This window comes from Aquimarina sp. MMG015 (genome assembly GCF_018100855.1).
Classification (GTDB): domain Bacteria; phylum Bacteroidota; class Bacteroidia; order Flavobacteriales; family Flavobacteriaceae; genus Aquimarina; species Aquimarina latercula.
Genome location: NZ_JAGJEB010000006.1, coordinates 173,015 through 288,357, shown reverse-complemented (window position 1 = coordinate 288,357; position 115,343 = coordinate 173,015). Strand labels below are relative to the sequence as shown.

116 protein-coding genes and 3 tRNA genes (2 of these 119 running past the window's edge) are annotated in these 115,343 nt (G+C 31.7%); 51 read left to right on the top strand and 68 right to left on the bottom strand.

Going from position 1 to position 115,343, the window contains the following annotated elements; all coding sequences use genetic code 11:
* Window positions 1-465 carry the 5' portion of an FKBP-type peptidyl-prolyl cis-trans isomerase gene (locus J8L88_RS13625; RefSeq protein WP_211060979.1) on the bottom strand. It extends 741 nt beyond the left edge of the window, so only the first 465 of its 1,206 coding nucleotides appear in the window; its start codon is at window positions 463-465; the stop codon falls past the left edge of the window.
* A 91-nt stretch (window positions 466-556) separates the two neighbouring features.
* Here J8L88_RS13625 and J8L88_RS13620 point away from each other — a divergent pair, with 91 nt between their 5' ends.
* The 3 genes from J8L88_RS13620 to J8L88_RS13610 are packed head-to-tail and all read left to right on the top strand — an operon-like array spanning window position 557 to window position 2,047.
* Entirely contained in the window at window positions 557-946 is a 390-nt protein-coding gene (locus J8L88_RS13620) for an RNA-binding S4 domain-containing protein (RefSeq protein ID WP_027395608.1), read from the top strand.
* Window positions 943-1,524, top strand: a complete 582-nt coding sequence (locus J8L88_RS13615) for a methyltransferase domain-containing protein (protein ID WP_211060978.1) — start codon at window positions 943-945, stop codon at window positions 1,522-1,524. Before J8L88_RS13620 ends, J8L88_RS13615 begins: the two co-directional genes overlap by 4 nt.
* Before the next feature lie 22 nt (window positions 1,525-1,546).
* Window positions 1,547-2,047 carry a phosphoribosyltransferase family protein gene (locus tag J8L88_RS13610; RefSeq protein WP_027395606.1) on the top strand — a complete coding sequence of 167 codons (501 nt, stop codon included), beginning with the start codon at window positions 1,547-1,549 and terminating at the stop codon, window positions 2,045-2,047.
* Here the strand turns inward: J8L88_RS13610 and J8L88_RS13605 are convergent.
* On the bottom strand, window positions 2,039-2,560 hold the full coding sequence (locus J8L88_RS13605; protein WP_211060977.1) for a shikimate kinase: 522 nt from the start codon (window positions 2,558-2,560) through the stop codon (window positions 2,039-2,041). The genes J8L88_RS13610 and J8L88_RS13605 overlap by 9 nt on opposite strands.
* A 132-nt stretch (window positions 2,561-2,692) precedes the next feature.
* Here J8L88_RS13605 and J8L88_RS13600 point away from each other — a divergent pair.
* From J8L88_RS13600 to J8L88_RS13580, 5 genes are all read left to right on the top strand, one after another.
* Window positions 2,693-2,765 (top strand) — tRNA-Lys (locus tag J8L88_RS13600).
* A gap of 80 nt (window positions 2,766-2,845) precedes the next feature.
* Window positions 2,846-2,918 (top strand) — tRNA-Lys (locus tag J8L88_RS13595).
* Between the two features lie 69 nt (window positions 2,919-2,987).
* Window positions 2,988-3,071 (top strand) — tRNA-Leu (locus J8L88_RS13590).
* Between the two features lie 240 nt (window positions 3,072-3,311).
* Window positions 3,312-3,695 (top strand): BlaI/MecI/CopY family transcriptional regulator, encoded by a 384-nt coding sequence (locus J8L88_RS13585; protein ID WP_027395604.1) that lies wholly within the window; start codon window positions 3,312-3,314, stop codon window positions 3,693-3,695.
* Window positions 3,688-5,019, top strand: coding sequence for a M23/M56 family metallopeptidase (locus J8L88_RS13580; protein ID WP_211060976.1), 1,332 nt, complete (start codon window positions 3,688-3,690; stop codon window positions 5,017-5,019). Before J8L88_RS13585 ends, J8L88_RS13580 begins: the two co-directional genes overlap by 8 nt.
* 56 nt (window positions 5,020-5,075) lie before the next feature.
* Here J8L88_RS13580 and J8L88_RS13575 read toward each other — a convergent pair whose 3' ends face one another.
* A complete protein-coding gene (locus J8L88_RS13575) occupies window positions 5,076-8,210 on the bottom strand; it encodes a TonB-dependent receptor (RefSeq protein ID WP_247666479.1) in 3,135 nt (1,044 codons plus the stop codon).
* A gap of 288 nt (window positions 8,211-8,498) precedes the next feature.
* Entirely contained in the window at window positions 8,499-9,674 is a 1,176-nt protein-coding gene (locus J8L88_RS13570; RefSeq protein ID WP_027395602.1) for a FecR family protein, read from the bottom strand.
* Between the two features lie 88 nt (window positions 9,675-9,762).
* Between J8L88_RS13570 and J8L88_RS13565 the strand changes: the two genes are divergently transcribed.
* The 5 genes from J8L88_RS13565 to J8L88_RS13545 all read left to right on the top strand — a co-directional run bounded on the left by J8L88_RS13565 (window position 9,763) and on the right by J8L88_RS13545 (window position 14,313).
* Entirely contained in the window at window positions 9,763-10,320 is a 558-nt protein-coding gene (locus J8L88_RS13565; protein ID WP_035086701.1) for an RNA polymerase sigma factor, read from the top strand.
* A gap of 164 nt (window positions 10,321-10,484) precedes the next feature.
* Window positions 10,485-11,381 carry a MerR family transcriptional regulator gene (locus J8L88_RS13560; protein ID WP_027395600.1) on the top strand — a complete coding sequence of 299 codons (897 nt, stop codon included), beginning with the start codon at window positions 10,485-10,487 and terminating at the stop codon, window positions 11,379-11,381.
* 24 nt (window positions 11,382-11,405) lie between these two features.
* Window positions 11,406-12,899 carry an NAD(P)/FAD-dependent oxidoreductase gene (locus J8L88_RS13555; RefSeq protein ID WP_027395599.1) on the top strand — a complete coding sequence of 498 codons (1,494 nt, stop codon included), beginning with the start codon at window positions 11,406-11,408 and terminating at the stop codon, window positions 12,897-12,899.
* A 99-nt stretch (window positions 12,900-12,998) separates the two neighbouring features.
* Window positions 12,999-13,838, top strand: coding sequence for a phytoene/squalene synthase family protein (locus J8L88_RS13550; protein ID WP_027395598.1), 840 nt, complete (start codon window positions 12,999-13,001; stop codon window positions 13,836-13,838).
* Window positions 13,839-13,863: 25 nt separating this feature from the next.
* Entirely contained in the window at window positions 13,864-14,313 is a 450-nt protein-coding gene (locus J8L88_RS13545; protein ID WP_027395597.1) for a beta-carotene hydroxylase, read from the top strand.
* A 2-nt stretch (window positions 14,314-14,315) separates the two neighbouring features.
* Here J8L88_RS13545 and J8L88_RS13540 read toward each other — a convergent pair whose 3' ends face one another.
* The 23 genes from J8L88_RS13540 to J8L88_RS13430 form a co-directional block, all read right to left on the bottom strand.
* Complete coding sequence (locus J8L88_RS13540; RefSeq protein ID WP_118386775.1) at window positions 14,316-14,879, bottom strand: TlpA disulfide reductase family protein; 564 nt, start codon at window positions 14,877-14,879, stop codon at window positions 14,316-14,318.
* Between the two features lie 222 nt (window positions 14,880-15,101).
* A complete protein-coding gene (locus tag J8L88_RS13535) occupies window positions 15,102-16,847 on the bottom strand; it encodes a hypothetical protein (RefSeq protein WP_247666478.1) in 1,746 nt (581 codons plus the stop codon).
* Between the two features lie 74 nt (window positions 16,848-16,921).
* Window positions 16,922-17,590, bottom strand: coding sequence for a Crp/Fnr family transcriptional regulator (locus J8L88_RS13530; protein WP_027395595.1), 669 nt, complete (start codon window positions 17,588-17,590; stop codon window positions 16,922-16,924).
* A 225-nt stretch (window positions 17,591-17,815) separates the two neighbouring features.
* Window positions 17,816-19,261, bottom strand: a complete 1,446-nt coding sequence (locus tag J8L88_RS13525) for a nicotinate phosphoribosyltransferase (RefSeq protein ID WP_118386776.1) — start codon at window positions 19,259-19,261, stop codon at window positions 17,816-17,818.
* Window positions 19,262-19,358: 97 nt separating this feature from the next.
* On the bottom strand, window positions 19,359-20,534 hold the full coding sequence (locus J8L88_RS13520; protein ID WP_147404106.1) for a hypothetical protein: 1,176 nt from the start codon (window positions 20,532-20,534) through the stop codon (window positions 19,359-19,361).
* A gap of 77 nt (window positions 20,535-20,611) precedes the next feature.
* Window positions 20,612-21,337 (bottom strand): metallophosphoesterase family protein, encoded by a 726-nt coding sequence (locus J8L88_RS13515; RefSeq protein ID WP_118386778.1) that lies wholly within the window; start codon window positions 21,335-21,337, stop codon window positions 20,612-20,614.
* Window positions 21,334-21,885: a 2OG-Fe(II) oxygenase gene (locus J8L88_RS13510; protein ID WP_211060975.1), complete on the bottom strand. Its 552-nt coding sequence runs from the start codon at window positions 21,883-21,885 to the stop codon at window positions 21,334-21,336. Before J8L88_RS13510 ends, J8L88_RS13515 begins: the two co-directional genes overlap by 4 nt.
* Window positions 21,886-21,890: 5 nt before the next feature.
* Complete coding sequence (locus J8L88_RS13505; RefSeq protein WP_027395590.1) at window positions 21,891-22,436, bottom strand: RNA 2'-phosphotransferase; 546 nt, start codon at window positions 22,434-22,436, stop codon at window positions 21,891-21,893.
* Window positions 22,408-22,839 (bottom strand): ADP-ribosylation/crystallin J1, encoded by a 432-nt coding sequence (locus J8L88_RS13500; RefSeq protein WP_118386781.1) that lies wholly within the window; start codon window positions 22,837-22,839, stop codon window positions 22,408-22,410. Before J8L88_RS13500 ends, J8L88_RS13505 begins: the two co-directional genes overlap by 29 nt.
* A 1-nt stretch (window position 22,840) precedes the next feature.
* On the bottom strand, window positions 22,841-23,803 hold the full coding sequence (locus tag J8L88_RS13495; protein ID WP_211060974.1) for a DUF1152 domain-containing protein: 963 nt from the start codon (window positions 23,801-23,803) through the stop codon (window positions 22,841-22,843).
* Between the two features lie 3 nt (window positions 23,804-23,806).
* Window positions 23,807-24,322, bottom strand: coding sequence for an O-acetyl-ADP-ribose deacetylase (locus J8L88_RS13490; RefSeq protein ID WP_211060973.1), 516 nt, complete (start codon window positions 24,320-24,322; stop codon window positions 23,807-23,809).
* Between the two features lie 20 nt (window positions 24,323-24,342).
* Window positions 24,343-24,930, bottom strand: coding sequence for a DUF4291 domain-containing protein (locus tag J8L88_RS13485; RefSeq protein WP_211060972.1), 588 nt, complete (start codon window positions 24,928-24,930; stop codon window positions 24,343-24,345).
* Between the two features lie 55 nt (window positions 24,931-24,985).
* The gene (locus tag J8L88_RS13480) at window positions 24,986-25,534 is read right to left on the bottom strand and encodes an NADAR family protein (RefSeq protein ID WP_211060971.1); all 549 of its coding nucleotides are present in this window, start codon (window positions 25,532-25,534) and stop codon (window positions 24,986-24,988) included.
* Window positions 25,531-25,989 carry a nucleoside 2-deoxyribosyltransferase domain-containing protein gene (locus tag J8L88_RS13475; protein ID WP_027395581.1) on the bottom strand — a complete coding sequence of 153 codons (459 nt, stop codon included), beginning with the start codon at window positions 25,987-25,989 and terminating at the stop codon, window positions 25,531-25,533. Before J8L88_RS13475 ends, J8L88_RS13480 begins: the two co-directional genes overlap by 4 nt.
* A 62-nt stretch (window positions 25,990-26,051) precedes the next feature.
* A complete protein-coding gene (gene prs, locus J8L88_RS13470; protein ID WP_211060970.1) occupies window positions 26,052-26,873 on the bottom strand; it encodes a ribose-phosphate diphosphokinase in 822 nt (273 codons plus the stop codon).
* A 218-nt stretch (window positions 26,874-27,091) separates the two neighbouring features.
* On the bottom strand, window positions 27,092-27,772 hold the full coding sequence (locus tag J8L88_RS13465; RefSeq protein WP_211060969.1) for an NUDIX domain-containing protein: 681 nt from the start codon (window positions 27,770-27,772) through the stop codon (window positions 27,092-27,094).
* A 99-nt stretch (window positions 27,773-27,871) separates the two neighbouring features.
* A complete protein-coding gene (locus tag J8L88_RS13460; RefSeq protein WP_027395578.1) occupies window positions 27,872-30,139 on the bottom strand; it encodes an aconitate hydratase in 2,268 nt (755 codons plus the stop codon).
* 320 nt (window positions 30,140-30,459) lie between these two features.
* Window positions 30,460-33,237 carry a bifunctional aconitate hydratase 2/2-methylisocitrate dehydratase gene (locus tag J8L88_RS13455; protein ID WP_027395577.1) on the bottom strand — a complete coding sequence of 926 codons (2,778 nt, stop codon included), beginning with the start codon at window positions 33,235-33,237 and terminating at the stop codon, window positions 30,460-30,462.
* Window positions 33,238-33,864: 627 nt separating this feature from the next.
* Window positions 33,865-34,347, bottom strand: coding sequence for a hypothetical protein (locus tag J8L88_RS13450; protein WP_027395576.1), 483 nt, complete (start codon window positions 34,345-34,347; stop codon window positions 33,865-33,867).
* 437 nt (window positions 34,348-34,784) lie between these two features.
* Window positions 34,785-35,738 carry a MoxR family ATPase gene (locus J8L88_RS13445; RefSeq protein WP_027395575.1) on the bottom strand — a complete coding sequence of 318 codons (954 nt, stop codon included), beginning with the start codon at window positions 35,736-35,738 and terminating at the stop codon, window positions 34,785-34,787.
* 1 nt (window position 35,739) lies between these two features.
* Window positions 35,740-37,170, bottom strand: coding sequence for a peptidylprolyl isomerase (locus J8L88_RS13440; protein WP_371813665.1), 1,431 nt, complete (start codon window positions 37,168-37,170; stop codon window positions 35,740-35,742).
* The gene (locus tag J8L88_RS13435; RefSeq protein ID WP_027395573.1) at window positions 37,154-38,002 is read right to left on the bottom strand and encodes a hypothetical protein; all 849 of its coding nucleotides are present in this window, start codon (window positions 38,000-38,002) and stop codon (window positions 37,154-37,156) included. The genes J8L88_RS13440 and J8L88_RS13435 overlap by 17 nt, the downstream gene beginning before the upstream one ends.
* Window positions 38,003-39,961 (bottom strand): peptidylprolyl isomerase, encoded by a 1,959-nt coding sequence (locus tag J8L88_RS13430; protein ID WP_211060967.1) that lies wholly within the window; start codon window positions 39,959-39,961, stop codon window positions 38,003-38,005.
* A 226-nt stretch (window positions 39,962-40,187) separates the two neighbouring features.
* Here J8L88_RS13430 and J8L88_RS13425 point away from each other — a divergent pair, with 226 nt between their 5' ends.
* Complete coding sequence (locus J8L88_RS13425; protein WP_211060966.1) at window positions 40,188-40,427, top strand: hypothetical protein; 240 nt, start codon at window positions 40,188-40,190, stop codon at window positions 40,425-40,427.
* 93 nt (window positions 40,428-40,520) lie between these two features.
* A complete protein-coding gene (locus tag J8L88_RS13420; RefSeq protein ID WP_027395570.1) occupies window positions 40,521-41,027 on the top strand; it encodes an OmpH family outer membrane protein in 507 nt (168 codons plus the stop codon).
* An 80-nt stretch (window positions 41,028-41,107) separates the two neighbouring features.
* On the opposite strand, the gene guaB is transcribed toward J8L88_RS13420, so the two are convergent.
* Window positions 41,108-42,580, bottom strand: a complete 1,473-nt coding sequence (gene guaB / locus J8L88_RS13415) for an IMP dehydrogenase (protein WP_027395569.1) — start codon at window positions 42,578-42,580, stop codon at window positions 41,108-41,110.
* Window positions 42,581-42,889: 309 nt separating this feature from the next.
* Here guaB and J8L88_RS13410 point away from each other — a divergent pair, with 309 nt between their 5' ends.
* Complete coding sequence (locus J8L88_RS13410) at window positions 42,890-43,663, top strand: phosphatase PAP2 family protein (protein WP_211060965.1); 774 nt, start codon at window positions 42,890-42,892, stop codon at window positions 43,661-43,663.
* A 9-nt stretch (window positions 43,664-43,672) separates the two neighbouring features.
* On the opposite strand, the gene J8L88_RS13405 is transcribed toward J8L88_RS13410, so the two are convergent.
* The 3 genes from J8L88_RS13405 to J8L88_RS13395 form a co-directional block, all read right to left on the bottom strand.
* The gene (locus tag J8L88_RS13405) at window positions 43,673-44,182 is read right to left on the bottom strand and encodes a DinB family protein (protein ID WP_211060964.1); all 510 of its coding nucleotides are present in this window, start codon (window positions 44,180-44,182) and stop codon (window positions 43,673-43,675) included.
* Between the two features lie 461 nt (window positions 44,183-44,643).
* Window positions 44,644-45,531, bottom strand: a complete 888-nt coding sequence (locus tag J8L88_RS13400) for a glycoside hydrolase (protein WP_211060963.1) — start codon at window positions 45,529-45,531, stop codon at window positions 44,644-44,646.
* A gap of 346 nt (window positions 45,532-45,877) precedes the next feature.
* Window positions 45,878-46,630, bottom strand: coding sequence for a DUF5995 family protein (locus J8L88_RS13395; RefSeq protein ID WP_118389949.1), 753 nt, complete (start codon window positions 46,628-46,630; stop codon window positions 45,878-45,880).
* Window positions 46,631-46,791: 161 nt separating this feature from the next.
* On the opposite strand from J8L88_RS13395, the gene J8L88_RS13390 reads away from it, so the two are divergent.
* A complete protein-coding gene (locus J8L88_RS13390; protein ID WP_211060962.1) occupies window positions 46,792-47,874 on the top strand; it encodes an acyloxyacyl hydrolase in 1,083 nt (360 codons plus the stop codon).
* A gap of 13 nt (window positions 47,875-47,887) precedes the next feature.
* Here the strand turns inward: J8L88_RS13390 and J8L88_RS13385 are convergent, their stop codons facing one another.
* The 4 genes from J8L88_RS13385 to J8L88_RS13370 all read right to left on the bottom strand — a co-directional run bounded on the left by J8L88_RS13385 (window position 47,888) and on the right by J8L88_RS13370 (window position 50,464).
* Window positions 47,888-48,490, bottom strand: a complete 603-nt coding sequence (locus tag J8L88_RS13385) for a hypothetical protein (protein ID WP_027395566.1) — start codon at window positions 48,488-48,490, stop codon at window positions 47,888-47,890.
* On the bottom strand, window positions 48,483-48,977 hold the full coding sequence (locus tag J8L88_RS13380; RefSeq protein ID WP_027395565.1) for an RNA polymerase sigma factor: 495 nt from the start codon (window positions 48,975-48,977) through the stop codon (window positions 48,483-48,485). Before J8L88_RS13380 ends, J8L88_RS13385 begins: the two co-directional genes overlap by 8 nt.
* Entirely contained in the window at window positions 48,970-49,809 is an 840-nt protein-coding gene (locus J8L88_RS13375) for an alpha/beta fold hydrolase (protein ID WP_118386795.1), read from the bottom strand. The genes J8L88_RS13380 and J8L88_RS13375 overlap by 8 nt, the downstream gene beginning before the upstream one ends.
* A gap of 463 nt (window positions 49,810-50,272) precedes the next feature.
* Window positions 50,273-50,464: a cold-shock protein gene (locus J8L88_RS13370; protein WP_027395563.1), complete on the bottom strand. Its 192-nt coding sequence runs from the start codon at window positions 50,462-50,464 to the stop codon at window positions 50,273-50,275.
* Between the two features lie 370 nt (window positions 50,465-50,834).
* Between J8L88_RS13370 and J8L88_RS13365 the strand changes: the two genes are divergently transcribed.
* Window positions 50,835-51,770 (top strand): hypothetical protein, encoded by a 936-nt coding sequence (locus tag J8L88_RS13365; protein ID WP_027395562.1) that lies wholly within the window; start codon window positions 50,835-50,837, stop codon window positions 51,768-51,770.
* A gap of 21 nt (window positions 51,771-51,791) precedes the next feature.
* On the opposite strand, the gene J8L88_RS13360 is transcribed toward J8L88_RS13365, so the two are convergent.
* The 11 genes from J8L88_RS13360 to J8L88_RS13310 all read right to left on the bottom strand — a co-directional run bounded on the left by J8L88_RS13360 (window position 51,792) and on the right by J8L88_RS13310 (window position 62,965).
* Complete coding sequence (locus tag J8L88_RS13360) at window positions 51,792-53,069, bottom strand: RNA polymerase sigma factor (protein WP_118386797.1); 1,278 nt, start codon at window positions 53,067-53,069, stop codon at window positions 51,792-51,794.
* A gap of 6 nt (window positions 53,070-53,075) precedes the next feature.
* The gene (locus tag J8L88_RS13355) at window positions 53,076-53,423 is read right to left on the bottom strand and encodes a YciI family protein (RefSeq protein WP_118386798.1); all 348 of its coding nucleotides are present in this window, start codon (window positions 53,421-53,423) and stop codon (window positions 53,076-53,078) included.
* 15 nt (window positions 53,424-53,438) lie between these two features.
* Complete coding sequence (locus tag J8L88_RS13350) at window positions 53,439-53,786, bottom strand: YciI family protein (protein ID WP_027395559.1); 348 nt, start codon at window positions 53,784-53,786, stop codon at window positions 53,439-53,441.
* Between the two features lie 74 nt (window positions 53,787-53,860).
* Window positions 53,861-55,087: a DUF3999 family protein gene (locus J8L88_RS13345; protein ID WP_211060961.1), complete on the bottom strand. Its 1,227-nt coding sequence runs from the start codon at window positions 55,085-55,087 to the stop codon at window positions 53,861-53,863.
* Complete coding sequence (locus tag J8L88_RS13340) at window positions 55,071-57,389, bottom strand: DUF2339 domain-containing protein (protein ID WP_211060960.1); 2,319 nt, start codon at window positions 57,387-57,389, stop codon at window positions 55,071-55,073. The genes J8L88_RS13345 and J8L88_RS13340 overlap by 17 nt, the downstream gene beginning before the upstream one ends.
* Before the next feature lie 215 nt (window positions 57,390-57,604).
* The gene (locus tag J8L88_RS13335; protein ID WP_211060959.1) at window positions 57,605-58,366 is read right to left on the bottom strand and encodes a hypothetical protein; all 762 of its coding nucleotides are present in this window, start codon (window positions 58,364-58,366) and stop codon (window positions 57,605-57,607) included.
* The gene (locus tag J8L88_RS13330; RefSeq protein WP_118386802.1) at window positions 58,363-59,127 is read right to left on the bottom strand and encodes a YARHG domain-containing protein; all 765 of its coding nucleotides are present in this window, start codon (window positions 59,125-59,127) and stop codon (window positions 58,363-58,365) included. Before J8L88_RS13330 ends, J8L88_RS13335 begins: the two co-directional genes overlap by 4 nt.
* Window positions 59,128-59,654: 527 nt before the next feature.
* Entirely contained in the window at window positions 59,655-60,161 is a 507-nt protein-coding gene (locus tag J8L88_RS13325) for a ferritin (RefSeq protein WP_027395554.1), read from the bottom strand.
* A 229-nt stretch (window positions 60,162-60,390) separates the two neighbouring features.
* Complete coding sequence (locus J8L88_RS13320) at window positions 60,391-60,897, bottom strand: cupin domain-containing protein (RefSeq protein ID WP_027395553.1); 507 nt, start codon at window positions 60,895-60,897, stop codon at window positions 60,391-60,393.
* Between the two features lie 82 nt (window positions 60,898-60,979).
* Window positions 60,980-62,173 (bottom strand): ADP-forming succinate--CoA ligase subunit beta, encoded by a 1,194-nt coding sequence (gene sucC / locus J8L88_RS13315; protein ID WP_027395552.1) that lies wholly within the window; start codon window positions 62,171-62,173, stop codon window positions 60,980-60,982.
* A gap of 156 nt (window positions 62,174-62,329) precedes the next feature.
* Window positions 62,330-62,965: an LON peptidase substrate-binding domain-containing protein gene (locus tag J8L88_RS13310; RefSeq protein ID WP_027395551.1), complete on the bottom strand. Its 636-nt coding sequence runs from the start codon at window positions 62,963-62,965 to the stop codon at window positions 62,330-62,332.
* Between the two features lie 178 nt (window positions 62,966-63,143).
* Here J8L88_RS13310 and lysA point away from each other — a divergent pair, with 178 nt between their 5' ends.
* A complete protein-coding gene (lysA, locus tag J8L88_RS13305) occupies window positions 63,144-64,376 on the top strand; it encodes a diaminopimelate decarboxylase (RefSeq protein WP_118386803.1) in 1,233 nt (410 codons plus the stop codon).
* A 115-nt stretch (window positions 64,377-64,491) separates the two neighbouring features.
* Here lysA and J8L88_RS13300 read toward each other — a convergent pair whose 3' ends face one another.
* The 4 genes from J8L88_RS13300 to guaA all read right to left on the bottom strand — a co-directional run bounded on the left by J8L88_RS13300 (window position 64,492) and on the right by guaA (window position 69,394).
* The gene (locus J8L88_RS13300; protein WP_027395549.1) at window positions 64,492-64,716 is read right to left on the bottom strand and encodes a DUF3820 family protein; all 225 of its coding nucleotides are present in this window, start codon (window positions 64,714-64,716) and stop codon (window positions 64,492-64,494) included.
* Between the two features lie 22 nt (window positions 64,717-64,738).
* Window positions 64,739-65,272 carry a DUF922 domain-containing protein gene (locus tag J8L88_RS13295; RefSeq protein ID WP_035086693.1) on the bottom strand — a complete coding sequence of 178 codons (534 nt, stop codon included), beginning with the start codon at window positions 65,270-65,272 and terminating at the stop codon, window positions 64,739-64,741.
* Between the two features lie 363 nt (window positions 65,273-65,635).
* On the bottom strand, window positions 65,636-67,801 hold the full coding sequence (locus J8L88_RS13290) for a LysM peptidoglycan-binding domain-containing protein (RefSeq protein ID WP_211060958.1): 2,166 nt from the start codon (window positions 67,799-67,801) through the stop codon (window positions 65,636-65,638).
* A 60-nt stretch (window positions 67,802-67,861) separates the two neighbouring features.
* A complete protein-coding gene (gene guaA, locus J8L88_RS13285; protein WP_027395546.1) occupies window positions 67,862-69,394 on the bottom strand; it encodes a glutamine-hydrolyzing GMP synthase in 1,533 nt (510 codons plus the stop codon).
* Between the two features lie 134 nt (window positions 69,395-69,528).
* On the opposite strand from guaA, the gene J8L88_RS13280 reads away from it, so the two are divergent.
* Both J8L88_RS13280 and J8L88_RS13275 read left to right on the top strand, forming a co-directional pair.
* Complete coding sequence (locus J8L88_RS13280) at window positions 69,529-70,308, top strand: dienelactone hydrolase family protein (RefSeq protein ID WP_211060957.1); 780 nt, start codon at window positions 69,529-69,531, stop codon at window positions 70,306-70,308.
* Window positions 70,309-70,393: 85 nt separating this feature from the next.
* Window positions 70,394-70,939, top strand: a complete 546-nt coding sequence (locus tag J8L88_RS13275; protein ID WP_211060956.1) for a pyridoxamine 5'-phosphate oxidase family protein — start codon at window positions 70,394-70,396, stop codon at window positions 70,937-70,939.
* Here the strand turns inward: J8L88_RS13275 and J8L88_RS13270 are convergent.
* On the bottom strand, window positions 70,936-71,955 hold the full coding sequence (locus J8L88_RS13270) for a ThuA domain-containing protein (RefSeq protein ID WP_211060955.1): 1,020 nt from the start codon (window positions 71,953-71,955) through the stop codon (window positions 70,936-70,938). The genes J8L88_RS13275 and J8L88_RS13270 overlap by 4 nt on opposite strands.
* Window positions 71,956-72,298: 343 nt before the next feature.
* Here J8L88_RS13270 and J8L88_RS13265 point away from each other — a divergent pair, with 343 nt between their 5' ends.
* From J8L88_RS13265 to J8L88_RS13255, 3 genes are all read left to right on the top strand, one after another.
* A complete protein-coding gene (locus J8L88_RS13265; protein ID WP_211060954.1) occupies window positions 72,299-72,847 on the top strand; it encodes a tetratricopeptide repeat protein in 549 nt (182 codons plus the stop codon).
* Window positions 72,844-74,154, top strand: coding sequence for a tetratricopeptide repeat protein (locus tag J8L88_RS13260; protein ID WP_211061029.1), 1,311 nt, complete (start codon window positions 72,844-72,846; stop codon window positions 74,152-74,154). The genes J8L88_RS13265 and J8L88_RS13260 overlap by 4 nt, the downstream gene beginning before the upstream one ends.
* A 66-nt stretch (window positions 74,155-74,220) precedes the next feature.
* On the top strand, window positions 74,221-74,658 hold the full coding sequence (locus J8L88_RS13255; RefSeq protein ID WP_211060953.1) for a GNAT family N-acetyltransferase: 438 nt from the start codon (window positions 74,221-74,223) through the stop codon (window positions 74,656-74,658).
* 8 nt (window positions 74,659-74,666) lie between these two features.
* Here J8L88_RS13255 and J8L88_RS13250 read toward each other — a convergent pair whose 3' ends face one another.
* Window positions 74,667-75,002, bottom strand: a complete 336-nt coding sequence (locus J8L88_RS13250) for a helix-turn-helix domain-containing protein (RefSeq protein ID WP_211061028.1) — start codon at window positions 75,000-75,002, stop codon at window positions 74,667-74,669.
* 114 nt (window positions 75,003-75,116) lie between these two features.
* On the opposite strand from J8L88_RS13250, the gene J8L88_RS13245 reads away from it, so the two are divergent.
* Genes J8L88_RS13245 through J8L88_RS13225 form a run of 5 tightly spaced genes read left to right on the top strand, consistent with a single transcriptional unit; the run spans window position 75,117 to window position 78,715 of the window.
* The gene (locus J8L88_RS13245; protein WP_027395540.1) at window positions 75,117-75,716 is read left to right on the top strand and encodes an NAD(P)H-dependent oxidoreductase; all 600 of its coding nucleotides are present in this window, start codon (window positions 75,117-75,119) and stop codon (window positions 75,714-75,716) included.
* 12 nt (window positions 75,717-75,728) lie between these two features.
* On the top strand, window positions 75,729-76,019 hold the full coding sequence (locus J8L88_RS13240) for a putative quinol monooxygenase (protein ID WP_120650486.1): 291 nt from the start codon (window positions 75,729-75,731) through the stop codon (window positions 76,017-76,019).
* A 40-nt stretch (window positions 76,020-76,059) separates the two neighbouring features.
* Window positions 76,060-76,932 carry a DUF4437 domain-containing protein gene (locus J8L88_RS13235; RefSeq protein WP_211060952.1) on the top strand — a complete coding sequence of 291 codons (873 nt, stop codon included), beginning with the start codon at window positions 76,060-76,062 and terminating at the stop codon, window positions 76,930-76,932.
* A gap of 52 nt (window positions 76,933-76,984) precedes the next feature.
* The gene (locus J8L88_RS13230) at window positions 76,985-77,782 is read left to right on the top strand and encodes an SDR family NAD(P)-dependent oxidoreductase (protein WP_211060951.1); all 798 of its coding nucleotides are present in this window, start codon (window positions 76,985-76,987) and stop codon (window positions 77,780-77,782) included.
* Between the two features lie 3 nt (window positions 77,783-77,785).
* Complete coding sequence (locus tag J8L88_RS13225) at window positions 77,786-78,715, top strand: LLM class oxidoreductase (RefSeq protein ID WP_211060950.1); 930 nt, start codon at window positions 77,786-77,788, stop codon at window positions 78,713-78,715.
* Window positions 78,716-78,788: 73 nt separating this feature from the next.
* On the opposite strand, the gene bshC is transcribed toward J8L88_RS13225, so the two are convergent.
* The gene (bshC, locus tag J8L88_RS13220; protein WP_211060949.1) at window positions 78,789-80,384 is read right to left on the bottom strand and encodes a bacillithiol biosynthesis cysteine-adding enzyme BshC; all 1,596 of its coding nucleotides are present in this window, start codon (window positions 80,382-80,384) and stop codon (window positions 78,789-78,791) included.
* Between the two features lie 217 nt (window positions 80,385-80,601).
* Here bshC and J8L88_RS13215 point away from each other — a divergent pair, with 217 nt between their 5' ends.
* From J8L88_RS13215 to J8L88_RS13165, 11 genes are all read left to right on the top strand, one after another.
* Window positions 80,602-83,082, top strand: coding sequence for a M14 family metallopeptidase (locus J8L88_RS13215; protein ID WP_211060948.1), 2,481 nt, complete (start codon window positions 80,602-80,604; stop codon window positions 83,080-83,082).
* A gap of 66 nt (window positions 83,083-83,148) precedes the next feature.
* Window positions 83,149-83,799, top strand: a complete 651-nt coding sequence (locus J8L88_RS13210; RefSeq protein ID WP_211060947.1) for a DinB family protein — start codon at window positions 83,149-83,151, stop codon at window positions 83,797-83,799.
* A gap of 8 nt (window positions 83,800-83,807) precedes the next feature.
* Window positions 83,808-84,527 (top strand): hypothetical protein, encoded by a 720-nt coding sequence (locus tag J8L88_RS13205; RefSeq protein WP_027395533.1) that lies wholly within the window; start codon window positions 83,808-83,810, stop codon window positions 84,525-84,527.
* Window positions 84,528-84,538: 11 nt separating this feature from the next.
* Window positions 84,539-87,409 carry a pitrilysin family protein gene (locus J8L88_RS13200; protein WP_211060946.1) on the top strand — a complete coding sequence of 957 codons (2,871 nt, stop codon included), beginning with the start codon at window positions 84,539-84,541 and terminating at the stop codon, window positions 87,407-87,409.
* Between the two features lie 121 nt (window positions 87,410-87,530).
* Entirely contained in the window at window positions 87,531-87,782 is a 252-nt protein-coding gene (locus J8L88_RS13195; RefSeq protein ID WP_211060945.1) for a hypothetical protein, read from the top strand.
* Window positions 87,779-88,411, top strand: a complete 633-nt coding sequence (locus J8L88_RS13190; protein WP_027395530.1) for a hypothetical protein — start codon at window positions 87,779-87,781, stop codon at window positions 88,409-88,411. Before J8L88_RS13195 ends, J8L88_RS13190 begins: the two co-directional genes overlap by 4 nt.
* A 487-nt stretch (window positions 88,412-88,898) precedes the next feature.
* The gene (locus J8L88_RS13185; RefSeq protein ID WP_155839786.1) at window positions 88,899-89,051 is read left to right on the top strand and encodes a hypothetical protein; all 153 of its coding nucleotides are present in this window, start codon (window positions 88,899-88,901) and stop codon (window positions 89,049-89,051) included.
* 46 nt (window positions 89,052-89,097) lie between these two features.
* On the top strand, window positions 89,098-89,274 hold the full coding sequence (locus J8L88_RS13180) for a hypothetical protein (protein WP_170837104.1): 177 nt from the start codon (window positions 89,098-89,100) through the stop codon (window positions 89,272-89,274).
* A gap of 223 nt (window positions 89,275-89,497) precedes the next feature.
* Entirely contained in the window at window positions 89,498-90,364 is an 867-nt protein-coding gene (locus tag J8L88_RS13175; protein WP_211060944.1) for an AraC family transcriptional regulator, read from the top strand.
* A gap of 96 nt (window positions 90,365-90,460) precedes the next feature.
* The gene (locus J8L88_RS13170; protein ID WP_211060943.1) at window positions 90,461-91,174 is read left to right on the top strand and encodes a pirin family protein; all 714 of its coding nucleotides are present in this window, start codon (window positions 90,461-90,463) and stop codon (window positions 91,172-91,174) included.
* A 19-nt stretch (window positions 91,175-91,193) separates the two neighbouring features.
* Window positions 91,194-91,823, top strand: a complete 630-nt coding sequence (locus J8L88_RS13165; protein WP_118386820.1) for an NAD(P)H-dependent oxidoreductase — start codon at window positions 91,194-91,196, stop codon at window positions 91,821-91,823.
* Between the two features lie 789 nt (window positions 91,824-92,612).
* On the opposite strand, the gene rimO is transcribed toward J8L88_RS13165, so the two are convergent.
* Window positions 92,613-93,914 carry a 30S ribosomal protein S12 methylthiotransferase RimO gene (gene rimO / locus J8L88_RS13160; RefSeq protein WP_027395526.1) on the bottom strand — a complete coding sequence of 434 codons (1,302 nt, stop codon included), beginning with the start codon at window positions 93,912-93,914 and terminating at the stop codon, window positions 92,613-92,615.
* 137 nt (window positions 93,915-94,051) lie between these two features.
* Here rimO and J8L88_RS13155 point away from each other — a divergent pair, with 137 nt between their 5' ends.
* Window positions 94,052-95,149, top strand: a complete 1,098-nt coding sequence (locus J8L88_RS13155) for a serine hydrolase (RefSeq protein ID WP_211060942.1) — start codon at window positions 94,052-94,054, stop codon at window positions 95,147-95,149.
* On the opposite strand, the gene J8L88_RS13150 is transcribed toward J8L88_RS13155, so the two are convergent.
* The 5 genes from J8L88_RS13150 to rpmB form a co-directional block, all read right to left on the bottom strand.
* Entirely contained in the window at window positions 95,146-96,813 is a 1,668-nt protein-coding gene (locus tag J8L88_RS13150) for an amidase family protein (RefSeq protein ID WP_211060941.1), read from the bottom strand. The two genes, J8L88_RS13155 and J8L88_RS13150, sit on opposite strands and share 4 nt — an antisense overlap.
* Window positions 96,814-96,913: 100 nt before the next feature.
* Entirely contained in the window at window positions 96,914-97,867 is a 954-nt protein-coding gene (ftsY, locus tag J8L88_RS13145; protein WP_027395523.1) for a signal recognition particle-docking protein FtsY, read from the bottom strand.
* 123 nt (window positions 97,868-97,990) lie between these two features.
* Window positions 97,991-98,143 (bottom strand): DUF4295 domain-containing protein, encoded by a 153-nt coding sequence (locus J8L88_RS13140; RefSeq protein WP_081415706.1) that lies wholly within the window; start codon window positions 98,141-98,143, stop codon window positions 97,991-97,993.
* 4 nt (window positions 98,144-98,147) lie between these two features.
* Window positions 98,148-98,330 carry a 50S ribosomal protein L33 gene (rpmG, locus tag J8L88_RS13135; RefSeq protein WP_027395522.1) on the bottom strand — a complete coding sequence of 61 codons (183 nt, stop codon included), beginning with the start codon at window positions 98,328-98,330 and terminating at the stop codon, window positions 98,148-98,150.
* A 24-nt stretch (window positions 98,331-98,354) separates the two neighbouring features.
* Window positions 98,355-98,594, bottom strand: a complete 240-nt coding sequence (gene rpmB, locus J8L88_RS13130; RefSeq protein ID WP_027395521.1) for a 50S ribosomal protein L28 — start codon at window positions 98,592-98,594, stop codon at window positions 98,355-98,357.
* Window positions 98,595-99,072: 478 nt separating this feature from the next.
* Between rpmB and J8L88_RS13125 the strand changes: the two genes are divergently transcribed.
* From J8L88_RS13125 to J8L88_RS13115, 3 genes are all read left to right on the top strand, one after another.
* Window positions 99,073-99,474 (top strand): hypothetical protein, encoded by a 402-nt coding sequence (locus tag J8L88_RS13125; protein WP_051336356.1) that lies wholly within the window; start codon window positions 99,073-99,075, stop codon window positions 99,472-99,474.
* A 145-nt stretch (window positions 99,475-99,619) separates the two neighbouring features.
* Window positions 99,620-100,033, top strand: a complete 414-nt coding sequence (locus tag J8L88_RS13120) for a hypothetical protein (RefSeq protein ID WP_118386823.1) — start codon at window positions 99,620-99,622, stop codon at window positions 100,031-100,033.
* A 226-nt stretch (window positions 100,034-100,259) separates the two neighbouring features.
* The gene (locus tag J8L88_RS13115) at window positions 100,260-100,661 is read left to right on the top strand and encodes a hypothetical protein (protein ID WP_051336355.1); all 402 of its coding nucleotides are present in this window, start codon (window positions 100,260-100,262) and stop codon (window positions 100,659-100,661) included.
* Between the two features lie 5 nt (window positions 100,662-100,666).
* On the opposite strand, the gene J8L88_RS13110 is transcribed toward J8L88_RS13115, so the two are convergent.
* Window positions 100,667-101,908 carry a competence/damage-inducible protein A gene (locus J8L88_RS13110; RefSeq protein WP_027395518.1) on the bottom strand — a complete coding sequence of 414 codons (1,242 nt, stop codon included), beginning with the start codon at window positions 101,906-101,908 and terminating at the stop codon, window positions 100,667-100,669.
* A gap of 2 nt (window positions 101,909-101,910) precedes the next feature.
* The gene (locus J8L88_RS13105; protein ID WP_027395517.1) at window positions 101,911-102,249 is read right to left on the bottom strand and encodes an Hpt domain-containing protein; all 339 of its coding nucleotides are present in this window, start codon (window positions 102,247-102,249) and stop codon (window positions 101,911-101,913) included.
* 334 nt (window positions 102,250-102,583) lie between these two features.
* Here J8L88_RS13105 and J8L88_RS13100 point away from each other — a divergent pair, with 334 nt between their 5' ends.
* Window positions 102,584-104,944 (top strand): TonB-dependent receptor, encoded by a 2,361-nt coding sequence (locus tag J8L88_RS13100; RefSeq protein ID WP_118386825.1) that lies wholly within the window; start codon window positions 102,584-102,586, stop codon window positions 104,942-104,944.
* Between the two features lie 2 nt (window positions 104,945-104,946).
* Window positions 104,947-105,417: a thioredoxin family protein gene (locus J8L88_RS13095; RefSeq protein ID WP_027395515.1), complete on the top strand. Its 471-nt coding sequence runs from the start codon at window positions 104,947-104,949 to the stop codon at window positions 105,415-105,417.
* A gap of 1 nt (window position 105,418) precedes the next feature.
* Here the strand turns inward: J8L88_RS13095 and J8L88_RS13090 are convergent, their stop codons facing one another.
* The 3 genes from J8L88_RS13090 to J8L88_RS13080 form a co-directional block, all read right to left on the bottom strand.
* Window positions 105,419-106,030 carry a fumarylacetoacetate hydrolase family protein gene (locus J8L88_RS13090; protein WP_027395514.1) on the bottom strand — a complete coding sequence of 204 codons (612 nt, stop codon included), beginning with the start codon at window positions 106,028-106,030 and terminating at the stop codon, window positions 105,419-105,421.
* Between the two features lie 18 nt (window positions 106,031-106,048).
* Window positions 106,049-106,828 carry a 3'-5' exonuclease gene (locus tag J8L88_RS13085; RefSeq protein WP_027395513.1) on the bottom strand — a complete coding sequence of 260 codons (780 nt, stop codon included), beginning with the start codon at window positions 106,826-106,828 and terminating at the stop codon, window positions 106,049-106,051.
* An 81-nt stretch (window positions 106,829-106,909) separates the two neighbouring features.
* A complete protein-coding gene (locus tag J8L88_RS13080; RefSeq protein ID WP_027395512.1) occupies window positions 106,910-107,593 on the bottom strand; it encodes a metal-dependent transcriptional regulator in 684 nt (227 codons plus the stop codon).
* Window positions 107,594-107,758: 165 nt separating this feature from the next.
* Between J8L88_RS13080 and J8L88_RS13075 the strand changes: the two genes are divergently transcribed.
* From J8L88_RS13075 to J8L88_RS13055, 5 genes are all read left to right on the top strand, one after another.
* Entirely contained in the window at window positions 107,759-108,676 is a 918-nt protein-coding gene (locus J8L88_RS13075) for a metal ABC transporter solute-binding protein, Zn/Mn family (protein WP_118386828.1), read from the top strand.
* Window positions 108,676-109,413 carry a metal ABC transporter ATP-binding protein gene (locus J8L88_RS13070; RefSeq protein WP_027395510.1) on the top strand — a complete coding sequence of 246 codons (738 nt, stop codon included), beginning with the start codon at window positions 108,676-108,678 and terminating at the stop codon, window positions 109,411-109,413. The genes J8L88_RS13075 and J8L88_RS13070 overlap by 1 nt, the downstream gene beginning before the upstream one ends.
* 4 nt (window positions 109,414-109,417) lie before the next feature.
* Complete coding sequence (locus J8L88_RS13065; protein ID WP_027395509.1) at window positions 109,418-110,548, top strand: metal ABC transporter permease; 1,131 nt, start codon at window positions 109,418-109,420, stop codon at window positions 110,546-110,548.
* Complete coding sequence (locus tag J8L88_RS13060) at window positions 110,541-111,704, top strand: metal ABC transporter permease (protein ID WP_211060940.1); 1,164 nt, start codon at window positions 110,541-110,543, stop codon at window positions 111,702-111,704. Before J8L88_RS13065 ends, J8L88_RS13060 begins: the two co-directional genes overlap by 8 nt.
* 77 nt (window positions 111,705-111,781) lie before the next feature.
* A complete protein-coding gene (locus tag J8L88_RS13055; RefSeq protein WP_211060939.1) occupies window positions 111,782-112,459 on the top strand; it encodes a hypothetical protein in 678 nt (225 codons plus the stop codon).
* 81 nt (window positions 112,460-112,540) lie between these two features.
* On the opposite strand, the gene J8L88_RS13050 is transcribed toward J8L88_RS13055, so the two are convergent.
* The 4 genes from J8L88_RS13050 to J8L88_RS13035 form a co-directional block, all read right to left on the bottom strand.
* Window positions 112,541-113,257: a metallophosphoesterase gene (locus J8L88_RS13050; protein ID WP_035086678.1), complete on the bottom strand. Its 717-nt coding sequence runs from the start codon at window positions 113,255-113,257 to the stop codon at window positions 112,541-112,543.
* An 89-nt stretch (window positions 113,258-113,346) separates the two neighbouring features.
* A complete protein-coding gene (locus J8L88_RS13045) occupies window positions 113,347-113,826 on the bottom strand; it encodes a hypothetical protein (RefSeq protein ID WP_211060938.1) in 480 nt (159 codons plus the stop codon).
* Window positions 113,827-114,341: 515 nt separating this feature from the next.
* Complete coding sequence (locus J8L88_RS13040; protein ID WP_027395504.1) at window positions 114,342-114,989, bottom strand: hypothetical protein; 648 nt, start codon at window positions 114,987-114,989, stop codon at window positions 114,342-114,344.
* A 26-nt stretch (window positions 114,990-115,015) separates the two neighbouring features.
* Window positions 115,016-115,343: the 3' portion of a hypothetical protein gene (locus J8L88_RS13035; protein WP_147404174.1), read on the bottom strand. It continues 320 nt past the right edge of the window; only the last 328 of its 648 coding nucleotides appear in the window; its start codon lies off the right edge, out of view; its stop codon occupies window positions 115,016-115,018.

Below are 115,343 nucleotides of genomic sequence, written 5' to 3'. Positions count from 1 at the left end.
ATCTACATCCCCATCATTAGGAATTCCATCTCCATCATCATCTTCGTAATCATAAAAAACCTCTCCGGTATAAGTTACAAATGTAGAATCTGCAAACTGTGTTTGGCGTTCAGTAGCCACTCCATTATCATATTTAAGCATGTACAATGTATACGAAACCTCTGTATCCATATTGGTAACTGTCTTAGTTTCCAAAAGTCCAGAATCCCAAATAGATGTTTGACCACTATTAACTCCTGCAATGGTATCAAACTGCACAGTTTGGAAATCAGGATTTGCATCATTATCTACCAACGTAAAAAAATGCGTTTTTAGATAATCCTGTATTATTGGATCTTCATCAGCCTGTTGTTCTGCTTCATCTCTTGGCGGAACACTAATAATACCATCATCGTCATCATTATTACAGGCATATAAGGCTGCCACAACAACACCTGCGGCAAAAATATATCTTCTTACATTCATCTGATTGCTTTTTTGAAGGCGCAAGATACAATTTTCTTGTACTTTTGCTCAACTATTATTATAGATAAAACGCATTTTTTAATCATTTTTTATGCGAGTTGATAAATATTTATGGTGTATCAGATATTTCAAGACGCGTAGCATTGCTACCAAAGCTTGTAAAGAGGGTAAAGTAAGAGTGAATGGCGATATTATAAAACCATCACGAGAAATCTACCCAACTGATAAAATTACAGTTCGAAAAAACCAGGTTAACTATGAACTTGTTGTTCTGGACACACCAAAAAGTCGACTTGGCGCTAAGCTAGTCGACATATATCGTAAAGACGTCACCCCAACGGAAACGTTGCAAAAACTAGATCTTTTAAAATATTCTAAAGATTACTACAGAAAAAAAGGTGCTGGTAGACCTACCAAGAAAGATCGAAGAGATATTGATGATTGGTTTGAAGAACCTTCTAATAACGATAGTGAGGAATGAAATTAGATTCAAAATTTTGGAATAGAAAATATCGTTCAAATCAAACTGGATGGGACATAGGATATGCATCTCCTCCAATTATCTCATACTTTGATCAGTTAGAAGACAAAAACTTAAAAATATTAATTCCGGGATGTGGAAATGCATATGAGGCTATTTATTTATTTCGGAATGGTTTTAAAAACATCTACATATTGGATTTTGTAAAAGATACTCTTGATAATTTTAAAATAAAATTTCCGGATTTTCCTGTATCGCAAATACTGTATAAAGATTTTTTTGAACTAGAAGATCAATTCGATATTGTTGTAGAACAAACATTCTTCTGCGCAATTCATCCGGACGAAAGAAAGCAATATATTGCTAAGATGAAATCAATTTTAAAACCAAATGGAAAATTAGTTGGTCTTCTTTTTAATATAGAATTTGAAAAATCAGGCCCTCCATTTGGAGGTACTAAAAATCACTATCAGGGGTTATTTTCACAACATTTCAAAATTAACACATTAGAAAAATGTTATAATTCCATTCTACCACGCAAGGATAACGAACTCTTTTTTATCTTTGAAGTCAATTGAAAAAAACATAACTCCAGTTAGAATGCAAGCCGAAGACAATATCATCCTTACTCACGAACAAATACAACATAAGATTAAACGTATAGCATACCAAATCTATGAAACCAATGTAAATGAAAAAGAAATTGTTATTGCTGGTATTGCTAGTAATGGTTATATTTTTGCTCAACGTCTAAAAGCAATATTAGATGAGGTTTCTGATATTGATATTACTTTATGTGAAGTAACTATGGATAAATCTTCTCCACAAGACACTGTTAAAACCTCCATTTCTGCTTCGGATTATAAAAACAAATCACTTGTTCTTGCAGATGATGTGCTTAATTCTGGAACAGCTTTAGTGTATGGCGTCAAACATTTTTTGGATGTACCACTAACAAGGTTTAAAACAGCCGTTCTTGTTAATCGTAATCATAAAAAATACCCTATAAAAGCTGATTTCAAAGGAATTTCACTTTCTACATCACTACACGAACATGTGAATGTAACTTTTGGGGAAAATGATCTGGCTATACTAGAATAAAACATTTTGTATTTCCTTGACAACTTCTTGAATGGTCTTATTATCAGTAGAAACAGTATACTCCGCTTGACTATAATAAAAGGAACGTTCAAAAAGATGTTTACGAACAAAGTCCTTAAGATCCTCTTTAGTTGATATATGAGCTATTAAAGGACGTTTTTCTTTCTCTAAATAGAGTCGATCCACTAATTCTTCTAAAGAAGTTTTCAGGTATACACTTTTAGCGTTTTCATTTCCTTTAATGATCTCAAGGTTTCCAGCAAAACAAGGAGTCCCTCCTCCTAAAGAAATAATATGATTATTTTTTGTTTCTAATACTTGTTTTAGATACTCATTTTCTTTTTTTCTAAAGTATATCTCGCCATTATCTTCAAAAATTTGACCAATTGATTTTTTTTCTTGATTTTCTATAAAATCGTCAAGATCGAGACATTCCATTTTTAATTTAGAAGCTAAATCCCTGCCAATAGAGGATTTACCGCAACCCATATATCCTAATAAAATAATATTCATAAAGTAAAAACTAGGTTATTTATGCCTAAAAAAAAGGGCATTTAAAATAAAACGTAAATTTATATTAAATTCTTCTTGAAAAATAAATTATTGATAGTATATTTGCACCCGCATTCAAGGAAAAAGAATGATGACCGGGTAGCTCAGTTGGTAGAGCATCTCCCTTTTAAGGAGAGGGTCCTGGGTTCGAGCCCCAGCCCGGTCACAAATACTGAATAATTATGAGGTATTACTGATTATTTATTCTATAGTTCTTTAAAATATATGATAATTTAATTTATCAATGACCGGGTAGCTCAGTTGGTAGAGCATCTCCCTTTTAAGGAGAGGGTCCTGGGTTCGAGCCCCAGCCCGGTCACTAAAAAGTATCGCAATTCCCCTGTGATACTTTTTTAGTTTTACACTATATTGTAAAATAAATTATATTGCCCAGGTGCTGGAATTGGTAGACAGGCATGGTTGAGGGCCATGTGTCCATTAGGGCGTGCGGGTTCGACTCCCGCTCTGGGCACTTTTCTTCTTTACCACATTAAATTCGAGTAAACTTTCAAAAATCAATTCCTATAGTTCATCATCTGTATAAGTAATGATTATAGACAAGATACTTACACTTCAATAATTAAAACACAAGCCTTCCTAATTATATTAAAAAGCTAATAGCTAGAACACAAACAACATATCAATTATTATAAAAATAGTTTATTTACTATATTTATAGTAATATTACTAAAATTATAGTTACATTAGCAATATGAAAGACTTAACAAAAGCAGAGGAACAAATTATGAGATACTTATGGAAGCTTGAAAAAGCGTTTCTAAAAGATATCGTAGAGCAATTTCCAGAACCTCGCCCTGCTTATACTACCATATCAACGGTGATCAGAACCTTAGTGACCAAAAAATTCATAAGTTTTAACACCTACGGAAGAATAAAAGAATATTACCCACTCATATCTAAAGAAGTTTATTTCAAAAATCATTTTAAAGGTGTTGTAAAAAATTTCTTTAGTGGTTCTATAAGCAAATTTGCCATGTTTTTCACAAATGATGAAGATTTGAATGTTAAAGAACTAGAGAACATGAAACAATTTATAGAAGAAAAAATTGAAAAATTGAAAAAAGAAAATGAGTAATATTTTAACATACCTGTTTCAAGCTAGTTTTTGTTTAGCCATACTATACTGTTCTTATTATTTATTCTTTAGGAGATTAACTTTTCATAAGATTAATAGAATAGTATTACTCCTATTGATACCTTGTTCTTTAGGTATTCCGTTACTAAATCAAATAGAATTCACTATAACCAACGAAACTATAACAATCCCGTTTTTTAATGAACTTCTACCGATAGATCAACCAGCAACAGAAGTTGTTTTGCTGGAAAAGCCACGCTCCGAAGAAAAGAATTATCTGACTAATCTTATTTCATTAATGTACATCTTGGGTTTCTTTATAGCACTATTTCGATTATCTCTATCTGCAATACAACTTTATAGAATAAAGAAAAAGTCCAATATATTTTCGAAAGATGGATATCGCTTTGTTACAACAGATACTCCTCATATATTCTCAAGTTTCGGCTGGATTTTTATTCCAAACTATAAAACAAATGAAATTGCCTCAGCTGTTATAGAACATGAAAAAGCACATATTAAGCTATGGCATACAGCAGATTTAATACTTACAGAAATATATGTTGTTATATTTTGGTTTAATCCATTCTCTTATTTTTTCAGAAAATCAATACGATCTGTTCACGAATTCCAAGCAGATAGCTTTGTTCTAAATACCCAAATAAAAAAATCTTATTATCTAGAACTCCTTATCAATACGTTACAAACCAGACAAACAAAAAAATTACATAGTTATTTTAATCATTCATTAATCAAAAAACGAATAGACATGATCACGAAAACCAATTCTAATCAAAAAAGTATTTTTAGATACATCTTATTATTACCAATTTTCATGATACTCTTAACAGCATTTATAAAACCTAAATTTGATGATAAGAATATTGTGGATAATATTATAGATGAAGAAATCAAGGTCGAAATTCCACCTTCGATATTTCCAATCGAAAATGGTTCAAAAGATAACATTACTGCGGTTTATGGAAAAACCCATAAACACCCTCTTTTAAAAAAGAAAGTAATTCACAAAGGAATAGATATCCGAGCTAAAATTGGAACTTCAGTATTAGCTACTGAAGATGGAACAGTTTCTGTAGCAAAGGATAAAGGGAATTGGGGAAATTTAATTGTTATTACCCATGCTAACGGTTATGAAACTTGGTACGCTCACTTAGACAGTTTCGAAGTAACAGAAAATCAAAAAGTAAACAAAGGGCAAGTTATTGGAAAAAGCGGAAACACAGGCCTTTCTACTGGCCCTCATCTTCATTATGAGGTAAAACTTAATGGAAAAAACATGGATCCAATGGATTACTTAAAATAAAAAAAGTAGGCAAGGATATCCTAATCCTTGCCTATGCTTTTACAAAATGTTCTTATCTAAAGACTAAAATTAATTCTTGCAAATAAAAACCTACCTGAATATCCAAACTGAGAAGTTCTTCTGGAGTACACAAATTGATCACCCGCTGTTCCTCCTGCTCTATTTTCATCAGGATACACATCTAACAAATTATTAGCTCCAATCGTAATATTTAGATTTTCTAAAACTTTTGCAGAAAATGAAAGATCTGTAACCACTTTTCCTCCATACACCGCATCATCACTAACTACAGTTCCATCTACTCTTGGGTCTCCATTAAAATCATCTGGATCCGTAACTTCTCCAAAGAATACGTTTCTAAGTAAAATATCATACCGCCCAAAAGATAGAGCATTGGTTAGACTCAGCTTGGTTCTTGGTTGCGCTAATGTTAAAAAAGCTTCTTCTTGCCCATCAAAAAAACTTCCACTTTCTCCTGCCGCAGCAATTCTTTCTGGAACCCTTATATCTTCTACTTCAGTCTTAGCAAATGTGGCGGAAAGATCATTTTTAAGTATCATATCCTCTCCAATATTCATTTTATGTGCCACCACTACATCTATTCCTTGTGATTTTGTATCTATTGCATTAACAAAGAATCGAGCACTAGTTGCCCCTGCATCTTCAAAAATCTGCGTTAATTCAGGATCTCCTCCATTTCCAAAACTACCGCTATACACAATCCTATCGTCTATATTAATTAAATATGCATCTGCCGTAATAGTGAAATTTTGAATTTTAGCAGTGAGCCCAAGACTAAAACTACTAGATGTTTCTTCTTTCAATTGTGCTATCCCTATCAATGAAGCTGCTCTACTATTATTAGTAAAAGTTCCTTGTTCAAATGGTTGATTATCTACGAAAACCGTGCTAGTACGGCTAAAAAATTGTTGATGTAAAGATGGTGCTCTAAATCCTGTACTATTTGCACCTCGAACTGAGAAGTTTTCAGTTATTTTATAACGAGTTGCTAATTTGTAATTAAATGTATCTCCAAAATCTGAAAAATTCTCATATCTACCTGCAAGACTTACCAACCATTGTTCTGTAAAATCTGCCTCCAAATCAATGTAACCAGCGATACTATTTCTATATTCATCAGTTTCATTATTAAGATCATAACCTCTAAATACTTGCGAACCTCCTCCAAGAACCGCTCCTGTAAAATTATTACGCACCAAATCTGTTTCTGGAGTAGTACTTGTTACAATATTACCATTAATATCATAACTTGTATAAGACGCTTCTTCTCCAGCACTAATGGTATAATTCTCTACCTTATACTCTGCTCCCATCGCTATATTTAATCCTTTAAAAATATCATCATAGAATCTACCAATATCAAGATTTGTAGTATTCTGCATAAAACTCAAAGCTCCTGCATCGAAACTCCGTGGCGTAGCCACTCCTAGAGTTCCATTACTGGAGTTTCCAACAGTAATATCGAAATTGTTAATCCCATAAGTATTTGAAAAATCCACATTCCATTCATTTACTTTTCCCTTGATACCAACTGCTATTGATTTATCTACAATATCAGTTCCGATAGTTGGTAAGAATCCATTCGGAAACGCTGGAGTATTTGCTCTACCGTCTGCTTGTGCCGGTCTTCTATAAAACCCAGATGCTAAACCTTCTCGATAGCTAATCCCTCCGAAACTGTAGAATTCTGCATCTTCTCCAAGGGGAATTGACATATTAGCAAAGAACTTCCCTTCTCGTAATTTAGCTGTTCCTACTTTAAATCTAAAATCAGTACGTGTTAATCCTCTCGCTGATAATTCATCCTCATCTGCATCAAAATCTAATAGCGTCCTGAACGTATCGATATCAGCTGGATCACTAACATCCAATGCCGCGATCTGATCCTTCGTTACTTGATCTAAATAAGAAATATCCTGTGAAGCTGTTTGATAATCAACTAATGTCATTTCTGCAACATTTCCTCCGTTAGCAGCAAAAATACGTTCTGCTCCATGGAAACCTCTAAAAATATCTCCTTGATAATCTTTGTTACGTAACGCCGGTTCTCTTGTTGACAATGAACCTGTAAAATTAATAAACCCTCCATTATCGCCTATTGGTAGTCCATAATTAACATCAAGCTTTACTTTTTCTCCATCACTACCTCCATCGAATTGGTTAGAATTCTCACTAAAATTTGCTCCAGTAGTCAATGTAACATCCAATTTATTAGTTCCTTTTTTTAATACAATATTAATTACCCCTGCAATTGCATCAGAACCATATTGGGCAGCAGCACCATCTCGTAATACTTCGATACGCTGAATAGCCGCTGTAGGGATTGCATTTAAATCCGTTCCAACACTACCTGCTCCTACCGTTCCGTTAACATTTACCAAAGCAGTATTATGTCTTCTTTTTCCATTAACTAAAACTAATACTTGATCGGGACCTAATCCACGAAGTGAAGCAGGATCAATATGATCCGTTCCATCAGAAACAGTTTGGGTTTGTGATGTAAAAGATGGTGCTACATAATTTAATATTTCATTTACAGATGTTTGCGGACCTTGCGTTGCTACTTGCGTAATATCAATTACATCAATAGGCACTGCGGTCTCTGTTGCAGTACGACTAGGATTTCTAGATCCTACAATCACAACATCATCCAATTGAGCAGAAGCATCTTTTAAAGCCACAGAAATAAAATCTTTTCCCGTAACATCAACTTCCACAGTTTCAAAACCTATATAAGAAATAACGAGTATACTATTATCATCTGGTATATTGATTATAAAATTTCCTTCAAAATCTGTCTGTGCGCCTATGGTAGTCCCTTTTACCAATACATTAGCTCCAGGAAGCGGACTCTCATTAGAATCTTTTACATTACCTTTTATCTCTCGAATAATTTTAAGTTTTTCTTTTATATCCGGAGCTTTCTTCAATACAATTTGTTTCTCTATAATTGAATAAGAAATATCTGTATTTTCAAAAAGCATAGATAATACTTCTTCGATGGTTCCCTTTTTTACCTTAATAGAAGTTTCTTGATTTAGATTGACTTCATCATTGATATAGAAGAATTTATACGAAGTCTGATTTTTAATCTCTTCTATTACATTAGCAATAGTTGTTTGCTCTAAATTAAGTTCTATTTCGCCCTGCGAAAAGCCGGATGTTGCCATCAGTTGAAAGATGGAAAAACAAAATAAAACTAATGTAAGCCTCATTCTTAAAACGATTGATTTGTGCGCTAGGTGTGAAAATAGCGTACGGTTACCCTTTTTTTTCATAATTTTGAAAAGTTTGGTTGTTAGTACTCAGTTAAATAATAATCAGACCATAAGGGAAGTGTTGCAGCACTTCCTTTTTTTTATGGTTTGATTTTAATCTTCATATATCATACAGAACTTATCAAATTCTCTGTACTACTTACATCTTTTGATAAGTCCTGAATGATTATTGCCTCTTAGCTATGGGGCGATGACAATTTTTTTATTTTCTATTTCATAATTAAAATTTATCGTCTTAGAAAATACATTAAGAATCTGTTTTACATTTTCCGTATCAAATTCTCCAGTAAATCTAGTATTATTCAATCTTTGATTTGTACTTATAATTTCTACATTATACGTTCTTTCTAATCTCTTAATTACCTCGGCGAAAGATTCATTATGTATGATCATCTTTTTCTGCATCCATGATGTAAAGAGTATAGTATTCACTTTCTTTTTTGCAATCAGCTCGTCACCCTTAGAATAAACCGCTTGATAATTTGGTCTCAGCTTCAATTCCTTTAATTTATTTTTAGCATTTATAGCAACCGAACCTTCAACCAATGTTGTTTTAATAGTTGAATCCTCAGCATAAGAGGATACATTGAACTTTGTCCCTAAAACTTTTACATCCATCTCTTTAGTTTTTACTATAAATGGTTGTGCTTTATTCGTAGTTACATCAAAAAATGCTTCACCTTCGAGATACACTATTCTATTAACCTCTTTGGCTATAAAGTTCTTAGGAAATTTTAGTTTACTATCGGCATTCATCCAAACCTTTGTTCCATCAGATAAACTCAATTGAAAAATTTCACCTTTAGGAATAGAAATCTCTAAATACTCTATTTCCTCTAAATCTTTAGCATTATCCGAAATAACTAACTTATCCCTATCTTTTTTACCAATCATACTACCATTAGCAGTTATAACATCAGACAGACTATTGATATCTATATACGTTATTGTTCCATCTTCTTGTACAATTTTGATCTTATCATCTCTTACTGTTTCAGTAGATACTAAATCTTCTACATTATCTACATTGGATGGGTTTAATCTACTTAAGTAATATCCTAATACTAGAACCCCTATAAGTATAGCTGCATATCGAAATACTTTTTTTAGAGTCTTTAATGTGATAACCTTACGCTCTTCTAATTCTTTTTCCTGTATCGAATTTAAAAACCGATTAAAAGCCTGATCAGAGTTTACAGAAATATCTTTACTAGAAGCATGCCATTGCGCAACTTTTTTCTCAAAAACATCTCGATGCTCTTGTTTCTGTTGTAGCCATTGTTTTAAAGTTTCTTTCTCCGAAGAAGAAATACTTCCTTCTAAATACTTCTTAATTATTGTTAAATAATTATCCATTCTTCTACATTTCTATATACATGATGCAAAAATCACATCAATCCCCTACTTTATTTTAATTTTTATAATTTAGCAAGTGATTGTTATCATGAAGAATCAACACAATAACATAGAAAAATTACTTATTAACGGGCTAATAGAGGGGGATCAAAAAAGTTATAAAATTTTATTTGATCAATATTATGACTGGTTATGTAATTATGTCCATAAGTTATCTAACGATAGCACATTATCCGAAGATCTGGTACAAAATGTTTTTTTAAGACTTTGGGAAAAAAAATCTACTTTACACATTACCTCTTCACTCAGAAATTATCTTTTCCGATCTTGCCATAACGAATACCTGATGCATTTGCGTAAACAAAAAAAAGAGATCGATTTATTAGATGAATTAAAATGGAAAGCGCTTTTTCAATTATACCAAGAAAATGAAAAAATGCAACAAGAAGCAAATTGGTTAAAAATAGAAAGCGCAATAGAAAAGCTACCAAAAAAATGTCAAGAGGTTTTTAAATTAAGTAGATTCGAACAGAAAAAGCATAAGGAAATTGCCGAAATTCTAGGTATTTCTACAAAAACTGTAGAAATTCATATCACGAAAGCATTGCGGTTTTTAAAAACAAATGTCTCTGCCTTTTTCTTTTAAGTATTTCTATAGAAGTACCTTTTTACTGTTAAATACATAAGTCTTTTAAATTTCAAATTCAGTTTCTAAATATCTTTTTAACAGTTATCGTTAATAATTTAACAAGAACTATCTAAAGATTATCTACTTTTTGTTTAAATTTGTTTAACTATTTTATACAAAAGGTGAACAATATAAAACAAAATTTTAGCATTAAGGATCTGGAGAATTTATGCGGTGTTAAAGCGCATACGATCAGGATATGGGAAAAAAGATATAATTTATTGTCACCAGATCGCACAGAAACCAATATAAGAACTTACAGTTTAAAAAGCCTTCAGAAATTACTTAATGTAACTTATTTAGTAAATAGCGGATATAAAATATCTAGAGTTTCAAAACTTAATAATGAAGAAATAGATGAGTATGTGCGAAGAATTGTTTCTGACAATAGCACAAAAAATCAAGCGATCAATTCTCTTAAAATATCCATGCTTAATTATGATCTTCAATTGTTTCTAGGAACTTATGAGCAATTAGCTGAGAAAAGAACTTTTAGACAAATATTTACTGATGTTTTTATTCCTTTGTTAACAGAGATTGGTCTATTATGGCAAACAAATACTATAAGTCCATCTCACGAGCATTTCATAACAAACTTAATCAAGCAAAAATTGCTTATCAATATTGAAAAACTTCAATATTCTAAATCTACAAAAACAGATAAGGCTTTTATACTTTTTCTTCCGGAAAATGAGATCCACGAACTAGGTTTGTTATATATTAACTATGAGATATTATTACAAGGATATAAAGCTATCTATTTAGGGCCTAGTATTCCTCTTGATAGCTTACCCAATATGCTTACTTTTCATGAAAACACTACATTTTTGTCTTATTTTACTGTTAGACCTGAAAAAGACAAAATAAAAGACTATGTTGCAAAATTTAACGATATAATATGTTCGAAACGTGAAAGTGAGTTTTGGATGCTGGGTAAACAAACCATGCATATATCTGAAAATAGCGCTCCCAACCACCGTTATTTCTCATCTATCACAGATCTAATCAAAGAATTATAACATATTATCTATAAACAAACCACTATGTCAAAGAAAGTAGTAATCATTGGTTCTGGCTTTTCGTCTCTTTCTGCCTCGTGTTATTTGGCGCAATCAGGATATGATGTATCGATCTACGAAAAAAATGATACCGTTGGTGGTCGAGCGAGACAACTTAAAAAAGACGGATTTACATTTGATATCGGACCTTCTTGGTATTGGATGCCAGACGTATTTGAAAAGTTTTTTAATGATTTTAATACTTCCCCTTCTGATTTTTACGGATTAGATAAATTAAATCCTGCATACAAAGTTTTTTTTGAAAACAAAGAAAGTATTACAATTGAGGATACCTTAGAAAAGATATATACCGCTTTTGAAAAAGAAGAAAAAGGAAGTTCTATAAAACTTAAAAAATTTATTGATGCCGCAAAAAACAACTACGATATTGCGATTAATGAACTAGTATATCGCCCAGGTGTTTCGCCCATAGAATTGGTAACTAAAGAAACCATCAAAAAAATTGGACAATTTTTTAGTACTATTTCAAAAGAAGTTAGAAAAGAATTTAAGAACGATAAATTAATTCAAATTCTTGAATTTCCAGTACTGTTTTTAGGTGCAAAACCAAGTGATACTCCTGCTTTTTATAGTTTTATGAACTATGCAGATTTTGGATTAGGAACTTGGCATCCAAAAGGAGGAATGTATCAAGTAATACTAGGAATGAAAAAATTAGCAGAATCGTTAGGTGTTGATTTTTTTACCAGTTCGCCTGTAGAAAAAATTGAAGTAGACAATGGAGTTGCAAATGGTATTGTCGTTAATGGTACCAAAATAAATGCAGATATAGTATTATCCGGTGCTGATTACCATCATAGTGAAACGTTATTAGAACCTAAATATCGACAGTATTCAGAAAAATATTGGGAACGCAAAACATTTGCTCCCTCTTCATTGCTGTTTTATGTAGGTTTTGACAAAAAACTAAAAAACATTCATCATCATAATTTATTTTTTGATACAGATTTTGATATACACGCAAAAGATATTTATGATGAGCCAAAATGGCCAGAAGAACCTCTTTTTTATGCGAATTTTACGTCTGTTACGGATTCTGGTTCAGCTCCTGAAGGAAAAGAAAATGGCTTTTTCTTGATTCCTTTAGCACCTGGAATAGAAGATACTCCAGCTTTAAGAGAAACTTATTTTGATAAAATTATAACGCGTTTTGAAGATTTAACTGAGCAAACTGTTCGAAATAATATTATCTTTAAAGAATCCTTTTGTGTTAAGGACTTTGTAAAAGAGTATAATTCATACAAAGGAAATGCATATGGAATGGCTAACACACTGTTGCAAACAGCATTTCTAAGACCTAAGTTGAAAAGTAAAAAAGTGAAGCATTTATTTTTCACCGGTCAACTAACTGTCCCTGGACCTGGAGTTCCACCTTCTTTAATATCTGGTAAATTAGTAGCAGGATTAATAGAATCACAGTTAAATGTATCAAGAAAACCTAAACTTCAAACTGTTTAATTTATGTAAAACACAACTGATTATTCAACACTATTATTAAAAATCTAATTATTAATTCTCCAATCACATTGAGACTTAAACCTAACTAAAACCATATCCATGAAAGCTTTATTTGATTCCGTTTCTTATAGTTGTAGTAAACTTGTTACTAATTCATATAGTACTTCTTTTTCTCTTGCATCTAAAATGTTATCTGATTCTATTAGACAGGATATTTATAATATTTATGGATTTGTAAGGTTTGCAGATGAAATAGTTGATAGTTTTCACGATTACGATAAAGAAACATTGTTTAATGACTTTGAAACTGAAATGTATAAAGCGATTGAGCAAAAAATAAGCTTAAATCCAATTTTAAACTCTTTTCAGCAAACGGTTCACGATTACAACATTGAACCAGAATTATATGAAGCATTTATGAAGAGTATGCGATTAGATCTTCATAAAACAGATTACTTGACTAATGCCGAGTATAAAGAATATATATATGGTTCTGCTGATGTGGTTGGACTAATGTGTCTTAAAGTGTTTGTAAAAGGAGATGATAAGAAATATAACGAACTTAAAGAAAGTGCTATGCATTTAGGTTCAGCTTTTCAGAAAGTAAATTTCTTAAGAGATCTAAAAGCTGATTTTGAAGAATTAAGTCGTACTTATTTCCCTGATACTGATCTTACACAGCTCGATGAAATGTCTAAATTAAGAATTATAGAAGAAATTCAAGAAGATTTTGACAAAGGTTTCGAAGGTATTATGAAACTACCAGCAGAAGCTAAATTTGGGGTTTACACCGCTTATATTTATTACAAAAAGCTATTAAACAAACTAAAGTCGACTCCTTCTGTTGAAATAAAGAATACTAGAATACGTGTCCCTAATTATCAAAAATTTGGTCTATTAGCTAAATCATATTTTGATTATAGATTGAACTTAATATAATAGTATATTAAAAAAATTATCTAAAATGAATACTCTTATTTGGATATCAATTTTTATAGCTACATTTTGTTTTATGGAATTTATGGCATGGTTTACTCACAAATACGTCATGCATGGATTTTTATGGTCTTTACATAAAGATCATCACCATAAAGATCATAGCAGTTGGTGGGAGCGTAATGATTTATTTTTTGTTTTCTACGCTGTAATAAGTATGTCGTGTATCATGCTTCATGATCCTATTACTTTTTGGTTTGGAGAATCTATTGGTTTTGGAATTTTAGCATATGGTATTGCCTACTTTCTCGTTCATGATATTTTTATTCATCAACGTTTTAAACTATTTAGAAACGCAAATCATTGGTATGCAAAAGGTGTGCGAAGAGCACACAAAATACATCATAAACATTTAGGTAAAAATAAAGGAGAATGTTTCGGAATGCTATTTGTTCCTTTTAAATATTTTAAAAAATAAAGTTATTCTGCAATTAATTGGTCAATCGTAGCCCTTACCTTCTCTGTATTCCAATCTGCTGCACCAATTTTATGAATTACTATATTTCCTTTCTTATCAATGAGGTAAGTTCCAGGAATAGGTTTGTGAACGAAAGGTTTAGGATGTTGTTTTGATAAAGACCTATAAATAGGGTAATTATAACTTTTATCACTCATAAATTTGTTTAATTCAGGATCATCATCTTCCGTAAGGAAAACAAACACTACTTTATCTTTATAATCATTATATAGTTTTTGCAAAGATGGCATTTCTGCAATACAAGGAGGACACCAAGTTGCCCAATAGTTCAATAAAACTACTTTACCCTCAGCAACATTGAAATTCATTGATTCTGTATTCACCCCGTGTAATTTCCAGTCATAAGTAGCCACTTGCGCTCGTTCTTCTACATCTACTAAACTAGGGCTAAACGAAAATATTCTTGTTAAGAAAATTTGCATCATTCCTCTAGTATTAGGAATAAAAAAGAGCAATAAAATAATTACAAAAATTAAATTAGATATATTCTTTTTATTGAATTTCATAAGTGGTCTAGTATAGTATTACTTTTAAAATTTGTCTGTATAAACAGGTTTCCTTACAAAAGTATATAAATTAATAAAGCGCAACTTGGGGTTGCGCTTTAAAACTAACAAAAAAACAACAATGAACTATTGTGATATACTTCCTAAGAGAAGAGAAGCTACTACGTTAAGTTCACATTATCATTATCTTTAATGATTTTTATTTCTTTTTCAATGTATCTTTTAGTTTCTTGTTACTTGTATAGAATTTGATAGGCTGAAACATCCCTTAAGATCATTTGCATTCATACCCATTGCTAATCCTTCTAATCCATCCTCATATCTTAGATACCAGATTAGACATACTCCAGTTCCTGCTGCATCAAAATCAACACCTTGTACATCAAATAAAGTTCCTGGTAGTCCTAAAATTTCGCCTTGATCATCTGTAATAATCCACGTGCTATTAGGTCCTGCCGCATTTGTATTATCAATTGACAATCCACTTACCATATCTGGCGTTCCATCTACAGTAAAAGTATAAGGACCTCCTGATATTACCCCTGGACTCGTATTACAGTTTCTAGTTACTGTTATCGAATTAGAAAGATCAAAATCTCCTGTTACATTGTTAGCGTTCATACCCATTTCTAATCCTGTTACTGTTCCTGTGTATCTTGCATACCATATTAAACAAATACCTGGACCCGCAGCGTCAAAATCAACACCTTCTACAGCCATCAACGTTGGTGGTAATCCTAAAATATTACCTTGATCATCTGTAATTACCCAAGTACTATTATCACCAAATACATTAGTATCATCTAATGTAATTCCTGATACCATATCAGCAGTTCCATCTACATCAAACTCAAATGGTCCTCCAGAAATTACTCCTGCATTAGCCACTTGATTACGAATAACCATTATAGAATTAGAAAGATCAAAATCTCCTGTTACATCATTAGCATTCATACCCATTTCTAAACCAGTTACGGTTCCATCATATCTAGCATACCATATTAAACAAGTACCTACTCCTGCTGCGTCAAAATCAACTCCTTCTACAGCCATTAGTGTTGGCGGCAATCCTAAAATATTTCCTAAATCATCGGTAATAATCCAAGTACTATTGGCCCCAAAAGCGTTAGTATCATCTAATGTAATTCCGGATACCATATCAGCATCTCCATCAACGTCAAATTCAAATGGTCCTCCAGAAATAGTTCCTGCATTTACAACTTGATTACGAACTACTGTAATTGAATTAGAAAGGTCAAAATCACCTGTTACATCATTGGCATTCATACCCATTTCTAAACCTGAAATTGTTCCTTCATAACGAGCATACCATATCAAACAGGTTCCAGCACCTGCTCCATCAAAATTAACTCCTTCTAAAGCAGTAATTGTTGGAGGTAATCCTAAAATATTTCCTAGATCATCAGTAACTACCCAAGTACTACCAGAACCAAATACATTAGTGTCATCTAATGTAATGCCTGAAACCATATCTGCTTCACCATCAACATCAAATTCAAATGGTCCTCCAGCTATAACTCCTGCATTAGCTACTTGATTTCTTATTACGGTAATCGAATTAGAAAGATCAAAATCACCTGTTACATCATTGGCATTCATACCCATTTCTAAACCGGTAATAGTACCATTATATCTAGCGTACCATATTAAACAAGTTCCTGCACCAGCCTCATCAAAATTAACCCCTTCTACTGCAGTTATTGTAGGTGGTAATCCAAGAATATTCCCTTGATCATCTGTTACTATCCATGTACTACTTGTACCAAATGCATTGGTGTCATCTAAAGTAATTCCTGAAACCATATCTGCTTCACCATCCACATCAAATTCGAAGGGACCACCAGCGATTTCACCAGCATTAGCGACAAGTACGTTATCGTCGTCGTCATTACAGGAAACTGCGATCAATCCTATCGCTAGTACTCCTATTATTAATTTTTTAAACATTGCCTTTTGTTTTATGATTATTATTACTGTAAAAATAATTTCATAAAACTTTTTAAAATGTTAGGTAGCTAACACTAAGCAACAATTTTTAAACGAATTTCTCTTCTATTGAAATCTATTTGCTTAGACTCTTTCAATTCGTTCATAATGATATTTAAGGTAGGACGCGATGTACCAATAAGATTTGCTATATCTCTTTGTGTATATGGATGTTGTATCACAGTATCTCCAGTATTAGGACAGCAATACCCAAAATCTTCTTTAAGTTCATCTAGGAATTCTAGTAATCTAGTTTTAGTATCCTTAAATAAGAGTAATTGCAACCTTCTTTCTAAACGTTTAAAACGAAGTCCAATAAATTTATAAACCTTTAAGCTAAAGGTCTGATTATCCCTCATAAGATCGTGCATAGTTTGCACCCCAATAGGACAAATGGACGTTGCATTATCAACGGATTGTGCAAACTCTGTTCTTCGATCTTCTCCTAAAATTGCTTTTTCTCCAAAAAGCTCTCCTCGTGTTAAGATTGCTTTTACAACTTCATTCCCATTTTCAGAATAATAACCAATTTTTACCTTCCCTTTTTCAATTAGGTATACTTTATTGGCTGAATCTTCTTCAAAATAAATGTAATCGCTCTTTTTATAAGCGTCGAAGTCGTGATCTTTTTTGTAATTTCTAAATTTATGAGGACATAATACCTTGAAGAGATTGGCATCCTCAAAAAACCAAATTGTACTCATGATGTTTGTGTTTTATAAGTTAGTTAGATATCTAGTGACTGATACCATAAAGACTGTCGTAATACTAAAATGATCCTTACAAAAAAATGATCAAATTAATTTTTTGTAAAACAAACGAGAACCTCACTATGTTATAACAAGCTATTCATTATAAACCCTATACAACTACAAACAAAAACTCCCAAAAAATACTTTTTTGGGAGTTTTAATGAATATTCATTTAATTCATGACAGAATCTTTTTTCTAATCTCAGACAAACTTTCATCTTTAATTAATTTACCATCTTTAAAAACAGTCTCAAACAATCCTTGAGTTTCTTCCTCTACTGTACATTGATCTTTTAATATAATCTCACCATTAGACTTATATAATTGCATTAGTCCTTTTGCTGATTTTTTAGTTCCATCATCTGTTATTGGATCTTTAAAAATTTCTCTTCCTTCTCCATTCACCTCAACATAAGTAGCTTTCATAGCAAATCCAAAAGTATCTCTAGTATTATATTGATAAGTAAAACTCCCTATTCCTAATACTACATTAGTAGATGCAAAACCTTTTTCCTTAAGACGCTCACAGATCTGTGTTGCTCTATCTATTGTAATACTATCCCCATAAATTGCTCCAATTTTAGGATTTAATACCTTATATCCTTGTTCATTAATGGCTCCTCCAAATTCATCCCAAAGCAATTCGATAACACCTTTAGCTACTGTAGGGTTTTCATGTTCACAACCACAAATAATATCTACTGGATCACCAGAATCCGGTCTGATCACCAATTTTCCGTCACGCTTTAAAATTTCTTCTTTTAACTTTGGAAGATATTCTGTTAATACTTTCCATAGATCCCAAGTATCAGATACTACAGATAAAATTCCTGTTGGATATGTTTCTAACAATCTTTTAAAAGTTCCAATCTCATCATCTTTACTACCGGCACACATCACACTATGTTCAGTTGCATTTACACTACCTATTACCAGTTCTTTTGTAACATCAGCATTGTAATACATTTCATAAGCTTTTGCTACTGGTAAAGTATCACTACCAGAAAAAGATAATGCATGCCCCATTCCACTAAGGATAGCTGATTCTGTACCAGACATTCCTCTCATCGAAAAATCATGCCCTTGCCAAGTAATAAATTCCTGGTTTTCTTTATCAGTTTCCATAGCATACTTACTAAGAATCTTTTGATATTGCTTAGCAATCGTAGCAGAAGTACAAGGCTGCCAGATAATATTAGAAAGTAGAGTTTCTAAATAGTTTGTTAACCAAAAGAATTCTGATTTTGTATTAACCAACGTAAACATAGGTACTCTTATAGGTACTTCTGTCCCTTCTGGTAATGCTTTTATCTCAATTGGTAAATATCCTAAATCGTGCAATGCTGCAATATGCTGAGTGTCATAATCTACACCCAAATAATTATCCACATATTTTTTATATTCTGCAACAACTTCTTCTTTTGGCTGATTAAAAAAGTCTTTATTAAATCTCTTGATTAAATACTCTTTGATAAAATACTGTAATCCGAAAAAGACAACATGATCAATTCCATCTATTCTACTTTTTCTAGGAGTCCAGTTAGAATACACTAAAGTAGTTCCATCTGGATATTGTTCTTTATGACCTAATTTGTAACCGTCTGTTAATAATAGTGGATTCATATATTAATTGTTTTGCGTTAATTATACGCAAATATAGTTTTTATTTTAAAATAAATAAAATTTTTAAAAACATTTCTTCTAAAATGCCTTTTATATTCTACTTGTTTCTAACCTTATTTAAGTATTTTTTAAATTCTTTTTGAAAACTAACAATATCCATCTTTTCCTTTTTAACGCTATCTCCTTCTATATATTCTTCATAATAAGAGTCTACTCCTTTGTCAAAAAATCGTATTCCTGTTACTACATTTCCATCATCTCCAGTTTCTAAATACCCTCTATATTTTTCTGGTTCTTTTGGGTAAGTTCCTTCTTCTCTCTTAGTTTCTATTATAGCAGCTTCTACTAAATCACTAAAAAAAGTGTCCATATCAGCGGACTTAAAAATTTCTGGTTTATCAAAAAAAATATTTGAAATATTTATTAAATTAAGAGTGGGTAAATAATCTTGAAAACCACTAGTACCATAACTATAAGTACTATCATTCTTATCATACATAAAAAGGATACTATTCTTAGGCAAATTATTAGTTTCTCCTATCACAAAATATTTAGAACCTATATTTTCATTATTCATAACATATCTTATCTCCCAGTACATATCTTTTTTTGATAAGTTTGTCTGAAATTTATCTCCTTCGACAGCCAGTGTAGGAGACTCTATAACTATAGAATCACTCTTTAGAATCATAGAAGTTCTCTGATAATAATGCATAGCAAATACATCAATATACAATGCTACAATCTTACCATCCATTATCTTTTTGGAAAACAGAGCAGAAGGTGCTTCGACATATTCATATCCCTGAAGAATTTTACCATCTCTATATATCGATTTTATATTGAGTTTTGCCTTGTATAGATTTCGCTCATATTCCTCGTATTCTTCTTCACTCATTTCATACTCTTCACTAGTTTCATCTTCTTCTCCCTTAAAAAGTTCCTCACTAATTTCTACTGTTTCTGCTCCCATAGCCATTTGAAAAACATCTAATGAATATTGAAACTTAGCCTCTCCATTTTCATAATAATCTACTCTAGGGAAATCTTGATCTCCTTTGGAGAAATATCCATTAAAAGGAATACCATCTTTATAAATTCCTATATATGTTTTCTGGGGTTTTTCTAAAATTAAAAAGGAATTGTGCTCAATAGTATCTTCCATATTTTGAGAATTAATAGTGTTGGATAAAAGCATACAGAATACCAAAAGAAAAGTCATTTTGACCTTATAATTGATTGTATATTCAAGTGAAAATTTGATAATCATCATTATAAATATTTTGAATGACAAAAATCGGTAGAATTTCATGTAGAAACTACCCCATTTTCAGCTAAAACAGGAAAGACTTAGTTTCGTCCTTTTTCATTAGGATATAAGGAAGGTAATGAATCGCTTTGCCAAAATTCTTTGGTATCAATATCCAGTATTGTGAGTTTTCCTTTAAAAGCTGCTCCTGTATCGATGTTCCAAACATTAATTCCTTGCATTGGGACATCACAATTATAATGTAATGTTGGTGTATGACCTATATATATTTCAGAATATAGTTTTAATCGATTTGGATATAATGCCGAGTGTTTTTTAACTCTTTTATCCATTACAATAGCCATTTCCCACAATGTCCTATCCCATCTATAATTAGTAAGATACACTTCATTTTCTGGCCCTTTCATTGATGAAAATCCTGCATGAATAAACAATCTATTCTCTTTATCAACATGATAATTTTTGAGGTTTTTATAAAACTCTAAATGAACAGAAGTGCTAAAGTTATTAGTTAAATAAGAAGTAATAGTTTCTTTACCTCCATTGCGAAACCAAATATGGTTTTCGGTTTCTGGATCTAATAACCACTCATGACACCATACATCATGATTTCCCTTTATAAAAATACATTTTTGTTTTTTGCTCAATTCAATTAGGTATTGAATCGTTTCTGCAGATTCGCTCCATCCGTCTACATAATCACCTAAAAAGATTAATGTATCTGATGGTATTACTTTAGCTCTTTCTAGCACCTGTAGTAATGCCTTGTAACCTCCGTGTATATCTCCAATTACTAATGTTCTCATTGTATTAATTTATACATTATATCCGTTCTTAACACATATTTTGTTCCTGAGATTATTGGTTTTCCCTCATGACGTAGTGGATGATGGAATATCAAAGCATCCCCAAGTTTAGGTGTAATTGTGACTCCGTTTTCAAAATAAGTTTCTCCACCTTCAAAATCTTCATTGAGATATATCAAAAAAGAGAAGAAACTACATTCCTTCTCATTTCGTTTATAACTACCATCTCGATGCATTTTAAAACGTTGTCCCTCTTCATACTTATAAATACGAAATATTTCATTAAGACCATTCGCTTTATAAATCCCAAAATTCTGTACTACATATAGTTCTAATTGTTTCCAAATCTTATCAGCTAGCAATTGGTCTTTGAATAAAATTCGTTGATTATTACGAACTCCTTTTACCATTACTTGTTTGCCATCAATAGAAACTTTAGCCTCTTCGAATGAAACTTGTTCCCCTTTCTCTATGAAATGATCACACATTTCTTTTGAAAGAAAATCTTCTATTAAAAATATTTCTGGATGTAGTACTTTCTTGATCATCACTTTCACTTTTTAAACTCGATATACTCTGGAGCAACAGTATCTGTTAACCAGACTCCATTATCGGATTGATAAAATTCAATACCATCGCGATACATATCTCCTGATCGAACCGTTAATATAATGGGCACTCCTCTTCTGGAACCTACCTTCATTGCTGTTTCTAGTTCTTCGCTAAGATGCACATGATGTCTACTCATCTTTAGCAGACCTTTTCTTCGTATATCTTCTCTGAACTTCCCTACGGTACCGTGATATAAAAATTCTGGTGGTTGAATAGGCGTATATTCTAAATCTACTTTTATAGAATGTCCTTGATTCGCTCTGATTTTGGTCTTATCCTCATTAAAAGCAAAACGCTTTTTATCATTAGTAGCTACCACTTCTTTTAGGGTTTCTATAGTTAGTTTATTGCGATGTTTATTTGCTTTACTTATCAATTCATTAACATCTGCCCAACCGTTTTCATCTAATTTCAATTCAATCTTTCCTGGATTATGCCTTAGGATAAGACTCAAAAATTTACTTATTTGTTTCGTATTTGTTTTCATTTTTTTCAATAATTCTTTTTAATTCTTCATTTTCAGGTGAGGTATATTTCTGACCGAAATATGTTTTTGTTACCCTAATTTCTCCTACTATATTTTCATTAAACTCTTCTAATTCTTCTGCGGGAATCCATAATTCATTATGAATGGGACCTCCTACATTTTCTACTTTATATTTTTTCAAAAACGACTCGTTCATATCAAAAGTGGTTACAAAACCTGAATACCCAGATCCTTCATCATCCAAGTTCCACTTGGTTGCTATTTCTATGGCATATACTTCATTCATTACTGGATAGAAGATCGGTTGCCAACTCAATCTTTGAGGGAAATATTTCCATCCAGTATTATGAATTAACTCTAGTTCTTTTAATCCTACAGGTCTATATAGTGTTATAGTTTTCATTTTAAATTGGCATTTGTTTTTTCACCCTAATATCTTCTAAACCTTCTCTGTATTCTGATAACCCCATATTAAATTCATCTATGGTATTGGTGTTTTTTATATAATCATAATACTTATTCTTTTTCAGAACTTTTTCTAATTCAAAACACCAATAAATTGTCATTAATGGATTAATCCACAATTCACTTCCTTTTGTTCTACCAGTCTTATGATAGTTTCCATAATTCCCTTCTAAGGCACTAATAATCGAATTAGAAACAATACTTTCCATTCCTTTCATTTTACTATCCACAAAATCGATTGCTTCTTTATACTTTTGGCCTTCTAACATTGAATTAAGCACTTGGAACGACCCCAAATATGCATTCTCTCGATCTAATTCTGCTAAATTTTCGAGAAACCTATAATGAGAAACTCCGTGAAAATGATCTACTCCAAAACCAATACTTACTAGTAATTTTTTAGCAACATTGATCTGAAACGCTGCTGCCATGGAAGAAACATCTTCTTGTGGCGTTCCTAATCCTTCTTCATCTCCAAACATTAAACAATCAGTTCCGCCATCCACCAAAATAACAGTGTCTATTTTATGTTTATCTACTAAAAACTGATATGCACCCTTAAGAGGTTGGACTGCTATTCTTTCAAAAGCGTAAATGTCCACTGATATTCCCTGAGATTGAAACCATAATTTAAGGTACTTCTCTGGAAAATATGCTGGCATTGTATATACCTGATCACCAGATCTTATTTTATAACAAAAAGGAAATACTGACTCTGAATTGGTATTGCGTAATCTCGTAAAAGAGTAATTAGCAATAGTTACCTTTTTACCTTGTTGTATTAAGCTAAAATATAATGGTATAGCAGCGTAGATATCAAAGCCACCTCCCATTCCTGCTAGCAGTATGTTATTGCTTTCTTCAACTTCCTGAAAAAAAGGTATTTTATCTAGTGTATACATAGTTTATTTTTTTATCCTTAACAATTCATCATATAACTTATAGTTCTCTTCATCAAAACACACAAAGATTACTTCTTCTATTTGATCTTGCTGAAAACTCATTACCGTTTCAATGGCAATCTTAGCAGCCAGTTCCTTTGGAAACTTATAAATCCCCGTACTTATGTTAGGAAAAGCAATGGTCTTAATATCATTCTCTATAGCCAATCTTAAAGAATTCAAATAACAATTAGCTAGTAGTCTTTCTTTATCTTTTCCTCCTGTATTCCATACCGGTCCTACCGCATGGATTACATATTTAGCAGGAAGATTTCCGGCAGTTGTAATCACAGCCTCTCCTGGATTACATTTACCTTGGGTAGCTCTAATCTTTCTACAAGCCTCTAAAATTTCCGCACCTCCTTTTCTATGAATTGCTCCATCCACTCCTCCTCCACCTAATAAAGAGGTATTCGCAGCATTAACAATGACATCTACCTTTACAGTCGCTATATCTGATTGGAGTACTTTTAGTTTCATACATCACTTTTTTACTTAGCTCACCTAATTCCTATTCTTCGTTTTGTATCATCAGGAACTTCATATGTTTTTTCTCCGGGTACTAATCTTTTAGCTTCCTTATACTTGCCATCTTTTAGTAATAATCGAATTTTCTTGGTTAACGGAGTTAAATCGTTTATTTCCTGTATCCATTCTTCATTATATTCTTTTATTAAATCTCTACCAATACCCACCTGAATAGACCTTACTTGCATCTTCGCTCCTTTTAATGTTCTTTCTGGATCCCATTGTATATGAACTTTTGCATTTCGGAATTCCTTATCCCATAAAGCACCACTTTTATAAATAGTTTTATCAGGATCTGTTAACACTCCCATTGACAGCGCTTTTTCCCAACTAGCTTTATTTATTTTTATTCCAAGGATATACTCCTGATTCGATTTTGTCCCCCAATTACTTCGTTCCATTAACCATAAATAAGATGGTTTGATCCAGGTCATTCGATTAAAAGAAAAAGGTGATTCGAACTTATTATTCTTGATAGCAGACACTGCAATAGATTTACCATAGGCCTGATATACCGTAATCGTATCTCTATCATAATCTGCTCGTATTTCCTTAATCATTACCATTCTTACAAGGTTCTTCTAATTTCATTTCAAATAATCTTTTAAAAATCCTTTATGGGCTTAGCAAATCCCTCACTTCCATCAGGGCAAAACCCAATAGATTTTGACCTCTCCACAAATTAGGATTTTGAGCTTTTTCGTTTGCCTGTCCCATTCCGATTCCCCATATGCGATCTCTTGGACTTGCTTCTACAATAATTCTTTTCTTGGTATTCAATAAAAACTCTTTCAACTCTTGGCGCTGTGAAAACTTATGATAGTTTCCTTGTTTTACAATTTCGTACTTATGAGCATCCCATACCTTAGGATCAAAGTTTCTAACCTTTCTACCTAGTTGTTTTGCTTCCATTGGTTGATTGCAATCAATAATCTCTTTTAAAATTTCAATATCTTCAAACAATCTGGCTTTTTCAACCATCATCCAGTGTTCTGCAGTTTTATAGACAACTCCTTCTACTTCGAAAGACTGATTCCACCATTGACTAAAACAACTTTTACCAATACTTCCATCTTTATTAGGCGTATGCCCCCAGAAGAACAGATATTTCAAACTCTTTCCTTTATTAAACTGCTCTTGTATGTTTTGTAATGTGTATTTCATTTCACTCTCTTCTTTACTTCATTAATCAATTCTTCTAAACTATCTACTTGTTTTACTTCATATCTCTCACAAACAATAGCTACATTTCCTTTTCTCCAAAATTCATCTGGACAACAAACAATTAGTTTTCCACTTCTAGCAAACAACCCCAATTCTAATAATGTAATTGGAGACTTTGTATTTTTATCAAAATACATTATAATCATTTCAGCCTTTTCTAAAGCTTCTAGTTCCCAGTCTACTTGTTCCTTAAAAACAGGATTGTCAATTGTTTGTTTCCAACTAGCATCCCAACTTGCTCTTCTGGGATTTAACAAGGTTACATCGTATTCTAATAACTCATTTATAACTATATCCTGCCATCTTTCTGCAACACCTACTTCGATACTACCTGCTAAAAAAACACTTAGATTTTTATCTAGTTCTATTTTTGTTGGTGCAGTTATTATTTTCATAGTTTTATATTTTCAATTCTTAGATTCCAGCCTGCGCTGGAATGACAGTATTTAATGTTTAGCTATATAACTGGAAATTGTATAACGTTCTTCTCTTCTATATCCCTAAAAGAATTGGTAGTAAAAACAGTATCAAATGACTTATTTAATTCTTCAAATCCTTTACTGAAAATTCCATGGCTTACTACTAAGCTTAACTTCCCTGCATTTTTTCCTTTTAATGCAGTTGCCAATCCTAAAAACGTTCCACCTCCATCACAAATGTCATCTACAATTACGCAATGTTTTCCATTAAGGTCTTCTTCATATACTCTAAAACCAGAGAGTTTCCCTGTTTTTACATCTCTTTTCTTAGAACATTCTACAACTTCTATTCCTCCTAAATACTCAGATACTTTATAAATCTTTTTTAATGCTCCACCATCAGGAGATATCAACACAACATCTTCATTAATATGACCTAAGCACTGTTTTACATACTCATAGTTCTCTATCACTTTTACATTATTCAACAACGCTGGAGTTACTTCAGAATGTGGATCAAAAACCATCACCTGATTATAGTTTTGCGCATTTATAATATCTGCATATACTTTTACACTTAGTGACTCTCCACTAACCATCACTCTATCCTGTCTTGCAGCTGGAAAATACGGAATCAAAACATTAATTAATTTCACATCCATTCTACGCAACGCATCTGTGGCTACTAACAATAAACCAACATCATTAAATGAATTCAATCTATGTGTAATTGTTACTTCATTACCTATGGATTTTTCAAAGATTTTGATATGTGGCTCACCACCATTAAAAACAAACGAAGTAAACTCAATTGATTTATCGAATGGAGTAAATGATTGATCTAAATGTAAATACTGCATAATTGTGTTATTTTTACGCAAATATAAAACAGATCAATATATTGACAAAATATTTTGCGTAAAAAATACAATAAAAGATGTTTTACAGGTATTACTAACTATAATTTGGATTCCACACTGGATGCTCTCATCCTTCAGGAGGGATCAACATGATATCTTAGAATAATGAAAAATGAGTTCTACTACTTCTCGACTCCGCTCTAAGTACTACAGAATCTTTATTTAATATCGAAAAGGAAACCTTCTTCTTTAAGCTTGAAGTATTGCTTTTGATTGAATTTGAAAAGATTTGCAGGTCTTCCTCTTCCTTCAGAAATTTTTTCTTTTAGTTCTTCTAAAATACCAAAGCTTAGAATTTTTTTTCTAAAATTTCTTCGATCGATTTGTTTATCGAGAATTGTCATATATAGTTTCTCTAAGTCAGAAAAGAGAAACTTATCTGCTAATAAATCAAAGCCAATAGGTTCATAGGTTAGTTTATTACGCAATCTTTTCTTAGCAATATCAAGAATAGTAGCGTGATCGAATGCTAACACAGGAAGTTCATTAATATCAAACCAAGCTACATCATTAGCATCGGTATCTGCTTTTATATTATGATGTTCTGGTTTCACTAAACCAAAATACGTAATACTCACTACCCTATTTCTTGGATCTCTTCCTGGTTTCCCAAAAGAATACAACTGCTCTAAATAATCAGCAGTAACATTAGTTTCTTCTTTAAGTTCTCGTTCTACCGCATTTTCTAAACTTTCATTCTCTAACACCAAACCACCTGGTAAGGCCCATGAATCTTTAAACGGCTCTATATCTCTTTTGATTAAAAGCACATGCAGTGCCTTATCTTTGTATCCAAAGACTACTGCATCTACTGCTACTTTAATATTTTGGCGTACCATATACGCAAAATTACAAAATTCTGACTTTTTACAAAACAAAAACTCCCGAAGAATAGTCTTCAGGAGTTTCCTATATAGTCTGTATTATTAATCTAAAATTTAAGCGTTTTGTTTCTTTATTAAATTCAAAGCAGAACCTTCTTTAAACCATTCGATTTGAGAATCGTTATAGGTATGATTTACTTCAATTACATCTTTAGAACCATCTGCATGTACAAACTCTATATTTAAAGTTTTTCCTGGTGAAAAAGCATTTAAATCTAAGAAGTTGATAGTATCATCTTCCTGAATTTTATCGTAATCTCCTTCATTTACAAATGTAAGTCCTAACATACCTTGTTTCTTAAGATTTGTTTCATGGATACGCGCAAATGATTTTACAATTACTGCAACAACACCTAAATGTCTTGGTTCCATTGCGGCGTGTTCACGAGAAGAACCTTCTCCATAATTATGATCTCCTACTACGATTGTAGGAACACCCGCAGCTTTATACGCTCTTGCTGTATCTGGCACACCACCAAATTCTCCATCTAATTGATTTTTAACAAAGTTTGTCTTTTTTCCAAAAGCATTAACAGCACCTATTAAACAGTTATTGGATATATTATCTAAGTGTCCTCTATAACGCAACCAAGGACCTGCCATAGAAATATGATCTGTAGTACATTTTCCGAAAGCTTTGATTAATAGCTTTGCTCCTTTTATTTCATCACCTATTGGTTCAAAAGGAGTTAATAACTGAAGCCTTTCTGATGTTGGACTTACATTAACTTGCACTCCACTACCATCTTCTACCGGCGCTAAATATCCCGCATCTTCCACTTCAAAACCTTTAGGAGGTAACTCCCATCCAGTTGGTTCATCAAACATTACTTCTTGTCCATCTTCATTTAGCAACTTATCTGTTAATGGATTAAAATCTAAACGTCCAGAAACAGCAATAGCAGCAGTTAATTCAGGAGATGCTACAAAAGCATGTGTATTCGGGTTTCCATCTGCACGTTTCGCAAAGTTTCTATTAAAAGAATGAACGATACTATTCTTCGGAGCATTTTTAGGATCACTATATCTTGCCCACTGCCCGATACAAGGTCCACAAGCATTAGTAAAGATTTTAGCATCCAATTTTTCGAATATTCCAAGAATGCCATCTCTCTCTGCTGTATACCGTACCTGTTCAGAACCTGGATTGATTCCTAATTCTGACTTCATTTTTAGACCTTTATCCAATGCTTGTTGCGCAATAGAAGAAGCACGTGATAAATCTTCATACGAAGAATTGGTACAAGAACCTATTAGCCCCCATTCTACCTGTAATGGCCAATCATTCGCTTTTGCTTTCTCTGTCATACTCGTACCAACCTCAGTTGATAAATCTGGTGTAAATGGCCCATTTAATAATGGTCCTAATTCTGACAGATTAATTTCTATAACCTGATCAAAATATTGCTCAGGATTTGCATATACTTCTGGATCTGCAGTTAAATGTTCTTTTACTTTATTAGCGGCATCTGCTACTTCAGCTCTTTCTGTAGCTCGTAAATAACGCTCCATTGATTCATCATACCCAAATGTAGATGTTGTAGCACCAATTTCGGCACCCATATTACAAATAGTTCCTTTTCCTGTACATGACATTGAAGTTGCTCCTGGGCCAAAATATTCTACAATAGCATCAGTTCCACCTTTTACAGTAAGAATTTCGGCTACTTTTAGAATCACATCTTTTGGTGCTGTCCAACCAGATAATTTACCAGTTAGTTTAACACCTATTAATTTAGGAAATTTTAATTCCCAAGGCATTCCTGCCATTACATCTACAGCATCAGCTCCACCTACACCAATTGCTACCATTCCTAATCCTCCTGCATTTACCGTATGAGAATCAGTACCAATCATCATACCTCCAGGGAATGCATAATTCTCTAAAACTACCTGATGTATAATTCCAGCTCCAGGTTTCCAAAAACCAATACCATACTTATCAGATACCGATTCTAAGAAATTAAATACTTCACTACTGGTATTCATTGCTGATTGTAAATCTTTATCAGCACCAACTTTAGCCTGAATTAAATGATCACAATGTACCGTCGTTGGAACTGCAACTTTCTTTTTTCCAGCTTGCATAAATTGCAATAAAGCCATCTGAGCAGTTGCATCTTGACAAGCAATACGGTCTGGAGCAAAATCAACATAATCCTTACCTCTAGTAAATGCTGTTTTACTTTTACCATCCCAAAGATGTGAGTACAAAATTTTCTCTGCTAATGTTAAAGGTTTTCCTGTTACTTCGCGAGCAGCATCTACTCTTTCGGCAACTTGAGCATACACCTTTTTTATCATATCGATATCGAATGCCATATAGTTGTGTTTTATGTGTTTTCGTTATTCTTTTTTAAGTATTCCAAGATACGAAATATCGAATGACTACGAAAAGAGTATTGAGAATATAGAATGATTATAAAAAATATTCTATTGCACTAAAAACAAGTATTATACAAACTAAGAATAACCTGCACATAATATCGATTGCAAACAATCAATTTTAAACTTGATTCCCTAAACTGTCTATTTTCATTAAAAAGTTTATCTCATATATCAAAAAATATCTTTAACTAAAACCAAAAAAGCCTTAATACAACAATTCGTATTAAGGCTTTTAAACTATTATATATTTTTAATTACATAACTAATTGCTTCTGAGATGGTTTAAACTTAGTCAATACAATACCATCAACAGCAGCTTCATATTCTTCCATGGTTGGTGTTCTACCTAAAATTGTAGATAAAACTACTACTGGCGTAGAAGACAACAAAGATTCTCCTTTTTTGCCATCAGAATCTCTAACAACTCTTCCTTGGAATAAACGTGTAGAAGTAGCCATCACTGTATCTCCTGGCTCCGCTTTTTCTTGGTTACCCATACATAAATTACATCCAGGACGTTCTAAGTATAACATATTCTCATACTTTGTACGTGCTAAACCTTTTGGCGCACTATCATCAAACTCAAAACCAGAATATTTAACTAAAACATCCCAATCACCTTCTGCTTTTAACTCATCAACAATATTATATGTTGGAGGAGCAACAACTAAAGGTGCATTAAATACAACTTCTCCTTGTTGTTTCTCAATGTTCTTTAACATTTGAGCTAAAATTTTCATATCTCCCTTATGAATCATACAAGATCCTATGAAACCTAAATCTACTTTCTTAGTTCCTCCGTAAAAGGACAATGGTTGAATATTATCATGCGTATAACGCTTAGATACATCTTCATTATTTACATCTGGATCAGCTATCATTGGCTCTACGATCTTATCTAAATCAATAACAACTTCTTGATAATATTTAGCGTCTGCATCTGGCTTTAATGCCGATTTAGTTCCAGTTTTAATTTCCGTAATACGATTATTTGCTTTATCAACTAATCCTTTAAGATCCTGCTTTGGGTTATCCATACCCTTATCAATCATAATTTGTATACGATCTCTAGAGATTTCTAAGGATTCGATTAATGTATCATCTTCAGAAATACAGATAGATGCTTTTGCTTTCATTTCAGCGGTCCAATCTGTAAATGTAAATGCTTGATCAGAAGTTAAAGTACCGATATGTACTTCAATAATTTTTCCTTGGAAAACATTCTCGCCTTCAAACTGATTTAACATCTGCTCTTGAGTAGCATGAACTACATCACGGAAATCCATATAAGGTTTCATTTCTCCTTTAAAAGTAACCTTTACAGACTCTGGAATTGGCATAGTAGCTTCTCCTGTAGCTAATGCTAAAGCAACTGTTCCTGAATCCGCTCCAAAAGCAACTCCTTTTGCCATACGTGTGTGTGAATCTCCACCTATGATTACATCCCAATCATCTACCGCTATATCATTTAATACCTTATGAATTACATCAGTCATTGCATGATACTTTCCTTCTGGATGACGTGCTGTAACTAATCCGAAGTCATTCATAAACTTCATTAATCTCGGAATATTAGCTTTGGATTTATCATCCCAAACTGAAGCTGTATGACATCCTGATTGGTAACCAGCATCAACAATTGGAGAGATTACTGTAGCAGCCATCATCTCTAATTCTTGAGAAGTCATTAAACCCGTAGTATCTTGAGAACCTACAATGTTTACTTCAACTCTAACATTTGAACCTGCATGTAATGTTTTACCTGGCGTGGTTCCTACTGCATTTCTGTTAAAAATTTTCTCAACAGCAGTTAAACCTTGTCCTTCCACAGAAACTTCTTTGGAAGCTGCATATACTTGAGGAACATTTATTCCTAAAACTTTACAAGCAAATGTTTGTAATTTCTTACCGAAAACAACAGCATAAGAACCTCCTGCTTTAATAAACTCCATTTTTGGTGGTGTTAACGCAGTTGAGATATCTTTTAACTCTTTGTCTCCGTTATATAATTTCTTTGTTTTTGTATTTATTGTAAGAACGGTACCTGTAGCTACAGAATACTCTTCTTTTAAGATTGCTTCACCATCTTCATCTACAATTGTATTTCCTTCTGCATCTTTTTGCTTTACCCAGTTCTTTAAATCAATACCAATACCACCAGTTACTCCAACAGTTGTTAAGAATATTGGCGCAATACCATTCGTACCAGCAATTACTGGAGCAATATTAATAAATGGTACATATGGGCTAGAAGAAATACCTGTCCATAACGCCACATTATTTACACCTGACATTCTTGAAGATCCTACTCCCATTGTTCCTTTATCAGCAATCAACATCACACGCTTATCTGGGTGTTGTTCTTTTAAAGCTAATAATTCATTTTGCATATCTTTATTATGCTCAAACATACACTGACCGTGTAATTCACGATCTGATCTTGAATGCGCATCCGCTCCAGGAGATAATAAATCTGTAGAAATATCACCTATTCCCGCAACAAAAGTTACAATCTCTATTTCTTCTTCTACGTCTGGTAACTTTGTAAAAAACTCTGCTTGAGCATAGCTCTCTATTAATTCTTTAGCAATAGTATTGCCTGCTTTATACGCCTTTTCTAATTGTTCTGTATCTGCCTCGTATAAGAAAACTTGCGTTTTTAATACTTTAGCAGCTTCATTAGCTATTGCAGTTTCATCACCTAAAGCTAAATCTAACAATACCTCTACAGAAGGTCCACCTTTCATATGAGATAATTGCTCAAAAGCAAAAGCAGGAGTAATTTCTTTAACGACTTCTTTACCTAAAATAATTTCTTTTAAAAACTGAGCTTTTACACCAGCAGCACTTGTGGTTCCTGGCAAAACATTGTAGATAAAAAAGTTAAGGGAGTCATCACGATGTGCATTATCATTATCCTTAATTTGTGAAATAATTTCACTTAATAACTCTGCTCCATCGATTGGCTTAGGGTGTAACCCAAGGGATTTCCTTTCTTCGATTTCCCTAATGTAATTATTGTAAATGTTCATAGTACGTAATAGAATTCTTTCCTGGTTTAATACAAATGTTTGGAAAACGATAAATTTCTCCTACCCGCCAATAATAGAAAAATCCTATTATATATTGTTACATAATGACAAGCTATACATTAGGTAGTGAAATTATGGTAGTCCTTACATCTTTTCAATATTCTTATTTATCTCAAGTTTCTCAAAAAAATATCGTGATAATTTTCTAAAATAATAGTAAAGATATATTCTTGATTAAGAAACAGTATTTTGTGTTTCTATAACTTAGACCTACATCTTTCTTTATCATATCGATATTGAGAACAATATTGCTATATAATGTGTATTGAAAAGTCCGACGAAAATACGAATTTTAAGGGATTTTATTAAATGAATGGCGTTAATAACCCTTTTTTACATTTTTAAAAAAAATACCGCTTTTATTTGATTAAATCATCAATTTTAGAACTGTTAAAATGGTAATCACATAAAAAAATATCTAATATTTTAATTGACTTCTTTAAGAATTACGAAAACGTTGTAGTAATTTGTTAAGTTATTGATTTAAAAACCATCAATTTTAACATAAAAACAAAAAAAGAGTGAAGTTTTAGCAACTTCACTCTTTCTACACAAAATAAACTAAATTTAATTTTCTTCTTTATCGCTTTTTTTTCTGTTATGACCTTTACGTCCTTTCTTCCCTTTTCTATGACCTTTCTTTTTTACCTTTTTATATTTCTCTAATTGTTCATCATTAAGAGATGATTCAAACTTGCTTTTAGCAGCTTTCATTTCCTCTTTTTGTTTATTTTTAAGGCTTTTTTGCTCATCACTTAACGTAGGATTTAAGGCTTTACGTTTTCCTTTTCTAGAAAGGTCTTCATTCTTTACAATCTGTAATTGTTCTTCCGTATAAGTATCTTTAAATGCCTTTCTGTGTTCTTTATGCAACTCTCTTTGATACTCTAATTGAGCTTTTTGATCTTCTGAAAGGCTTTCATTAAATTCTTTTCTTAACTCTCTTTGCTCTTTATGTTTCTCACGTCTATCACTTACATCTTCCGACTGGGCAAACATCGTAAATGCTCCCAAAAACATAATCATTATGTAGGTTATACTATTTTTCATCTATCTATTTTTCTTAATTATTCAACTTTATTTTAATGAACGTTCAATAGTAAGACTCGCAGAAATAAAAAAGGTTTAATTATTTAGATAAAAAAAACAAAGTTATTTAGAATTCTACCTCTATAAGTTAATGAAAACATTAATCAACAACCTCAATTACTCTATTGAGGTTAAAAGATTTTAACTCAGGCTTTATGATTTCTTTACAAACCCTTAAAAGTGGATTAAAGAAATGTTAAAAACGGGGTTATTTCCCCTTATTCTATTATTTTCGCGCACTGAAATTGAAGATATCTGGTGATGATTTTCCCCAAGTATTCATTACCCAAAAATTCAATTGTTCATAATTGCAAAAGCCCATTTCCTACTTGAATGGGCTTTTCTTTTTTTATTAAATAAAAATTGATTCTTCTTAAACTAAGAAATTGGTTTAATGATTAGAATAAGCTTTGAATAATATCCTCAATACTTACTCCTTCTGCTTCGGCTTTATAGTTTTTAATCATACGGTGACGTAATATCCCCATAGCCACAGCTTGCACATCCTCTATATCTGGAGAAAACTTACCTTTTACGGCTGCATTTGCTTTTGCTGCCAAAATTAGATTTTGTGATGCTCTTGGACCAGCACCCCAATCTATATAGCTTTTAACTAAATCCGTTGCAGATTCTCCATTAGGCCTAGTTTTAGAAACCATAGATACTGCATATTCTACTACATTATCAGCTACAGGTATACGACGAATCAATTGCTGAAAATCGATAATTTCTTGGGCAGTAAACAAGGCATTAATTGTTGCAGAAGTATCTCCTGTAGTGCTTTTTACAACTTCTACTTCTTCTTGAAAACTAGGATATTTTAATTCGATAGCAAACATAAATCTATCCAATTGAGCCTCTGGTAATGGATAAGTCCCTTCTTGCTCAATAGGATTTTGTGTAGCTAATACAAAATATGGTAAATCTAGTTTATAATGATGACCTGCAACTGTTACAGCTCTTTCTTGCATCGCCTCTAATAAGGCTGCCTGTGTTTTTGGTGGAGTTCTATTAATCTCATCTGCCAAAATAATATTAGAAAACACTGGGCCTTTGATAAATTTAAAATGTCTGGACTCGTCTAAGATTTCACTTCCTAATATATCACTTGGCATCAAATCTGGAGTAAATTGAATTCTTTTGAAATCCAATCCTAAAGCTTTGGAAATGGTATTAACCATTAGTGTTTTTGCTAATCCTGGAACACCTATCAATAAAGCATGACCTCCAGAAAATACAGCAATCAGTATCTGATCGATTACTTCTTCCTGACCTATGATTATTTTTGCTATTTCTTTTTTGAGTTCGGTATGTTTGCTTACCAGTTTTTCTACTGCTGCAACGTCAGACATATTATTTTTCTTTTTTTAACCAGTTACCGCTAAACTCACAGTCTCTGTACTCTCCATTAATTTTTATATAAGTATCATTAATTTTTTCTTCCTGCCAAGCTCGTATTGCTTCTATTTGTTTTTTCCTAAGAGCAAGTTCCTGTATTTTTAAATAATCTTTAGAGTAATCTGCTATATGTTCATCAAAACGATTTAATACGGTGATTAATTTAAACTTTTTACGGCCTTGACGATCTTGGTCTGGTATTACTAACGAAACTTCATTCGTTTTTAATTTTGATACTTGATCGTACAATATAGGATCAATTTTGGTAAGTTCAAAACGTGTATCACCTGTTGTAGGATTTAATAATTGTCCTCCATCTTCTTTCGTCTCTTTTTCATTACTAAATTTTCTAGCAGCTTCCTTAAAACCAATAGTTCCAGAAACTACTGCTGCACGAACAGAATCCACAAGTTTTTGCGCTACCTCTACACTTTCTCTTGTAACATCCGGAATCAATAAAATATGTCTAACATCTATTTCTTCTCCTCTAATTTTATCTAACTGTATGATATGCCAACCAAAATCCGTCTTGAAAGGTTCACTAACCTCACCAACCTGCAAACTAAAGGCTACGTCCTTAAACTCTTTAGCAAAAGGAGTTTGTCTATTTAACGTGTATTTCCCTCCTTTTGATTTCGACCCAGGATCTTGAGAATATAAAACCGCTTTAGTAGCAAAACTACTTCCATTCTCTACGATATCAGTTCTAAATTGCTTTAACCTATCAACTACTTTTTGCTCTTCTTCATCTGGAATTTTAGGGTCTATTACTATCTGAGCAAGTTCTAATTCTGTACCAAAAAGAGGTCTTTCATCTTCAGGGATTTCATCAAAAAACTCTCTTACTTCTTCTGGTGTAATCTCTACATCTTCTACTATCTTAGAACGCATTTGTTCTGCTAGTCTATTTCCTTTATTAATTTCAAAAAGTTCTTTTCTAAAATCTGCTTCACTTTCTTTTCTATAGAATTTTAAAACTTTATCTATTGTTCCCAGTTCTCTTGTCATATAACTCAGTTGCTGATCTACCATAGAATTCACCTCAGCATCAGATACAATAACACTATCTTGTACCGCATGGTGAGCATATAATTTGTTCTCAAACAAGCTTCCTGCTAATTCGCAACGACTAACATCTGCAGCAGAAACTCCTTCACTTATCAATTGCTGATAAGCAATTGTAATATCACTCTCTAATATTACATATTCTCCTATTACAGCTGCAACTCCATCGATTTTAATCTTTTGAAATGATTTTACAGAATCTTCTTTCTTCTCAACCTCTTTTTTAACATCTTCTATAATTTCCTGAGCATAGATCTGAGCACCAGTGCTACATAATAGCAATACAGCAATACAAATAGTATTCTTAATTATATATTTCAAATTGTTTGTTTTTAATTGCATCTTTCGTGATATCCTTTTCTAATTTTTTTATCAGCTCTCGCTTTCTTTTATTCAATATGATTTGTCGTATTGTTGGCTTTATATAATCTAAAGGTGCTGTTTCTTTTTTCTTAAGCACTTTTTTTATTTTAATCATATACACTCCCAAAGAGTCTCGCAACTGAACATACTTACCATCTTTTAAGATCTTGTTCCTGTCTTGATTCTTAAGAACAGGGATTTTATTTAATACCTGATCAAACTGAACCCAAACTGAATCATTAAAGGAAAATGTAGCAAACTCTATTTTTTTACCAAGTAGTTCTTCATGATCCTCTTCATTAAAACGATTAAAACGTGTTTGCGTTGCAACAATATTTTTATAATCAGGTGGCAAATGTAAGTAACGTAGCTTTACCAACTCTTCATTAAGAATAAAATTTTCTAAATTTTCTGAATAATAAGACGTCATATCATCTTTGGTAACCTCCATATTAATGGATTTGTTGATTACAGCATCTTTATAAGCATTGATATATAAAGTACTTTTATAATCCTCTACTAAATTATCAAATTCCTGAAGTTCTATTTCCGTAAGATTCCTTTTTGATTGGTCTATAAACAATTGTTTAGTTGCCCATATATTGATATAGTTGTTTACTATATTTAAACTGTCTTCTGCTGCGGTACCATTAGGAACCAGGTCTTTTATAGCATCTTTATAGAGATATGTCTCATTAACTCTTGCTACCACTTCTCTGTTTGCGTTTCGATTTATATTTCCGCAAGAAACTAAAACAAAAAACAATAGTATGTTAGAGATATATCGCATTTAGATAGATAATTCTTTTTTGATTTGTTTTAACGTCTTTTTATTTAATTCTATAGAATATTTCTTTCTAAGTTCACTAAGCCATTGCTTTTCTAGGTCTTCCTGAAAGTCATTAATAACCTTACCTTTTGTTTCATCAAAGGTTTTCACCCTTGAAGGTAGTACTTCTACTACTTTAATCAGGGTTATATAATCATCCTCATTAACAACGACCACTTCTCCATTATTACCAGAAAATTTATCTGCTAACTCATCTATATCCTTAGTTAACTCTTCTTCTGTAAAAAGTACCGTATTGGAGTCTGAAATATTCACCTCCTTTTTAATTTGCTCAATACTATTGGCCTTTTCAATTTTCGCTTTCACATTATCTATTAGTTCTTTATTAGACGAAGAAGCTTTTATCACTTTATAACTTTCTTCTTTTATATAGGTTTCTTTTCTAGATGCATAAAATTCTTGAAGCCCTACAGAATCAACCTTAGCAGCATTCCAAATCTTAGATTCCATAAGATCAAATAGCAATAATCCATCTCTATATTCCGAAACTACATTTGCAAAATCTTGATTATCTTCTTCTAAATGCTCTTCATAGTACTGGAGTAACTTAGCTGATTCATAATCATTATACACATTTTCTATAAACAAAGAGATATCTTTTGTTTTCGTTTTACGAGTTCCTTTTTGTTGTATAAATTTTGCAAAGTCTAAATAAGTAAAACTCTCTTTACCTATAGAAAAAATAGAATTAGTTAAATTTTTATCACTCGTTGGAATATTCCATTTTTCATTAAAAATAGTTGACGGCACATTCTTTTCGAAATAAGATATTGCTTCTTCATTTCTTTTTACACCATATTTCTCTTTTAAAGAATTTATAAATGATTTTGTAATAAGTTGAGATCTACTATCCTTTTTAATTCTCTGAGTAAGTTCTCCTTTCAGTTCATCAAAAGTCTTGGGTGGATGTTTTTCTAATAGTTTGATAAGATGCCAGCCATACTTCGTTTTTACAGGTTTTGACAATTCTCCCGAAGATTTTAAAGCAAAAGCTACTTTCTCAAAATCTTCTGAATTTAGAGCTCCTCTACCAAAACGATTAATCTTACCACCGTTTACAGCAGTATTGCGATCATCACTATACTGTTTTGCAAGTGATTCAAATGAAGTACCAGCTTGCAATTGCGTCTTGATCTCATTGATTCTTTTTTCTGCTTCATTTTCCGTTCTGTCCTTATTAAAGGCTACCATAATATGAGCAACTGTAACCTCTCCTAAAGTTTTTTCTTTTTTATTAACTTTTACGATGTGATACCCAAAACGAGTTTTAAAAGGTTCTGAAACATTCCCTACCTTAGTTGTAAAAGCAGCTTGTTCGAACGGATACACCATTCTAAACGCAGAAAACCAGCCTAAATCACCTCCATTTTTTTTGGCTGAAGGATCTTCACTATACTCAAAAGCTGTTTCTTTAAAATCAGCTCCATTAATTATTTTATTCCTTGCCTCTATTATTTTCTGATAAGCTTGCAATGTATCTTTTGGAGATGCATTAGGTTTAACCTGTACCAGTATATGACTTGCATTTACTCTTTCTTGTAAACGATCGTAGGCTTCTTTTACCAAAGCATCAGATGCATCTGTATCTGTAAGATATCCAGATGAAAGTTGTTTCTTATACCCCTCTAGTTCTTTAATGTAAGATTCTTTTTTATCTAGACCTTGTTCTTTAGCTTCTTCTAACTTTAATTTATAGTTTATAAACAGTTGTAGATATTCATCAATATCTTTTTGGGATTCATCCTTTACCAAATCAATATTTTTAAGATATACTCTTTTAAACTCTGATCTGTATACAGGTGAATTATTAATGGTAAGTAATACAGGGTCTTTTTCTTGACCATATATTAAGGTGCAAAAGATGACTGCTAAAAACAGTACGATAGATTTTTTGTGCATAGTTCTCTAAATAAAGTCCCAAATCGGACAAAAATAACAATATTAAAGCGTTTTACAAGCTCTTTATTCTAACGAATCATTACCATAATATAGTATTAAATAGTTTTTAAAATTTTAGTGTTCTATATATATTGCCCCCATATTTAACCAATATAAATATATCAGAAAGAAAAAAACACTTCAAATTCGAAAAATATATATTTTACAACAACCTTAACTATAAAATTTGGAAAGAAAATTAAAGCTTATTTGGGATTTTAGAGGTCCTGTAGCAAATAAAACGGCACAACACCATGTGATTCACCTTAATGAATACATTACTTCTGAAGGGTTATCTGTAAAAAACACTGGTTATCAAGACATTAACGAGTTTCACTGTATTGCTTATATGGTAGTAACCGACTCCGAAATGAAAAAAGTCAGAGATGCCTTAAAACCACATCGTGGTCAATTGTTTCAAGAATAGATTTTTATTTTTTTTTGTCTTGGCACGTATATTGCCTTAGACCTTATATATTTGCAAAAATTCTAAATCAAAAATTAAAGAAAAAAAGTTATAATGAAAAATATATTATTACCAATACTAGTATTATTTATTAGTGCACAAGCAATAGCACAATCTAAAGTAGGAACAATCGATAGTGATTTTATTTTGTCTAAAATGCCTGAATTAACAAAAGTTCAAGAAGACCTGAAAGCATATAACACCAAATTAGAAGCTGACTTAAAAGTAAAAGTTGATGATTATCAGGCAAAAGTAAAAGCTTATCAGGAGGGTGAAGCAACAATGACTGAACCTATGAAAAAAACTAAGCAAGAAGAAATCATTGCTGTAGAAAATGACATTGCTAAATTTCGCCAAAACGGTTCACAACTAGTACAACTAGAGCAAAATAAATTATTACAACCATTATATACTAAAATAGGAAAGGCGCTAGAAGAAGTAGCCAAAGCAGAAGGATATACACAGGTACTAACAATTACAAGCAGTGGATTAGCGTATGTAGATCCAAAATTTGATCTTACTAAAACGGTAATGACAAAACTGGGAATTCCGGTACAGTAATCTTACCTATTAAAATACATTATAAAAAAACGCTTCAAATAATTTTGAAGCGTTTTTTTATATCTTTATTTAAAACTTTATTACCTACTATAATTAGGAGCTTCTTTAGTAATAGTAACATCATGAGGATGACTCTCATGGATACCACTAGCAGTTATTTTCACAAAACGGCCTGTATCCTGTAGCGTTTTAATATTTTTAGAACCACAATATCCCATACCAGCACGCAATCCACCAACGAATTGATGAATACTCTCATATAATTCTCCTTTATACGCTACACGACCAACGATTCCTTCTGGAACTAGTTTTTTGATATCATCCTCTACATCCTGAAAATAACGATCTTTTGATCCTTTTTTCATTGCCTCTACTGACCCCATTCCGCGATAGGATTTAAATTTTCTTCCTTCGTAAATAATTGTTTCCCCAGGAGATTCTTTTGTTCCTGCTAATAGAGAGCCTAACATAACTGTATCTGCCCCAGCTGCAATTGCTTTAGGAATATCTCCAGTATATCTAATTCCTCCATCCGCTATTACAGGAACACCTGATCCTTTAATTGCAGAAGCAACTTCTAAAACTGCTGAAAACTGTGGAAAACCTACTCCAGCAACAACTCTAGTCGTACAGATAGAGCCTGGTCCAATTCCAACTTTTACCGCATCAGCTCCAGCTTCTACTAAATATTTTGCAGCCTCTCCTGTTGCAATATTACCAACAATTACATCTAATTCAGGAAACTTCTTTTTCACTTCTTTTAGAACAGAAACTACTCCTTTAGTATGTCCATGAGCTGTATCAATTACCACCGCATCTACTCCAGCACCAACTAAAGCCTCTGCACGATCCACCGCATCACCCGTTACTCCAATAGCAGCAGCTACACGAAGACGTCCTAAACTATCTTTATTAGCACTTGGTTTTAGCGTTAGTTTTGTAATATCTCTAAAAGTTATTAATCCCACTAAGGTATTATCATCATTTACTACTGGTAATTTTTCAATTTTATTATCTTGTAATATAACTTCTGCTTCCTGTAATGATGTTCCTTCTCCAACAGTAACTAGGTTTTCGCTAGTCATCACTTCTGATATAGGTCGTTCATTATTTTTCTCGAAACGTAAATCTCTATTAGTAACTATTCCTAACAACTTATTATTATCATCTACTATAGGAATTCCTCCAATACTATGCTCTCGCATATTATTTTTAGCATCAATAACTTTTGCATCTAATGGTAATGTAACAGGATCTATAATCATCCCACTTTCTGCCCTTTTTACCTTTCGAACTTTCATAGCTTGTTCCTGAATGGTCATATTTTTGTGCAATACACCAATTCCACCTTCTTGCGCCATAGCAATTGCCATACGGCTTTCTGTAACGGTATCCATAGCCGCAGAAACTATAGGAACGTTAATCGTTATATTTCTTGTAAATTTTGTTTGGATACTTACTTCTCGTGGTAGTACTTCGGAAAATGCAGGGACTAAAAGTACATCATCATATGTAAGTCCTTCTCCAACGATTTTGGATTCGTGTGCTGTCATCGCAATTAAGATTTAATTGCGTGCAAATATAAGCCTTTTTTAAAGGAATCCTATAAAAGTCAATAGCTAATATCGGTTTTGTTTATTTGAAATGAAATTTAATACCTTACAACAATACTCATGACTCTTCAAAAAACACGAAACCACCTTTAAACACTGTTTTTAAGCACATTACAAACTAACCCGTTATTAGTATTAGTTGCCAAAAATTAATAATAGCTTCATCTAATTTAACATTTTTTTAATATTAAAATAGTATATTTCAATGCTTTTGATCCCAAATCAAAAAGAGCCCTAAAAAAATATTCTATGAAGATTAGTATTAACCTACTACTATTGGTATGTCTATATATAAACACCACCAATGCCCAATTTACAGAAGCACCAGCTACTAAAGTTGATTTCAAGACTTCTAAACAAACTGAACGTAAAAAACAAAAAAGAAATCTATTTACAAAAAGAGTAATACCCTTTACTTTAATTGCTTCTGGAATTCTTTTATCAACTAGTGATTTTGAAAAATCATTACAAAAAGACATTAGAGGTTACACAGGTAATAATTTTTATTTAAACATTGATGATTACACAAGGTACGCCCCTATAGTGCAAATGTATGCTGCTGATATTTTTGGAGTAGCATCAAGAAATCATTGGTTCGATCAAACTAAAAACCTTTTAATCTCTTCTTTAGTAACCAGTGCAGCTACTACAGTCTTAAAAAAAGAGGTTGATAAGGCACGGCCAGGAGATCCTACCCAATTAAACTCATTTCCATCAGGACATACTTCTATGGCTTTTGTTTCTGCTGCTGTCCTATATGAAGAATTCATCGATAGCAGTCCTTTATTAGCTTATAGTGGATATATTTTTGCAATTACCACTGGTAGCTTAAGAATGATGAACAATAAACACTATCTCTCTGATGTACTTGTGGGAGCCGGAATAGGAATCTTAACTACGCGATTAGTATACCATTATGAACATCTTATTTCTTGGAACCCATTTAAAAATGTAGAGGATATAGCATTTGCTCCACAATTTACTGGTGATAGTGTTGGGCTATATTTTTCGAAATCTTTTTAGAATATACACCTAATACCCCTCTGCATAAGAGAAATCTTCTTTAGACAGGTATTTAATATAATCTAATTTTAATTTTGCAATTTGTTTAAAATGTAAATAATCATGTGCCAACCAATTAGAAAGAAATTGTTTTGCCGTCATTTCTCCAAGGTCGGGATGTATTGAAACATTGTTCCAATTAGTATTTTCCAAAGAATTCAACCAATTAATAGATGCTTTTCGTTCTTCGATAAAATTATTAAAAACAACATTATAATCTTGTTTTATATACGCTCTGTTAGCCACCCAACCTTCGGGTTCAATTGGCTCAAAATTTTTATCTGGAGTATCTAATATATGTTTTGTTCTTTTTCTAAAATCTTCTTTTTCTTCATCATATAAATGACAAACTATCTCAAGTAAACACCAACGATTTGGTCTGTCTTTCCATAAATATTCTTCTTTTGTAATACCGCTTAATAGTTCTTCGAAAACCTTTTGATTTCTTAACAAGCTTTTTATTATTAATTGATGATTCATGAACTAAGTTTTTATTTTTTTTAGGATTATCAAAGTAAAGATATATATCTATGATATCATCACAAAACAAAGGGTAACATACCCCTATCAAAACCAGTTCTTTAACTCTTTATTAGAGTCATCATATAATGTATTTTTGAAAAAGAATATTGAAGTTCTTAATTTATTTGAGTTAGCCAAATTCAATAGAAAACAAAAAGCCTAAAAATTCAAAAACCAAAAACTCTCTATTTAAGTATGGGCCAGTCAGAACTGAGAGTTAGAAAAAACTAGATAAATGTAATTGTATACATTTCTGACAACAGTGGAAGTACTTTAAACCAAGTGGTGTATATTTTTTAGGCTTTTTTGAGACAAAATCAAAACATTATCATTCTTAAAAAAGCTGCCTCTAAGTTAACATGAGACAGCTTTTTACTTTTAATTAAGATGTAATGGTTTAGTATAAGATCTCTACACTTTTAAATAGTTCGCTTATCAACACGAACATAATCTACATACATATAAGTATTCCAGAAAATATTAATGCTAGAATTATTAAAAATACCTGTGTCAGAACCGATATTTAAATTTAAAATAATATTATGGTTTTTGAAATTCTGAAGCCTTAGATCATTATCCACATTATTATTATAACTAGCAACTCTATTCCCATCCACATAGACCTGAATAGTAACCCATCCATTTCTGTTGATCCATCTCTGCTCGTAAGTATGCCATCCTTCTCCTAAATTATATCTTCTTTCCGCACTGGTACCTAATTGATTTTGAGAGGTATTTGCTCCATAAAATAAATTACTAGCAAATCTTGCGCTATTGCCAAAAGAATAACCTTCCATGATATCACTCTCTCCACGTGTAGGCCAATTCGTTTCATTAACTGTCCAAAACGCTGGCCAAGCACCATAGGTTTCCGAAAATCCTTTGTAACTATTAGTACCGTTCTTAGCTAATAATTTAATTCTCGCTCTAACTCTATATTCCTCGTTATTTCCTGGGTGAAAATTAAAATAAGATTTTACATGACCTGATTCATAATTATTATTGCTCTTTTTATATGCTTGAAGACGTAAACAACTACTGCCATCAAGACTAGCTATTTCTGAATTCCAATTTTTATAATTACATACACTAGAATTATAATCCGCTCTATTATGTGTTCTCTCCCATTGATTTAAATTTCCATTAGAATTAAAGTTATCAGTAAACTGTCGAACCCAAGGTCCTGCCTTTGCATCTATATCTGTTGTATTTTGTATATCAGCGGCATCTTCTACAATTAACTCTTCTGTTTCGCAGGCAGATGATGACAAAATTAATAACAGAATTCCAAAAAACTTGACAAACATTCTCATAGTGTTAAATTTAGTTAATGATTATGTTACTAAATTAAGAACCGAATTACCAAATCATTAAACAAACAAGGTAAACTATATTGAATATTCTTTTTTAACACTATTTATTTAACAATAATAAAAAATAAAAACCCTAGAAATGAAGATTTAACAAGGGATCACAGAAATTACAATCACGCAAACGTTTGCGTTGTTTTTATCACATTTTTTTAACTAAAATATTAAAATATAAGAAAAATTTAAGATGTTTATCGCGAAAAAATTAAATAAAAAAGTAATTTTCCTTACATATTATGTTAAAAAAGTCAAAATTGACTTTGAAAAACAAAAAAACTGCGTTTTAGGATATTAAATATAGAATTTTATTGGAAACAGATCCTCGTTCGCCTATTCTAATAATACCCAAGATAATATTAGCCACGAAACCTGGGTTTGTAATTATTGAAGCTTTATCAGCTACTTTAAGGTCTCTTTGATTAATTACTTCTATAAATTGATCACTTGGTGTGATTGCAATTTGTTTAGCAAACTCCCATGCTCCATCTCTTGCTAATTCCATACTGAAATCAACTAAAAAATCATCAACATTTCGAGTCAATTTGAGGATTTTTTTAAGGGTCGGCCAAATACTTGCCAGATCATTTTCTATCTCAATTACTAATGATGAAAGAATTTGATTTATTTTATCAAAATCTTCTTTAAGATTTTCAATATTTGTGCCTTTGGAAACTTCTGCAGCTGCTATTCCTAGGTCCAAATTAATATGGGCATTCATTCCTATTAATAAATGTTGTAATACTATAGGCCAATAATTTTTTGACAAGTCAAATGCTATTTTCCAAGAAGTCGTTACTACTTTATCATCTCTATAAGAAAAATAGGCATCTAAGTATCTACTAGCAAAAATGATATCAAGTTTTTCCATCCTAGGACCGTCATCAAAAAAATCATTTTCAATTCCTTCTTTTACCTTAATAGTTACCCGTCTATACAACGCGGCAAAATATCCTAAGGGACTATTATCAAATTGTGATGTTTTAATAATATCATCTAAAGAGTCGATGACATCATTGATGGTCGTTATTGGTTTCAAGTTGTTGTTATATATGCTATAGTTATTTACTAATGTACTAAATAATTGCAAATAACATTTCTAGTATACATGGGTTTTCTTTATGAAAACTAAAATAAAGTATCAAATTGAATTTAAACCGTTAATAATTTTCAGTAAATTTAATAACACACTGATTAACAATGGAAAAGATTACATTAATCTTATTCAGCATATTGATCTACACCTCGATAGGAGCCCAAGTGAATCCTACTTTTTTTGGGGCAAAATCCCATTACGGTTTTATCATCGCGCATTCGCCGGAATTAAAACCGATTTCGCAAACAAATCCTTATGGATTGCAGTTAGAATATAGTTGGTTAAAAACCACCGACAAAGCCTGGAAAACCTGTTTCTGTTACGGAAGAAGTGGATTTGCATTTGCTTATTTCAACTATGCCAACCCAAACATCCTGGGTAACTCATACAATCTTATATACTTTGTAGAACCTTATTTTACGTATAAAGGACCTCTAAAATTTTCGCTAAGAGGATCTTTAGGGGCTACATACCTTGATCAAATATTTGATCAAGAAACCAACCCAGAAAATCTATTATTTAGCACCCATTTTAGTTTTTACCTAGCATTATCTCTAAATCTAAATTATCATATTAATGATAATTATGCAGTTAACCTTTCCGCAAATTACAATCACATCTCTAATGGCGGTCAAAAGCAACCGAATAAAGGAATGAATTTTCCAACTTTTTCTATAGGGATTGATAAAGTCATTAATAACACTCAATTAAAGAAAAAACCAAAATCCTTAAAGTCTTATGAAACATCTATTGATTATTACCTAGGTTCATTTGTTAGTTTAAGATCCTCTGATCGAGAAGCTGAAGCTTCGAATCATCTTTTAATCGGAATCACGGGAGGAATTCTACAACCAATATCTGGAATTAATGGGCTAAATGCCGGTATAGAATTTTGGTATGATTTTTCTGATCGAGAGATTGCAAAACAAGAGGATATTAATGATTCCGTATTTTCATCGTCAATAACAGTTGGCCACCATTTCTCAATAGGAGATTTTTATTTCCTACAGCAATTTGGATTTTATATTACTAGACCTAGAAACATTCAACCAAATTGGTTATATCAACGATATTCGTTTTGGTATAGCATTGGAAAATCTAAGCGCTGGACCATTGGAGCTTCTTTAATTGCTTACGGAAAAGTAGCCGACCATATGGATGGTCGACTTATCTATATTATAAATTGATTTCTCAAATATATTATTTAACCTCCCTTGTTATTGTTCTCTTTAACTCAATAATCTCTAATAAAACATGTATTTCTTTTCTGATGTTTTTTCGAACAGCTATATAAGGAATTATCGCACCAATAATATAAGACACATCAATCAAAATCATCTGCCACATTTTAAAATACAAACTAAACTCTGGAGTGATCATATAAAAACCAATAGTATATAAAACTATAATTCCGACGGTAACTGGCCCGTGAATCTTTTTTCTAAAATTATAGAATGCAATTGTATCGTTAGTCGTTTGTAAAGCATTGTCAGTCATATTGATCTTTTTTGCCTTAGATACACTTATGATTTCAATTACGATTCTTATAAATAAACCTCCAATCATACATCCAGCCCCAACTCTACTCAACAGCTCCTGAACAGGAGCTATAAAATAGAAAAAAGCTACAATCCCTATCAAAACTAATGATAGTATAATAATATTTCCATAATGAAAACGAGTACTCCAACTTTTCTTTTTATTTATTGAGGAAAACATCTCATCTGAATTCGGTGAATTACGTTTAATACTATTCTTATTTTCTTTCCATTGACTCTGCAATGCTTCAAATTCATTACTCATGATCTAATATTTTTTTTAATCTCTTCTTTATTCTATGGATCTTAACTCTTACATTGGTTGGCTTTATCCCCATTATTTCTGAAATACTATCATAATCCTGGCCTTCTAAAACCATCATGATTAGCAAACGATCTATCTCTTCCAGCTTACCTATTGCTGTATATAAACTCTTATTTTCTCCTGTATTAACCTCCTGATTATCATCCTCAATCATATGTGCTACCGTATCAATAGACACTTGTTTTTTGTTTTTCTCTTTTCTAATATGTTGTAAGCATGAATTAACTGTAATTCTGTACACCCAGGTTTTATGAGATGATATACCCTTAAATTTATCCAATGCATTCCAAATATTAATAAATACTTCTTGGGTTAAATCATGGGCCAAACTCTCATCTCCTTTCATATAACCTAAACACATCTGCAATACCATTGGATAACAATCATTATATATTGTTTCAAAAAGTTGTGGCTTCTCTTTACTCATTAGTTAAAAATTCATTTATCTTTTCATAAAGCAATTCTGGTTGATCAAACATAATAAAATGCTTACTATCAGGTATCATCTCTATACGCTTATTAGATAGCTGCGCATATTGTTTTTCATAATTTGCTTTTGCTGTTTCAATAGTTGGAAAAGCCGCTCCAACGATTAGAGTTTTTGCAGTTATTCTATCCAATACTTTTCTCAAGTCTAATTTTAATAAATCTGTATAACCATACACATATGTTTCTCGATCTGCTGTTTGTATCCAGTCTAACAATGTATTTACTTTCTCCTTTTTATTAGTCATATTTTGAGCCATCATCAAAGCTGTTTGGGTAAACTGTTCTTCATTCATAGATAACATTTGTTTATTATATGGACTATCGTATTGGATCTGGGTTTCTGATACACCAGGCATCATTAATTCACGCATACAAGGTATTGAATCCACCAGAATTAAATCTTTTATGGAATTAGGTAATGAGGCTGCAATATCAATTGCTAAATTACCTCCCATACTATGTCCAATAATAATTACATCTGTTAACTTATTTTCTTTAACATATGTAATCAATTCTTTTTTTATAGTATCATACCAAGGCATAGCAATAGGGGTATTACCATCAAATCCTGCATAGGATACTACATGATTTTGATAATTACCTTCTAAATGAGTTATTGTTTCCTCCCAAACTGATCCTGGTGTTGTAAAACCAGGCAAAAATATAATTGGGGTTCCATTTCCTGATAGGTCTATTGTAATAGCTGGAGCTTGACTAAATGCAAGATTAATTAGCAAGAAGAAAGCAAATGTGATTTTCACGTTTTTCATTACGTTTTGTTTTTGATTTCTTCTTTGATGCACTTGATCATAAATTGTTACACCTAATTAAAAAACTTTGTGTTTTTAGCATGATTTGCATCTTATAGATTACATCATAGGCTTTATTATTCTTATACTTCATTAGAAACACTATAATAAAAAGAATACAACAGTGGTAGGGTATCTTATTCTAACAAGCGTTATATTATAAAAAGGGAAAAGACTATGAGATTTTTACAAACACACTTTAGATTGAATTTTAAGCTTATGATGAATTTTATAAAAGACTTACCGTCTTCTTGTGGATATGCTATAAGGAGATAAGAAAGTAAGATATAAAAGTAATCTGGTAATCTCTGGTAATTAAACCAGAACTATTGGCAAATTGCACATATTAGTTGTTAAACTTCGAAAACAAATAAGCCTATCAAAATTGATAGGCTTATTGATTAAAAAAGTTATGTAGTATGTATTAAATTACTTTTACATTTACTGCGTTTAACCCCTTTTTTCCTTCTTGTAGATCAAACTCTACTACATCACCTTCACGAATTTCATCTACTAATCCTGAAATGTGTACAAAATGTTCTTTGTTCGAACCTTCTTCTGTAATGAAACCAAAACCTTTGGCATCATTAAAGAACTTTACTGTTCCTTTGTTCATTGTAAAAATTTATATTAATTATTTAATGGTTTGCAAAGATGATGCCACATAAAACTATTACAAAATGGCATGTCTTCGTTACTTGTAAAGCTACAAATAATAATCATATCTCATTTACGGTAATACCTTTGATTGTTTATTAGGTATTAATTTAGTATCGAAAAAAACAACTTCTCTATACAATGAATGGGATCTACTGATTTTTTCTTTTAAAATTATTTAAACTAGGTAACAAATTGGTACTGTCTTTGATTTATAATTAAAAACAAACTCTGAATACTGCAAATTATTTGAAAAACAACAAAAATAACTTAACTTTAGTAGTACAGTTTGGGAGAATTAAATTAAACAAATACAATCGGTAATAAGGATGAAAAAATCACACATTGTCTTCACTTTCGTATTATTATTTTCTTTTATAGTCAAGGGGCAAACTCCTATCGAAGGAGGATACATAGAACTTAGTAAAGAAGAGTATAATGAACTTCTGGAGATTAATAAAGAAAATGAACTTGATGGTAAATACTACGTAAGAGAGTTAAAGGATAAAAAAGTTATTGGTATTCATAAAATTGAATACAAAAAAGGGAAAAAACACGGAGAATGGGTTCATTTTTTGATTTTTAGAAAAAAAGGTTCTCTAGATTTATCTACGGTAGAAAACTATGAAGACAACGAAAGAAACGGCTACTACTATAACTCTGATAATGGTTTTACTTTTACTGAAGAAGGATATTACGAAAAAGGTGAAAAAGTAGGCCTATGGAACGTTACAAAAAGTGGTTCTAAAGAAAAAATTAACTATAAAAATGGAAAGAAGCACGGTGATTATTGGAGGCAAGATGCATCAGGTGTAATTGTAAAAGGCACTTACAAAAAAGGAAAAAAACTGGATAACTGGACAATTGAAGATCTTTCTGGTAATACCACTACAGAAGTTAATCCTAATATTACACACCAAATTTCTGAAACATCGACTAGTAATGTAGGCATTAAAGCTATTGAAGGTACTATAAAAAAACCTGATGGTTCTGTTGTTCCTATTGCAGTTGTAAAGCTACAATTATCAGATGAATCTTGTGCATACGCATTTTCGGATTATGATGGTAAGTTTAAAATAGAAATTGACACCAATAAAATTACTACCAATAGTTATATGGAAATAGTGATAGATGGCTTTCCTAAAAAGACAATTCCTTTTTCGGAATTCTCTAATCAAAACACAATTGTTCTAGAGAAAGGTCGAAAAAAAGTAAGTTATGAAGCGTATCGTGCTTATTATGAATCCATGAAGAATTGCCAATAATAAATAGGAAATATTGTTTTCTTAGTTAAGAATCCTTGCTATTTTTCGCTTAAGTAAACGTCGTTCAGGTCTTGATTGCGTAAGTTTTATTGCTTTTTGATAATAATCCACAGCATTGTTTGGATTTATCATACGCTCATGAATTTCGCCTAAGATCGCATAATAGAGGTAATAATTACTAACCAATTTATGATCTTCTATTTCCTTAATAGTTCTTAGTGCTTCTTCAGCTCCAAAAAGTTCTAAAACAACTAAACTCCTATTTAAAAAAACAATTGGGTCGCTATCTATTTTTAAAAGTAAATCGTAATATACTAATATTTCTTTCCAATTTGTTTTTGTATAACTTTCAGAAATACAATGTTGATAAGCAATAGCAGCTTCGAGATGATAGGTAGATAAAGATTCTCCAAAAGCCGATTGATTTAAATACTTGTTTCCTTGAGAGATTAATTCCTTATTCCATAAATCTCTATCTTGATCTGATAACAGTATCAACTCACCATATTCATTAATACGACTATCCACACGAGAAGTATGAAATAACATTAATGCCATCAACGCATATACTTCCGATAATTGTGTTTGTTCGTGATCTAATAAAGATTTACACAACCAAATCGCTTGAAAAATTACATCTTTCCTCACCAAATTATCATCGTGAGTAGCATTATACCCCTCATTAAACATTAAATATATAGTACTTATTACTGTTTTAGTTTTATCAATAATCTCTTCGGGTAATGGTATTTTAGGACGTATTTTTCGTTTTCTAAAATATTCTTTAGTTCTATATAATCTTTTAGAAATAGTATCTTCTGAGGTTAGAAAAGATCTTGCAACTTCTTTTGTACTAAATCCACAAAGGGACTTTAGAATAAAAGTAATTTGATTTTCTGGAGAAATATCTGGATGACAACAAGCATACATCATTGCTAAAAAATCATCTTGTATATACTGTTCTTTCCAAAAATTATCCATCGTACTTGTTAATGTATATTCTGAGGTTAACAACTTACGTTCGGGATCCGAAAAATCAATAGTTTTACTGTGTTTTTTCTTCCTTAAAATATCGATTGCTTTATTCCTTGCAGTTCTATACAACCAAGCCTTGGGATTATCAGGTACTCCTCTATATTTCCATGTTTCTAGAGCACTTACCAATGCGTCTTGTACTACATCCTCTGCCATTTCAATATTTTCCGTACCGAAAATTTTAATTAAAACAGCAACCATCTTTCCAGATTCTTGTCTAAAAAGATGGTTTAACGTATTATCTATGTGATCTTCTGACTCCAACTTATACTATTGCTCTAATGGAGCGATTTCGCGAATTTCTACACTACAATCATATTCAAAACTTGGACAACCTTTAGCTATCGTAGTTGCCTGATCTAAAGAATCCGCTTTAATCAGAAGATATCCTCCTACTAGCTCCTTTCCTTCTGCAAATGGTCTATCCATAACTTTCTTGCCTCCTTCTAACAATGTATTTCCTTCACTTATTAAAGGCTGCCCTCCTAACAATCTCTCTTCTTTAGCTAATCCACCCATCCATTCTTGCCATTGTTCCATATGCTTTTGCATTTCACTCGGAGACACCGAACTATATTGTTCTTGTCCTCCTCTAATTAGCATCAAAAACTCTTTCATCTCCTATCTTTTAAATTAAACATCGTCTGGCCAAACTTCTCTGACTTCTACAGATGACTCCCACAGTAATCCTGGACATCCTTTTGCCATTTCTGTAGCTTCATCCAATGTTTCTGCTAATACGGTAATATAACCTCCGACTAATTCTTTAGCCTCGGCAAAAGACCTGTCAGTAATTTTTGTTCCTCCAGGATGAATTGTTTTTACTGCAGGATAAAGGCGTTCTCCTCCAACATATTTTTCTTCTTCTGCCATTTGCCCAATCCATTGCATCCACTTTTCCATGTGTGCATTTTGTTCTTCTTCGGATTTTGCATCCCAAACGTCGTCTCCACCTTTAAAAAGTAACATAAATTGTTTCATACTATAATTTATTTATGGTTTATATGATCCTATGACGAAGTGGTTATAAAGATTTGGACAATTTCTTTAAAAAATTACTTTTTTTTCATCATCATCAGTGTGAAACCTCCTAACAAAGCAATAACAATAAGCATTATAGCCCACAACCAAACTTTATTTTTAAAGAGTGGTTCCACAGTTTTCTCTTGGTTTTTAGGTATTATTTGTTCTGGTCCTAATTGAAGTTTTACTAATTTTCCTGGAACTCTTTCTTTCATGTACTGAAGATCGTAGGATGGTTTATTCACATCTTCATTACCATAAGTCAGAAAATAATTAGCAGAAGTACTAAACCTAGTAATCAACTCATAATCAAAACCTTTAACTACAACCTCATCAATATCTAATGGTTCATTATCCTGATTATTAACAATTATTTTTATCTTATTAGTAATTGTGCTATAAAAGTTAAATTCGTTTTCTTCAATAGAATTTAGAACTCCTGAGGTAATATTTTGATAATTATATTTCCATCCGCTTTCTCTCTGAATACTATCTCTAAGATATTTCACTCGAAAAGGCCTGTAATAATCGAAAGTATTCTTAGTCTTAATTTTTATATGACTTACAGGAACAGGCATTCCTAAATCAATAGTAATTATTGTATTTTTATTTTGTTCTACAATTTCCGTTGATTTAACAGTAAACTTCTTGTAACTACCTCTTTGTTTTTCTTTTAAGGTAATCTCAGCCTTTTTTATATCAGGTGCGTCTTTACCTTTAACAAAAACTCTATAATATGTATACTTAGAGTCAGGGAACTTTAGGGTTGTAAATGAATACTTCGTCAATTCATTGTTAACAGACAACACACGATAATCATCTACAACAGTATACCAATCTTTTAGGTTTTGACTCCCTTCTACCTTTATGAATCTATCAAAATTGTCTTGTTCAAAAGATAACTGAACTTGATTAATTATAGCATCTAACGTAACTTTAAAAGTGATATATGAGCCTTTATCCGTAGTAGATTTATTAACATATTTAAATCCGATATTTTTACTTGATATTTTAGGCTTCTTTTGTTCTAAAAGATATGGCGCCTCTACAGTATCATTTCCCTTAGTAATCCCATAAATTCGTATATCTGAAAGGTCAGAAGATACATTTTTAAAAATCTCATTCGGTAATACGATGGCATGCCAATCATCCGACACATTCAATAATTCTTTTTTGTAGGTATACTTATCAATTTGGGCATAAGTTTGTAAACAAATTAAGAACAATAACAATTGTACAATATTAATCTTTAACCTCATCTGTAATAATATGTTTGTATTTATTATATAAGAAAGAAATAATAAGCAATAATAAACCTAGTGATACAAATACAATTGTTTTAGAAATCGTGTTTAAATGCGCTATATCATATAAAAACAATTTTATGAGTGTGACTCCAAAAAGTATAAAAGCTATTATTCGTATATGTTTTATTTTCTTCCAAAATCCTATAACGATCAATAACAAAGAATATATCCCCCAAAGAATACTTAGTCCTAATTTATCAGAAGAAGTATAACCAGCAATATCTAACCAATGGATTAATTCACTACTCAATAACCAGATTATAGCAATTTGCAGAACCACATCAAAGACAATTGTAAAAACGCCTTTTAGAAAACCTTGTCTAACATATTTATAACTAGCTATTAATAATAAAACACAAAATGCCAATGAAATATATCGAATACCGATATGATACAATCCTGCTTCACCTGTTTCTAAAAGTGTAGGGTCCAAATAACTTTCTCGCAATTCACTCAACAAATACAATCCAGTAGTTAAAAACATCAATAATGCAAACATATTGAGCGCAATATTAATATAACCAAAAACTACATTCTTAATCTTTTTAATATTTACAAAAGATAAAATTGATAAGAAAGCTAAGGTGTAATTAATTAACCAAATTCCCATAAAATCTTCTTGATTACTATCTAAACTACCCCAATAATCAATAATCTCTAAGAAAAAAGTCATATACAAGACAAACAGAAACATCGCTGATATCCAAAGGGAGATTAACTGATACCAAGTCTTATATTTTAACCAAGGAAAAGGATGATTCTCACTACGATGCAAAAAGAGAATATATCCAAAAGAGGCCGCACACAATAGTGAGGTAAGTACCGAAATATTCAAAAACGGAATTACCGAAATTTCATCAGTACCAGGCATATAGGCATATTCTGCATAATACATCCACCAATCCTGAATTAAGCTAAAAAATGTTAAGGCAATAACTGGATATGCTAGTTTTTCATAAATAGGTACTTTTTTAGTCCTTCCTATCCAAAATAACAATGCTGCTTCAGCAGCCCAAAGCAAGGTTACCCAATTTCCGTCTAACTGAACTGGAAATGCAATACTGATAAAAACCAATACCATTCCAGAACTAAAGTAAAATAAATTTCGATCCGCTAATTTTAATCTATAGATTATTACACTAACAATAAAATGTACTATTGCATTTGCTAAAGTAAATACGCCTAATAACTGTGATCCAATTTCATGGTTACTCAACATAGAAAAACCAATTCCATAAAAAACAAATGCATTAATCAACTGAAGTATAACATCACCTGTACCAAATTTTTCTTTTCTATTCAATTTATATACAAGGAACATGAAATAAAATGTGATAAAAAACACTAACAAAAAGGTAAAAGCTAATCCAAAATGAACCTCCGTTTCATAATCCATTACATACCAACTAAAATAAATTAACCACGTAAGTATGAAGGAAGAATAATATAAAAGTTTCCAGTACTTTTTAAAAGATATGATTAAGATCCCTACATTAATAATCGCCATATAACTAAATAAAACGGCTACTTTTCCTGATCCATCACTTAATAAAAATGGAACTGCATAAGCGCCAACTAGTCCAATATGTGCTATGACCTGTTTATTATACTGTATGGCTGCAAATACCGTGAAAATCGTAAATATTACCATTAATCCAAACGTAAACATTTGTGGGATAAGACCATATAAACTATAAGCAAGAAAAGTAATAAAATATAATATAGCCATTGCTCCACTTACCAAAACAGCACTAAAATTCTCATACTTCTTTTTTAGCTTCATGCCTACACCGATCAAACCGATTCCGGTAAGATATCCCAATATAATTCGTGTTAATGGACTAATGAGTTCATTATCTATAGAATATTTTGCACCAATAGCAACTCCTATAATCAGAATAATAACTCCTATCTTACTTATAAGATTCTCTCCAATAAACTTTTCTAAATTAGACTTCCCTTTTGGCTTTTCATCTCGCTTAACCTTAGGCTGAGAAAATGACACCTCTGGTTGTTTTTGTAATAAAGGCTCTTTTATTTCAGCTTTATCTTCTACCTCTTTTAAAACTGGTTCAATAACAGGAGTAGTTATCGTATCTTCGGTTACTTCAACGTTCTTTTGTTCCTCTTCATTTTTAAAAAGAAGAACCTCATTTTTAAGATTCAAAATTTCTCTACGAAAGACCTCTTGTTTATTAGATAGAATTGCTATTTTTTCAAGCAAATCATTAATATACTTTTGATTGTCAGCCATGGTTGTTTAGTTATAAAATGAACATAACGTAGTTACATTCATATTAGAAATATAGGCAAAAAAAGAGTCTTGTTAAAAAACAAAACATCTTCTACCCTATTATACTCAAAGATATAACTAATAGAAAAGAATCAATCCCCTGAAAAAAGGGAAATGTTTTTAGTGGTTTACCGTACAGTTTTAAGTCTATAATAAAACGGCGGAATACTCAGAATTTAAAAACCGGTAGTAAATAAATTTCTAGCTCCCCTAATACCACATTTTTGATATTTATGATATGATTGTGCAGCTCTTTCATCAATCTGTTTACCAGATTCATTCCTAATCCATCCGTCTATTGCTGCTTTTAATGTATATGCTTCTGGTGCCATCAAATGGGTGGTCCATAACACAGGAATTGCTTTAGCTTTTTTAATTTCTGGAGAGAAATAACTTTTGCTATAACATGCCAGAATGATAACATTCTTAGGATTAGCAACAGATTCTTTATAACTGACATCCACACTAAAATCCATCAAACCATCATGACCAACATACGCCAATAAATCAGCTCCTCCTCCAAAATCTAAAGTCATATTTTTTTGAGCAATTTGCAAAGGCATCTGTCCATTAGATGATTTCAAAAAGTGTTCTATACTTTGTTTGATTCTAGCACCGTCATAAGCGTCTGCTAACATATAAACATCCTTACTAACATGTTTAAACAATAATCTTTCTAAAATATAGGGATCCTTAGATGGAATAGCTCTAACTAGTTGCCAATCTTTTGTTTTGCGATTAAAAAATGTTTTTACACCATACCCAGCTCCCCAATAGAGGTTATTTTTAGGGTCCTGACCATTTCCAACGGCTTTTGGCACAGGAACAATACCTTGATTAAGGTTATCGCAAAGGGCTACAAAAACATGAATCGTTCTTACCTTACCAAAAGATAATGCAGAACATAACAAGAAAATCATTAATAAGAGTGATCTCATTGTATAAGACTCAAAATTAATTCCACATTCTTTCTTTCTATAGCAGTTAACTTATCAGCTGCATCAGTATCTGAAGGCAAATACCAAGATTTAGATTCGAAATAATCCTGCCACTTCTTTTTAGTAAACATATATCCGTGCGAAGCAAAAATCTCATTTTTAATAATTGCTAATTCTTCTTCAGTTTTACTATTTAACTCCTCTGCAGTAAAAACTCGATGAGAAAATATATAATTTTCCCTTTCTACTGCTTTTAAATCTGTATAAGGTTTAGAAAAAGTCCCATCTTCTTTTATTGGTTGAAATTCTAACCACATTTTTATTCCAATTTGTTTACCATCTCCGATGCAATCCAATTTTTCTCTAACCTCCTTAAAAACTAACAAATTATTGGATACGAAAACTGACATCCTTGAATCATCAAAAGAACAATCAGCTATTTTTCTCTCGAATGAAATAGTATTAACCCTATCACCAAAAGGAGTAAATGATGTTATAGAAGATTGCTCGCAACTTACTCCTACATTGCAGCTCATTATAGTTGACAGGATAACATAATTATCGGTCTTAACAATTACTTTTCCTGTCAATAAAGCATTTGCTCTTTCTGTAGATTTAAAATCAAAATATTTTAAAGCCAGATCGATTGGAATTTCTTTATTCTGTTCATTAAACTGCTCAAGTAATTTATTAAACTCACTCTCTTGTGCGGTTACTACACTTGTAATAAATACACAAAATAATACTACATATCTTATCATAAAAAAACTAGTTGTATGTAGGCTGGTAAAACTAACAATCTGGGAGATATACAAATCTAAAAAAGATTGGCAAAACCCCAAGGATCTATCAATCTTTTAGTTCATAAATTTTCATTTATATTTCATTTCTCAAAAAGAACTAACTCACTAAACTCTATTTAACAACATTTAGATAAACTATATTAAAAAATATAGATAAACATCTTCTTTCTGATTAAAAACAAAAAAACACGCTATTGCGTGCTTATATAGAATTTATATACTTTAAAGTCCATCTAAAGTTTTGGACATCTTTTGCAATTAGATTTACCTTTTTTCTTGTATTTTTTACAACACTTTTTCTTTTTGCCTCCACAACTAGCTTCACAATTTAATGAAGCACAAGGTGAATATAAAGATGGGATATCAGAACTCTGCACTATTATTTAATTTTTATTGAATCTAAATAAAGCGCAAAAATATAAAAAAAAGATTCTCAAAAAAAGAATCTTTTATTTTTATTTAATGACTTATTAACAAATAGTTATCTACTCTTCTTGCGAATTACTTATCTGAAAAGTATTGATATCTCTATCGAACAAATAGTGTCCTGATTTATCATCACCAATAATCTTTAATTTATCTAATAATGTTCTTGCTACAGCTTCTTCTTCTAATTGTTCTGCTACATACCACTGCATAAAATTATGTACATTATAATCCTTATGTTCTAAACATTGAAAAATAACATTATTAATTTGTGCAGTTACAAACTCTTCACTTTCCAAGAAAATTTCGAACAATTCTCTTAATGATTTAAAATCATTTCTAGGTTTTTCTATAGCAGGAATTACAGCTTCTCCATTTCTTTCATTTATGAATTTGACTAATTTGGTCATATGCACACGTTCCTCTTCTGATTGTGTATAAAAAAAATCTGCTATTCCATTGTAACCATTTACATCTGCCCAACAAGCCATTGAGAGATATTGTGCAGATGCCGTAGCTTCATACTGTACTTGATCGTTTAACGACTTCTCTATTTCAGGTATCATATTTTTATTTCTTGTATTTATAATATTCTAATAATGGTTATAAAAAAGTATATCAAGTAACTATCTCATACATCTATAAAAACTTGTTATAATCAATTTTATGACAATTAAATAAAAGTACACAATTTATAATCCTTTCAATAGCTTTAACTAGTGTTTTCTTCTAATTTAAATTCAGACTATTTAACAACCAAAACTTAAAAAAGATTTCATTTTTAACTTAATAAAGTTACTGACGTGTATATTTTGAAATTGTTCCCGCGTGATCTGGATACTGTTTTATTAAAAAGTTTTTTTCTGCTAACTCAAAATCATCAAAATCAAATCCCGGCGACACAGTACATCCAACAAAAGAATACCCTTCATCATCTTTTACACTTGATGCGAACCAACTGTTAGCAGGAACAACTAATTGTGGTGATTCTCCTTGATCTAAATTCATTCCTACGGCATGCTTGATATATTTTCCTTCTGGAGTTATTACATGTACATATAATGAACTCCCTGAATAATAATGCCACATTTCATCTTGTTTTATTTTATGAAATGCGGAAAAATTATCTGATGTCAATAAAAAATAAATCCCCGTACAATAGTTCCTATCTCCAGAGAACTCTTCAGCTAAAACATCTTTAGGAATAACTCCTTTACTTCTATATGTCTCTTTATAAAACCCTCCTTCAGGATGTGACTTCATATTTAATTTTTCAACTATTTTTCCTACTTCCCTATTCATAACAGTATGTTTTTATCTAAAAAAAAGAAGCGATCCAAATAATGGATCGCTTCAAAATATTGTATAAATTTATTTATATAAATTATGCAAGTACTGCTTGTACTTTATCAGCAGCTTCTTGGAACTGCACTGCACTCTGTACATCTAATCCACTATTATCTATTAATTCTTTAGCAATATCTGCGTTGGTACCTTGCAAACGAACTATAATAGGAACATTAATAGCATCACCCATATTTTTATAGGCATCAACTACTCCTTGTGCTACTCGGTCACAACGAACAATTCCTCCAAAGATATTGATCAAAATTGCTTTTACGTTCTCATCCTTAAGAATAATTCTAAAAGCTTCTTCTACACGTTTAGCATCTGCTGTACCTCCAACATCAAGGAAATTTGCAGGTTCTCCACCAGCTTGCTTAATTAAATCCATTGTTGCCATTGCAAGACCAGCACCATTTACCATACATCCAACATTACCATCTAGATCTACATAGTTCAGTCCTACTTCGTTCGCTTCAACTTCGATTGGATTTTCTTCGCGAATATCTCTCATATCCACATAGTTCTTATGTCGATATAATGCATTATCATCAATAGTAACCTTAGCATCAACTGCCATGATCTTATCATCACTTGTTTTTAAAACAGGATTGATTTCAAACATTGAAGAATCAGATTTCACATACGCAGTATATAATGCCATCACAAACTTGGTCATTTCTTTAAACGCAACACCACTTAAACCTAAGTTAAATGCTACACGTCTTGCCTGAAAAGGTAATAACCCTACTGCAGGATCTATTTCTTCTGTAAATATTAAATGCGGAGTTTCCTCGGCAACCGTTTCGATATCCATTCCACCTTCTGTAGAATACATAACCATATTACGACCTGTAGTACGATTTAATAATACAGAAACATAAAATTCGTCTGGTTCACTATCTCCAGGATAATACACATCTTCTGCAACTAATACTTGGTGTACTTTTTTTCCTTCAGCAGATGTTTGAGGAGTTATCAAATTCATCCCAATGATCTGTCCTGCAATATCTTCAACTTCTTGAAGGTTTTTAGCAAGTTTCACACCTCCACCTTTTCCTCGACCACCGGCGTGTACTTGTGCCTTAATCACATGCCACCCAGTACCTGTTTCTGCAGTTAATTGTTTTGCAGCAGCAACTGCTTCTTTAGCATTCTGTGCAACAATACCTCGCTGGATGCGCACACCAAAGCTACTTAATATCTCTTTACCCTGATATTCGTGTAAGTTCATAGTCTTATTTTTTGCCTTTTGAATAGGAGTTCCAAAAATAGGAAAAGTGAAGTTACTGTGCCAATCTTTTCGGGTAAAAAAAGTTATACAACAGAAGCTCTTATATTATCTCAAAAAATAACATAAAAATTTAGTTGAATTCGAATTATGAATAACTTATAATTTAAAATCTTCAAAATCTAAAGGGTCAAAATTCTTAAAATGTCCATTCATTTTAATTACTTCTTTAGCCCTATTCATTTCCCTCACTACAGGAATTGTAATTTTTAGATGCCCAATGAGATAATTAAGACGTTCTAATTCGCTTCTCAACTTTAACAAATGATATTCTTGATGTAATGCTAAGCCTACCTTATGTGCTACTTGGTAACTTATAAATGGTATATTGAATATTGGAGGTTTCTCTATAGTGAGCTCTACATAAAGAATTGCTATATTTTTTAATAATTCTTCTTGTAACTCTTCTATCCCATTTTCATTATCCTCCAAATATTGTACTTCACCGCCAGCATATAATTTACCCGGAAGTTTGGGAAGAAAACTTTCAATTTTAAATACTCTAGTACCTAAACATACCACATCGCTACCTCCATCTGGATATCTTTTCTCTACTTTTTGCAGAGTAACTTCGGTACCATATTCAAGCTTCTTATCAATAAAAGTTGGCACTCCAAAAGAGATACCTTCCTCTTCACAATCAGAAATCAACTGTTGATATCTCTTTTCAAAGATATGGAGAGGCAATCGTTCGCCTGGATATACAACCATTTGTAAAGGAAAGAGTGCTAACATTTTTTTATTTAAAAATACTAAATAAACCACTATGATATGTATGATATCTGTTCAAAAAGTAAAAATTCGTTATTTGAAGCTTATTTTTTTTTGGATTACATAATTTTATACTAATTACGCGGCGCTTAGAGGAAATCTATAGCAAAAATAGTAATTTCGTAAGCTTAATTTAATTACCATGGAAAACGCAAATTTATTAGCAATCGCAGAAGAATTTGGGAGTCCTATATACGTTTATGACTCCGAAAAAATTGTTTCACAATATGAACGCCTAACAAACGCTTTTAAACAGGTGAAACATGTTAAACTTAACTATGCCGTCAAGGCATTGTCTAATCTTGCGATTTTAAAACTAATGAATTCATTAGGTGCTGGATTAGACACTGTATCCATACAAGAAGTCAAATTAGGTTTATTAGCAGGTGTAGAACCAGCCAATATAATATTTACTCCTAATGGTGTATCCTTAGAAGAGATTGAGGAAGTTTCTGAAATGGGTGTGCAAATAAATATTGACAACCTATCTATACTGGAACAATTCGGAACAAAACATCCAGATGTACCTGTTTGTATTAGAATTAATCCCCATGTTATGGCTGGAGGAAATAGCAAAATCTCAGTAGGTCATATTGATAGTAAGTTTGGAATATCTATCCATCAAATTCCACATATTCTAAGAATTGTAGAAAACACAGGTATGAATATCAATGGTATTCATATGCACACTGGTAGTGACATTCTGGATGTTGATGTATTTTTATATGCTAGTGAAATCCTTTTTGAAACTGCTAAAAACTTTAAGAATTTAGACTTTATAGATTTTGGTAGTGGTTTTAAGGTTCCTTATAAAGAAGGAGATATTGAAACTAATATAGAAGAATTTGGAAAAAAACTAACAAAACGCTTTAATACCTTTTGTAAGGAATATGGTAAAGAATTAACTCTTGGTTTCGAACCAGGAAAATTTTTAGTTAGTGAAGCTGGATATTTTCTTGCCAAAGTTAATGTAGTAAAACAAACTACTTCTACTGTTTTTGCTGGAATTGATAGTGGTTTCAACCATTTAATAAGACCTATGTTTTACAATTCTCATCATGAAATTATTAACGTATCGAATCAGACTGGTAGAGAACGTTTTTATTCCATAGTAGGATATATATGTGAAACGGATACATTTGCCACCAATAGACGAATTTCTGAAATTACAGAAGGTGACATTATCGCTTTTAAAAATGCCGGTGCTTATTGTTTCTCTATGGCCAGTAATTATAATTCTCGTTTTCGTCCAGCAGAAGTCCTTTGGCATAATAACAAAGCACATTTGATTCGTAAACATGAAACTTTTGAAGATCTTACCAAAAATCAGGTAGACGTAAATATATTTAATAAGGCTGAAGCAACTGCTTCATAGCACATTTTAATCTTACACAAAAAAATGCAGCAAGTATCAATTTGCTGCATTTTTTTACCTAATATTCTATAGTGTACGGCACTAATAATTACAGAGGTTTTATAAAAATACTTTTCTAAAGTTTTCTGATATTTCTTATTAAGTACTCAAGACCATTTAGCTTAAGTTCGTAAACCATTTGCATCTGCTTACCTAGAGTACCTTTGGGAAAACCCTTATTATGATACCAAACAATATAATGCTCGGGTAAGTCAATAAGATATCGGTCTTTATATTTACCAAAAGGCATTTTGGTATTGGCTAGTTTAACTAAAAAATCTTTCTGGGATTGAGTATCCATTAAAAGTTAAGTAAGTGTAAATTTATTTTGAATAAGCTCTATAATACCACATCAAATTCTTTACTTTCTCTTCCCACTTCTTCTGATTTACTTTATTTTTTGAATGATCCGTTTCTAAATCATATTGCTCTTGCATATTGATTCTCATGCGTTCCACTCTCTTATACATCTTATTAAGATCCTTACGAACGTTTTTACCAGGTCTATACTCTTTTAATTTTTTACGCATTATTCTAGCATGCAATTCAGATATATCAAAATGGAGTTGTTCGTGTAACAAAAGGTATTTAGTAGACTGACCTTTTTTCACCCACGATAGTGATGGATAACAAAAGCTGTCCACTTCATATTTTAATTCAATTTTCCCATAATCCTTACTTATAGACCATTGATAAGTTATTCCTGTATTGACACTAGCGTCAAAATCACTATCGAGTTTAGGTTCTCCCCTAAAATCCGACCAATCTAACTTACTTTTTTCTGCATAAGAAAAACGCTCTACATATCCATGATTAGCAAAAACTAAAACTAAGAGAATAGTAAAAAATTTACCCATAATTGCAATAATTATGCCCGGCTAATAGTTGTTGTTTTTTTTTATTCAAGTAACTAAAATATACAATACGGGGCTAAGTATTGATAATTTTCGCTTAAATAATTTTATTTATCTTCAGATATACATTTTATATCTATCCCAATTGAAACAATTTTTCCAAAATTTCGAATTTATTTTAGTCTATAAAAACTATATACATCAAGTATATCAATTTCCATACCACGACTTCAAATATCTTAAAAATCTAAACTAAAATTCACTTTTTGAAACTGTTTTATCTTTAAAACAATATAGTTCAGAATTTAAAAATAAAGAAAATGATTTTAAAATCAGCTTTAAAATTAATTATTGGCAAAATAATTTTTATTCTATTACCGTAAGCTTCAATTCATCATCGAATTTAATTATATAGGAAGCTTTGTTATAATAGCCTCCTAAAAGCTTTTTAGCATAATTAAATTTATTCTCAACATATTCTGTTGTACCTTCAAAAGTTGCTGCATGGTACAAATCATCTGCAGAACCTAATCGCATTAAAATATCATATGTAATATCAAAACCTCTCACCGCATATTTACTAGGAATAGTTCCATATTCTTTTTTATATCTCGCTACAAAAGGAGTCATTCTTGTCTCATCATAATTATCAAATTCCTTATCGATAGAAGGATAGTGTAAATGTAGTTTAGACAAATGTTCATTTTTAATATTATCATCATCAAAAGCATTATGCTTATCCGTAGTGAATAAAGTAATTTGATGACTCTCTGCTTTTGCATTTAGTAAAGGAGTGACATTACTTATCATAGCTACATCATCAGACTCAAGAAAAACCCAATTTGGTTTGTTCTTTGCCAATACCTTATTAAGATGAACTTCATATACATAATTACCTTCTTCTATTCTTGCTATCTTAGCTTCAGGAAATTTAGCAATCAATTTATTTTTTATTTCCTCATGCTTCTTTTTTCCTTGTTGCACGATAATAACAATATTCTTATCCGTAGAATCTTGAGCGACATAATTAATCAGTTTATCTTGAAGCATTATGTCTGTCGGTATCGTTTGGAAAAAATTACTGTATAATTTTGATTCTCTATTAGAAATTGGAGAAATCACCGGAGTATCATACTTCTTTAATTCTGAAGCCACAGTCTCTACATTAGCTTGATATAATGGGCCAATCACAACATCCATTTCATCAAAACTATTTTGATCAATTAACTGTTTGATATGACCTGTATTATTATTCTTTTGTGTATCAAAAACAGTCAAATCAATACTCAGCCCTCTACTTTTAGCAGAATCAACCGCAATCTGAACTCCTTTATAAAAATCTAAAGCTACTCTTGTTCCTCTTGCTTTTCTACTCCTCAAAAAATCTTCTGTTTTTTGTCTTTCATTTGGATCTAGTGTATCTAATCCAAATGGCAACATTACAGCAAGTTTTTTCATTTTAAAATTTGAGAGCATGTTCTCTAACGGAACTATTTTCTTTTCTGGAAAATCAATCGCTAGAGAATCCACCTCACCCATTTTAGGAAGAGTAAGAATCATTCCTTTTTTCAGACCATCTCTAGCATAAGGGTTCAAGCTAAACAACGAATCCGAGGAAATTTTTGTTTTTCTTAAAATACTGAAAAAACCTTCTTTAGGCTTTACTTCATACAATTCAAACTTATCTGTATCAATAATCTCTTTTAAGGGAACGAATATGGTTGTTGGCACCAAAATCTCCATTCCAATAGGAAAATTAGGATCCATCTCTGGATTTAATTGGTCCAATTCTCCAACTGTAATACCATGCCTTCTAGCAATTCTATATCTCGTCTCTTTTGGTTTCACTATATACTTAGTAGTGGTAGAAACTCTACTACTCAAAGAATCTTTAGGCACATCCGTTTCTGTAACCACTTTTTTCGCATATACAGGTATTCTAATTTTATCCCTTTTTCGAACTTGCTCAGAATATAACCTTTTATTATGCTTTTTTATATCATTTATAGTAACATCATATTTCCTAGCAATACCAGTCAATGTCTCTTTTCTTTTAACCTTATGAGTTTTAAAACGAACTATCTGACGTATTTCTTCTAACGGTTTGATACTATCTAAAACAGGATCACTTACATTTTCCGTAGGTGTATTTTCTTCTTTAGATTTTTCTATTACCGCAACTCTTAAAATCTGTCCGAGATTAATCCCATTTACAGAATCTGGATTTAAATTGTAAATTGCTTCTTGTGTAGTGTTATATTTTTGAGAAAGGTTAAATACGGTATCCCCTTCTCCTACCACATGGATTTGATATTCTTCATCATTAGTGACAGGAATAGCTAGAATTTGACCTTCCTTAATCCCATCTTTTGAATTAGGGTTGATTTTATAAATTGCTTCAGGAGTTGTATTATATCGTTTTGCAATTCTATATACATTTTCTCCTTGAACAACTTTATGACTTTTATACTGCTGAGCAAAACCAATACTGGTAATAAAAAGCACACAAAAGAACAACAATACTTTTTTCATTCGATTTAATTTTAATGGATCTGATTCTTCACGAATCAAAGTGTCAATATATAAAATATATTACTCCCACTCTATAGTTGCAGGCGGTTTTGAACTAATATCATATACTACTCTATTAACGCCTTTTACCTTATTTATTATTTCATTTGATGTTTTTTGCAAAAACTCATACGGTAGATTTACCCAATCAGCAGTCATTCCATCTGTACTTTCTACAGCTCTCAATGCTACACATTTCTCATAAGTTCTCTCATCTCCCATAACACCTACACTTTGAACTGGTAACAAAATTGCTCCAGCTTGCCATACCTTATTATACAGTCCGTTATCTTTTAGTCCGTTTATAAAAATAGCATCAACCTCTTGCAAAATACTAACTTTTTCTGGAGTAATGTCTCCTAAAATTCGAATTGCTAATCCAGGTCCAGGAAATGGGTGTCGCCCGAGCAATTCTGGATCAAGATCCATAGAAGCTCCAACTCTTCGCACCTCATCTTTAAATAACATTTTTAAAGGTTCAACTACTTTCAACTTCATAAAATCAGGTAAACCTCCTACGTTGTGATGCGATTTAATTGTAGCAGATGGACCTCCACTTACTGAAACAGACTCAATTACATCTGGATATATTGTTCCTTGTGCCAACCACTTAGCATCTTCTATTTGGTTAGCTTCATCATCAAAAACTTCAATAAATACTCTTCCAATTATTTTTCTTTTCCCTTCTGGGTCACTTTCTCCCGCTAGAGCATCCAAAAAGCGTGCCGAAGCATCTACTCCTTTTACATTGAGTCCCATACCTTCATATTGCTGTAGTACAGATGTAAATTCGTTCTTACGAAGCAATCCATTATTAACAAAAATACAATGAAGATTACTGCCAATAGCCTTATGAAGCAATACTGCGGCAACAGTAGAATCTACTCCACCACTCAATCCAAGAACCACCTTATCATTTCCTAATTGCTCTTTTAGGTTTTTTACCGTTTCTTCTACAAAAGAATCCGGAGTCCAATCCTGTGCTATTCCAGCTATGTTCACTAAAAAGTTCTCTAAAAGTTGCGTCCCATCCTTAGAATGGTAAACTTCCGGATGAAATTGAATCGCATAAGTTTCCTCTCCTTCAATTTTAAATGCTGCATTTTCTACATCTTCAGTACTAGCTAGAAGAGTTGATTTGGTTGGCAATTCTTTAATAGTATCACTATGACTCATCCAAACCTGAGAACCTTCAGAAATATTTTGAAACAATTCATTTTTACCTATATATGATAAATTAGCTCTACCATACTCTCTCGTATTAGATTCTGCTACACGGCCACCACCAAAATGCGCTAAATATTGAGCACCATAACAAATACCTAATAATGGTTTTTTACCTTGTATCTCCGATAAATCTGGGTGCGCAACATCCTCACCTCTTACCGAAAGTGGGCTACCCGATAAAATTACAGCATGATAATCACTGATATTTTTTGGAGGTTTATTATACGGATGTATTTCTGAATAAATATTGAGTTCTCTTACTCGGCGTCCTATAAGTTGCGTTACTTGTGACCCGAAGTCTAAAATAAGTACCTTGTTATTTTGCATAGGCAAAAATAAAATTAAATTACAACCCCCGAAATCCTAACTGGGATAATTTTCAACTTACACGGTTATTTTATAAACACCCTATCAATTCTTAAAAATAATAGACACATACTTAGTATATTTATAGAAAAACTATGAAATCTTCAATTTTATACTGTCTTTTTTATATTCTCTTCTTTATTTTAGTTATTTCTTGTAAAAGTGGATTAGATACCAGAGGAAATACCAATTATGTTAGCAGTATTGATGCCAAATCGTTTAGAGAAATCCCATTAACTCCTGGAAATCGAATTAGCATTCTTAAAGTAAAAGACAAAGAATCGGAGTGGAAATATGATCTTACAATACCAACAATTACTAAAGGCCAAAAAGTTCCATTATTCATTGTTTTACACGGTGGTGTTGGAAGTAAAAATTATACTAAATTTAATAGTTGCCTAGTTACTCCTGGGTTACAGGATGCTGGAGGGTTTATTTTTAGCCCTTCTGGTGCTTGGCGAACGTGGACATTAGATTATCTAGAAAAAAGAATTTTAGATTTTATTGATCTCGCAAAAGAAAATTGGCCCATTGACCCTGATAAAATCATATTAGTAGGCTATAGTAATGGAGCTATAGCTGGATGGCAATACGCCAAAGATTACTCTACTATTTTTTCTGGTATGATATTAATGGGGTCCAGTTGTAAAGTAGATGAAAAACTTAACATTCCGATTTATGTAATACAGGGTACAAAGGACAAATTCTTCCCTATTAAAAGAATAAGAAAACGAATCGCAGAAGCAAAAGAATTGGGATGTAACATTACTTTCGTGGAAGCCGAAGGAAATACACATATCAAAGCATGTGAATATATAGAAATACTAAAAACAAGTGTTCCTTGGATGGAAAAGGAAGTATGGCAAACTAGATGAATTAAAGTAAATTTTAGTCGAATGTTTTTACAGCTTGTGCTAACAAATTGATTAACTTTAAAACATTCGTAAAACCTAACAAATAATGACTGACATTATATTCTCTTCTGTAGTGGTTGATTTAAAAACAGCTATTAAAAACAACAAACACTCTTTTAGATATTTTACCTTAGCCACCTCTGATTTTAATAATACACCTAGACTACGGACTGTAGTTTTAAGAGATATAGATGATAACTTAAACATGATCATATACACTGATGAACGATCTAAAAAAATTGCAAATATCCAAGCAAACGATAGAGTCAGTCTCTTATTTTACGATCAAAATCGTTTGTTACAAATTACAATAAAGGCAAAAGCAGAAATTATAAGTAATCAAACGACTTTAGACACTATCTGGAACCAAATCCCTTCAAAATCCAAAAAAGATTACACAACGGAGCTGTCTCCAGGAGTCGAAATCAAAAATCCTGATGAGATAAATTACCTAGAAGGAAAACATTTTTTTGCTGCAATAAAACTTATTCCAGTACGAATGGAGTACTTAAGATTAACAAGACCAAATCATATTAAAGTTGTATTCAAAAAAGAAAACGCTAATTGGAAAGGTCACTATGTTATCCCTTAATTTCTTTTAATAAATTTAAAATTACTTTGTAATCCATTAGACACAACATTACCTATATACAATCCATTAGATAAATTTTCTACATTAATATTAGTAGAAGCAACATCTGATGGTATTTTTCCTTTATATACTAACTGTCCATTAATAGTGTAAATCATTAATGATTTTTCTTTAGCCACATCAGAAGTGGAAAATCTAATAATATCGCTTACTGGATTTGGAGAAATCTGAAACGGAATTTCTGCTTCTGAACTTCCAATACTTAATGTATTACCTATCACATATTTTATACCTTCTTCTATGTGCTTAATAAAATCTGAATTATTAGTATAGTCACTAGAATTATGTCCTAATGCAGTATAAAATGAACGTCCTCCACCATATTCTTTAAACCAAGAAATTGGTCTAGCCTCATCATAGTCATTGGGTCCCGTTGACTCTACCATCAATAAATCTATATTACCATCAAACAACTGTCCTCCATTGTTTCTCCAGTAATAATATTCCTCTGACTTGTTCCAAATAGCTCCTACATTTCCTAAAAAATCTACAGAAGGATGTGAATTAACTACTGTCATATCCGCATTAAAGTTATTACTCGTATGATTAGGGCCAGATTGCACTATCCCACCAACAAGTTCATTATAAAAAGTCCAACTCCCGTCTCTATAGGTATCTGTGGCCGCATGAATTCCTAAAAAGCCTCCTCCCGCAGCAATAAAATCTTCAAAAGCCTGACGTTGCGATGCATCTAATAAATTATTACCACTGGTATTACACCATATAACCGCACTATACTGAGCTAAATTTGATGTCGTAAATGCATTCGCATTATCAGTATCATCAGTTTCCCAAAGTCCATTGGAATTCCCGAGATTTCGAATCATAGTAACACCAGCACCTATTGATGGATGTGTAAAACCATTAGTTTTAGTAAAAACCAATACTTTTTCTTGTGATGAAAGATTAAAAGTTATAAATAAAAATAAAGTTACTATGAGAATTTGTGATTTCATGACGATTGGAGTTTATTTTCATAACGCTCAGGTCTATTTTAAATTATACAATCCTATAGAAACCAATTACATTTCTAAATAAAAAAACAACTTGAAAATTTTATTTTCAAAGAATTACTGTCTTTAGAACGTACTACAAAAGGTATATCCCTAAATCTAAGCCAATCATCTAAAAAATCAACTTTTATTTCCCCATAAAAAATATCATTTAACACTCAATTTCAATCTCTTATAATGACACACAAAAATAGACTTTAAGATTTCATTAACTATCCGTTAAGGATTCTTGATTTTTAAAACAAAAAATTATTTTTAACACCTCAACTAACCTATACCCCTAAAGATGAAAACTCTTCAAGTAAGCAGTATTCTTTATATAATCATTTTATTTAATTCTAATCTACAAGCTCAAAACAAACAAATTGTAGATAGTTTATTACGTTTAACAAAAAGTAAAAACACACCCGATACCACATTGATTAAAGCATATAATGATTTAGGAATTCAATATGCTACTTCTAATACTTTTTTAGCTAAAAAACATATTCGCCATGCACTTGGTATCGCCAATAACATAAATAAACCCAGAGGTATTGCAGGTGCAAACAACTGCCTTGGTGTTGTGTATTATTATCAAAAAGAGTATGATTCTGCTTTGGTGCACTTCAAAAAAGCTTTAAAAATGAACCAAAAAATTAATCATCTTTGGGGTCAAGCTTCAGCTTTTCATCAAATCGGCGCTGTACATAATCACTTAAATAATTACACTAAAGCTATTGAAAGTTTTAAAAAAGCTGGAGAAGTTTTTAAATCTTTACAGGACTCCATATCATATATAAAATCCATCGAAAACATAGGTGTATCTTACAGTTTGATGAAATATAAAAAATAGCATTAGAGCATTTTATTATTGCGAACAAACTATATGAAAACCTTAATGATACCCCAGGAATAAGTCGAACATACATACATATAAGTAATATTCTAATAAAACAAGAAGAATATTATGAAGCATTAAAATATCTTGATAGATCATTACCAATAATAACAAGTAAAGGAAATAAAAGATATCTGAGTTCTATTTTGCAAAATATAGGAATCAGTAAAAGAGGCCTATACAGGTATAACCAAGCATTGGATTATTTCCAAAAATCACTATTATTAAGAAAAGAAAGAGGAAACTCTAAAACAATTGCTATTGTACAATCCGAAATTGGAACCACATATTATGAAATGGGGTTATTCTCGAAAGGATTAGATTATCAAAAAAAAGCTCTAAAAAATTATAGTCCTAAAGGAAATCACATCCAAAAAGCTATAACAAACAACGCTATTGCAAAATCATTTTTGAAATTAAATTTATTAGATTCAGCAAAATTTCATGCAGAAAAATCTCTTATAACTTCCAAAAAAATATTAGACCTAGTTATAGAAAAAGAAGCAAATCAAACACTTGCTTTAATTGCAGAAAAAGAAGGAAATAGTGTTGCTGCGTACATGTATTACAAAGAACTATCCAAGTTAAAAGACTCCTTAGAAGTTATCGAAAAAAACAAACAAGTCAGAGAACTTCAAGCTAAATTCGAAACTGGTAAGAAAGAATCAAAAATCAATGAATTACTAAAGCAAAACAAACAAGTTAAACACCAGTATACCTTATTAATTCTTGGATTGATAATTGGTATAATTATACTAGTGGTTTTCATATCTATTTTTAGAAAAAAATTTAAACTAAGCTGTCTTGAAAAATTAATATTAACTAGAGAATTGGACACAAAGAAAAAAGAACTCACCGCTAATTCTTTGCATCTCGTAAACAAGACCAAAACATTAAAAAACGTAAAAGAAAAGGTAGAATTAATAAAATATTCCGAAGATCAAAATACCCAGTATAACTATCAAAAAATAATACAGATTATAAACTTTGATTTAAATGATGATCAAAATTGGGAAAATTTCAAAAGACATTTTGAACAAGTTCACAAAAATTTTTATACAAATATCAAAAACAAATACCCCAATGTTACTACCAACGAATTACGCTTAATGGCGCTACTAAAAATGAACCTTACTTCTAAAGAAATTGCAAATATCTTAAATATTACTCAAGAAGGAGTCAGAAAAGCACAATATCGATTACGTAAAAAGCTAGAAATCCCGAGTAATAATATTCTCGTAGATATTATTCTAAATTTTTAATGAATAAAATTATAAATTTGTTTTATTCACTAAAAATTTATCGCTTTCACCTGTTTATTTATCATAATGGCAACAACAACCAAAGTTACTATTGAATCCTGCAAAAAGGAAAACATTGAAACCATAGTAGATGGAATTAATTCGTATAACCTGAGCAAGGTGCCAGCAATTGCAGATGTATGGACTCCTTTAGAATTTATTGCCAAAGATCACAATGGAGAGGAAATCGGAGGTGTTTTAGGAGGTATTGGATATTGGAATGGATTAGAAATTAAAATTTTATGGGTAAAAGAGACACATCGAAGAAAAGGTATTGGAACTATATTAATTAAACACGTCGAAAAGATTGCTAAAGCAAAAGGAGTAAAAACAGTAATGCTTGACACATTTGATTTTCAGGCAGAAGATTTTTATTTAAAAAATGGATATCAAATCCTAGGAGAACTTAATAACTTCCCTGAAGGGCATCGACGCATTTATTTTTCAAAAAGAATAGATGAATAAACACATTTCTAATCCGAGTAATTTTCCAAAACAAAATCTCCCCAACTTGCAATAGACTCTATTAATGGTGTTAAAGTTTTTCCAAAATCTGTTAACGAATATTCTACTTTTAAAGGAGGTTTAGAAGTATACACTTTTCTATTGATTAACTCATCTTCTTCTAACGCTTTTAATTGTAGACTTAATGTTCTCTCAGTAACCGTCGGCATCTCCTTTCTTAACTCACTATATCGTAGTGTTTCTTTTAGCAAATGAAATAAAATTACTGTCTTCCATTTGCCACCAATCATACCCATGGTTAAACTTGCACAACAAGGGTATTCTTTCCCTCTAAATTTTAACATTTTATGCTCTGACTCCTTCATTATTTTAAACTATCCTTTTTGACCGTTATTGCAAAGATATTGAACTATAGTTAATTTTGCTACTATAATTTTTATAGTAATAAATTAAAACCTATGAGCTTCCTAAATTCAATGCAAAATCGTTATACCACAAAAAAGTATAACCCAAATAAAAAAATAAACTCGGAAACAATCAATGAGCTAAAAGAGATTTTAAACTTAAGTCCATCTTCTATTAATAGTCAACCTTGGAAATTTACACTTGTGTCCAATCAAAAAACTAAAGAGCAACTCTCTAAAGTATCATGGTTAAATGCAGGTAAAGTAATAGACTGCGACACTGTTGTAGTTTTTAGTAGAATTGACAATATCTCTCTTTTCGAAAAACAAATAGAAAAAGAATTACCTGCTGGGGCTGTTAGTTATTTTAAAGAATTTATCAAGCCACAATCCGAAGAACAAATTAAATCTTGGTTCGGGCATCAATTATATCTTTCGTTAGGTGTATTCTTAAGTGCTTGCGCCGAAATGGGAATCGATGCAACACCTATGGAAGGAATTGAACCTGACAATTACAATACTATATTAGAATTAGAAAATTATCATACAATGGTGGCAGTTGCCATTGGATATAGAGATCCAGAAGATAATAATCAACCAAGTAAAAGACCTAAGTCTAGAAGAAACATAAATCAAGTTGTAGAAACTATTTAAAAATTTAATAAAATGACAAAACTTACTATAGTTGCAAGAATACTTGCTAAAGAAGAAAAAAGAGAACTAGTAAAATCCGAATTATTAAAGCTTATTGATATTACTAGAGTAGAAAAAGGATGTATTAATTATGATTTACATCAAGATAATGAAAACGCAAATTTGTTCTTGTTTCATGAAAACTGGGAAAGTAGAGCATTGTGGCAAGAACACATGAACAATGATCATTTGGCAGCTTATATGAAAGCTACTGATGGAGCTGTAGAGGAATTTGTCTTAAATGAAATGAGCCACATTGCATAAACATGATTTAGAAATCTTTAATTATTTCCAAAATAATATCATGAGAAAGATCATCACAATTTTCGTAATCTTATTTGCCAGTGCAGTAATTTCTTGTTGTAATTCTGAAAACTCAATAGAAAAAATAACTTCAGAAAGCATTAAAGAACCAACTAATAAAGTTTTGCTAAGTTCACAAATTCAATGGGAAAAATTAAATCCTGCTCGTGGTGATCAAAGCCCCCAAGCGGGAACTATTTGGGGAGATAGAAACAAAGAAGTACCAACTGGATTTTTAGCTAAATTTATAGATGGATTTTCTTCTCCTCCACACATCCATAATGTTACTTACAGAGCTATTGTTATTAGTGGTTCCATTCATAACGATGATCCAAAAGCTGGAAATATGTGGATGAAATCTGGTAGTTTTTGGACACAACCTGCAGGAGAATCACATATCACTTCTGCAAAAGGAACAGAAAATATAGCCTTGGTAGAAATAGACAATGGCCCATATCTAGTAAGACCTGTAGACAAAGCTTTTGATAATGGCGAGAGGCCTATCAATATAGATGTATCTAATATTATATGGCTGGATCATTCTAAAACCAATTGGATAACTACCTATAGTGATGCAGAAATCAGTTTTCTCTGGGAAAGCAAATCTATTGACCAACATAAAGGACTTTTTATAAAATTACCTAATGGTTTTAATGGAAAATTAAAGACTAACGGGACCATTGTACACGCCGTAATAATAAACGGTTTATTAAACTACACCTTACCACAAACCAATGAAATAAAAGGCTTAGACTCTGGAAGTTATTTTGGTTCTACGGATTATGCAATTCATGAAGTTTCTAACGATACTAACAACGAAGTTGTTTTATATGTGAGAACCAATGGAAACATCCAAATTGAAGAAACAAAATAACGGTAAGGTATAATCACACGCATTTAAAAACATAGAATTTTAATACAACACTATGAAAACTATTTTTATCACAGGAAGCACTGACGGAATAGGAAAACTAACCGCTATAAAACTAGCTAAATTTGGACATTCTATTTACATACACGGAAGAAATCCAGAAAAATTATTACGTACCGTTACTGAAATAAAAGAAATCACAAACAATGAGAACATAATAGGTTTTGTAGGAGACTTCTCTGATTTTAATAGCGTACGAGAAATGACGTCCAAAATCAAACAAGAAGTTTCTAAAATAGATGTTCTTATAAATAATGCAGGAATATTTAAAAGTCCTGCAACACATAATAAAGATGGAATAGATATTAGATTTGCAGTAAATTATTTAGCTCCATTTTTATTAACAGAGGAGTTAATTACCTTACTCAAAAAAAGCACAGCTCCCAGAATCATTAACCTAAGCTCTGCTGCACAATCTGTTGTTTCCTTAGATGCACTATTAGGAAAAAGTCATCTCTCGGAGCAAGAAGCATATGCTCAAAGTAAATTAGCGTTAACCATGTGGACTACTAAATTAGCAAAAGAGTTTAATAATGTAAATATAATAGCTGTAAACCCTGGTTCATTACTAAACACTAAAATGGTTAAAGAAGCTTATGGAAACCATTGGTCCTCTGCAGAAAAAGGTGTCGATATACTATTTGACTTAGCAACTTCTGATAAATACTCCAATGATTCTGGTAAATATTTTGATAATGATAAAGGTTTTTTTTCTAAAGCACATGGAGATGCGTATGATCAAAATAAAATAGATCAGTTGATTTCAATTACTAATTCAATGTTAGCTAAGTAAATTATGCTAAAAACGATAGGCAAGAAAAATCATTTAAGTCTGGGACTTGTTTTTCCGTTAGAGTCTTACAATGGTTCCATTGCAAAAATGGAAAATCAAGAAAAATTAGCGAAACTAGCAGAGGATTTAGGTTTTAAGGCCCTTTGGTTTAGAGATGTTCCTTTTAATGACCCTTCTTTTGGAGATGCTGGACAATTATATGATCCTTGGATTTACATGACTCATATAATGAACCATACCAAAGAAATTGCATTAGCTACCGGAAGCGTAATTCTACCATTAAGACATCCTATTCATACCGCCAAATCAATACAAAGTTTGCAACAACTATCAAAAGGTAGGATTATCGTAGGTATAGCATCTGGCGATCGACCGATTGAATATCCCGCATTTAATTATAACCTAGAAAATAAAAGTGAGTTATTTAGAGATAGTTTTTTTTACATTAAAGCACTGCAAAAAGACTTCCCTGTTTATCAATCAAAGTATTATGGTAAAACAGATGGTAGAATTGATATGCTTCCAAAATCACAATATCATACTCCAATGTTAGTAACCGGCCATTCTGGACAATCATTAGACTGGATTGCAACACACGCGGATGGTTGGTTGTATTATCCTAGAGATTTTAATTTTCTAAAACAAACAATAGCTAATTGGTCTAATGCTTTAGAAAAGGCTGAACAATCCTGGAAACCTTATATGCAATCCCTCTATATTGATTTACTAGAAAACAAAAACGCATCTCCAAAAGGGATTCATTTAGGGTTTAAATCCGGTACCGCATATGCTATAGAACATCTACACACTCTAGAATCTACTGGGGTTAACCATGTAATTATTAATCTAAAATATGGTAGTAGACCCGCAGAAATCGTTATTGAAGAACTAGGTAAAGATGTTTTACCACATTTGTGTAGTCAATTTTATTGAACATTAGAATAGCTGTAAAAACAATACCCCTATAGAAAAATCTTAGATCAATAAATCGTGTATTACAAAATTCTTATTGCTTTAAAATAATAAACTCTCCTAATAAAGGATTCAAATGTTTGACAAGCTCCGGAATTAAATTTTCTCCATATTCAAGATACATTTCAGAAAAATTAGTATTTCTTTCCTGTAAACTTTGATTAGGGAATAGCTCATTTTGTATACTTGTTAATCGCTTAACTTGGTCACTAAGTTTTAAACGTTGCGCTTTGAGCAATCTTTTTTCTAGCATATCTAACCCTTTAAGTTGCTTAATTTCTTGAGCCTTTACCGCATTCAAAAAAGTCACATCTGTTTGATTTGCTAGTTCGTACATTCCTTTAAACTGCTCTTTTAACTGTATTCGTTGTGGATCAAAATTAATATCAATATTAGATATCTGCCTGACTTTGCGATTGATCAGTTCGTGTTGTTTCAAAAACAACTCTTCATCAGATACTTCTAGTTTTTTAATTTTCTGCCCTTGTTTTGTTGTTTGCATTAATACAGAATTACGCAATAACAGCATCGGAAATGGTATTTTCACAGTATCAAAATAGTCTTTTAATTCCAACCAATAAGCAAGCTCACCTCCTCCTCCAATATAACAGAGGTTAGGTAAAATCACTTCTTGATACAGTGGTCTCATCATAACATTAGGACTAAATCGCTCTGGGGACTCCGATAGTTCTTTTAACAACTCACTTTTGGTCCAAACAATATCTGTATCATTTACAAAATAACCATCATCCTTTTCTATGATACGTTCTCTTAAACCTGCAGAAAGATAAAACAGATTAATTTCTCTGGGATTAACTTGTATTTTATACCCCTTAGAAGCTAATTTTTCTGCTTTGAGCATCACATTATTATACGAAACCTGTTCCTCGAGCTCCTTTTCTACATATGGAATAAAGAGACGTTTTAAATCTTTATCATCTCCATCAACAATAACCAACCCGTATTCTGCAAACAATTCATTTGCTAAATACCTAGTAGCATCTGCAAGGTTCTCATGCTTTAAATAAGCTTCTTGGAAAAGAGATTTTAATCGTTCAGCATTTCTTCCCGACCCAATTTCCGAAGAAAACACTTCAAAAACTTTATCCAATCCTTCTGTATCAAAAACCCCTACAGCTCCTCCATCCTTTCGGTTCCATTGTATTTTCTTTCCTTTAAAATTAAAATAATTGATTTCCTCAAAATCATGATCTTCTGTTGCCATCCAATATATAGGAACAAAATCATAGATAGGATACTTCTCTTTTAAAATAGAAGTTAAATTTATTGTCGAGACTATCTTATACAAAAAATATAAAGGACCTGTAAAAAGGTTTAATTGATGACCTGTAGTTACTGTAAATGTAGTATCCTTATCCAACAGATCAATATTATTTTGAGTAGTTTCGGAAATGTTTACTTTGGTATATTGAGCGAATAAAGCTCCTTTAAGAACTTTTCGATTTTCTGCTGAAAACGACTGCTGTTTCTCCAGAATCTGATCTTCAAAATTATCAATCTTAGGATATCTATGATAAAATTCTTTAAGCTCAGGTTTTTCGTCTAAATAATCACAAATAAAAGATGAGAAGTAATTTGTTGATCTAAACGGAATACAGTCACTTGGCATAGGGTCGTCTTTTTTGATCGATAAATATACATTAGATTGTGTTTGTATTTATTATTTTATATTTTTTTTAATAGTCGATCAACTTCCATTACTGACATTAGTTACATAGCGATAACATAAATTTATAAATATAGGTTATCCCAAATCCTAAATTTTAGTTAATACAATTAATATCCTAAATTTAAGGCGGTATTTTACCAAAATTAAAAAATCATCAATGAAAAAATTATTCTTAACCCTATTTATAATTTCTACAAACTGGGTATTCGCACAAAACAATGTTCAAACTCCTGCAGAATTCTTAGGATATGAAATAGGTAGCCAATTTACAAGACATGCAAATGTAGTTAACTACTTTAATCACGTAGCTTCTAACTCAGGATTAGTAACATATCATACTTATGGAAAAACCAACGAAAGAAGACCTCTTACTTATGCGATTATAACAAGTTCAGAGAATCAAAAAAACATTGAAAATATACGAATAGACCATCTAAAAAACACAGGGATTGTAACAGGAACTAGTAATCCAAAAATGGCTATCGTCTGGCTTAGTTATAACGTTCATGGTAATGAAGCTTCTAGTACAGAAGCAGCAATGAAAACCATATATGAATTGATTACCACTAAAAAAGACTGGTTAAATAACACTGTGGTTATTATGGATCCTTGCGTAAATCCTGATGGTAGAGATCGATATGCAAACTGGTACAACCAAACCAAGGCAACACCTTATAACACAGATCAGAATGCCACTGAACATAACGAACCTTGGCCTGGTGGTAGACCAAATCATTATCTTTTCGATCTTAATAGAGATTGGGCCTGGGCTACGCAGGTAGAATCTTATCGTCGTCTAACGGCATATAATAAGTGGATGCCTCACGTTCATGTGGATTTCCATGAACAAGGAATTAACGAACCATATTACTTTGCTCCTGCTGCGGAACCATTTCATGAAATAATAACGCCCTGGCAAAGAGATTTCCAAACACAGATTGGTAAAAATCATGCGAGATACTTTGATGCAGAAGGTTGGTTATTCTTTACCAAAGAACGCTTTGATCTTTTATACCCTAGTTATGGAGATACCTATCCAACATTTATGGGAGCTATTGGTATGACCTACGAGCAAGCTGGACATGGACGTGCTGGATTAGGTATCCAAACGGACGAAGGCTATGTTTTGACACTAAAAGATCGAGCATTACATCACACAACTACTGGTTTATCTACAGTAGAAATTTCTTCAAAAAATGCTGAAAAACTTAATCTAGAATTCAAGAAATTCTTTAACAATACAGGATTAAAATATAAGAGTTACGTACTAAACGGTCAGGCCGATAAAATTAATGCTTTAACCAAACTTTTAGATAAACACGAAATAAAATACGGATATACTAATAGTGCAAAAATATCTGGTTTTAATTTTAGAGAAAATAAACAAGGTAGTATTGATGCAAATGGAGCACTGGTGGTTAGTACAGATCAACCAAAAGGTAAAATGGTAAAAGTATTATTCGAACCTGATGCTAAACTAAGTGAACCTCTTACCTATGATATAACGGCATGGAGCATTCCACATGCATATGGTTTAGATGCAATTGCATCCACCTCATTAATACCTGCCAATGGAACTAAAAAGAACAAACAAATCAACAATACTGCGAATCCTGCAGGAGCAGGGTATATTGTAAAATGGAATAGTTTAAATGATGCTAATTTCTTAGCTGATTTACTCAAAAATAAAATCAGAGTTCGATTTAGTGAAAAGGATTTTGCAAATAATGGTCAAAAATTTAAGAAAGGTAGTCTAATTATAACCAAAAGTGATAATAGAAAAACAATAGATTATGATAAGAAAGTAATCGATATTGCTAACAAACATAGTCGAAAAATATATACTACAGCTTCTAGTTTTGCATCAAGTGGAGTAGACTTTGGTTCTCCAGATGTAAAGCTTATCAATAATCAAAAAATAGCTGTTTTAAAAGGTAATTACACCTCTTCATTAAGCTATGGAGAAATTTGGCATTTCTTTGAACAACAACTAAAATATCCAATAACATCTATTGATACTGATTATTTTAAAAGAGTAGATTTAGACAAGTATGATGTTTTAATACTTCCTAATGGATATTACGGAGGATATTTAGACAAGAGCTCTTTGGATAAATTAAAAGGATGGATTCGTAGTGGAGGAAAAGTTATTGCTATTGCCAATGCAGTTAATGCATTTGCAAACAAAGATGGCTTTGATTTAAAAAGTAATAAAAGTAAACAAGAAAAGAAAGATTCTTTGGGTAATCTAGTACCTTATGATAAGCGCGAACGTGAACGAGTTAAAGACTTCATTACAGGAAGTATTTACAAAACTCAAGTAGATACTTCGCACCCTTTAGCTTTTGGGTATGAAGACACTTATTTTAGTTTAAAATTAGGTAGTAGTTCTTACCAATTTTTACAAGATGGATATAATGTGGCGTATATGAAAGAACCAACGAGTGTATCTGGTTTTTCTGGTAAGGATGCCTTTAAAGGACTTAAAAACTCCTTAGTTTTTGGTGAAGCTAGAATGGGTAGTGGAAGTATTATTTACATGGTAGACAATCCATTGTTTAGATCTTTCTGGGAAAATGGAAAACTATTTTTTGTTAATGCAATTTTCTTTACTAATAACAACAAGTTTAGACTTTAATTAGTAAGTGAACTAAACAAATTAGTTAGACGACTTACTATATTCTAAACATATAAAAACTCAAAGATGAAAAAAGAATCAAATACTACTACTAGAAGAAAATTCATTAAAGGTTCATCAATACTAGCAGCTGGCATTGCAACTACCCCATTGATGAGTTTTGCAAATGAGGATTTTCCTATAAACACTGCTGACAATATCTACTTAGTAGGCCCTCAAAAAGGGTATTCACCTCAGATAGGCACTTTATTATCTACCATGACCATGATGAGAGCTTGGGTAATCCGAACAGTAAAAGATCTTACAGTAGAACAATTGGATTTTCAAATTGATGAACAATCTAATTCTATTGGTGCTATGTTATTACATCTAGCAGCCACAGAAAGATACTATCAACTTAACACTTTTGATGAAATTTCTTGGGGCAAATGGGATGATGACATCAAAAAAGAATGGAATATTGCGAGTGGTTTAGGTAAAAAAGGAAGAGAAATAATTAAAGGGAATTCCATTGATTATTACCTAAAAACACTTGAAGAAGTAAGAGAAATAACCCAAAAAGAGTTTGCAAAAAGAGATGATACTTGGATCATGAAATCTGAGCCTTTTTTCAGTAATCAACCCACAAATAATTATGCAAAATGGTTTCATGTTTGTGAGCACGAATCTAACCATCGAGGACAAATGAAGTTTATTATAAAAAGGCTTCCTGCTTAATTAAATAAATGGATAAAAACGTACAGTTACAACCTGAAAAAATAATCGACACAATTTCTTTACTAGAAAAACGTATCGAAGATAGATTTCCTAATTCAGGTTTAAAAAAAGTATGTCATAATTTTCTGCAAATTACACTAGATAGTAAACAAAATATAGATTGGATTTCGAAACCTAATCTATCATTAAGGGTCTTTGCTTATTTGGTAATCCTTATAGGATTAGGAGGATTAATTTATAGCATAACATATGTAGATTTAGAAATAAAAAATACTACTCTCAGCAATATCGTTGCACTGTCAGAAGCTATATTTAATGATATTGTACTAATTGGTGCTGCAATTTTCTTCTTAATTACCCTAGAGTCACGATTAAAAACAAAACGAGCCTTAAAGGCTCTTAATGAACTTAGGGGAATTGCACACGTAATTGATATGCATCAGCTAACTAAAGACCCTAATCTAACTGATTTACCAGAATCTGCAACGGAAAATTCACCAAAAAGAACCTTTACAAGATTCGAACTCCAACGATATTTAGATTATTGTTCTGAGGCTATGGCGCTAGTAGGAAAAGTGGCTGCATTATACTCTCAGAGTTTGCCGGATGAAAATGTGGTACAAGCAGCAAATGAAATCGAAGTACTTACCACTGGATTAAGTAGAAAAATTTGGCAAAAACTTATAATTTTAAACGAATCAACCCCTAAAAATAACAAACAAACGTAAACTCATCAATTATGAAAACAATCAAAATTTTAGCAATATCACTCTTATTTATTGGATGTCTAGTATCCTGTAAAAAAGATACTCCTGTAACTACTGCAGATACGGAGAAGTTATCGGAGACAAAAGAATTCAAAGTTGATTTTGAAAAATTCACCTTAGATAATGGATTACAAGTTATTTTTCATATAGATCGTTCTGATCCTGTAGTAGCAGTTGCGCTAACTGCTCATGTGGGTTCAGCCAGAGAAATTGAAGGAAGAACTGGTTTTGCACATTTATTCGAACATTTGTTATTTCTTGAATCAGAAAATTTAGGTAAAGGAGGACTTGATAAAATGAGTGCCCGCATAGGAGGATCTGGAGCAAATGGTTCTACAAGTAGGGATCGTACAAATTATTTTCAGACTGTGCCTAAAGACGCCTTAGAAAAAATGATCTGGGCAGAAGCAGACAAACTAGGGTTCTTTATCAATACCGTTACCGACCCTGTTTTAGCCAAGGAAAAACAAGTTGTAAAAAATGAAAAACGTCAAAGTGTAGATAACCGTCCTTACGGACATGTATCTTATGTAATAGATAAAAATATGTTTCCAAAAGACCATCCATACAATTGGCAGGTGATAGGATCTTTAGAGGATCTTCAAAATGCCACATTACAAGATGTAAAAGATTTTTACAATAGATGGTACGTACCAAATAATGTAACACTTACTATAGCTGGAGATTTTGACACCGCTCGAGCAAAAGAATGGGTTCATAAATACTTTGATGAAATTAAAAAAGGAGAAGATATCGAACCTCTAAAAAAACGACCTGCATCATTAACTGAAACTAAGAAGTTATACTACGAAGACAATTTTGCTAGACTTCCTCAACTAACAATGACATGGCCTGCAGTACACCAATACCATCCAGATTCTTATGCGTTGGATGTATTATCAAGTTATCTATCAGAAGGAAAAAAAGCTCCTTTCAATAAAGTTATCGTAGAAGATAAACAACTAGCACCTAATGTTACTATGTTTCATTATGGATCCGAATTAGCTGGCCAATTTCGACTAATCGTAAGAGGATTCGAAAAAGTAGATCTAAATGAAGTGGATAAAGCAGTACAAGAATCTTTTACCAAGTTCGAAACAGAAGGTATTTCTCAGGAGGATCTTGACAGAATAAAAGCAGGTTTAGAAACTAATTTTTACAATAGTCTATCCAGTGTATTAGGTAAAGGATTTCAACTAGCGCAATATGAGATTTTTGCTGGGGACCCAGATTTTATAAACCAAGATATCAAAAACATACTTGCGGTGACTACAGATGATATCAAGCGAGTATATAATCAATATATAAAAGGAAAGCATTACGTAGCTACCAGTTTTGTTCCCATTGGACAAACAGATTTAATTTTAAACAACTCTACATTAGCTGAAGTTGTAGAAGAAAAAATTGTAGAAGGGGCAGAAGAAAATTTTGATGCTAGTATAGTTGCTACTTACGATAAAACACCTTCTAATTTTGATCGATCAGTAGAACCAGCATATGGAGATACCCCAAAAGTGACCGTTCCAGAAGTATGGGAAGATAATCTTACCTCGGGTATAAAAGTTTATGGAATTGAAAATAACGAAGTCCCTTTAGTGCAGTTTAGGATGAATATTAGAGGCGGTTTATTATTAGAAAAATCTAATAAAGTTGGTGTTTCTAATCTCTTAGCAGAGTTATTGACTAAAGGTACAAAAAACAAAACTGCCGAAGAATTAGAAAATGCTATAGAAAGTCTTGGTGCAATATTAAATGTTTATGCAACAGACGAAAGTATTGTTATCAGTGGAAGTACACTCTCCAAAAATTATGATAAAACGGTTACATTGATTAAAGAGATTCTATTAGAACCTAGATGGGACGAAAAAGAATTTGGACTAATAAAGCAAAGCGTTACCAGCCAAATACAACAGCAAAAAGCAAGTCCTCGTAGTATCGCTGGAAATGAATATGCCAAGTTAATTTATGGAGAAGACCATATACTTTCGCATAATAATTTGGGAACAGAAGGTTCTGTAAAAGAAATTACTATAAAAGATCTTAAACAATATTATAATAATAATCTTTCACCATCTGTAACCAAATTACATATTGCTGGTAATATCTCTAAAGAACAAGTAACCACTTCTCTTACCGAACTTAATAAAAATTGGGTTCCAAAAGATGTGAGATTCCCAGAGCTTAAAGCTCCAACTTCTCCAGAAAGATCTAAAGTGTATTTTTATGACGTTCCAGGCGCTAAGCAATCTATGTTACGTTTTGGATATCGTGCAATGCCAGCTACAGATAAAGATTATTATCCCGTAAGTATTATGAACTATCGATTAGGTGGAGGGGGATTTGCATCCCAACTTACGCAACAACTAAGAGAAGGGAAAGGATACACATATGGTATTCGATCAGGTTTTTCTGGAACACCTACGTTAGGTTCTTTTGTTATTTCTAGTGGGGTACGATCTAATGTTACGTATGAATCTACTAGTTTGGTAAAAGAAATTTTAGAAAATTACGGGAAAAATTATAACGATGATGACCTTGAAATCACAAAAAGTTCTTTGATTAAAAGTAATGCCAGAGCTTCTGAAACCTTAGGAGCTAAATTAAACATACTAACTAATATAAGTACACTACAATATCCTAATGATTATATTACACAACGAGAAGAAGTCGTAAATAATATGACAGTTGAGGAGGTTAAAAAACTAGCCAATCAATACCTCAATCCAAATAAAATGATATATCTAGTAGTGGGAGATGCCAAAACTCAAATGAAAAAACTAGAACAACTCGGATTCGGTACACCAATACTACTTAATAAAGAAAACGAAATTGTAAAAGATTAATATTGAATTTTAAAAAATAATTAAAGTGATTATTAGATTAGCAGAAATTAATCTTAAAACCTAATTTGGAGAATATCGTGAAATTTTGTTTTATGATGTAGAATGTAACTGTCGTGAACAAATGGAAATTTCACAACAAATAATTCGAAAAAAAGGAACAGGATTTAAAAAAGATGCTAGGAACTTTTCTCCATCTGAAAAAACTCTAACTAATCATGGAGTTACTTCTATAACGATGTTAATTAAGAATCCTAAAAAAGTAGCTAAGCCAAGTAGACTAGGTATATACTACCACAGATATACAAGCTACCGTTGTATAGGCATAGTATCCTTAAATAATAAAGAAGATTTACATATGAATCAAGTATTATGAAAATAACTAATTTTTATGGAAATCTTCTTTATCAAACTGATTCTTACCCTTTAATCAGAGATCATTTAGATAAAATAGTGAACAGAATGTTAGAGGGTATGTTAGAAAACCAAGATGTGATCTTCCATGAAATAAATAATTACCACCCAGATTATTTAGGGATACCCATAGAAAAATTAAAAAAACTTAACCTGACTATTGATGATTGTAGAACCACTATAGCAAATGAATATGGTTTTAAAAATTGGAACGAAGTAGAAAAATTAAAAGATTCTTATGATCAAAACTTTGAAAAAGCTGTCAATTTATTAATTAACGGTGATTTTACAGAATTAAAAAGGCTTGTCACTAGCTATCCCGATTTAGTAACAAAAACATCAAAATACGGACACAAAGCTACATTATTAATTTATACAGCTAGTAATGGTGTAGAAATGTGGAGACAAAAAGCTCCCAAAAACCTTCCAGAAATCACACAATTTTTAATTGATCGAGGTGCTGACATACATGCTACTATATTTATATATGGAGGTTATTTTAATACTGCTGACCTATTAGCTACAAGTTCACATCCATTTGAAGCAGGAATCGGGGCAGAAATGATGAAAATTTTAAAATCAGAATCATAAAAAACAACCATCAAATAACATACATAATGATCGAATTTGAAATGATTATGTATAAATAGTACGCTTTCTTAAGTTTTAGAATTATCAACTATACAAAAAGAGGGAATTTACACATATAATAGTTTTAATGATGTTCGATTTTTTTGAAATATTATTATTAAAATAGCCTAAATAATAAATATAATTCAATTTTATACTAATTTTAGGCTTCAATATTACCATATTGTTAATTTAATCATTTTTATACTTTTATCACATTCTCAATACAAACAGCTAAAAACTAAGTATAATTTATAGATTCATTTCAATACCATATTAAATATTGATTTTTTTCCCTTTTTTATTAAAGACTAAACACTGTGTTTTTCTTCAAAAGCCCGTAAACAAAGGGGTGTTAAGATAATTTTATGATTTGCATTCAGTTTTTTGAATACATTTGCCCTCGATTTTGAAAAAGTAGAACAAAACATAATTAATTTTTACTAAAATGATCAAAAAAATCCCATTTCTGTTTATGCTAGTTATTGCACTTGCATCTTGTGAAAAATCTTCTGTTGAAGAAGAAACATTTAGTGAAGAAAATGATAAACCTGAAATCGTACATATCCACGAAGAGGATAACCACGGATTAGGAGACTAAAAATAAAATACCTCAAAATAAAATTTAAATAATAAAACAAATCAAAATGAAAAAATTTACATTCTTATTAGTATTCGCATTAGCTACAACATTCGTTTCTTGTGAAAACGAAACAATCGAAAGTCAAGTTTTCAATGAAGAAGAAAACAATAACAATGACAATGAAAACGACACAGATGATGAAAACACTGACGGTGATATCATTATCGACGGTAACAACTAGTCACAACACATCTCTCTTTTTTAATTATAATTAAAAAAGAGTTGATTTTATTAAAAAGGGAAAGCTGATCTAAGCTTTCCCTTTTTAATTACAACTATTTCATCCAAGTACTATCTAAATAGTTAAAAAACTATTAACTATAAATTATTCTATTTATGATTAATTAAAGTTCTAATATAGAGTCGTATATTAAAACAAAAAAAGTACTATCTAGGATTAACAAATGACTTCTATTAAGACGTATAAACTTACTGATGAAATAGATAACCACATAATGTTTGACATCAAAAAAATGGAAGACATTTATGATAAAACAGCTGGTAAAGTAGATTTACCTCATAGACATGATTTTTATATTATCATTTTAGTTTCTAAAGCTAAAGGTATACATATTATAGACTTCAACGAATTTACTCTAAAAGATCAACAAGCCTTTTTTATAAGTCCAGGGCAAGTCCATCAAATCAAAGAAGAACAAAAATCTTATGGTTGGGTAATTACATTTTCCAGACAATTTCTGGTAAAAAATAATATCGATTATCGATTTATAGAGGATATTAATCTTTTTCAGGATTATGGCTATACTCCTCCACTTCCCTTAAATGAAGAACAATTAGCACAATTAAGCTTTTACAGTTCAGAAATCTTCGAAACACATCATTCTAATTCTAAGTTTAGATTAGAAGCGATAGGAGCGTTCGTAAAACTTTTTTTGATTTATAGTAACAACGTTTGTGATATTCATCCGAAAGATCCGCAACAATTACAAGCGGGATCTATGATACTTAAAGAATATAAAAACTTAGTGGAGCAACGTTTTTTCGAATGGCACAAAGTACATCAATATGCTAACGCATTGCACGTGACTCCGGATCACCTAAACAGAACTATAAAATCACTTATAGGCAAAACTGCAAAGGAATATTTACAATCTCGAATTATTATTGCTGCAAAAAGGTTATTAAGTTTTTCTGACAAAACAACTAAAGAGATTGGATATAATCTTGGATTTAGTGAACCAGCTAATTTTAGTAATTTTTTCAAAAAATGTACAAATATTACTCCTTCAAACTTTAGACAAAACAACTAAAGATCGGATTTTTATAATATTCCTCCGCATTCTCATATTTTAAATCATCATTCTAAACTTGACCTTTGTAAAAGAATTATAAAGAAAGGATATATTATGAAAACGATCATGCATAAATCAGACACAAGAGGAATAGCAAATTTTGGCTGGTTAAATTCTCATCACTCTTTTAGTTTTGGAAATTATTATAATCCAGAAAGAATGAATTTTGGTGCGCTTAGGGTTCTTAATGATGATACAGTTTCTGGAGGAATGGGGTTTGGTAAACATCCACATGACAATATGGAAATTATCTCTATACCTCTTGAAGGTGATCTAGAGCACAAGGACAGCATGGGGAACACCACTGTAATCAAAGAAGGTGATATTCAAGTAATGAGTGCGGGTACCGGTGTATTTCATAGCGAATACAATAAAAACCCTGACAAGAAAGTAAAGTTTTTACAAATATGGGTGACTCCAAACCAAAAAAATGTAACTCCTAGATATGATCAAATTACCATTCATCAAGAAAAAATAAAAAATAACTTACATCAAATATTATCACCTAATAAAGAAGACGATGGTGTATGGATTTATCAAAATACTTGGTTTCATATTGGCAATTTAGAAAAAGATAGTACACATACGTATACATTAAAAAACAAAGACAATGGCGTATACGTTTTTATACTAGAAGGAAACATTTCTATAGAAGGAACAATATTAGATAAAAGAGATGGATTAGGAATCTGGGATATAGAACAACTTCAAATTAGACCAAACGAATCTTCTAAAATATTAATAATGGAAGTCCCTATCACACAATAAAACAATAAAACAATAAATTATGAAATTATTAGAAAACCTAAATTGGCGGTACGCTACCAAAAAATTTGATCCAAAGAAGACAATATCGGGGTCCGATCTTGAAAAGATCAAAGAAGCAATTTCTCTTTCAGCATCATCTTACGGTTTACAAGCATATAAGGTATTGATTATAACGAATCCAGAAATTCGACAAAAATTACAGCCGAAATCATGGGGGCAAACACAAGTTGTAGACGCATCACATTTAATTGTATTTTGTAACTATACAACTGTAAATGAAAAAGTAATCGATGATTATCTAAAGTTGAAAGCTGATACACAAAATTTAAACTTGGGTAACCTAAAAGGGTATGGTGACTTTATGAAATCTAAAATTACGGAATTACCTAGTGAAATCTTGAAAGCTTGGACTGCAAAACAGACCTATATTGGATTAGGAAACTTACTAGCTGCCTGTGCAGAACTTAAAATTGATGCCTGTCCGATGGAAGGTTTTGAACCCGAAGCATATGATGAGATATTAGGTTTATCCGAAAAAGGACTTTCTGCGGCAGTTATTGCCACAATTGGATACCGTTCGGAAGAAGATCCAACTCAACATGATAAAAAAGTACGTAAACCTTTACATGAATTATTTGAAACTATTTAATATATAAAACCAACATAGTGATAGGGGTCTGAAATTGAAATAATCGGACCTCTATTAATATTTTAAGAAATCTATCTATCTCCAAACAGGACAAAACCGTAATTAATACATTATAACTAGAATATTCATCTTTTTAATACAAAAATCTCAAAACAACCTAATATTTAAGACCCAATATTATCAAATTGTTAAGTTTAAAGTTTTTTTTACAGAAAACAACAATGAACTTAATTCAATAAAAACCTAAAAAAAATACATTCCAATAATAGTTTTTTTTATTATACTAATGATATCTTACCCCTTGCCTTTACTACGTTACGAAAATCTCAAGTTATCATTTACCTCAATTATATTACTATAATGAACATCATCAGAAATTAAGAATTTCGTATCTCTTTTTTAAATACTTTTGCGCCCGAATAAAATTAAATTTAAAATACAGCGTTAACTATAAAACTTTGTCCCTTAATAAAATAAAGAAATAAAGTTCTCTCATAATTAGAATTAGCCAAAAAATCTAAAGAGTATTACGCGACAAAATCGAGGATCATTAAAATCCTCGATTTTTTTGTTTTAAACTGTAATTTGTTTGAACCATCTAAAAACCTATAGAGTCCAATATTCTATTTTTTTATATAACAATATGAAACCTGCAGTGAGTGCACCTAGGTGAAAAGAAAATTAATAACAATAATAACCGGATAAACAATATTTGATTAACCATTCATACTAACAAAACCCTAATTACAATATAGAATCAGATTAAAGAATAGCATTTTAGGAAGTTAATTAAACAACTTCCCCATATAAATCAAAATCTTCTGCTTCATATATCTTAACGGTTGTGTATTCTCCTGTTTTTAGATAAAACTTAGAAGCATCTATTAAAACCTCATTATCAACATCTGGAGAATCAAACTCAGTTCTACCAACAAAGTATTGTCCTTCTTTACGGTCAATAACAACCTTAAATTCTTGTCCTATCTTCTGTTGATTCAATTCCCAAGAGATTTGTGATTGTATTTCCATTATCTCATTGGCACGGTCCATTTTTACTTCCTCTGGTACATCATCTTCCAGGTTAAAAGCATGTGTGTTTTCTTCGTGAGAATATGTAAAACAACCTAAACGCTCAAAACGCATTTCTTTCACCCAATCTCTTAACGTCTCAAAATCCTCTTGTGTCTCTCCAGGATATCCGACAATCAATGTAGTACGAATTGTCATTTCCGGCACAGCCGCTCTAAATTCTTTTAAAAGCTTTGTAGTTTTAGCTTTTGTAGTTCCTCTTCGCATAGATTTAAGAACTGGATCCGCTATATGTTGTAATGGAATATCAATATAATTACAGATTTTGGGTTCCTTTCGCATTACTTCTAACACTTCCATTGGAAATCCGGTAGGAAATGCATAATGCAATCGAATCCATTCTATACCATCAACCTTTACCAATTCGCGAAGTAAATCTGCTAACTTTCTTTCCTTATATAAATCTAACCCATAATATGTTAAATCCTGGGCGATTAAAACCAATTCTTTTACTCCATCTGCAGCCAACTTCTCTGCCTCTGTAACCAATTCTTCAATAGGAGTAGATTTATGTTTACCTCGCATCAACGGAATAGCACAAAAAGAACAAGGACGGTCACATCCTTCTGCTATTTTTAAATACGCATAATTCTTAGGAGTTGTTGTTAATCTCTCCCCAATAAGTTCATGCTTATAGTCTGCTCCTAAAGCCTTTAACAAACCTGGTAGTTCTGTAGTACCAAAATATTGATCTACATCTGGAATTTCCTTTTGTAAATCAGGCTTATATCTTTCGGATAAACAACCTGTAACAAAAACTTTATCTACAACACCTTGATCTTTTTTCTGTACGTACTCTAAAATAGTATTAACAGATTCCTCTTTAGCATTTGCTATAAAACCACAAGTGTTAATTACAACAACATTTCCTTCTTCTTCATGAACCACTTCTTTGTTATTGGCCTTTAGTTGTCCCATAAGAACCTCACTATCATACACATTCTTGCTACAACCTAATGTAACTACATTAATCTTATTCTTTTTTAAAGTCTTTGTTCTCATATCATCTGAATAAAGGTGTGCAAAGATACAATGAATAACCAAAGTTTTAGTACATAATTCTTAATAAGTCAATCAAGTAAAAAAAGTAAATTAAACCTTTTGTATATTGTGTAGTCTAAAATTCATACCCCCCAACTATGAAAACTAAAACGATTCCCTTTCTATTCCTTTTATTAAGCACTATGCTTTCTTGTTCTGATGAAACCGAAGAAGTAATTTCCGAAGAACCAAATCCAAATCAAGATGAGTTATATTTTCCACCTATTAACTCTGAAGAATGGGAAAATACTTCAATTCTAGATTTAGAATGGAATATCAATGCAGAACAACCTCTTTATGATTTTCTTGAAGAAAAAAACACTAAAGCATTTATAATTCTTAAAAACGGAAAAATTGTAATCGAAAAATACTTTAATGGAGCCGCATCCTCAGATAATAATCCTTGGTACTCGGCCGGAAAAACATTGACTGCATTTACAATCGGAGTTGCACAACAAGACGATTTATTAAGTATTAATGAACCTTCTAACACATATTTAGGAACTCAATGGGCAAATCTAACCGCTTCTCAGGAACAGTCTATTACGATAAAAAATCACCTAACCATGACAACTGGTTTAGATTATACTGTTTCTAATCAAAACTGTACTGATTTTGAATGTTTAACATACCTTAATCAACCAGGTAATTTCTGGTATTATCATAATGCAACATATACCCTTCTTACTGATATCATAGCTCAAGCTACAAATACAGACTATAACACCTACTTTAACATCTCGGTGAAAAATAAAATTGGAATGAATGGCAGCTGGATTCGTCTAGGTTTTGCTCATATATACTACAGTACAGCAAGAAGCATGGCTCGATTTGGTCTGTTAAACCTTAACAAAGGAACTTGGGGTGACAACCAGATCCTTACTGATCAAAGCTATTTTACCGAAATGACCACTACTTCTCAAAATCTTAATGAATCTTATGGATATTTATGGTGGTTGAATGGTAAATCAAGTTTTAGAGCTCCAGCTTTCGAAAATCAATTCCCAGGAGAATTAATACCAGATGCACCCGATGACCTTATTGCAGGTTTAGGTAAAGATGATCAAAAACTATATGTAGTTCCTAGTCAGAATTTGGTAATTGTAAGAATGGGAAATGATTCTGGAGAATCATTATTAGGGCCATCAAGTTTCGATAATGATCTATGGATTAAAATTAATGAACTGATTAATTAATTATACTTTAATGGTGCTCGACGTTCTTTTGAAATTCGTTCATAAGCAAATGCCAATGCTAACAATTTATTTTCAGAAAATGACTTTGCAATAAAAGTTAAACTCTTAGGTTCTCCTTTATCCGTATAGCCCATCGGAACTGTTACGGCTGGATATTTGGCAACAGCAGCGTATCCAGCGTGATAATTATTTATGGATAAAATAGCATCCAAATTATGTTTATCTAGATGAGTATCAAAATAATTTCTAGACACACTCTTTAAATTTTCCTTGATCGTTTTCAATTCTTTTGTTGTCGTACTATCACTCATTATTCCTTCTAACAATGCTTGACCGTATGGCATTCTTATCAATGAGTCTTGCTGATTAAATGTAATAACATCTTCAATAGTTTTTATGGCGATACTATCACTTGCATAATTAGCTATATATTGAGGGAGATCGTGTTTCATATCGATATTTAAAATTGTCAAAAAACCAGGAAGATCAGTATTTTTAGGCTCTAACTCAAATATTTCTGCTCCTGAATTTTTAATATTTTTCACCGCTCCGGCATAGAGTGAATCTTTAAGATATGCTTTCAAGACGCCAAACTTTTTTCCTACTAAGTTGGTATTTGTAATTTCGGATAATGAAACTGTTTTTACCTGAACAGAGGCACTATCTGAAGTATCCTTACCCAAAAATGCATTATATAAAATTGCGTTATCAATCACTGATTTTGTCATAGGCCCTGGAGTATCTAACGTACTGGAAATAGGTACAATTCCACTTCTACTAAAAACTCCAATAGTAGGTTTTAATCCTACTACAGAGTTCTGACTCGAGGGAGACAATATAGAACCACTTGTTTCTGTCCCAATAGCTGCTACACAAAAATTCGCAGCAACAACGGCACCACTACCAGAACTAGATCCTCCGCTTTCGAAAACCATTCTACCATATGGGTTAAGAGTTTGACCTCCTATCGCACTATATCCAACAGGGCAGCCAATACAAAGAAAATATGCCCACTCGCTAAGGTTTGCTTTACCTAAAATTAATGCATTTTGATCTAATAAACGTTTCGTTATAAAAGCATTTTTTGTCTTATTCTTTTGCAACGCTATAGCACCCGCGGTCGTAGACATCCCTTTGGCATTGATATTATCCTTAAGCAAAATTGGCATACCATAAACAGAGTGGATATCTATATTAGATTTATCATTTTTATCAAACTCCTTTGCTTGCTTAACTACCAGAGGATTTAGAGCAATAATACTATTGAGGGAAAGCTTATTGTCACTTTCATATTTTCTAATGCGATACAAATAAAAAAGTACCAATTTCTCATAGGTAAGCTCTCCTTGTTTTATACTTCTTTGCAAAGAAGGAATATCCTTTTCTAAAATGAGAGGTTTTAATGTATTATAATCTTCTTCAGAAAAATAATCCAATTCAGACTCTAACGATTTCCAAATCTTATTTTTATCTAAAACTTTAGAGTTTACAAGTTTTAAATGCATTCTTGATTGCTCTAAATCTAGTGTTGCTTTTAAATCTTCCGATTCATCATAAGACTCCCAAATTACTTTAGGTTGCAACTCTTTTTGCGATTTCTCTTTTTCTTTTTTACAAGAAATAAAAATTAAAACCGATATTAAAAAATATAGTACTTTCTTCATTGAACGAAGATTATCAAGGTATTTTCAAGAATGAAAATATAAAAAAAAGGTGCTATGCTTATAGCATAACACCTTTTTAACTATTCGGTAACAGTATTTACTACTTAAAAAAGGAGTCTACAAATTCGTATTTATTAAATACCTGAAGATCTTCAATCCCTTCTCCTACACCAATATATTTTACAGGAATCTGAAATTGATCACTAATTCCAATAACCACTCCTCCTTTTGCCGTTCCATCCAATTTAGTTACAGCTAATGAAGTTACTTCTGTAGCAGCTGTAAATTGTTTTGCTTGCTCAAATGCATTTTGACCAGTAGAACCATCTAAAACTAATAAAACATCATGAGGAGCATCTCCTACTACTTTCTGCATCACTCGCTTTACTTTGGTTAATTCATTCATCAAGTTTACTTTATTATGTAATCTACCGGCTGTATCTATAATAATCACATCTGCATCTTGATTTACTCCAGACTCTAACGTATCAAAGGCAACAGATGCTGGGTCACTACCCATATCTTGCTTTACAATAGGAACATCTACTCTATCCGCCCAAACTTGCAACTGGTCGATTGCGGCCGCTCTAAACGTGTCAGCTGCGCCTAAAACCACTTTTAAACCTTTTTTATTAAACTGATAAGCCAATTTACCTATAGTAGTAGTTTTTCCAACACCATTTACGCCTACCACCATTAAAACATATGGTTTTTTATTTGCTGGAATCTCAAAATCCGTAGCTTCTCCTGAATTAGTTTCAGAAAGTAAACCTGCAATCTCTTCTCTAAGAATTTGATTTAATTCTTCTGTCCCCAAATATTTATCCTTTGCTACGCGGTTTTCTATTCTTTCTATAACTTTTATGGTAGTTTTCACTCCCACATCACTAGTAACCAAAACTTCTTCAAGGTTATCTAATACATCATCATCTACCTTAGATTTACCGGCAACTGCCTTACTTAATTTAGAAAAAAAGGTGGTTTTAGATTTCTCTAACCCTTTATCTAGGGTTTCTTTTTTCTCAGAAGAGAATATTTTTTTAAACAAACTCATGTGTTATATTCAGAATGCTAATAAGTTAAATATGGATATATCCATAAAATCGTATAAATATAAAAAGAAAGAGCCATTCCAATAAAATTGAAACGGCTTCTTTTTAAAATATTTTCTTACGAATTACTTTTTCTTAAAAAAGTCATTTACTGCATCAGGCTGCATAATAGACTCTACAAAAGTATATGCTCCCGTTTTTGGAGATTTAACCATCTTAATAGCTTTGGTCAATCTCTTTGATCCTGTCTGTAACGATGCTACTGATTTCTTTGCCATTGTCTTATTTTATTTCTTTATGAACAGTCATTTTTTTAAGAATAGGATTAAATTTCTTTATTTCCATTCTATCAGGAGTGTTCTTTTTGTTTTTCGTTGTAATATATCTTGATGTACCTGGTTTACCAGAAGCTTTATGCTCTGTACATTCTAAGATTACCTGAACTCTATTACCTTTCTTTGCCATTATAGTATCTTTTTAGAAGCTGAATTATTTTGTTAAGAAACCTTTAGCTTTTGCTTCTTTTAAAACAGCAGCAATACCGTTTTTATTTATATTTTTTAACGCTGCAGTAGACACCTTAAGTGTTACCCAACGATCTTCATCAGGAATATAAAAACGCTTTTTTATTAAATTCGCGTTGAATTTACGTTTTGTTTTATTCATCGCATGAGAAACGTTATTTCCCACCATCGCTTTTTTACCTGTAAGCTCGCAAACTCTTGACATCTCTTCTTAATTTTGGTATTATTTCAAAACAGGGTGCAAATTAACGAATTATTTACCGAACCACCAATAATAGTTTTGTAATTTTTTCTGTTTTTTCAAAAAAAACTCATTTAAAGTATTACAACGCTACTATTAAAGAGGTTAATGTAAAAAAGCACCTTATAATCAGGTAATACAAAGATACCACTATTAGTTTTTAACTACATCAACACTTTCTATTTAAAAACACGTATTTATACCTGTATAGTAAATCAAAGATTAGAATTAATTTTACACCAGTTAGTTTTCATAACTGTAACTAACTACTTGATATGGGGTAATTGAGTAGTAAACAAGCGGATCTTAGGATCCGCTTTTTTTGTACTAAAGTTTAGATCAAAAAATCAAACTCCAAATACTGTTAAGGAAAACATAAAATACCTTATTATTTATTACCATTATATACCGTCTAAATTGTATATTAGAAAAAAATAATGCGATGCTACCGGACAACAATAATAATTTCATTCGTACACATGAGCTTGATATAGGGTCTTTTCATTTTTATAAAAATTACTTAGTTTCTGAAATGAAAGAGGGAGCTTCCATAAATTATGACAAAGCAAATAAATTATTTTTGTTAGCAAAGGAGTATTATGGAATCAGCACCCCTTTTGTATACATTACGAATAGAATCAATTCTTACTCTTTTGAACCCACTACTCATTTCAAATCCGGGAAGTTATTCCCAAATTTAAAAGGATATGGTGTCGTAACTTACAATGCAATTAATAACAAAATAGCTTCTTTAGAACAATCCTTTCTTGATGTTCCAACCAAAATATTTGACAATCTAAAGGAAGCGGTACTTTGGGTAGACGAAATAATTACAGTTGATTAAATCCATCATTACACCTGATTGTATTTAATTATTTTTAAAAAATTAACTAAAAACATAAAACTGTATTGTTTTAAAGCTGTTAAATCGACCTTTTCTATGAAAATGAGTATATTACAACAGTAATTGGAAAACATTTTATTTAGACATGATTCATGATTTTAACAAAAAGCTTCTTCACAAGCATGAGCTTGCTATTGGATTATTTTACTTTTATAAGAATCATATTATTTCTGAAGTAAAAGAAGGAGTTACCCTAACCTTCGAAAATTGCAGTGAATTATTTGAGATAATTCATTCTTATTATGGAATCTCTACTCCATTTGTATACATTTCTAATAGAAAAAATTCATATTCCTTTGTTCCTACTGGACATTTTAAATCATCTAAATTATTTCCCAACTTTATTGGGTATGGTGTAGTAACTTATGATGCTATTAACACCAAGGTAGCAACTCTTGAACAGTCTTTCCTAGAAAATGAAACTAAAATTTTTGATGATCTCAATGAAGCTTTGTTATGGGCACAAGAACTTATTAAACCACTATCAGATCTTGATTAACCTTTAAAGTAACATAAGTTAAATACACTTAAGCTTTTTACAAAAAAGCAATGTCCTCAATATCTAAGTCAATAGCATCTAATTTATAAGTAGCTGATTAGCATCCTAAACAACTAAAACGTTTGAAATTCACAAAAAATTCATAAAATATTGAAATTCAGCATTTAAAAAGAAATTATCTACTTAAGAACTCGACCGATTCATAACTAATAAAAAGACAAAAGTTATGACCATCAACACAAACAACACTTTAATAGAACGATATGACCTGAAACTAGGTACTTACTATATTTATGACAACTATATTATTGCAGAAATAAAAGAGGGGGTTACCATTACATTAGGAAAGCTTCAGGATCTCATCCCTATAGTACAAAAACACTTTGGAAACGGACAACCATTCACATACATATCCAATAGAATAAATTCTCATTCTATAATCCCAACGGATTATTTAGATTGTCCATTTTTATATATGGATAATTTTAAAGGATACGGAGTAATTACTTATAACCTATTAACTGAAAAATCCACTGAAATTGAAAAGCATTTTGCACAGAAACCATTTTATAATTTTAGTAATTTAGAAGAGGCGATCATATGGTCAAAAGAACTACTAAATGGTTAACAAAACTAGCTCAATTCATCAAGAAGAAGCTCAAAAGATTTATTAACAGCCTTACCTATAGTCCGCTCTCTGTTATTGCTAAATACAAATTTCTTAGAAAAAACTCTTTCTGGTGTGGCTATCGCAATAAAAACTGTTCCCACCTCGACATCACCATCTCCTTTTGTTGGACCAGCGTTTCCTGTTGTAGCAATAGCATAATCGGATTTAAATTTATCTTTTGCACCCAACGCCATAGCCTCTGCAACTTCTTTACTTGTAACAGTAAACTGTTTTATTATTTCCTCTGAAACCCCTAAAATATCACTTTTGGATTGAGTAGCATACGTTACTGCTCCTCCTTTAAAAAATGAAGATGTCCCAGGATAAGAAGTAATAGACTGTGCAATTTTACCTCCTGTACAACTTTCTGCAACAGCAAGAAAATGTCCTTGAGAGGTCAATATTTTACCAATTAACACCTCAATAGATTCATCTTCTTCATAACCAACAATAATATCACCAATAAGAACCTTTAAATCAACTATTCTTTCTTCAATGGTATCAATTAACAATTTCTCATTTGTTCCACGTGCAGAAAGTCGCAATCTAACTCTTCCGAGATTTGGTAAATAAGCCAATTTAATAAAGGCTGGTAAATCATCTTCCCAGGCCTCTATTTTTTCAGCAATTGCACTTTCTCCTAGTCCATAAGTCAGCACTGTCTTATGAATTATAAATGGTCTATCAAATCGTTCTTGAAGTTTTGGCAACACCTCATCCGTCATAAGGTTTTTCATCTCAAAGGGAACGCCTGGCATAGACACAAAAACTGTCTCATCTTTCTCCAACCACATACCAGGAGCTGTCCCATATTGATTCATCAATACTATAGAAGTACTTGGAACAAGTGCCTGCATTCGATTAATATCAGTAATTGGAGTTTGTATATACTTTGCGAAAATCGATTCGATATGTCGTAAAACCTTTTCATTTTGAACCAATGCATCATCAAAAAATTCACAAATAGTGTGCTTCGTAATATCATCCTTAGTAGGCCCTAAACCACCAGTAATAAGCACAATATCCACTCTGTTTTTTGCTTCTTCTAGTGCATTGAGAATATGTTGCTTATCATCTTGAATAGAAGTAATCTGATAAACATCAACACCTATTTTATTAAGTTCTTTTCCTATAAAAGCGGAATTAGAATCTACAATCTGTCCAATAAGAATTTCGTCTCCTATGGTAATTATTTCTGCAAGCATATTTATTGAAAATCAACTTTCAGGTCTTCAATTGCACCATTAACAGTTGCCGTAATATGATCAAGAATAGAAGATATTTCAGATTGATCCATACCAGATTTTGACCAAGCTTCAACTTGTTTAATTTCTTTTAAAAGATCAATTCCAAATAATTGTAGATTAGGTTTCATTTTATGAGCGAATTGATAGGCAGTCTTAGGATCATTATCTTTAACTGCTTGCCCCATACCTTCAAGATCAGGAGGTATTTCTTCTAAAAACGTTTGAACCAATACTGTTATAAATTCATCATCACCACCTGATAATTCATTTACACTCTCTAAGCTGTAACTTTTACTCATTTACTTAATTATAATTGAAAAAAATTATTATCCTTCTATAAAACCAATCAATAAATATTGTGCTTTTATTGCAAACCTTCTAATTGGTCTTCCTGTAAAGATAACATCTCCAATCTTCAAACTAAAATATTTTATTGATTATTCTTTAATCAAATTATAAAATAACGAGTTCAAAAGATCTATTATAACTATAAATATAGGTGATCCCAATATAAAAAATTTAATAAACTTAAACTAAACTAAAATATACTTTATTATTTGTTAAAACAATTTGTTAGTCTTAACTAACTTTTTAAATTTGTCGAAACTAATAAAGAAGCCATAGTATTTAATTATGAAACCATTTCTATTCTTTTTAACCATAATAAACTCTTATTTATTAATAGGTCAAACAGGAAACCTAAAAGGTAACATTAACACAACTGAATCTTCATTACCTTATGCTAACATAACAATATCGAACCCTTCTTTTAATACATATACATCTGCGGATGGAGACGGCTTTTTTGAAATCAAAAATATTCCTACAGGAGATTACCACATAAAAATCAGCTCTTTAGGACATCAGACTTTGACAGAAAACATTACAATAACAACTAATAATCCAGTAAAAAAATTCATTCTTAGAGAAGATCGTTTAAATCTAGATCAAGTCGTAGTAAGCGCCACTAGAAATAGAGTAAATCGAAAAAACGCTCCTGTGGTTGTAAATGTTTTAAGTCCAAAACTACTAGAAGCTACCCAATCAATATCAATCTCCGAGGGTTTGAACTATTCTCCAGGGGTTAGAGTCGAAAACAATTGTCAAAACTGTGGATTCACCCAAGTAAGACTTAATGGATTAGATGGTAGTTACACTCAGGTATTAATAAATAGCAGAGCTGTTTTTAGTGCACTAAATAGTGTTTATGGACTAGAACAAATACCTACCAACATTGTTGAACGTATTGAAGTAGTAAGAAGTGGCGGTTCCGCCCTTTATGGTTCTAATGCTATTGCAGGAACCATAAATATAATAACCAAAGATCCAGTTCTAAACACATGGGAAATAGGAACATACCTAGGTCTTATAGATGGAGAAATTCCTGATCGCTCTTTAAACTTCAACGCATCTCTTGTAAGTGATGATTTAATGTCTGGAATTACAGTATTTGGATTAAATAGAGACCGAGAAGAGTTTGATGCTAATAATGACGGATTCACAGAATTAACAACGCTACAAAATACTACTTTTGGGCTAAAAACATTCCTAAAACCAAATGATCGAAGTAAAATTTCATTAGACCTAACCACTATTAAAGAATATCGTCGTGGAGGAGATCGTCTTGACCTTGCTCCTCATTTTACGGATATTACAGAAGAACTAGATCATAATACTTTTTTAGGAGGTTTAACATACGAACTAGAAAACAAAAAAGGAACAAACAACTTATCAATCTACACCTCTGGTCAATATACTGACAGAGATAGTTATTATGGTGGATTAGGTGGTTCTAGAACTAGACAAGATAGTATTCTTGCGCTAAACTCATACGGGATTACCAAGGATTTGGCTTTGCTTACAGGTTTTCAATTCACTCAAAATTTAAAAAATAAGGATATTATTACAATAGGAACGGAGTACAACATTAGCGATACCGAAGATATTATTGCAGGATATAACCGATTAATTGATCAACAAGTTCATACTATTGGTTCTTACGCTCAGTACGAGTGGAAACCGAACAACGATTTCACAGCACTTCTAGGAACTAGACTCGATTATGTAAATGTTGATGGCGCATACAATATAGGCGGAATTTCTCGAGACGTCTCTATAAAACAAACTGTACTAAGTCCAAGAATAACTATATCGTACAACATTCTTAATTCTTTAAAATTTAGAGGAGGGTATGCTAGAGGATTTAGAGCCCCACAAGCGTTTAATGAAGATTTGCACATCTCATCAGTTGGTGGAGAACCTCAGTTTGTCATTTTATCAGAAAACTTAGATACAGAATTTTCTAATGCGTTTACAGCTTCTTTAAATTACACAAAAAACATACAAAAGGTTCAAGCAGACTTTTTACTTGAAGGATTTTATACAAGTCTTGAAGATCCTTTTACTTTAGTTAGCACCGGTGCAGTTCTTGAAAACGGTTCTATTCTTGAAGAAGTAAGGAATGGATCAGGAGCGAAGGTATTTGGAACTAATTTTGAAATCGGTATATCTCCATCAAAAGAATGGCGATTCCAATTAGGCGGAACCGTTCAAAAAGCATCTTATAATGAAAGTCAAATACTTTTTGAAACAGATGGTAGTATACCCGGAGAAAATAATGTAGCTGTAAACGAATTCATAAGAAACCCGAATACGTATGGCTATCTAAATACATCCTGGATTCCTAGCGAGCGATTTAATATAGATGTTACTGGTACTTACACAGGAGGAATGACAGTTCCTAGAGTTATAAGTGAATCTGGTTTTTTAGATCTAGTAGATACAGATTCATTTTTTGATATGAATTTAAAACTTGAATATCACTCAGATATTTCGGATAACTTTCAAATTACATTTAGCGGAGGTATTAAAAACATATTTAATAGCTACCAAGATGATTTTGATATCGGACCACTTCGGGATTCTGATTATATTTATGGTCCTGGAACTCCTAGAACATTCTTTATAGGGATAAAATTTGGTAAACTTCATTAGTTATGAAATTTTTAAAAATCATACTGTTCTTTTTCTTGATAATAATCTTAAAAACAGAAGCTCAAGAAAACAAAACCATTAATTGGATCACTTTTGAGCAATTAGATGACTCCCTTGCCGTAAAGCCAAAAAAAGTAATTATCAATTTTTATGCAGATTGGTGTGTTTACTGTAAGAAAATGGATCGAGTTGTATATACCAAACCAGAGATTATAGAAAAAATATCTAAGGATTATTATGCCGTAAAAATGGATGCAGAGAGCAGAGATACAATTAATTTTGACGGTTCAATTTTCACAAACAAGAATTATACTACCTCGAGAAATGCAATCCACGAAATTCCAGCATTATTAGCATCTAGAAAGGACACTACTTTCTCTTTACCTGCAATTATTTTTTTAGACGAAAATTTTACGGTAAGAAAACGTTATTTCGAATATATGAGTCCAAAGAAAATGTTATCAACACTTTAGACTATTTTACTTTAATTGAAAAAAATTCCTTTTCTTCGATATAGCCTTTCAGGTTATCATTTGTTTTTACCGCTCCTACACCCGCCGGCGTACCTGTAAAAATAATATCTCCAATTTTCAAGGTAAAATATTGTGACACATAGGCTATAAGCTCATCAATTTTCCACAACATTAATTTTGTATTTCCTTCCTGTACAATTTCTTCGTTTTTTTCTAAGCGGAAATTGATATTATTCACATCAGAAAACTCATTTTTATCAATCCATTTCCCTACTACAGCCGCGCCATCAAAAGCCTTAGATTTTTCCCAAGGCAATCCCTTTGCCTTAAGCTTACTTTGTAAATCTCTTGCTGTAAAATCTATCCCAAGTCCAATTTTATCATAATATTTATGAGCAAATTTTTTATCAATATACTTTCCTAATTTTTTAATTTTTACTAAAATTTCTACTTCATGATGTATATCATTAGAAAAATCAGGAATAAAAAAAGGCTGTTTCTTTAAAAGAATTGAAGTGTCAGGTTTCATAAAAACCACTGGATCAGTTGGTTTTTCATTTTCCAATTCTTCTATATGATCCGTATAGTTGCGCCCAATACAAATAATCTTCATAAAAATTGGTGATAACAGTTATAGCTTAAGACTATTATTTAACTTACGAAGTCTTACAGCTGTAAGCACTTTTTTGGTATATAAAGGAAAATCAGCATTCTGCAACCAACCAAAATAACCTGGTTCATCTTCCATTACTTTTTCAACTAATTTACCTTTATGCTTTCCAAAAGAAAATATCTCTCTTCCTTCTTTGTCATAAGCAATAAAGCCAGCGAAATCCGCAAATTGCTTTCTAGAACTAAACTCTGCTAAAAATTTTGTGTCATTTTCTAATTCTGGATATCTATCTAACTGTGCTTTTAAGACTTCATACGTTGCATTGGTATCAGCCTCAGCAGAATGTGCATCTTCTAAATCTTTATCACAGTAAAACTTATAAGCCGCAGCCAAGGTTCTTTTTTCCATTTTATGAAAAATCGTCTGAACATCTACTGCTACTGTATTTTTCATATCAAAATCTACATCAGCACGTAACAATTCTTCTGCCAATAAAGGAATATCAAACCTGTTAGAATTAAAACCTCCCAGATCACAACCCTTTATCATATCACTAACTATACTTGCTAATTGTTTAAAAGTTGGTTCATTAGCTACTTTTTCATTTGTAATCCCGTGTACTTCTGTAGTTTCTGGCGGAATTGGCATCTCTGGATTAACAAGCCAAGTCTTACTCTCCTTATTTCCATTCGGAAAAACTTTAAGAATAGAGATTTCCACGATTCGATCTTTAGAAATATTTATACCGGTTGTTTCCAGATCAAAGAAACAGATCGGTCTTTTTAACGTAAGCTCCATAAATTGATTGTGTGCCTCAAAGATAATAGGTATATGCCACAATCCGCAATAGTCTTGTTTTTTTTAACATTTATTATTAAATCACAACACCTTTACAAATACATTATCCGCAAATTTTCTAGTTACTGTTTCTATACTATTGTTAAACTGAATTCGAATAGACTTATCAAACTCTCGTACTTCGAGCACCTTAATTTCACTACTTAACGCTAATCCTATTTCTGAAACAAATCTCAAAAAATTAACAGAACCATCATTTACAGCAATCAACTTGCACACAGCACCTTCTTCTAATGAGGATAGTGTGATTTTCGGAACTACTTTATACTCACCTTTTGAAGTAGGAATTAGTTCTCCGTGTGGATCTTTTTCTGGGAAATCCATAAACCGATCTAGCTCATCAATCAGTTTGTACGATTTTATATGCTCTAACTGCTCTGCCACCTCATGAACCTCATCCCAACTAAAGTTTAGGTAATTATATAAAAAAGTTTCCCAAAGCCTATGTTTTCTAATCAATCTAACAGCAATAGCTCTGCCCTCTTCTGTTAATTCTAATTTCCCATACTTCTCACTTACTACATAATTCTTTGCTTTCAGTTTTTTAATCATATTATTAGTAGAAGCTGGAGACACTTTAAGATATTCCGCTAATTGATTATTTCCAACCTTTACAGAATTATCTTCTACTAATAACTGAAAAAGAGCTTTTAAATAATCTTCTTCGCTTTTTGTTAAATTATTCAAATTTAATTTGTTAGTCATGGCTAACTTTTTTAGTTTTGCTATTATAATTAAACAAAAATACTAAACCTAATACAATTATAAGGTATCCAACTATAGCCTCTTCTCATTAAGTTTTTTTGGATATCTTTTTTAAACATAGTTTTAGCCTAAAATTAAAACACCACTATTGAATTAAAATTTAAAATGATCAAAAAAACCGCAATATTTCTAGCATTAACAATTACCTTGTTTTCTTGTAAAAAAGAAGAAAAGAAAGTAAATCAAAAATTAAATGTAGTTACAACGACTACTATGATAACCGATTTAGTAAAAAATATTGGGGGAGATTTAATAACTGTCGAAGGATTAATGGGATCTGGTGTTGACCCACACCTATATAAAGCTAGTGAAGGTGATGTTACCAAATTAGTTAACGCAGATGTTATCTTTTATAATGGACTGCATCTCGAAGGAAAATTAGTAGAAGTATTTGAGAAAATGGGGAGTCAAAATATAAAAACTATTGCAGTTGGCGAAGTTTTGGACAAAAGCATTCTTATTGGATCTGATTATTTTGCTTCTAATTACGACCCTCATATCTGGTTTAATGTAAATAATTGGAAACAAGTAACTTTATTTACTATTGAAAAACTAAAAGAATTAGATCCTAAAAACGCTGAAGTTTTTGAGACTAATGGGAAATCATATCTAAAAAAATTAAATGTTTTAGAAAGCAACATAAAAACTACCATCGAAACCTTACCTAAGGACAAAAGAATATTGGTAACTGCTCACGATGCTTTTAGTTATTTTGGCAAAGAATACGCCTTTAATGTGGTTGGTTTACAAGGTCTATCTACTGCCACGGAAGCTGGCGTACAAGATGTTCAGAAGTTAGCTGCTTTTATTATAGAAAACCAAGTAAAAGCTATTTTTGTTGAAACCTCAGTACCAAAACGTACTATTGAAGCGTTACAAGCTGCAGTGAAATCTAAAGACCACGAAGTAATAATTGGCGGTACTTTATATTCTGATGCTTTAGGAAACCCTGGAACTATTGAGGGAACATATATAGGAATGTTTGAATACAATGTAACCACCATTGTAAATGCATTGAAATAATGAAAGAAAAGATAGCTGTACAAATAGATGACTTAACAGTTGCATACAATTACAAACCCGTGCTATGGGATATTGATCTTGCTATCCCTGAAGGAGTTTTAATGGCGATTGTGGGACCCAATGGTGCCGGAAAATCTACACTAATCAAGTCTGTGTTAGATATCATCAAACCTATAGCAGGAAGTGTAAAGATCTATAAAAAGCCTTATAAAAAACAACGGTCTTTAGTTGCTTATGTCCCTCAAAAAGGAAGTGTTGATTGGGATTTCCCCACAACAGCACTTGATGTGGTGATGATGGGAACTTATGGAAGTTTAGGCTGGATTAAAAGACCAGGGCAAAAACAAAAAAAGGCAGCGCTCGAAGCTTTAGAAAAGGTAGGAATGCTTGCATTTAAATCTAGACAAATTAGTCAGCTTTCTGGCGGACAACAACAACGCATTTTTCTTGCTAGAGCATTAGTCCAGAATGCATCTATCTATTTTATGGATGAACCTTTTCAAGGGGTTGATGCTACTACTGAAAAAGCAATTATCAATATCCTGAAAGAACTTAGAAGAGCTGGAAAAACAGTAATTGTAGTACATCATGATTTACAAACAGTTCCCGAATATTTTGATTGGGTTACATTTTTGAATGTAAAAAAAATTGCAACAGGACCTGTGAAAGACATTTTTAACGATGATAATCTTACGAAAACATACGGAATAAATTATAAAGTAAGCGTCCAACAATAATACTATGGATATCCTAGAATACATACAGCTTGTCTTTACTGATTACACCTTGCGTACAATCACATTAGGAACTGCTGTTTTGGGAGCTATATGTGGCATGTTAGGAAGTTTTGCCGTATTAAGAAAACAAAGTCTTTTGGGTGATGCAATTTCCCACGCCGCATTACCGGGAATAGCTATAGCTTTCTTAATTATCGGAGCAAAAAACAGTAATGCCTTTTTACTAGGTGCCTTAGTCAGTGGTTTGGTTGGTAGTTTCTGGATAAGAGGTATTATAAAAAAAACACACCTTAAATCCGACACAGCACTTGGTTTAATTCTTTCTTTATTTTTTGGCTTTGGAATGTTATTACTTACTTATATCCAAAAACTCCCGAATGCTAATCAAGCAGGACTGGAGAATTATCTTTTTGGACAAGCTGCAACATTATTAGAAAGTGATGTCTGGATGATGTCTTTAGTCACTGGAGTTTGTCTTGTTGTCTTATTATTATTCTGGAAAGAACTTAAAATATCATTATTCGATAGTGATTATACCAAAACATTAGGTTTTAATGTTAAGTTTTTAGATATACTAATTACTACATTTATTGTTATTGCAATTGTTCTAGGCTTACAGACTGTAGGCGTAGTTTTAATGAGCGCTATGATTCTTGCTCCTGCAGCCGCAGCAAGACAATGGACCAACAGTCTATCAATTATGGTAATTCTTGCTGCTATCTTTGGTGCATTTTCCGGAGTTATCGGAACCGCTATAAGTGCTAGTCATAATAATCTATCTACAGGCCCAGTGATCGTTTTAGTTGCAGCGGTATTTGTATTAGTTTCTTTTATATTTTCTCCTGGTAGAGGACTTCTATTTAGAGAAATACGTTTCAGAAAAAACAGAAACGATCTGCAACTTCATAAAACCCTTTCATTTATGTATAATATTGCCCGTGATCACGAAGATATTTCGCATCCACACGCAATCAAAATACTTAATAACTTTCAGGGATTTACCAAACGATCCTTACAAAAATTAGAAGACAAAGATTATGTAAAAATCGAAGGAAATATGTGGTCTCTAACCTCTTCGGGATACAAAACTGCTTCGAACTTATACAATCAACTAACACAAGTAAACGATGAGTAGTGCGCAGATTGAAATACAATTAATTGCTAGTCTTGTTGCTATTGCTTGTGCTATTCCTGGTACATTTTTAGTATTACGGAAAATGGCTCTAATTACGGATGCAATTAGCCACTCCATATTACCTGGAATTGTAATTGGTTTTTTTATCACACATGATCTATCTTCTCCTTTACTAATTTTACTCGCTGCGCTAAGCGGAGTTCTCACTGTAGTTTTAGTAGAGTTTATTCAAAAAACTGGTTTAGTGAAAGAAGATACCGCTATTGGATTGGTTTTTCCTGCTTTATTTAGTATCGGTGTTATAATGATCGCACAAAATGCCAATGATGTACATCTTGATATAGATGCCGTATTACTAGGAGAGTTGGCTTTTGCTCCTTTTGATAGACTTATTATCAACACAATAGATCTGGGTCCTAAATCTTTATGGATTACCGGAACTATCCTTTTAACAACTTGTGGTTTGCTTTTTGCTTTTTTCAAAGAGTTAAAAGTAAGCACATTTGATGCCGGCCTTGCCGCTGCCTTAGGACTATCACCGATCGTAATGCACTATGGTTTAATGACTATAGCATCTATAACCACAGTAGGAGCTTTTGATGCGGTTGGAGCCATTTTGGTAATTGCATTTATGATAGCACCGGCAGCTACTGCTTATCTATTAACCAATGATCTAAAAAAAATGATCCTTCTAGCCTGTATTTTTGGTGTTATTTCCGCCATTGTTGGATATTGGGTCGCTCACGGACTAGACACTTCTATTTCTGGCTCCATGACTAGTGTACTTGGTATTTTATTTCTAGTAGTATATTTATTTGCTCCAAATAGAGGGTATTTCTCTGTTATTTACCGACACAGACAACAACGTATCGAAGTTTCATTACTAACTTTTCTACTGCATCTTGGTAATCATGCAGATGACGAAACTGAACGACATGTAAAACACCTTAATGAGCATATCAATTGGCAAAAAGTAAAATCTAAATCCGTATTAGATTTAGCTCTTAAGAATAATATGATCGAAATTAATGACGATATCGTTTCCTTAACAGAAAAAGGACTGCATTTCACTACTGAAGCTATTGATTATATCATAACTAATAAGAATTCTGAAATTGAGAAAATGAAAGATCGTTTTTTCTTATTTAGAGGTTAGTATCTATTACTAGGAGTGGGCTGTTTTTTACTTTTAAAAAAGTAAATTACTTATCTTTATAAAAACTAAAACTTGTTTTGAAGATCCTTTTTTACTTTTCCTTTCTTTTTACATTATTAAAAACCACAACGGCTTTTTGCCAAAAAGAATTAGTTTATTTAGTAGAAGACGTTCAAAAAAAACGTAGTGTTATCTATGTTCAAAATGACACTGACTCGGATAAAAGCGTTTTTCTTAAAATAGATCCTATTGGTTACCGCAGAAGAGCACAACGCCCTATTCTTAAGAACATTCCAGCTAAAAGTAAAGTACAAATGTTAATACTAATTCCCTTAACAGATAAAGAATCATCTTATACATATAACCTTATTGTTAATGATAAGTTAGAAAATATAAATACTAGAAGGCAAAAAGAAAAACCGAAAGAAATACAATCACGAACTGTAGCTAATTACAAACTCTTTATCTACACTGATCAAGGTTGTAATCGATGTGATACATTAATAAAAAAACTAAAAGAAAAGAAAATACAGTTTTTAGAAGTCGATATCGATAGTAAAAATAATTTACTATCCCCTGTGTTCTGGCGGAACATGTTAGAAAAAGGGTATACCAGAGAAAACATAGAATTACCATTTGCCAAAAAAGATAAAAAAACGCATTATCCCATTACAAATTTTGATGTTTTTATTGAAGAGATCACAAAGAAACCCAAACAAAGGAAAAGAACAAGTTTTTTTTTAGAACGAACTTAAAATTCAAATACTTTTAAAAAAGTAATAGCCACTTATTATCTAAACAATACACACTACTATTTATAAGATCTGTTTAAAATTCTACACCTTAAAGGTAATTACCTCAGTAAATAATTGATCTTTATGTAACTCAATAACTCTATATCCAAATGAATTATTATTAACTTTAATCTCATTCGGATCTTTTTCTACCTGATAAGATGCTGCTGGTGTAATATATTGCATTATATTATTAAACTTTTGATAATCTTCCATATGATAATGTCCTGAAAAAAGTATAATTTCATTTGGATTTTTTTCTAATAAAGTTTGAATCTTCTCTCTTCCTTTTAAAGAGAATTTTTTATCTATAATAGCAGGAATAGGTAAAACAGGATGGTGAATAAATAATACTATTTTTTTTGAAGTAACCAACGCTGACTCCAACCATATTAATTGTTTTTCACTAGCTACATCGGTACTAGAATCTAAAAAAATAAACCTAAAAAAATCATCCTCTCTATAATAAAAAAGCTCATTAGAATCTATTAGAAAATCATTTTTGTAGTACTCTATTACCTCGGAAAAGTAATCATGATTTCCCAAAGAAATAGATACTTTATACTTTTGTAAAGTATCAAAAAACCATGAATTAGATGATTTCTCTCCTATATCACCACCATAAATAACTTCATCAATATTTTTTGAATCAATATCTTCTAAAATTGTCTTCCAATTGTTTCGGGCATTTACACCTAAGCCTTTAGGATATTCTTCATCTATATGAGCATCTGTAATATAAGCTATCTTTTTGACCATACCTATAGATATTAACTACGAAGTTATGCAGTTTAATACGCTTCTCAAAAGTATTTTTAAAAATATCTAAAGACATTTTTTATACTTTTTTACTTGCATTTGACACTTAACACTTTGTTTTCTTTTTTTGCATTAGCATCCATAGCTGCACCAATTGCTAACCCCAAAGACATACCTATTGTCATTCCAAAAGTCATTCCGTAGATCAATCCATTAGAACCACCGAAAACTACTCCAAAAGTCATCCCTAAGCTCATTCCAAGACTCATACCTAAACTCATACCAATCATCATATAATACCCTTCGGATATCAAAGAAAATTCCTTTTTTAAATAGTTTGTAAACTCACTAAGTTTTTTGTTGTAGTATTTTTTCCTGTTTTCTCTTGGTATATCTATATCAAAAGCATCTAATTTACTTTCTATAGCTCGTAATTGGTCTTTAGATAAACCTCTACTCTCTAATTGTGATAAAATACTAATGAATTTTTTATACACCTTTATTTCGGATGTATCGTCAGTTTCTGTAACTAAGTTCTTAAAAAATTTAGATGTTTCCTCAATAGTCATAGGTATAGCGTTTTAATATTTAAAATTAGACACCACCTTATTAGTAGTCATATGATTTTATTTGTTACAATATTAAAAAGAGACTTACCGTATATCTATTATTATTAAATTATATAGAAATATCAAATTTCTTTTGTCAATCAAGCTTCACTAGACACTTTATCCACAATTCTATAAAAGAATAATGATATGACGGTAAAATTATTTAAGACCTCAAACTTATCTCAAAAAAACTTATTTTTTTGATCTATTAAATTGTTCTATCAACTCTTTTATTTCATCTTCATCATACTTACGAGAAAAGTGTACAGGAACCGCATTTTTTATTTCACAAGCCTTCATAATCTATGCTGATTTTGAAGCATAACTATAATTATTTTTTCTACCAATTCGCAATCTTCATAAGGAGTACTTTTCATCTCTACCGTAAAGATGTTTTCGTTATTCACCTCATCTTCTACCCTAAATAATCTAGTCCAAAACTGTTTTATTAAACAAAAACTGTTCTTTGATAATTAATTCTCTTGTTTTATAATCAGTTCAGACTTATTAGATATCCAAACATTGTCTCCTGTATTATTTTCCGACCTCAATCTTAAATAAATATTTATTTCCTCCTCCGGTAATGATTCAACAAGATTGTTAGAAATCACATTTTCGTATTCAGTATTTCTTGTAGCAAGAACGGAATTACTTATCGTTCTAAAATTAGTAGCATCATACAATTCAACAATTGCACTATTATTACTGTTGTCAGACTTAATACTCGCTGTATAAACAACGGATCTTAATTTACTCCAATTTCTTTTATCAAATTTTATAATGGCTGGATACGTATTTATATAGTTACCAGAAGTACCGGAAGCTCCACCATTATTATTATGAAGTATAATTCTCGTTTCTTTTGAAATTGGATCATCAATTCCCCCACAAACAAATTTGGTTGTTTCTATTTCATTTGTTTCTAAAACAAAATTCGAATTGACATCTAAACCTAACTCTATTTTAATACCTCCATATTGACAGTTTGAGCCAGAATCTTCCTTAGAAAACACTGTTAAGGAATTTAATCCCGAAACACCATTCTCTCCATCCTCTGGTTCGCAACCACTTAATATTAAAACAGATATAAATAAGAAACTTAATTTTATAATATTTTTCATAGTGATCAAAAAAAGTGTTTGTGTTATTAACGTTTTATAACTAATTCAGCCTTTCTACCCATATACACAGTCGTACCTTCATTTTCTGAACGCAATCTTAATGATATATCTATTTCTTTTTCAGGAATAGAAGAAATTATATTTTCTGAGATCATTAATATTCCAGGATAATTGGTACTATTGTTAGTAAGAACACTATTAGCTATAACCTCCCCATCCGTTTCATTAAATAATTCTACAAAACAACTATTATTAGAATTTTCCGAATATATCCAAGCTACATAATAAATTGAAGACGCATTTTCCCAATTTTTTTTATCAAATTTTATTATTTCACCCATTTTCCTTCCTTCT

Excerpts from the sequence above, each read along its gene's own strand:
- J8L88_RS13620 (WP_027395608.1), top strand. The coding sequence starts at position 557 with ATGCGAGTTGATAAATATTTATGGTGTATCAGATATTTCAAGACGCGT.
- J8L88_RS13615 (WP_211060978.1), top strand. The coding sequence starts at position 943 with ATGAAATTAGATTCAAAATTTTGGAATAGAAAATATCGTTCAAATCAA.
- J8L88_RS13610 (WP_027395606.1), top strand. The coding sequence starts at position 1,547 with ATGCAAGCCGAAGACAATATCATCCTTACTCACGAACAAATACAACAT.
- J8L88_RS13605 (WP_211060977.1), bottom strand. The coding sequence starts at position 2,560 with ATGAATATTATTTTATTAGGATATATGGGTTGCGGTAAATCCTCTATT.
- J8L88_RS13585 (WP_027395604.1), top strand. The coding sequence starts at position 3,312 with ATGAAAGACTTAACAAAAGCAGAGGAACAAATTATGAGATACTTATGG.
- J8L88_RS13580 (WP_211060976.1), top strand. The coding sequence starts at position 3,688 with ATGAGTAATATTTTAACATACCTGTTTCAAGCTAGTTTTTGTTTAGCC.
- J8L88_RS13575 (WP_247666479.1), bottom strand. The coding sequence starts at position 8,210 with ATGGCAACATCCGGCTTTTCGCAGGGCGAAATAGAACTTAATTTAGAG.
- J8L88_RS13570 (WP_027395602.1), bottom strand. The coding sequence starts at position 9,674 with ATGGATAATTATTTAACAATAATTAAGAAGTATTTAGAAGGAAGTATT.
- J8L88_RS13565 (WP_035086701.1), top strand. The coding sequence starts at position 9,763 with ATGAAGAATCAACACAATAACATAGAAAAATTACTTATTAACGGGCTA.
- J8L88_RS13555 (WP_027395599.1), top strand. The coding sequence starts at position 11,406 with ATGTCAAAGAAAGTAGTAATCATTGGTTCTGGCTTTTCGTCTCTTTCT.
- J8L88_RS13550 (WP_027395598.1), top strand. The coding sequence starts at position 12,999 with ATGAAAGCTTTATTTGATTCCGTTTCTTATAGTTGTAGTAAACTTGTT.
- J8L88_RS13545 (WP_027395597.1), top strand. The coding sequence starts at position 13,864 with ATGAATACTCTTATTTGGATATCAATTTTTATAGCTACATTTTGTTTT.
- J8L88_RS13540 (WP_118386775.1), bottom strand. The coding sequence starts at position 14,879 with ATGAAATTCAATAAAAAGAATATATCTAATTTAATTTTTGTAATTATT.
- J8L88_RS13535 (WP_247666478.1), bottom strand. The coding sequence starts at position 16,847 with ATGTTTAAAAAATTAATAATAGGAGTACTAGCGATAGGATTGATCGCA.
- J8L88_RS13530 (WP_027395595.1), bottom strand. The coding sequence starts at position 17,590 with ATGAGTACAATTTGGTTTTTTGAGGATGCCAATCTCTTCAAGGTATTA.
- J8L88_RS13525 (WP_118386776.1), bottom strand. The coding sequence starts at position 19,261 with ATGAATCCACTATTATTAACAGACGGTTACAAATTAGGTCATAAAGAA.
- J8L88_RS13520 (WP_147404106.1), bottom strand. The coding sequence starts at position 20,534 with ATGATGATTATCAAATTTTCACTTGAATATACAATCAATTATAAGGTC.
- J8L88_RS13515 (WP_118386778.1), bottom strand. The coding sequence starts at position 21,337 with ATGAGAACATTAGTAATTGGAGATATACACGGAGGTTACAAGGCATTA.
- J8L88_RS13510 (WP_211060975.1), bottom strand. The coding sequence starts at position 21,885 with ATGATCAAGAAAGTACTACATCCAGAAATATTTTTAATAGAAGATTTT.
- J8L88_RS13505 (WP_027395590.1), bottom strand. The coding sequence starts at position 22,436 with ATGAAAACAAATACGAAACAAATAAGTAAATTTTTGAGTCTTATCCTA.
- J8L88_RS13500 (WP_118386781.1), bottom strand. The coding sequence starts at position 22,839 with ATGAAAACTATAACACTATATAGACCTGTAGGATTAAAAGAACTAGAG.
- J8L88_RS13495 (WP_211060974.1), bottom strand. The coding sequence starts at position 23,803 with ATGTATACACTAGATAAAATACCTTTTTTTCAGGAAGTTGAAGAAAGC.
- J8L88_RS13490 (WP_211060973.1), bottom strand. The coding sequence starts at position 24,322 with ATGAAACTAAAAGTACTCCAATCAGATATAGCGACTGTAAAGGTAGAT.
- J8L88_RS13485 (WP_211060972.1), bottom strand. The coding sequence starts at position 24,930 with ATGATTAAGGAAATACGAGCAGATTATGATAGAGATACGATTACGGTA.
- J8L88_RS13480 (WP_211060971.1), bottom strand. The coding sequence starts at position 25,534 with ATGAAATACACATTACAAAACATACAAGAGCAGTTTAATAAAGGAAAG.
- J8L88_RS13475 (WP_027395581.1), bottom strand. The coding sequence starts at position 25,989 with ATGAAAATAATAACTGCACCAACAAAAATAGAACTAGATAAAAATCTA.
- prs (WP_211060970.1), bottom strand. The coding sequence starts at position 26,873 with ATGCAGTATTTACATTTAGATCAATCATTTACTCCATTCGATAAATCA.
- J8L88_RS13465 (WP_211060969.1), bottom strand. The coding sequence starts at position 27,772 with ATGGTACGCCAAAATATTAAAGTAGCAGTAGATGCAGTAGTCTTTGGA.
- J8L88_RS13460 (WP_027395578.1), bottom strand. The coding sequence starts at position 30,139 with ATGGCATTCGATATCGATATGATAAAAAAGGTGTATGCTCAAGTTGCC.
- J8L88_RS13455 (WP_027395577.1), bottom strand. The coding sequence starts at position 33,237 with ATGAACATTTACAATAATTACATTAGGGAAATCGAAGAAAGGAAATCC.
- J8L88_RS13450 (WP_027395576.1), bottom strand. The coding sequence starts at position 34,347 with ATGAAAAATAGTATAACCTACATAATGATTATGTTTTTGGGAGCATTT.
- J8L88_RS13445 (WP_027395575.1), bottom strand. The coding sequence starts at position 35,738 with ATGTCTGACGTTGCAGCAGTAGAAAAACTGGTAAGCAAACATACCGAA.
- J8L88_RS13435 (WP_027395573.1), bottom strand. The coding sequence starts at position 38,002 with ATGCGATATATCTCTAACATACTATTGTTTTTTGTTTTAGTTTCTTGC.
- J8L88_RS13430 (WP_211060967.1), bottom strand. The coding sequence starts at position 39,961 with ATGCACAAAAAATCTATCGTACTGTTTTTAGCAGTCATCTTTTGCACC.
- J8L88_RS13420 (WP_027395570.1), top strand. The coding sequence starts at position 40,521 with ATGAAAAATATATTATTACCAATACTAGTATTATTTATTAGTGCACAA.
- guaB (WP_027395569.1), bottom strand. The coding sequence starts at position 42,580 with ATGACAGCACACGAATCCAAAATCGTTGGAGAAGGACTTACATATGAT.
- J8L88_RS13410 (WP_211060965.1), top strand. The coding sequence starts at position 42,890 with ATGAAGATTAGTATTAACCTACTACTATTGGTATGTCTATATATAAAC.
- J8L88_RS13405 (WP_211060964.1), bottom strand. The coding sequence starts at position 44,182 with ATGAATCATCAATTAATAATAAAAAGCTTGTTAAGAAATCAAAAGGTT.
- J8L88_RS13400 (WP_211060963.1), bottom strand. The coding sequence starts at position 45,531 with ATGTTTGTCAAGTTTTTTGGAATTCTGTTATTAATTTTGTCATCATCT.
- J8L88_RS13390 (WP_211060962.1), top strand. The coding sequence starts at position 46,792 with ATGGAAAAGATTACATTAATCTTATTCAGCATATTGATCTACACCTCG.
- J8L88_RS13385 (WP_027395566.1), bottom strand. The coding sequence starts at position 48,490 with ATGAGTAATGAATTTGAAGCATTGCAGAGTCAATGGAAAGAAAATAAG.
- J8L88_RS13380 (WP_027395565.1), bottom strand. The coding sequence starts at position 48,977 with ATGAGTAAAGAGAAGCCACAACTTTTTGAAACAATATATAATGATTGT.
- J8L88_RS13375 (WP_118386795.1), bottom strand. The coding sequence starts at position 49,809 with ATGAAAAACGTGAAAATCACATTTGCTTTCTTCTTGCTAATTAATCTT.
- J8L88_RS13370 (WP_027395563.1), bottom strand. The coding sequence starts at position 50,464 with ATGAACAAAGGAACAGTAAAGTTCTTTAATGATGCCAAAGGTTTTGGT.
- J8L88_RS13365 (WP_027395562.1), top strand. The coding sequence starts at position 50,835 with ATGAAAAAATCACACATTGTCTTCACTTTCGTATTATTATTTTCTTTT.
- J8L88_RS13355 (WP_118386798.1), bottom strand. The coding sequence starts at position 53,423 with ATGAAAGAGTTTTTGATGCTAATTAGAGGAGGACAAGAACAATATAGT.
- J8L88_RS13350 (WP_027395559.1), bottom strand. The coding sequence starts at position 53,786 with ATGAAACAATTTATGTTACTTTTTAAAGGTGGAGACGACGTTTGGGAT.
- J8L88_RS13345 (WP_211060961.1), bottom strand. The coding sequence starts at position 55,087 with ATGAGGTTAAAGATTAATATTGTACAATTGTTATTGTTCTTAATTTGT.
- J8L88_RS13340 (WP_211060960.1), bottom strand. The coding sequence starts at position 57,389 with ATGGCTGACAATCAAAAGTATATTAATGATTTGCTTGAAAAAATAGCA.
- J8L88_RS13335 (WP_211060959.1), bottom strand. The coding sequence starts at position 58,366 with ATGAGATCACTCTTATTAATGATTTTCTTGTTATGTTCTGCATTATCT.
- J8L88_RS13330 (WP_118386802.1), bottom strand. The coding sequence starts at position 59,127 with ATGATAAGATATGTAGTATTATTTTGTGTATTTATTACAAGTGTAGTA.
- J8L88_RS13325 (WP_027395554.1), bottom strand. The coding sequence starts at position 60,161 with ATGATACCTGAAATAGAGAAGTCGTTAAACGATCAAGTACAGTATGAA.
- J8L88_RS13320 (WP_027395553.1), bottom strand. The coding sequence starts at position 60,897 with ATGAATAGGGAAGTAGGAAAAATAGTTGAAAAATTAAATATGAAGTCA.
- sucC (WP_027395552.1), bottom strand. The coding sequence starts at position 62,173 with ATGAACTTACACGAATATCAGGGTAAAGAGATATTAAGTAGCTTTGGT.
- J8L88_RS13310 (WP_027395551.1), bottom strand. The coding sequence starts at position 62,965 with ATGTTAGCACTCTTTCCTTTACAAATGGTTGTATATCCAGGCGAACGA.
- lysA (WP_118386803.1), top strand. The coding sequence starts at position 63,144 with ATGGAAAACGCAAATTTATTAGCAATCGCAGAAGAATTTGGGAGTCCT.
- J8L88_RS13300 (WP_027395549.1), bottom strand. The coding sequence starts at position 64,716 with ATGGATACTCAATCCCAGAAAGATTTTTTAGTTAAACTAGCCAATACC.
- J8L88_RS13295 (WP_035086693.1), bottom strand. The coding sequence starts at position 65,272 with ATGGGTAAATTTTTTACTATTCTCTTAGTTTTAGTTTTTGCTAATCAT.
- J8L88_RS13290 (WP_211060958.1), bottom strand. The coding sequence starts at position 67,801 with ATGAAAAAAGTATTGTTGTTCTTTTGTGTGCTTTTTATTACCAGTATT.
- guaA (WP_027395546.1), bottom strand. The coding sequence starts at position 69,394 with ATGCAAAATAACAAGGTACTTATTTTAGACTTCGGGTCACAAGTAACG.
- J8L88_RS13280 (WP_211060957.1), top strand. The coding sequence starts at position 69,529 with ATGAAATCTTCAATTTTATACTGTCTTTTTTATATTCTCTTCTTTATT.
- J8L88_RS13275 (WP_211060956.1), top strand. The coding sequence starts at position 70,394 with ATGACTGACATTATATTCTCTTCTGTAGTGGTTGATTTAAAAACAGCT.
- J8L88_RS13270 (WP_211060955.1), bottom strand. The coding sequence starts at position 71,955 with ATGAAATCACAAATTCTCATAGTAACTTTATTTTTATTTATAACTTTT.
- J8L88_RS13265 (WP_211060954.1), top strand. The coding sequence starts at position 72,299 with ATGAAAACTCTTCAAGTAAGCAGTATTCTTTATATAATCATTTTATTT.
- J8L88_RS13255 (WP_211060953.1), top strand. The coding sequence starts at position 74,221 with ATGGCAACAACAACCAAAGTTACTATTGAATCCTGCAAAAAGGAAAAC.
- J8L88_RS13250 (WP_211061028.1), bottom strand. The coding sequence starts at position 75,002 with ATGTTAAAATTTAGAGGGAAAGAATACCCTTGTTGTGCAAGTTTAACC.
- J8L88_RS13245 (WP_027395540.1), top strand. The coding sequence starts at position 75,117 with ATGAGCTTCCTAAATTCAATGCAAAATCGTTATACCACAAAAAAGTAT.
- J8L88_RS13240 (WP_120650486.1), top strand. The coding sequence starts at position 75,729 with ATGACAAAACTTACTATAGTTGCAAGAATACTTGCTAAAGAAGAAAAA.
- J8L88_RS13235 (WP_211060952.1), top strand. The coding sequence starts at position 76,060 with ATGAGAAAGATCATCACAATTTTCGTAATCTTATTTGCCAGTGCAGTA.
- J8L88_RS13230 (WP_211060951.1), top strand. The coding sequence starts at position 76,985 with ATGAAAACTATTTTTATCACAGGAAGCACTGACGGAATAGGAAAACTA.
- J8L88_RS13225 (WP_211060950.1), top strand. The coding sequence starts at position 77,786 with ATGCTAAAAACGATAGGCAAGAAAAATCATTTAAGTCTGGGACTTGTT.
- bshC (WP_211060949.1), bottom strand. The coding sequence starts at position 80,384 with ATGCCAAGTGACTGTATTCCGTTTAGATCAACAAATTACTTCTCATCT.
- J8L88_RS13215 (WP_211060948.1), top strand. The coding sequence starts at position 80,602 with ATGAAAAAATTATTCTTAACCCTATTTATAATTTCTACAAACTGGGTA.
- J8L88_RS13210 (WP_211060947.1), top strand. The coding sequence starts at position 83,149 with ATGAAAAAAGAATCAAATACTACTACTAGAAGAAAATTCATTAAAGGT.
- J8L88_RS13205 (WP_027395533.1), top strand. The coding sequence starts at position 83,808 with ATGGATAAAAACGTACAGTTACAACCTGAAAAAATAATCGACACAATT.
- J8L88_RS13200 (WP_211060946.1), top strand. The coding sequence starts at position 84,539 with ATGAAAACAATCAAAATTTTAGCAATATCACTCTTATTTATTGGATGT.
- J8L88_RS13195 (WP_211060945.1), top strand. The coding sequence starts at position 87,531 with ATGGAAATTTCACAACAAATAATTCGAAAAAAAGGAACAGGATTTAAA.
- J8L88_RS13190 (WP_027395530.1), top strand. The coding sequence starts at position 87,779 with ATGAAAATAACTAATTTTTATGGAAATCTTCTTTATCAAACTGATTCT.
- J8L88_RS13185 (WP_155839786.1), top strand. The coding sequence starts at position 88,899 with ATGATCAAAAAAATCCCATTTCTGTTTATGCTAGTTATTGCACTTGCA.
- J8L88_RS13180 (WP_170837104.1), top strand. The coding sequence starts at position 89,098 with ATGAAAAAATTTACATTCTTATTAGTATTCGCATTAGCTACAACATTC.
- J8L88_RS13175 (WP_211060944.1), top strand. The coding sequence starts at position 89,498 with ATGACTTCTATTAAGACGTATAAACTTACTGATGAAATAGATAACCAC.
- J8L88_RS13170 (WP_211060943.1), top strand. The coding sequence starts at position 90,461 with ATGAAAACGATCATGCATAAATCAGACACAAGAGGAATAGCAAATTTT.
- J8L88_RS13165 (WP_118386820.1), top strand. The coding sequence starts at position 91,194 with ATGAAATTATTAGAAAACCTAAATTGGCGGTACGCTACCAAAAAATTT.
- rimO (WP_027395526.1), bottom strand. The coding sequence starts at position 93,914 with ATGAGAACAAAGACTTTAAAAAAGAATAAGATTAATGTAGTTACATTA.
- J8L88_RS13155 (WP_211060942.1), top strand. The coding sequence starts at position 94,052 with ATGAAAACTAAAACGATTCCCTTTCTATTCCTTTTATTAAGCACTATG.
- J8L88_RS13150 (WP_211060941.1), bottom strand. The coding sequence starts at position 96,813 with ATGAAGAAAGTACTATATTTTTTAATATCGGTTTTAATTTTTATTTCT.
- ftsY (WP_027395523.1), bottom strand. The coding sequence starts at position 97,867 with ATGAGTTTGTTTAAAAAAATATTCTCTTCTGAGAAAAAAGAAACCCTA.
- J8L88_RS13140 (WP_081415706.1), bottom strand. The coding sequence starts at position 98,143 with ATGGCAAAGAAATCAGTAGCATCGTTACAGACAGGATCAAAGAGATTG.
- rpmG (WP_027395522.1), bottom strand. The coding sequence starts at position 98,330 with ATGGCAAAGAAAGGTAATAGAGTTCAGGTAATCTTAGAATGTACAGAG.
- rpmB (WP_027395521.1), bottom strand. The coding sequence starts at position 98,594 with ATGTCAAGAGTTTGCGAGCTTACAGGTAAAAAAGCGATGGTGGGAAAT.
- J8L88_RS13125 (WP_051336356.1), top strand. The coding sequence starts at position 99,073 with ATGCTACCGGACAACAATAATAATTTCATTCGTACACATGAGCTTGAT.
- J8L88_RS13120 (WP_118386823.1), top strand. The coding sequence starts at position 99,620 with ATGATTCATGATTTTAACAAAAAGCTTCTTCACAAGCATGAGCTTGCT.
- J8L88_RS13115 (WP_051336355.1), top strand. The coding sequence starts at position 100,260 with ATGACCATCAACACAAACAACACTTTAATAGAACGATATGACCTGAAA.
- J8L88_RS13110 (WP_027395518.1), bottom strand. The coding sequence starts at position 101,908 with ATGCTTGCAGAAATAATTACCATAGGAGACGAAATTCTTATTGGACAG.
- J8L88_RS13105 (WP_027395517.1), bottom strand. The coding sequence starts at position 102,249 with ATGAGTAAAAGTTACAGCTTAGAGAGTGTAAATGAATTATCAGGTGGT.
- J8L88_RS13100 (WP_118386825.1), top strand. The coding sequence starts at position 102,584 with ATGAAACCATTTCTATTCTTTTTAACCATAATAAACTCTTATTTATTA.
- J8L88_RS13095 (WP_027395515.1), top strand. The coding sequence starts at position 104,947 with ATGAAATTTTTAAAAATCATACTGTTCTTTTTCTTGATAATAATCTTA.
- J8L88_RS13090 (WP_027395514.1), bottom strand. The coding sequence starts at position 106,030 with ATGAAGATTATTTGTATTGGGCGCAACTATACGGATCATATAGAAGAA.
- J8L88_RS13085 (WP_027395513.1), bottom strand. The coding sequence starts at position 106,828 with ATGGAGCTTACGTTAAAAAGACCGATCTGTTTCTTTGATCTGGAAACA.
- J8L88_RS13080 (WP_027395512.1), bottom strand. The coding sequence starts at position 107,593 with ATGACTAACAAATTAAATTTGAATAATTTAACAAAAAGCGAAGAAGAT.
- J8L88_RS13075 (WP_118386828.1), top strand. The coding sequence starts at position 107,759 with ATGATCAAAAAAACCGCAATATTTCTAGCATTAACAATTACCTTGTTT.
- J8L88_RS13070 (WP_027395510.1), top strand. The coding sequence starts at position 108,676 with ATGAAAGAAAAGATAGCTGTACAAATAGATGACTTAACAGTTGCATAC.
- J8L88_RS13065 (WP_027395509.1), top strand. The coding sequence starts at position 109,418 with ATGGATATCCTAGAATACATACAGCTTGTCTTTACTGATTACACCTTG.
- J8L88_RS13060 (WP_211060940.1), top strand. The coding sequence starts at position 110,541 with ATGAGTAGTGCGCAGATTGAAATACAATTAATTGCTAGTCTTGTTGCT.
- J8L88_RS13050 (WP_035086678.1), bottom strand. The coding sequence starts at position 113,257 with ATGGTCAAAAAGATAGCTTATATTACAGATGCTCATATAGATGAAGAA.
- J8L88_RS13045 (WP_211060938.1), bottom strand. The coding sequence starts at position 113,826 with ATGACTATTGAGGAAACATCTAAATTTTTTAAGAACTTAGTTACAGAA.
- J8L88_RS13040 (WP_027395504.1), bottom strand. The coding sequence starts at position 114,989 with ATGAAAAATATTATAAAATTAAGTTTCTTATTTATATCTGTTTTAATA.